Source organism: Burkholderia sp. AU33423 (genome assembly GCF_002223135.1).
Taxonomy (GTDB): domain Bacteria; phylum Pseudomonadota; class Gammaproteobacteria; order Burkholderiales; family Burkholderiaceae; genus Burkholderia; species Burkholderia lata_D.
The window spans coordinates 1,360,042-1,475,384 of record NZ_NKFH01000007.1 but is presented as its reverse complement, the minus strand read 5'-3'; the positions used below and the strand labels follow the sequence as shown (position 1 = coordinate 1,475,384).

Sequence of the window (115,343 nt, the reverse complement as noted above, 5' to 3'; positions counted from 1 at the left end):
CGCCGATGGACGTCGTTGCAGCGATGATCTTGCCGCCATTGAGCGTGTTGCCGCTCGAATGCTGGTAAGCCTCAACTGCGTACAGGCCCGTGCGCTTCGACAGGCTGTAGTACTGCGACAGCGTGACCTGGTGGTACTTGGCCGAGCTGGTGATGCCGTTCGACTGCGTTGCTGCCGTGTACGAGTAGCCCGCTGCGAAGTCCCACTGAGCGGCTGCCTTCCAGTGCAGCACGGCGCCTGCCGTGTTGAAGATGGCCGTGTTGCGGAACGCCGAACCGGTGCCCGGCGTGTACTGGACGTTCGAGTACGATGCCGAAATGTCCCATGCCGGCGTGAACTGGTAGCCCGCCGTCACAGCGATACGCTGTTGCGATTGCGCCGTGGCATAGCCGTTGTTGATCGACGAAACAGCCGGCTGGTTGCCGTCGCCCGATGCCGTCAGGCCGTTCTCGACCGTCGAGTTCGCGCCCCACACGCCGCCGCCGAGCGTTGCGTTGTTGACCTTCTGATAGCCGACCGCGATGCCTGCCGGGCCGTTCAGGTACTGGATTGCCGCGCTCCACGTCGAGCCACGGTTCGTCGCGCCTGCGACGCCGCCGAACGAGTACGAACCGCCGACCGTGAAGCCGTAGAACTTCGGCGACATGTAGACGAGCGAGTTGTTCGCGCGATAGCTGGTATCCAGCGAGTCGATATCGCCCGGGTGTGCGCCGTAGTAACCGGTCAGCCAGGTCGTCGGGCTGTACGGCGACAGCAGCGTGTAGTACGCGGTGTACTGGCGGCCGGCCGTCAGCGTACCGTACGTGCTGTTGGTCAGGCCAACCCACGCCTGACGCGTGAAGATGCCGTTGGTCCACTGCGACGAGCCGTTAGCCGTGTTGACGCCGGCTTCCAACTGGAAAATCGCCTTCGTGCCGCCGCCGAGATCTTCGCTGCCCTTCAGGCCGAAGCGGCTGCCTGCCCACACGCCGGTGGACATTTGCACCTTCGAATGACCACCCGTGGTCGCACCGACTGCCGACGAGTTGTTCTGCCAAGCGATACCGTTGTCGACGATACCGTACAGGGTCACGCTGCTCTGGGCGTGGGCGGCGGTAGCGGCTGCGAGACCGACTGCCGTCATGGCGAAAGCGACGCGCTTTTTCATTGATTCTCCGTCCTCAAAGAATGATTTCTTTTCTGGTGTGGTTTTATGACTGACACATGTGCGAGTACATGCCGACGGGATTCTGACGGATTACCGATTATTTCCCAACACGTGCAGTCGGTCATCGTATGATCGACGCAACGCAGGGGTTCACCAAGCGGTTACATAACACCTGAAAACGCTTACGCGGCGGGCCTTTCCGGCATTTCCCGGTGAAAACCCTAGCTTTACATTTTTACGGGTGCAACACGACCGTCGGATGTTGTCAGATGCCTTCGGCAACATACGTCTTACAAATGCGCGACCGTAGCTGACACCACGATTCACGCCGCCGCGAAGGATCGCTGACGTTCATGACACCCACGTTTCGCGACACGAAATAATGAAAACGTTTTTAGTCGACGCGCGAAGGGACGGAAGGTGATGGCCCGGCGAACGCGGGCCGAGGGGCGATGCCGGCACCTGTCGGGCCGGCATCGTTCAGTGCGAGTCAGCGCGTGGCCGGCTGCGCGAGATGCGCGTTCACGGCATCGGCGAGCGCGGTCAGGCGCGCACGAATCGCGGTGTTCGAGCCGACCAGCGCGAGCGACGACGCCATGATCCGGTAGACGCGCTTTCTCGGTACCTTGGCCGGCTTTGCCGGATCGAGCCACGCCGGGTGGCCGGCCAGCAGCTCGAGCGTTTCGAGGCCGATCATGATCGGCCACAGGCACGCGAGCCGCAGCCGCACGAAGCGGCGCGGGATCGCGAGCGTGTACAGACACGCGTCGCGATACTGGTCGAGCGTCACGCGCAGCAGGTCGACGAGTACGCCGCGCGCGCGCGCCGACGCATCGGCCGCCATCAGGTCGGCGACGCCGAGCCCGTGCGCACCCAGCACGTCGTCGGGCAGGTAACACCGGCCGATGCGCAGGTCCTTCCCGCAGTCGCGCAGGATGTTGGTCATCTGCAGCGCCTTGCCGAAACGGATGCCCTTCTCGCACATGTCCGGCAGGTTCCAGCCGCGCGCGGCCGGCGTGTGCATCCCCGTCATGTCGGTCCAGAACTCGCCGACGCAGCCGGCCACGAGATACGTGTAGCGGTCGAGTTCGCCGCGCGTCGGCAACGACACGACGCGCCCCGACTGCTCGTCGGGGAACGTGCGCAGGTCGAATACCATCCCCGCCGTCAGCGTCGCGACGACCTTGCGGATCGACGCGCGGTCGGCGTCCGGCTGCGTGCGCAGCAGCGCGAGCATCGGCTCCATCGAGCCGAGCAGCACGTGTTCGTGCGAATCGGTCTGCATCCGCGTCACGTCCTCGAGCGCGCGCGACAGCGCCACGCCGTCGCCAAGCCGCTCGACCTCGTCGCGCAGGTCGGTCAGCAACGCCGCCCGGCGATCCGGTGCGACGAGCGCCGTATCGGCGATCGTGTCGGCCGCGCGCGCGAGCAGGTACGCGAGGCCGACCGGGTCGCGCATGCCGTCGGGCAGCACGCGCAGCGTCAGGTAGAAGGAGCGGGAAACGTTCTTCAGCAGGTCGCCGAGCAGGAAAGCGGAATCGGTTCGAGTCGTCATGGGTCGGGAAAAATCGGCCGGCGCGGGCCCCGGACGCACACGGGCGCCGGGCGCCCGCGCCGGCCCGCGAGTCGCCGCATCGTCGCGCCAGGCGGGCGTCGGCCCCGGCGCGGCGATGCAAAATTCCCGCAAGTTTAGTGCATCCGGCGGCCAGCCTGCCCGAGACGGCCGGAATGCGCGTCACGCCAGGTCGCGGTCAACCGCCCTGCCGCGGGCATTGCACCCTAAAAATAGCGAACGGAAAGGCACAAGTAATACATATGTAATTATTCGGTGCGACGATCGCGTCCCATTCGACTCCGTGCGACACGCCGCCCCGGCCGCACCGCCGGATCGATCGCCCCCCTTTCCGACTCTCGTTTCGAAGGTTCATCGCCATGCTCTTCAAGCGCCCGACCTCCCTGCGCTACGTCCCGTTCGCCTGTGCCGCCGCGTTCCTGCTCGCCGCGTGCGGCGGCGACGACGACGTCACGTCCGATCCCACCCAGCCGATTTCCGCGAAGGTCCAGGTAGTCGGCCATCGCGGCGCGAGCGCGCTGCGCCCCGAACACACGCTCGCGTCGTACCGCAAGGCGGTCGAGGACGGCGCGGACGTGATCGAGCCCGACCTCGTGTCGACCCGCGACGGGGTGCTCGTCGCGCGTCACGAGAACGAGATCTCGGGCACGACGAACGTGTCGACGCTGCCGCAGTTCGCGAGCCGCAAGGCGACCAAGACGATCGACGGCGCGGAGCTGACGGGCTGGTTCACCGAGGATTTCACGCTCGCCGAGCTGAAGACGCTGCGCGCCCGTGAGCGCATTCCGCAGGTGCGCCCCGCAAACACCGCGTACAACGACCAGTTCGAGATCCCGACGTTCGACGAGATCGTCGCGCTCGCGAAGCAGATGTCCGCGCAGACCGGCCGCACGATCCACCTGTATCCGGAAACCAAGCATCCGACCTACTTCCAGTCGATCGGCCTGCCGCTCGAGGACCGTCTCGTCGATGCGCTGCTGAAGGACGCGTACACGGCGCGCACGGCGACCGTCTACATCCAGTCGTTCGAGGTCGCGAACCTGAAGACGATCCGCAACCGGATCAAGTCGAGCCAGCCGAACTGGAAGCTCGTGCAGCTGATGGACGAAGCCGGCCAGCGCCCGTACGACTTCGTGAAGGCGAACGACAAGCGCACCTACGGCGACCTGTCGACGCGTGACGGCATGCGCGAGATCGCGACCTATGCGAACGGCGTCGGCCCGTACAAGACGTCGATCATCGCGGTCGCCGCGGACGGCACGCTGCAGCAGCCGACGCCGTACGTGCGCTACGCGCACGAGGCCGGCCTCGTCGTGCATCCGTACACGTTCCGCCCGGAAAACAACTTCCTGCCCGCTTCGCTGAAGGACGGCGGCACGGCGGCCACGCGCAACACGGCCGGCTCGGTGCGCGAGATCCAGGCATACCTGCGCACGGGAATCGACGGCTTCTTCACCGACGATCCGGCCGTCGGCCGCACGGCGGTCGATACGTTCAAGCGCTGACCTGCGCGCTGACCGGGCGCGACGCACGACGCTCCGCGCCCGGTTGCACCGCATCGCTCAGATCACGTTGAAGTGATGCGTGCCGTCCCGCTTCAACTGATCGACCAGTCCGTACTCCCAGTCGAGATACGCCTGCATCGCGGCCGCCGCGTTGTCGGTGCCTTCGTACGGGCGCCGGTAGCGGTCGACGCGCGGTGAGGCCAGATGCGTCTCGCCGCTTTCGAGCGGCAGCCCGGCGTCGATCCATGCGGCCGTGCCGCCGGTGAGCACCGAGATGTCGGCCGAAGCCGGCAGCAGCGCGCGGGCGTCGTCCGCCGCGAACCGCGCCAGCAGGCTCGATCCGCACGTGAACACATAGCGCTGCGCGGGCGGAATCGCCGCGAACGCATCACGCAACTGCGCACGCACCGCGAACCACGCGCCCGGGATATGCCGCTTCACGTAGTTCGCGCTGGCCGTCACGTCGACGATCGCCAGCTCGCCGGGCGCGGCCTCCTTCAGCCAGCCCGCGAGCGTCGCGGGCGAGATGTCCTTCACGGTCGGCGTCGCGGGCACGTCGCGCGGCGGCTGGCCGCGCTCGCCGAACTGCACCGTACCGTCCTCCGGTTCGACCACCCGCACGTCCCAGCCCATCTGCGCGAGCCACGACGCGGTCATGTCAGCGCGCACACCGTCATCGTCGGCGAGCACGATCCGCGCGCCGCGCACGGCCGCGTGATGGTCGGTCTCCTGCACGAGCTGGCCGCCCGGCGTGCTCAAAAAGCCCGGCAGGTGGCCGGCTTCGTATTCCTCCGGCGTGCGCACGTCGAAGCGGTACAGCGTGCGGCCCGGCGCGTCGAGCGCGGCGACGTCCGCGAGCGCGATGCGCGGCACGCCCGCGCGCTCGGCCACCGCGCGCGCCACCCGGCGTGCGTCGGCACGCTGCGCTGCGTCGATGTCGTCCGGAAAGCGTCGCGCGGCGCCGCGTTCGAGCGTCTGGCCCGCGAGCGTCCAGCCGATCGTGCCGTTGCGCAGCGCGGCGACCGGATTCGGCAGCCCCGCGTTGACGAGCGACTGCGTGCCGATGATGCTGCGCGTGCGGCCCGCGCAATTGACGATCACCTGCGTCGCCGGGTTCGGTGCGAGCGCGCGGACGCGCAGCACGAGTTCCGCGCCCGGCACGCTCGTCGAGGTCGGGATGTTCATCGTCTGGTATTCGTCGAAACGGCGCGCGTCGACGATCACGACATCGGCCTTCGCATCGATCAGCGCCTGCACCTCCTGCGCGGACAGCGACGGCGTATGCCGCTCGGCCTCGACCCATTCGCCGAACGACTTGCTCGGCACGTTCACGTCGATGAACAGTTCGCCGCCCGCGGCGACCCAGCCCGCGAGGCCGCCGTCGAGCAACCGCACGTCGGTGTAGCCGAGTTGCGCGAGCTTGGCGGCCGCGCGCGGCGCGAGGTCCTCGCCGCCCGCTTCGCCGAACACGACGATCGGCGTATCGCGGCGCGGAATCCGCGTCCACGCGTCGAGTTCGAGTTTCGACAGCGGAAAGTTGGCGGCCCACAGCGGATGGCCCTGCGCGTACGGATCTTCCTCGCGTACGTCGATCAGCGCGATCTCGTCGCGGGCAAGCAGGCGGGCGCGCACGTCCTGGTACGACGCGACGGGAAAGCGGGAGGTGGAGTCGGCGGATTGCGTCACGGTGTCTCTGTCTTGAATGCGTTGAAGTCGGTGAAGAAAGCGGAACGGATGAATCCTGGGTCTGCCGGCGCGTGCCGGCAACCGGCCGCGCGTGCGGGCGTTGCGTCAGGCGTCAGGCATTCGAATAACCCGACACGAAAGGCTTCACGGTGCCGTCGTCGAGGAACACCGCGCGCTCCACCTTGCCGATGTTCGCGCCGTACACGTGGATGCTGATCGACACCTGATCGTCGAACGCGTTGGTCACGCGATGGACGTCGCCGATGCGCGGCGACACGGCCTCGATTTCGCCCGGATGCAGCCGCACGGCGTCGCCGGCCGGCTCGGGCCTGCCCGCTGCGTCGAACCGGTACGGCTGCGAGAACTCGCCGCCGCGCAGCATGCCGATCAGCCCCCACACCGTGTGGTTGTGGATCGGCGTCGTCTGGCCGGGCCCCCACACGAAGCTGACGACCGAGAACCGCTCGTCCGGGTCGAGATGCAGCAGGTACTGCCGATAGCGCGCGGGGTCGGGCTGCGCGAATGCGTCGGGCAACCAGTCGTCGTGTTCGACGAGCGCGGCGAGCAGCGCGCCGCCCTCGTCGAGGATGCGCGCCTCGTTCGCGCCGGACGCGAGCAACGCGCCCAGGCCATCGACGAACGGCCGCAGCGGCGTCTGATGCAACGAAAGCGTACTCATCGGCTGACTCCTCGAATATGATGCCGAATATGATGGATCGTCATGATGCACCCGAAAGACCATGCAGAACAAACATGAAGATTAGCGATATCGATGCTTTTGCAGCGGTCGTCCGCTGCCAGACCCTGAGCCAGGCCGCGGCCGAGCTCGGGATGACGCAGCCCGCGATCACGCGGCGCGTCCAGAATCTCGAGGAAGCGCTCGGCGTGACCCTGCTCGATCGCAACACGAAGCCGCCGCGCCCGACCGACATCGGCCAGCAGGTGTTCGAGCAGTGTCGCGCGATCCTGCGCGAAGTCGATGCGCTGCGCGAGCTGACGGCCGGCGAGCAGCCGCCTGCCGGCGAATTCCGGATCGGGCTCACGCAGGGCCTCGGCGAGCTGATGCTGCCCGCGCTGATCGCCGAACTCGCCGCGCAGTGGCCCGCGCTCGCGACGCAGGTCACGACCGCATGGGGCGGCATGCTCGTCGAGCGCGTCGCCCGCCGCGACCTCGATGCGGCGCTCGTGTTCCTCGCACGCGAAATGGTGCTGCCGGCGCAGGTCGAAGGCGAACGGCTGCTGGCCACGCGGCTCGTCGCGGTCGGCCGCAAGGGCGACTGGCCGCGCCGCAGCTACCGGCTCGCCGATTGCCACGCACGTGGCTGGGTGCTCAATCCGGACGGCTGCGGTTTTCGCGCGGGCTTGCGGCGCGCGCTCGACGCGCAGGGCCTGCCGATGCCGGTCACGCTCGACACCTACGGTCGCGACCTGCAGTTGCAGAGCGTCGCGAACGGCTTCGGCATCGGGCTGATGCCACTGCCGCTCGTCGAAGGCAGCCCGCTGCGCGATGCGCTCGACATTGTGCCGCTCACCGATTTCAAGCCGCAGATCGATCTGTGGCTGCTGCGCCGGCACGATGCGGCCCGCTTCGATGCGCCGCTCGCCGCCGTTGCCGCCCATGCGCGCACCGCGTTCGCGTTGCCCGAGCAGGCGCACGGCAAGGCTGCCTGACCGGACCGGGCGGCGAAGGTGTCGCGCCGCCCGATTGGCGCCCGCGCCAGCCCTGCTCCCGTCACGCATCGCCGCGGCCGCGTTCGGTCTCGTTGACCGACGCCCCGCTCGTCTCCGTCTCGCTCTTCGTTGCGCGCTTCGTCTCACTCCGGCTCGCCGCTTCGAGCGCCGCACGCCCCGCCGCCACCGCGATCGCATCGTCCTGCGGCGTATGCACGCGGCTGCACAGCACGTCGCGATAGTGACGTTCGAGCGGATTGGCGCGGCTCAACCCGTGATTGCCCGACAGCTTCAACGCCTGCTCGACCACGCGGATCGCGTGCTCGGTCACGGTCCGCTTGACGAGGCCGCTCGTCGTGACCGTCGGTGCATCGCCCGCGTCGGTGCGCGCGATGTGATCGTCGAGCAGCACACGGTTCGCATGCAGCCAGCCCTCGATTTCGCCGACCGCTTCCTGCACGCGCGGCAGCGTCGCAAGCGGCGCGCCCAGCCCGCTCGGCGCACGCGTCGTCGCGAACCCGACCAGCCAGTCGCGCGACGCACGCGCCACCGCGTCGTACAGGCTGCCGAGCAGCGCGACCATCCACGCCTGCTGGTCGGCCTGCGCGTCGGCATCCGCGTGGGTCGCGGCTGACACGGCCCACGCCTCCGGCGCGCGTACATCGACCGCGTGATCCGCCGGCAGCCACACGTCGTCGAACACGACCTCATGGCTGCCTGACGCACGCAGGCCGAGGTGATTCCAGCTTTCGATCACGCGGATGCGATCGCCGTCCGCAGCGCGGTCGCGCGGCACGAGAAACACGCCGACCCGCGGCGCCGGCTCATCGGTGCGCGCCCACACGGCCAGCCAGCGCAGTGCCGGAATCCCGGTGCTGTACAGCTTGTGGCCGGACAATCGCCAGCCGTCGCCGTCGCGCCGCGCAATGGTTTCCGGCAGGCCGCCACGCGACGGCGAACCGAGCGCGGGCTCGACGCGCAGCGCGTTGATCAGCGCGCCTTGTGTGACCGCACTGTCGAACACCGCCCGCCGCACCTGCGCCGGCCAGCGGTTGTCGGCGCGGCCGAGCGCGCGATGCTGCAGGTACGTCATCGTCAGCACCAGCGCGGTCGCCGGGTCGGCGCTCGCGACGGCGGCCACGATCCGGCTCGCCTGCGCGAGCGTCGCACCGGCGCCGCCATGCTCGCGCGGCACGACCTGGGCGATCAGCCCCGCGCGATGCAGCCGCGCGAAGTTCTCGTGCGGAAAGCGGCCGTCGACGTCGTTGCGGGCCGCGTCGGCGGCCAGCGCCGGCGCGAGGCGGTCGAGCAGCGCGGCGACGCGGGCGCCGTCGGCGTCGGCGTCGGCATCTTCGGTGGACAGGAGGCGCAGCGAACGCGGCTGCGGCGACGGCGAGGAAGCGGCAAGGCTGGCGGACATCGAGACGGATTCCCTGGGTAATACGGACAGGCGGCAATAGCGGCAATCGATCGCCACGCGGCGCGGTTTCTCATGAAGTCGGCGATCCGGAACGCGCGGCACCGGGTTCGCCGGCGCCCGCGCGCCCGATCGTTCACGAGCCCACAGCGTAGGCGCAGCGCACCGCCGCCCAAACCATGCAAATCTGATATTCAAATCGGGATTGATTATTTCCGTTTCGCATGATCTCGGCGTTAACCTGCGCTCCATTCCTGCCCGGCCACGCGCCGGGCCGTCCCTGCACCGGAGACCCAGATGAGCGTCGAATTCATCGGCATGATCCAGAGCCAGAAGCAGTCGGAAATCCACCCGGCGTCCGGCCCCGTCGTCGATCCCGATTACGTGCGCGACTTTGCACGCGCCCACGAAACGGCCGGCTTCGACCGGATCCTCGTGCCGCACCACTCGACCGGCCCGTCGGCGACGCTGACGATCGCGTTCGCGGCGGCTGCGACCGAGCGCATTCACTTCATGCTCGCGCACCGCCCGGGCTTCACCGCGCCGACGCTCGCCGCGCGGCAGATCGCGACGCTCGACCAGTTCAGCCGCGGCCGGCTCGCCGTGCACTTCATCTCCGGAGGCTCGGACAGCGAACAGCAGCGCGACGGCGACTTCCTCGACCACGACGCGCGCTACGCGCGCACCGACGAATACCTCGGCATCCTGCGACGGATCTGGACCGACGCGCAGCCGTTCGATCACGACGGCACGCACTACCGGTTCAAGCAGGGTTTTTCGGAAGTGAAGCCGCTCCAGCAGCCACACGTGCCGATCTATTTCGGCGGCGCATCGGAAGCCGCGCTCGCGGTGGCCGGCAAGCACGCGGACGTCTACGCGCTGTGGGGCGAATCGCTCGACCAGGTGCGCGACCTGACGACGCGCGTGCGCGCCGAAGCCGCGAAGCACGGCCGGCAGGTGCGCTTCTCCGTGTCGTTCCGCCCGATCCTCGCGGCGACCGAGGATGAAGCGTGGGCTCGTGCGCACCGCATCCTCGACGAAACGCGCCGGCTGCGCGAAGCGGCCGGCCTCGGCGCCGGCGGCCCGCAACAGAGCGAAGGCGCGCGCCGCCTGCTCGCCGCGGCCGAACGCGGCTCGCGCGTCGACAAGCGGCTGTGGACCGAGATCGCGAAGCTCACCGGCGCACGCTCGAATTCGACGGCACTAGTCGGCACGCCCGAACAGGTCGCCGACGCCCTGCTCGACTACTACGACCTCGGCGTCACGACGTTCCTGATCCGCGGCTTCGATCCGCTGGAAGACGCGATCGACTACGGCCGCGAACTGATTCCGCGCGTGCGCAGCGCCGTCGCCGCCCGCCACGCGGCACGCCGCGCGGCCTGAGCCCAACGGAGCCTATTGGAGCCATCCGCCATCATGTCCGCCGTCCTTGCCTCGCCCGTCCGCACCGCATCGGGTCTCGAACTCGCCGAAGCGCCGCGCCAGCATTTCTGGTTCGATCCGCCGGCACCACGCATCGACGTCGCCGCCGAGCGCCGTCACCGTCAGGAACGGCTCGCGGCCGCATTCCGCCTGTTCGCACGCTTCGGCTTCGCGCAGGGGCTCGCCGGCCACATCACCGCACGCGACCCCGAACTGCCCGACCACTTCTGGGTGAACCCGCTCGGCGTGCATTTCTCGCAGATCAAGGTGTCCGACCTGCTGCTCGTCAACGCACGCGGCGAAACCGCGATCGGCACGCGGCCGCTGAACAAGGCCGCGTTCGCGATCCATGCGGCGATCCATGAAGCGCATCCGCACATCGTCGCCGCCGCGCATACGCATTCGACGTACGGCAAGGCGTGGTCGACGCTCGGCCGCCCGCTCGATCCGCTCACGCAGGACGCCTGCGTGTTCTATGAAGACCATGCGCTGTTCGACGACTTCACGGGGATGGTCGTCGACACGAGCGAAGGCGCGCGGATCGCGGACGCGCTCGCGAAGCCGGACGGCACCACGCACAAGGGCGTGATCCTGAAGAACCACGGCATCCTGAGCGCCGGCCCGTCGGTCGAAGCCGCCGCATGGTGGTACATCGCGCTCGACAACGCCGCGCACACGCAGTTGCTGGCCGAGGCGGCCGGCACGCCGCAGCCGATCGATCACGCCACCGCACGGCACACGCACGGCCAGATCGGCGGCCCCGAGGGCGCGCTGCATGCATTCGACAGCCTGTTCGCGCGCGTCGTCGCCGACGAACCCGACCTGCTCGACTGAGCACCTTTGCGCACGACCGGAGACCAGACCTCATGACCCGAACCACCGCACCCGCGCCCGTGCCCGCCGACGCACACGACGACAAGCGCCGCAAGCTGCTGCGCGCCGCCGGCGCCGTCGCGCTCGCCGCACCCGCGATCACGCTGGGCCGCAAGGCCTGGTCCGCGCCGCCGCTGAAGAAGCTCACGTTCGCGTGGAACCAGAACGCGTTCTGCCTGACGCCGATCGTCGTCGCGCAGGAGCGCGGCTTCTTCGAGAAGAACGGCCTGAAGGTCGATTTGATCAACTACAGCGGCTCGACCGACCAGCTGCTCGAATCGATCGCGACCGGCAAGGCCGATGCGGCGGTCGGGATGATCCACCGCTGGCTGAAGCCGCTCGAAGCCGGTTTCGACGTGAAGATCATCGGCAGCTCGCACGGCGGCTGCGTGCGGCTCGTCGGCGCGAAGGCGGCCGGCGTGACGACGCTGCAGGCGCTGAAGGGCAAGACGGTCGGCGTCAGCGACCTGGCTGCGCCCGGCAAGCATTTCTTCTCGATCCTGCTCGCGAAGAACGGGATCGATCCCGAGCGCGATATCACGTGGCGGCAGTATCCGGCCGACCTGCTCGGGGTGGCGGTCGACAAGGGCGAGATCCACGCGATCGCCGACGGCGACCCGAACCTCTATCTGCTCGAGAAGCGCAGCAACGGTGCGTACACCGAACTGGCGACGAACCTGTCCGGCGAATACGCGCGCAAGGTGTGCTGCGTGATCGGCGCGCGCGGCGACCTCGTGCGCAACGACCGGCCGTCGGCCGCCGCGCTCGCGCGCTCGATCGTGCAGGCCACCGAATTCACGCACGACAACCCGAACGAAGCCGCGAAGGTGTTCGCGAAGTATTCGCCGAAGATCAGCCCCGAGGACCTGCGCAAGCTCTACGCGACGCTCACCTACAACCATCACCCGACCAACGTCGACCTGCAGCAGGAAATCGCGTTCTACGCGGACGACTTCCGCCGCATCAGCGTGCTGAAGAAGAGCACCGACCCGCAGCGCTTCGCGCAGCAGGTCTATGCGAACGTGCTGGGGTGACGCGATGTCGACGATCGAACACGCTCCTGCCGCACGCTCCGCGTCCGCCCCTTCCGGCGGCAGTGCCGCCGCATCCGCGCCCGCGTCGCGCGTCGCGTGCATCGCCTGCGAAGCCACGTTGGCCGCCGAAGCCCGCCGCGCACGAACCTGGCCAATCGGCATCGCCGCCGCGCTCGCATGGGGCGCGCTCGGCGCCCTCACGCAACTGTGGCCGAACCGCGTCGTCGGTTTCAGCGACTGGGCGTACACCGGCGAATTCGCCGTTGGCGCGTGGACGATCGCCGCGCTGTTGCTGGTCGCCGCGACGCTCGGCCATCTCGTTCCCGCGACGCGTACGCGGCTCGCGCGCGTGCGCCCGGCCGGCCCGTGGCTCGTCGCGCTGCCGCTCGTGCTCGCCGCGTGGGAAATCGTCACCGCGAAAACCGGCTGGCTGCCCACCCCGTTCTTCGCGCCGCCACAGGCGCTGATCGAGGTCTACGTCGACGACTGGCCGCGCCTGCTCGGCAGCGCCGGCAACACGCTGAAGCTGCTCGCGCTCGGCTTCGCGTACGGCGTCGCGGTCGGTTTCGCGGTCGGCGTGTCGATCGGCTGGTCGCGCCGGATCGGCTACTGGGTGCATCCGGTGCTGCGCGTGCTCGGCCCCGTGCCGGCCACCGCGCTGCTGCCGCTCACGTTCTACTTCTTCCCGTCGAGCTATTCGGCGGCCGCGTTCCTGATCGCGCTCGCAACCGGCTTCCCGGTCGCGGTGCTCACGTGGTCGGGCGTCGCGAGCGTCAACAAGCAGTATTACGACGTCGCGCGCACGCTCGGTGCGAACGCGCGCTTTCTCGTGCTGCGCGTCGCGATTCCGGCCGCGCTGCCGCACGTGTTCGTCGGCATCTTCATGGGGTTGAGCGCATCGTTCACGGTGCTGGTCGTCGCCGAGATGATGGGCGTCAAGTCGGGACTCGGCTGGTACCTGAGCTGGGCGCAGGGCTGGGCATCGTACGTGAACATGTATGCGGCGCTGATCGTGATGGCGCTGCTGTTTTCCGGGCTGATCGCGCTGCTGTTCGCGGTGCGCGACCGCGTGCTCGCCTGGCAGAAAGGAACCGTCAAATGGTGAGCGCCGCCGGTCTCGAATCGTCCGTTGCATCGTCCGTTGCCGCTGCGCCCGCCGTCACGGCGCCGCGCGGCGCGCGCATCGACATCCGCCGCATGAGCCATGCGTTCGACGGCCCCGGCGGCGCGCTGCCGGTGCTCGACGACGTCACGCTGTCGGTCGCGGCCGGCGAATTCGTCGCGCTGCTCGGCCCGAGCGGCTGCGGGAAGTCGACGCTGCTGCGGCTCGTCGCGGGCCTCGATGCCGCGCGGCACGGCACGATCGCGCAGGACGGCGTGCCGATCGAGCAACCCGATCCGTCGCGCATCGTCGTGTTCCAGGACCCGACGCTGTACCCGTGGCGGCGCGTGCGTGCGAACGTCGCGCTCGGCCTCGAGGCACGCGGCGTGGCGCGTACGGCGCAGCATCGCGTCGACGATGCGCTCGCGCGCGTCGGGCTGCAGGAATTCTCGAACGTGTTCCCGCACCAGTTGTCCGGCGGGATGGCGCAGCGGGTCGCGCTGGCCCGCGCGCTCGTCAACGATCCGCGCCTGCTGATTCTCGACGAGCCGCTCGGCAAGCTCGATTCGCTGACGCGGCTCACGATGCAGGCCGAGCTCACCGCGCTGTGGCAACGCGACGGCTTCTCCGCGTTGCTCGTCACGCACGATGTCGAGGAAGCGCTGTTCCTCGCCCAGCGCGTGATCGTGTTCGGGCCGCGCCCCGCGCGGATCGTCGCCGAATTGCACGTCGACCTGCCCTACCCGCGCCATCGCGGCGACCCGCGCCTCGCCGAACTGCGTCACGACGCGTTGCGGCACCTCGGGCTCGATGCGAGCTGGTAGATGCGCGGTGCCGTTCCACGAAGGGCCGCCGCGCGGCGGGACCGTAGCCGATGAACGCGCCGACGTTCGCCGACTGGGCGCTCCTGTTTCTGCAAGGGCTGTATCGCGCGCAAATCGCGCTGGCGCGCGGGCTGCATGCGATCGGACTGACGGGCAACGCCGACGGTCAAGCCGCGTGGCCGTGGGCCCATCGCATCGCGCTCGAAACGCTGCGCATCGACGCGGGACTCACGCGGCAGCTCGCGTTCGCCGTGGCGGCGACGGCGCTGGCGGTCGTGCTCGCGGGCATCGCACTCGCTTCGCGCAAGTGGCGTGTCGCGTCAGCGCTCGCTGCACTGGCGGTTGCGTGGTTCGCGCCGTGGCCGCCGTCGTCGCTATGGCTCTCGCCTGCCGTACCGACGAGTTTCCAGCGCGATCCCGCGCCGTTTTCCGTATCGAACGTGATGCGCGGCGCGCATCTGTATGCGCAGCACTGCGCGGCGTGCCACGGCGCGGACGGACGCGGCGAAGGGCCGCTCGCGGCCACGCTCTCCCATTGGCCGCCGACCTTCGTCGGCGCGCTGCTCGCCCGTCGTCTCGACGGCGAGCTGTTCTGGCGCGTGCGCCACGGCACGCGCGACGAACACGGCGCGTCGACGATGCCCGGCTTCGCCGCGACGCTCGGCCCCCAGGACACCTGGGCCGTGCTCGACTACCTGAAAGCGCTCGCTGCGGGCAGCGGCGCGCAGGCGGAAGGCGCGTGGCCCGTGCCCGTCCCGCTGCCGGCGCTCGACGTGCGCTGCGGCGGCGCCGCGCCCCATCCGCTCGAGCGCTGGCGCGAAGGCCAGCGCGTGCGCATCGTCGCGCTCGCACCGGGCGCGCCGCCGCCGCCGGAAGACGCGCGCTGGCAAACCTTGCTCGTCACGGCACACGGCGCGCCCGTGGCGCAGGCAACCGGCACCGCGCGAGCCGATTGCGTCGCATCCACGCCCGATGCGTGGCGCGCATTCGCGACGATCGCCGGCGTCCCGCCCGACGCGCTCGGCGGCACGCAGCTCCTCGCCGATCGCCGCGGCTGGCTGCGGGCACGCGCGTTGCCGGGCAGCGCCGGCTGGTCGGATGCCGACCTGCTGTGCCGCTCGGACGCCACCGCACGACCGGCCGGACCGGCAGCGACCGGCGATCCGCTGACTGCGCTGCTGCTGCGCGTCGATACGGAGCCCGTGCGCGATGTGCAGGCCGGGCTTCCCCATTGATGAATCCCTGAACTTCTCTTCCGACCGAGTTTCACGATGAATCCGACCCGACGCCATTTCCTCGCACAGGCGAGCGCCTTCGCCACGATCGCCGCGGCCCCGGCTGCCCTGCGCGCGCAATCGGGCGCGCGGCCGCTGCTGCGCGCCGGCGACCAGAAAGGCGGGCTGCGCGCGCTGCTCGAAGCGGCCGGTGAGCTGAACGGCCTGGCGTACGACATCGCGTGGACCGAGTTCCCGGCCGCCGCACCGCTCGCCGAAGCGCTGAACGCGGCCGCCGTCGACTGCGGCCCGATCGGCGACGCACCTGTGATCTTCGCGCTCGCATCGGGCGCACGCATCAAGGTGATCGGCGCGAACCGTTCCGACCCGTACGGCACGGCCGTGCTCGTGCAGCCCGATGCGGCGCTGAAAGGCGCAGCCGACCTGAAGGGCAAGCGCATCGGCACCACGCGCGGCTCGATCGGCCATTTCGTCACGCTGAAGGCGCTCGATGCGGCCGGCCTGCCGCCCGACGCCGTGTCGTTCCGCTTCCTGCCGCCGGCCGACACGATGCTTGCGCTCGCAACCGGTTCGATCGACGCGTGGGCGACCTGGGAACCCTATACCGCGCTCGCCGAAACGAGCGGCCGCGCGCGCGTGCTCGTCAACGGCCGCGGGCTGTGGTCGGGCCTCAGCTACCTCGCGGCGACCGACGCGGCGATCGCGTCGAAGCACGACGTCCTGCATGATTTCCTGCGGCGCGTCGTGCGCGCGCAGACCTGGTCGTACCGGCATGCCGACGCGTATTCCGCGGCACTCGCGCGCATCATCGGCATTCCGCCGGCGGCCGCGAAGCTGCAGTTCGAGCGTCGCAACACGCGCTGGCTGCCGATCGACGCGACGCTCATCGCGGAGCAACAGCGCACGGCCGACTTCTACCTGAAGGCCGGACTGCTGCGCCAGCCGCTCGACGTGCGCACGACGTTCGACTCCGGCTTCCCGCTCGCATGACCGGTCGCGCGACGGTGCGCAGCCGCCCAAACGGCTGCGGCGCGATCTGGCACAATCGCAGTCTCGCCATCCGCCTTCAGCCAGCGTCATGCCAGCCATCGCCGAACTCTTCGTCTACCCGATCAAATCCTGTGCCGGCATCGCGTTGTCGCGCGCGCAACTGCTCGAAACGGGCCTGGCGTACGACCGCCACTGGCTGATCACCGACCCGGCCGGGCAGATGATCACGCAGCGCACGCACCCGCGCCTCGCGCTGATCCGCACCGCGCTCGACAGCGATGCGCTCGTGCTGAACGCGCCGGGCATGCGCGAGATTCGCACGCCGCTCGACGGCGATGTATCGCCCGCCACGCCGAAAATGGCCGCGACCGTGTGGCGCGACACCGTCGACGCGATCGATACGGGCGCCGAAACGGCCGCGTGGCTCACCGAATTCCTCGGCGTGCCCACGAAGCTCGCGCGCTTCGGGCCCGACGCGCGCCGCGGCTGCAACCGCAAATGGACCGGCGAGATCGATACGCATACGCAGTTCGCGGACGGTTACCCGCTGCTCGTGATCGGCCAGTCGTCGCTCGACGACCTGAACGCGCGGCTCGCCGCGAAGGGCGCGCCGGCGATCCCGATGAACCGCTTCCGCCCGAATATCGTCGTGTCGGATCTCGATGCGTACGAAGAGGATTTCGTCGAACATCTCGACACGGAAGGCGCGACGCCCGTGCGGCTGCGCCTCGTGAAGCCGTGCACGCGCTGCCCGATGCCGACGATCGACCAGGTCACCGGCGCGCCCGATCCGGCGTGGCCGCACGAGCCGACCGACACGATGCAGACCTATCGCGCGAATCCGAATTTCAACGGCGAGCTGACGTTCGGCATCAATGCGATCGTGGTCGAAGGCGCGGGCACGTGGCTCGAGGTCGGCCAGTCGCTGGAAGCGGAAATCGGCTTCGGCGACTGATCGCCCCGCCATGCAGCCTGCCAGACCTGCGCGCGCACGTTCCGGCAGATCAAGCCTTCTTGACTACGCGATCGCCGTATTCAGCGAACATGGATTCGAGGGCAGCTCGGCCTGAATGTCACCAGTGCGATGGGCATCGGGCGACAGCGCCTCTCCGCGGCGTTCGGCGACAAATGGCAGCTTGACCTGTCGGCCCGGCGCCGCTACGGGACGGGCGAATGCGCAGCGCACTTCGACGCGTTGCGTAGCGGCGCACGCGCGATCGACGGCATCGACGCGTTGCTTCGTCACGTGGTCGAGATGGCTGCCCAGTCTTGTCTTCGCACGATTTCAATCTACGAATTCGGCGCGCCCCGTCCAGAGCTCACGGATATCCATGCGGTGCTGGCCCACCGCCTGATCGCCGCAATCGCAGGCCGGGTCCGTGATGCGCAGCGCGAAGGCGGCGTGGCCGCCGAGTTCCTGATCGCGAGCATCAACGGCATGCGCATCGCGGGGCGCGGCGACGCCGACCGCGCGAGCCTGTCGGTGTGATCGGGCGCGTCTCGTCCGCAGTCGTGCGCGTCGGGGCGTCGCCGTTCTCTTTTAGAGAAACCCTCGCATCTCTATTTTTCATCCCATGCGCTCAATAAAATTCATATCATGCGCATGTTCTAACCCGCCGGCATCACGCCCCGCGCCAACGACCAAGGAGACGCCTTCGTGCTGGACGCCATCCTCATTACTCTCGGCATCGCCGTGGTCGCGTGTTCGTTGTTCTACAAGTTCCTGCTGCTCCTGTACCAGGCCGACCAGCGCGCCGCCGAGCGCCGCCGGGAAAAGAGCCTGGGCGACGACAGGCCCGGCCCGTTCTGATGGCGGCACGCCGTCGCAGCGCGTATCCGCCGCCCCAGCCTTCTTTGTCCATTTCCGAGGAATGAACCATGTCACGCTCGCTTTCCACTCCACTGACCCAACAGATCGGGATCGCCCTGCCGATCGTGCAAGGTCCGATGAACGGCGGCTCGACGCCCGAGATGGTCGTCGCAGTCTCCAATGCCGGCGGCCTTGGCTCGCTCGCCGCGGCCGGCCTCGGCCCTGACGCGATCCGCTCGCAGGTCCGGACAATCCGCGCCGGCACGTCGAAGCCGTTCGCGATCAACCTGTTCGTGCTCGACACGCCCGCGCCGAGCGATGACGAGGTCAGCGGCGCGCTCGAACGGCTGCAGCCGATCCGCGCCGAGCTCGGCCTCGCACAGGGGCAGCCGCTCGAACGGTACTGCGAGGATTTCCGGCAGCAACTCGAGACGCTCATCGAACTGAAGGTGCCGGTGGCGAGCTTCACGTTCGGCCTGCTCGACGCGCCGTCCGTCCAGCGCCTGCACGATGCGGGCAGCCTCGTCATCGGCACCGCCACCAGCGTCGCCGAAGCGCGCGCGTGGGAAGCCAATGGCGCGGACATCATCTGCGCGCAGGGCGCCGAGGCCGGCGGGCACCGCGGCACCTTCCTCGGCCAACCCGACGCCAGCATGATCGGCACGCTCGCGCTCGTGCCGCAGATCGCCGACGCCGTGTCGCTGCCGGTGATTGCCGCAGGCGGCATCATGGACGGCCGCGGCATCGCCGCCGCGCTGACGCTCGGTGCGCAGGCCGCGCAGCTCGGCACGGCCTTCCTGACCTCCGCCGAATCGCCGATCCATCCGGCGTGGAAGGCGCACATCCGCCAGTCGACCGACACGTCGACGCGCACGAGCCGCACCTTCACCGGACGCCCGGCGCGCGGCATCGTCAACGACTACATCCGCCGCATGGCCGAGTTCGAGCAGCACGTGCCCGCGTATCCGATCCAGAACGCGCTGACGACCGAGATCCGCAAGGCGGCCGGTGCGGCGAACCGCACCGACTTCATCGCGATGTGGGCCGGACAGGCGGCGGGTCTGAGCCGCCGGCGCGACGACGGCATCCCGGCCGCGGCGCTGGTGCGCGCGCTCGCGGACGAAACCGCGACGATCTTCGGCTGAAACCGGCTCTCGCATCACAACGACGAACAACGCACGGCCCCTTCACGGCGCCGTGCGTCTTTCATTTCCCGCTTCTCCGATTACCGGAACACCACCGTCTTGTTACCGTTCAGCAGGACCCGGCGTTCCGCGAACCACTTCACCGCCCGCGCCAGCACCACGCACTCCGCATCCCCGCCGACCGTCGCGAGCGCCTCCGGCGACATCGCGTGATCGATCCGCGCAACGTCCTGCTCGATGATCGGCCCCTCGTCGAGATCGCGCGTCACGAAGTGCGCGGTCGCCCCGATCAGCTTGACGCCGCGCGCGTGCGCCTGGCCATACGGCTGCGCGCCCTTGAAGCTCGGCAGGAACGAGTGATGGATGTTGATGATGCGCCCGTTCAGCGCCTCGCAAAACCCGGCCGACAGGATCTGCATGTAGCGCGCGAGCACCACCAGCTCGATGTCGTGCGCAGCGACGAGCGCGAGGATGCCCCGCTCCTGCGCCGCCCGCTCGTCGGCCGACGCGTGCGCCGGCAGCGGGAAATGATGGAACGGCAGGTTGTAGCCGTCGACGAGCCGCGCGAGATCGCGATGATTCGACACGACGCCGCATACCTCGACCGGCAGCGTACCGCTCGCGTGGCGAAACAGCAGGTCGTTCAGGCAGTGGCCGAGCTTCGACGCCATCAGCAGCACGCGGGGACGCTGCCGCGCGGCGAACAGCTGCCACTGCAGGTCCGCCCCGTGATCGAGCAGGCCGATGCCCGCACGCAACGCCGTCGCGGTCGCGCCGCCGTCGTCCACCGCGAATACGATCCGCATGAACAGTCGTTGCGACGACGGATCGCTGTACTGCGCCGAATCCAGCACGTGGCCGCCCAGGTCCGCGAGCAGGCTCGACATGCGGTGAATCATCCCGCGCTGCGCCGGGCAGGACGCGGCCAGTACGTATTCGACGCTCGCGACGCTCACGGGCTCGACCGTCGCCGCCGCCTCGTCGGGCAAGCGGGCTTCGCTTGGTGTCAACACGACGTCTCCTCCTCGTCAGATCGTGGCATGCGCTTTGCCGCTACGCGCCGCCGTGTTCAGGTGGTCCACCACGTCGCCGAGGCGGCGCATGCCCTCGGTGATGTCGGCGGCGTCGAGCGCGCAGAACGGTACGCGCAGGAACCGGTAGCCGGGCTGCGCGTCGAAGAACGCGCGCCCCGACGAGAGCACGAGCCCCGCCTCGCGCGCCGCCGCCTGCAGCGACTGCTCGTCGATGCGCGCGCCGAGCCGCAGCGACGCGAAGAAGCCACCATCCGGGCGCACGAACAGCCGTCCGGGCAGATAGTGCTCGATCGCCTGCAGGCAGGTGTCGAGCCGCGGCCCGTAAAGCTGCTTCAGGCAGTCGAGCTGGGGTGCCAGCCGACCGTCCTCGCACCACGCCGCGATAATGCCCTGCGCGAAAAAGCTCGGCGTGATGTAGTGCCGCTCGGCCACGCTCGCGACACGCTTCACGACGTCTTCGGGCGCGACCAGAAACCCGGTGCGCACGCCCGGGCTGATCAGTTTCGTAAACGAGCTCAGGTGCAGCGTCAGGTCCGGCGCCATGCTGCGCAGCGACGGCAGCGGCGTGCCGCGATAGCGGAGAAAGCCGTAAGGTCCGTCCTCGACGAGCAGGAACCTGTACTCGCGCGCCCAGCGGACCATCGTGCGCCGTGCGTCGACGCTCATGCATGCGCCGGTCGGGTTCTGGAAATCGGGAATCAGATAGACGAGCTTCGGCTGGTGGCGTTTCAGCTCGCGCTCGAACGCGTCGATGCAGATGCCATCGGCGCCGACGTCGATGCCGACGATCTTGACGCCGTGCTGCCGCAGGGTCGCGATCGCGCGGTCGTAGGTCGGGCGCTCGACGAACACGACGTCGCCCGGCTGCAGGTACGCGTCGCAGATGAAATTGAACAGTTCGAGCGAACCGTGACCGACCAGCACGTTCGACATTGCGCTGTCGAACCACGACGCGATGAACTCGCGCAGCGGCGGATAGCCGAAAGCGGGCCCGTACTGCAGCATCCGGTCGGCGTCGCGCGCGAGCGCGCTCGCCGCCATCGCGCGCAGCGAATCGACCGGGAACGTCCGCGGATCCGGAACGCCGCGGGAAAGATCGATTGTCTTCATGAGTAATCCTGTATGAAAGCAAGTTAGTTGACGAGGCGAACCGTGCCGCGCGCACGCGGATCGGATGCGGCTTCCGGCATGTCGCCGTTGACCCGGATCACCTGGATGTCGCCGTTCGTGAAGCGCGGCTGCAGGTTATAGCCGCGCGCGACGAGCTCCTCGGCGAGCACGCCCTCGATCGGCGCGTAAGGCTCCCAGTACACGGTGTTCACGGGCAGCAGTTGATGATGGACGCGCATCTTCGCGACGGCCTTCGCGAGCGGCATGTCGAACGCATGCACGTTGTTGATCACCTGGAAGATCGATCCGAAGATCCGCGACCCGCCCGGCGTGCCGATCACGAGCGACACCCGGCCGTCCTTCGTCATGATCGTGGGCGTCATCGACGACAGCATCCGTTTGCCCGGCGCGATTGCGTTCGCGTCGGCGCCCACCAGGCCGAACCGGTTGGCCGTGCCCGGTTTCGCGGAGAAGTCGTCCATGTCGTTGTTCAGCAGGAAGCCCGCGCCCTCGACCACGACACCGCTGCCGAACTTCGAGTTCAGCGTGTAGGTGTTGGACACCGCGTTGCCGAACTTGTCGATGATCGAGAAATGGGTCGTCTCCTCGCTCTCCTCCAGCCCGGGCTGCACCGCGTCCACTCGCGTCGGCACCGCGAGATCGACCGCGGCCGCGCGGCGGCGGATGTAGGCGAGCTCCAGCAGCGCGTCGACCGGCATCTCCTGAAAAGCCGGATCGCCCAGGTATTCGGCGCGATCCGCGAACACCCGTTTCGACATTTCCGCGACGAGATGGACGTACTGCGTCGAGTTGTGCTCGACGCCCGCGAATGCCGCGCTCAGCGCGTCCTTCATCTTCAGCAACTGCAGCAGCCCGATTCCGCCCGAGCTGGGCGGCGGCGCGGTCACGACCTCGTAGCCGTTCCAGTGGGCCACGAGCGGCTTGCGCCAGATCGTCCGGTATTGACGCAGGTCGTCCTTGGTAATCGGCACGTCGAGGTCGGACAACTGCCTGACCAGCAGTTCCGCCGTCGCGCCGAGGTAGAACTCGTCGACGCCGAAACGCGCGATACGCTCGAGCGTATCGCCGAGCTCCGGCTGGCGGAACACGCCGCCCTCCCCCATCGCGCCGAAGAACCGTTTGAAGTTCGTCTTGCCCTCGAAATCCGCCAGCATGACGTCGCGGCGCTCGATCAGTTGACGGTGCACGACGAAGCCCTGCTTCGCGTAGCGGATTGCGGGCGCCACCAGCCGCCGCCATGGCAAGGTGCCGAACCGGCTGTGCGCGTCCCACAACCCGCGCACGGTGCCCGGCACGGCAACCGAGTGGCGGCCGACCACGCACATGCCCGGCACGACCTCGCCGGCTTCGTCCAGGTACATGTCGCGCCGCGCGTTTGCCGGCGCGCATTCGCGATAGTCGAGGAAGTACGGCGCGCCGTCGTAGTGGATGTTCATGAAACCGCCCCCGCCGATGTTGCCCGCTTCCGGATAGGTGACGGACAGCACGAACGCCGCCGCGACCGCGGCGTCGATTGCGTTGCCGCCTTCCGCCAGCACCGCCTCGGCCTCGTTCGCGCTGTATACGTCCGGCGCGGCCACGGCGCCGGCCTTCAGCGCCTGCGGAATCCGCCCGCCGGCCTCCTGCTTCATTTTCCGCATGACCCGCTGCGATTCCTCGGCCGCCTCGCGTGCCCGGGCGTCCTGTTCGCTTTCGCGTCGGATCGGTTTTTCGTTGGAGATCTTCATGGTCTGACAGTTCTGGTGAAATGAATGAAACGGCGCGCGGGCCGGCCGGTGGGCCGGCTCGCACGCCCCGCACGTCAGCCGAGCGCGGCTTCCGGGTACGCGGCCGCCTGCGGCTGCGGCGCTGCGGCGCCGAGGAACACGCCGGGCCGGTTCGAGTGGTAGGCAAAATGCATCGGATGGTCGCGCCGCTCGACTGCATCGAACACCGCCTGCGCAATCTCGGGCGCCTGCGCGAATCCGCCGGTGTTATGTCCGCCCGTGATCACGCAGCGGCCGCCCTGCGCGCCCGGCAGGATCTCGAACACGCCGAGGCCCGACGAGGTCCACGGCCGCACGCAGTACTTGAAGCTGTCCTGCAGATTGCCGGCCTCGTTCGCCGCGCGGTACGACGCGGGGAAGTACTTGGCGGCCGTGTCGACGAGCCCCTGGTAGATCTGCTGGAGTTGCGCAAGATCGATGTTGCGCGGATCGACGCCGGTATGGCCATATCCCGATCCGATCACGAGAATCGGCCGGCCGCGCTCGTCCGTCGCGACGGTGATGTTCGCGTCCTCGGTGATGTGCCCCTTGCGGGCCAGCTTCAGCGAATGGCGCAGATCCGGCTCGAGGTTCGGGATCCGCAACCACGCGCCGAGCACGCCGTGGATCTTGCCCTTCGTCTCGGTGCCGCTCAGCAGCGTGTCGCCGTACGCGCCGGTCGACAGCACGTAGTGGTCGGCTTCGAGCACGTCGCCGTCGATCCGCACGCCGCACACCCGCTTGCGCGCATCCCGCTCCAGGCTCTGCGCCGCGCATCCCCAGGTGAACTCCGCGCCGCCCGCGCGCAAGCGCTGCAGCAACTCGCGCACGAACTTGTGCGAGTTGACCGTGAAGCCGACCACGTGGACGCCCCCCGCGACATGACCGCCGAGCACCGCATCGGCGAGCGCCGGATGCTGCTGCGCGACCTCCTGCGGCGTCAGCACCTGCAGGGTGGCGCCGATGCGGTTCTGGCGCCGCACCGCGGCCGCGAACTGAGTCTTGTCCGAATAGAGCCGCAGGATGCCCTGGCGCATCAGCGCGGCCGTGAACAGATCCGGATCATCGTCGATCCAGCGCGTCCATTTCGAGTAGCTCGCGCGCGACAGCGCGAAGATGTCGTCGTTGTACTTGTCGGCCAGCCAGACCGGGATGCCCTCGAACTCCCTGACCCAACGCAGCTCGTTGTCGGACAGCGTCTCCTTCCAGTGGACGTTCCAGCCGAGCTCCGTCACGCTGCGCCGAAACAGGTTGTTCATCGTCAGCGAGACCTGCCGGTCGTTGTAGTTGTCCATCTCCGACAGCGTGAACATCCGCGCGTCGTCGCCGCCGTGGCTGCATCCGTAGCTCGTCCACGGATGGGCGGCGCCGGGGTCCGGGCGCGCATCGACGAAATGCACCGCATAGCCTTCCTGCTGCAGCCGGTACCCCGTCACGAGATTCACGAGCCCCGCGCCGACCAGCAGGACCTTCGTGCTGCCGACGACCGAGTCGGGCTGCGGCGCCGGTTCGTCGCGCCCGAAGCGGCTGCGCAGCGCGTGCCGGACCCAGCGGGCCTCGAGCAGCTCGAACGCGCTAACGTAGGCGTCGCCGAGCGACTTGCCGACCGCCTGCAAGGTCACGCTGTTACCGGCCTCGATCTCGCCGGACGGCGCGTAGTCGAGCAGATCCTGCGCGTTCGGATCGGGAATCACGACGCGTACGACGTAGACCGGCGACGCGCTCGCCGCGGCCCATTCGTCGATCGCCTTGCGGGGCACCGGGTCGCTCGAGATCAGCGCGTCGACGCCGCCCTCGATGAGCGTGCGCGCGAGCATGTCCTGGCTCTTGTGCAGCAGGTCCGGGCGGTAGACCACGTTGTCGGCGAGCAGTGCGTCCTGCAGCGGCTGGTCCAGCACATCTAGCAACAATATCTTCATGGTGGTATCCGATGGAATGTCGGTAAGGGTCATGGATGCGCGCCGCGCATCCGGAACGTTCGCGCGGGTGTCAACCGTGAGTACTCATCGCCAGCAGCGCGAGCAGGTAGACATAGGCGATCGCCATGCCGAGCGCGCAGAAGCGCCAGTTCGACACGTAGCTGGTCTCGCGACTCGACATCTGGAGGCTGGTGGCGGCGAGAATCGAGCAGATCGACACGGGCGACAGCAGGTTCGACATCACGAACATCGACGTCCACGCGAGGTACTGCACGTACGTCGGCCCGAGCACGGTCGCGTCCACCAGCGGGAAGAAGATGCCGAACAGGATCATCGGGTGCACGCCCAGCATCGTGATCGCTGGCAGCACGACGATCAGCAGCACGACGACCGCATACGGATTGCCGAGCGGCGCGCGCACAGCCTGCGGCAGGTATGCGGCGAGATCGACGTGCTGGATCGTGAAGATCAGCAGGCTCGACGCCGCGAGCAGCAGCAGCTCGGGCGCGATCCCGTCGACGCTCTTCGGCACTTCCTTCGCCAGCGCCGGCCCCGCCTTGCTGCCGGACAGCACCAGCAGCTCGAACGCGTAGCCGGAAACCGTCGCGAACGCGAACGACCAGGTCAGCTTGTTCGTCATCACGTAGCAGATCACGCCGAACGACGCCACCATTGCCGCCAGCACGAGCGGCTTGAGCTTGTCGACCTCGCGTGCGTTGCCGCGGCCGTTGTCGATTTCGAGACGCGGCGTCATCGCGCCCGCCACGACGAACAGCGCGAGCGGCATGCCGAGCAGCAGCACCGCGGCGGAATCCAGGTGCGGAATCGCCGCCGCGATCGACGCCGATGCCACCGTCGTCGGCAGGATGAACATCGATGCGCACAGCGAGCGCATCGTGATCCGCGCGATGCCGAGCCGGTTCCTCACCTGCGGCCCGCAGACGGCGCCCATCATCGATATCGCGCCCTGGCTCGTGAACAGCGTGAGCGCCATCGTCGCGAGCGCGACCCTCACCGAGTTGCGCGCGCGGTCGGGTGGCGTGATCAGCCGGCTGCTGACGAGCGCGGCAAGCCCCGAGCGCGTTAGGCTGTGCCGGAACAGCGACACGCCGACAAGCAGCGCCATCACCGGCGAGAACCGGCCCATCGCCGCCAGGAGTTGCGGCGCATCGACCGCATTGCCGAGCAGTGGCACGCAGATCGCGAAGATGACCACCGCGTACCAGAGCGTCTGCTTCTTGCGGCTCTCCTTCGACAGACACAGGATCGCGAGCGGAACGCAGACGATCACGCCGACGCTCGACGCCAGCTTGGGCAGCGCTGCCGAATACGCCGTTGCCGCCAGAAGCAGCATCGAACTCAGCATCAGGGCGCTAGCTTTCTGCCATCCGTTCAACATGACGTTCTCCTTATCGTTCTAGATGGACTGAAGAAATTCGTTGAGCAGGTTCGGCTCGGTCACCATCGGATCGTGCCGCGCGTCCAGCTCGCGCCAGATCCAGCCTGGTTGCGCGCGGATGTCCTTCTTGAGCTTCGCCAGCGGCGCGAACGAATGGGCCACGCAGTCGACATAGATGCGCGGCACGCCGTTGCCGATCGGGTTCTTCAGGTAGAACTTCTCCTGGTAAGGCCCGACCGGATGCGGCGTCAGCAACGACCCGACCCACGCCTTGTCCTCCTCCGTGACGATGTCGTAGGTGCTGAGCGGAGGCGGCGGAATCGCGATGCCGTTGCCTTCGCGCGCCACCTGCTCGAGCCGCTTGCGGGTAATCTCCGCCGGTTGCGCATCGAACGCGGATACGCCGTTCGGGACGACGAGCGCGTCGAGATAGACGAGCGTCCGCAGCGCCTGCGGAATCCGGTCGGCCACGCCGCTGATGATGAGCCCGGAGAAGCCGCTGCCGACGAGAATCACATCGCTCAGGCCCTCGTACTGGATGTGGTTGACGATGCTCGTGATGTGGGTCGTGAGCGTGATGTCCTTCGACAGCAGATGCTTGGCTTCGCCCACGCCCGGGCAGGTCGGCGTGGATACGTGATGCCCGGCCGCGCGCAGCTTCTCCGCGACCTTCTTCCAGCACCAGCCGCCATACCACGCGCCGTGCACGAGCACGAACGTCCTGACCTTCGACGGCGATTGCGTCGGCACCTTGGCCGACGTGTCCTGCGCATTGACCTGCCGGGCCGCGAGCGCGCCCAGCGCGAGGCCGAGCGCCCCATTGTTGAAGTTGCGACGATTCATGGTTCCGGTCTCCTGTTATACGGCCTCGGTGTCGAGCTCCTGCTCGGCTTCACAACGCCCCGCGATGTCGTTCACCATCGCGATACAGGCGCGCCCCGCATCCTGCAGCCCGCGCGAATTCGAGAACGGGCGCGGCAACACGTACGTATAGAAATGCGCGCCCTCCACCACGTAGCCAAGCGCCCACAGATTCGGAATCACGTCGCCGGCGCGATTGATCACGTTGACGCCCTGCGTGATCTCGATGCCGCTCGGCTTGAAGTCACCGTTGCTGAACGGCGTGACGACGCCGGACGCGAGCATGTTCCGGACCAGCGGCGACGGGCTTGCCTCGGGTTCGAACGGGTCGACCTTTGCGCGAATCAGCACGTCGAACGCCTCCTTCACCGGCTTGCCGAAGCGGTCGGTCGACAGCGTGAAGCAATGGTGCTGATCGTCGTAGCCGAGCTCCGGCCTGGGACCGAAGAAAGACAGAACGCCCGCGTCGATCAGCGCGAGCATTTCCATGTTCCGCTCCTTGGGCGGCCCGCTCGCGATGCGGTTGCTGATCGAGCACCAGTACGACAGGAAGCGACGGTGCGATTCCGGCGTCAGCCTGCAGTAGTCGACGGCGTGCCGGATGTTGTCGCGGATGTCGCGCAAGATGTCCGCCGCCGCCTTGCGCGGGTTGTCGACGTTGCCGGCGAAGCAGTCCGCGATGTCCTCGATCAGGTGGCCGCGGACGTACTTCCGGTACGCTTCCTGGTCGGCGAACTCGAGATGCGCGGCGGGCACCATCAGCAGATCGATCGCTGCGTCGACCTCCGGCTCGACCTGGTAGGTCGCCGGATCGGTCCACACGCCCGACGCCGAACTCGAGTACACGTAGGCCATTTCCTTTTTCAGCGTCGGCCACAGGTCCCGATCGAAATCGAGCTGCTCGTTGCCGCGTTCGAGGCGGTTCTTCGCGCGGCATGCGTCGACGAAATCGCGCGTGAAGAACTTCGCCTTGTACTGCCCGTAGGTGCCTTTCTGGTTCACGGCCCGGCCGCCCGCCGGCAGGCCCTGGCGCGAGAACACGGTGATCTTCGGCTCGCGTCCGCAGCGAATGTAGCGATAGCGGTCGACCGATACCTTCTCGAACCGGCCGCCGAGCCCGATCGTCAATGCCGAAATCGCGTCCGTCGCCGTCAGGCCCGTGCCGCAGATCGCCACGCGCGCCTGCGAACTGATCGAATTGATCGAATTGATCGGATAAGGCGACTTGAAGTAAGCAAGGTGGCTGTTGCCCCCCTTGCCATGCGCCGTCCAGTTCTCGAACTTCCGGTCGAACGCGTCCGTGCCGCCGAGGCTGTGGCCCATCGTCAGGAATACGTAGTTGGCGTCGATCCTGAAGCCACCGTCCAGGCGCACCTCGATCCGGTGCGAATCGATCGGCACGATGTCAACCACGTTGCGACGGTGATTGATTACGTTCACATAATCCGGCAGGGTGTCGATCAGCCGGTCGTATACCCACGTCAGGTATTCGCCCAGCACCGCGCGCGACAGGTAGGTATTCTCGTTGATCGATTCGCCCTCGTCCGACACGAGGTAGCGGCCGCCCAGCTTCTTGTAGCCGCGTTCGAGCGCCCATTCGAGGAAGGACGGCCCAGGCAGAACCGGGCCGGAATCCGTGACCGAATCGTCGCAATACATCGTGATCTGCGCGGCGATGGTGTTCACGAGCAAATGCTCGGGCTGGCTCCACTCGTGAATACCCTGCCCCGGTGTGGACGGGTCGATCAGATGCAGATCGATACCGACATCCAGATCGCGCTCCGAAAGCACGGCGTGCAATCGTTCAAGAAGCGTCAATCCACGCTGACCCATGCCGACAATGGCGACATTAATTCTATCCATATTGATTCCCCAATTATTTAATCACCCACATCACAATCGGATTCAATAATCGAAGGACAAAATCATCCCCTGGCGCCGGCTTGTCGACGGCGCCGCTCTGCATTGTCCGACCGCCTTCAGGCCGGACCATGGCCACGGGGATCAAGTGTCTTCAATTACCGAGCAACCGGTATCGAATCAGGCTAAGCCGCCCTCGACACCAATCACCTGGAAAATTCTATTAGCACTGGATCAGGCGGGATAATTTAAATTTTTGATATTCAATTCGTTTTTTAAGAAACAGTTGCCCGTTGATTTAAAAGGAATGAAACTATCAATACAAAGAAAACAAAGAGAACTTCTCTTTATTCGGTGAATTTCAAATCGATCAACGAATGACGCGGGCTGATTGCGGGGACGGAAGGAATGGATCTGAGGGCATTGCAGATTTTCAAGGCGGTGGTCGACGAGGGAGGCGTGGCGCGCGCAGCCGAACGCTTGCACTGTGTGCAGTCGAATGTGTCGACGCGCATCAAGCAACTGGAGGACATGCTCGGCACGCGCCTGTTCGAACGTGCCGGCAAGCGACTGACGGTGACGCCTCGCGGTGTTGTGCTGCACGGCTATGCGGTCCGCTTACTGGAGCTTGCCGACGAGGCGCGCCAGGTGATGAAGGGAAGCGACACGCTATGCACGGAGTTGCGCATCGGCGCGATCGCGACGACTGCCACGCTGCAGCTACCGCGCGCACTGACGGAATTTCACCGCGAGCACCCCGCGGTGCAGTTGCGCGTCAATGTCGCGACGTCCGACAGCATCGTGCGTGATGTCCTCGGGCGGGATCTAGACGTCGGCTTCGTCGCCGGTCAGCCTCCCCATGACGAACTCCGGCAGATCGAACTCGACGCGGAGGAACTCGTGCTGTTGACCGATCGCGACCATCCATCGATTCGTTATGCGAATGATCTGGCGAATACGAAGATCATCGGCTTTCGCGAAGGATGCACGTATCGCAGCCGGCTGCAGCGCTGGATGGCGGAAGCTGGCATGCCGCTGCCGCGCACGCTGGAGTTCGACACGTCCGAGGCAATCGTCGGCTGCGTCGCGGCGGGGCTCGGCGCGGCGATCATGCCGGTCGCGGTCGTAGGGAATCTCGGTTTCACGGACCAGATACAGTGCCACCCCCTGCCGGAAAAATACGCGTTCACCAGGACGATGATGATCTGGCGTACCGACAGCCGGCATCATGCCGATTACCTCGCGCTCGCGGAAAGCTTCCTCGCCCGCCCCGTCCCGACGACCTTCCTCGCCCTGACCGAGTCACACGTCGACGTCTGAGACAGCCGCAACGCCCGGGAGGCTCTCCCGGGAGGCTCACCCGCCCTGCGCACGCTACGACGCCCGGAGCCCATGCGCCTTGAGGCTGCGGATGAAGGCGTCCCGCGCACTGTGCTGGGCGATGTCCTTGCGCCAGACGAAACGCACCTGATTTCTCGCGACATCCGGCACGACGGCATGGCACTTGATGACGTTCGTCAGGTCCCGCCGCTCGATCAGCGACCGCGGCATCAGTGATACGCCCATGCCCGCGCCGACGCAGGCGATGATGACCTCGGGCGCGCCGAATTCCAGTACGATCCGCGGCTTGAGTCCTGCGCCCTCCAGCCAGCTTTCGAAGCGCGCGCGATGCGAACCGTCCGAACGAAACGCGAGGAAGCTGCAGTTGCGGAGATCCTCGGCCGAGGTGACGACCGGATGACTGTGATCGGTGATCAGCAGCAGTTCTTCATCGAACGCCACCTCCTCGGCCAGTTCGTCGGACACTACCGGTGCAGGCACGAGCGCGATGTCGAGGCGATAGCCGATCACGCCATGCATGATCTGGTCGATCGAGCCGGTTTCGATCGCCATGTCGACCTTCGGATAGCGTTGATGGAAGTCGGCCAGCATGCGCGGCAGGCGCGCGGCGGTGGTAGCCTCGGTCGCGCCGATCCGAAGCTTGCCGACGGGCTCGCCGCCGCCTCTGACGACCGAGCGCGCCTCGTCCGCCAGTTGCAACATCCGCTCCGCGTAGCCGAGTAATTGCGACCCTTCATTCGTGATGACGAGGCGTCCATTGACGCGGTAGAAGAGCGGAATGCCCAACCGCGCCTCGAGCTGCCGCAACCGCGTCGAGACATTGGATTGCACACAGTTCAGCACGGTAGCCGCGCGGGCGATTCCACCCTCGTCTGCAACGGCCTTGAATATCTTCAATGCCTGCAAATCCATTCTTGTCCCTTGCTTTTTGCTTGCCAACGACGGTTTGACTGGCAGTCGTGGATTGCTTGCCGAGCAGGCGCAAACGCACCGGACCGGCGGCGCGGGCATGCGCGCGCCGCCGTCGCATCATCGGTTCGGAAGGCAGGCTGGCTATCGGAAAAACGAGCCGCGGACGCGGGCAGCAAGCCCGCGCCGTCGACCGCAGCACAATCGAATCGGACGGCCGCTCAGGCGCCGTCAGCTGATGCCGGTCGGTAAGGACGCTTGCGCCGCATGCCCTCGCGATGCGGCCGCCCGCATGCCGACGCGACGGCCGGCTCGGTTGAAAAGTCTCTCATCATTATTCTCGATGTCGATATGATTCATTGGCGACATGATAGCGAATTACGCAATCAATGAGTTTGTTTTTGTAAAAAATTAGAAATGTAAACGTAAGCGCCGTGACTTGCCTCATGGACATGGGAAAAAGCGTGCTCGGAAGCGTTGCGATGGCTCCGGCCCTGCCGTCGATTCGACGTTCGAGAATATCTTAATAAAGTCGTTTTTTAATATAATCACAGCCACTGCTTCGATTAATGATTAATCAACGAAGAACCAGCACTCCGGTCGCGAAACGAAGCCGCCGGATCGCATCGCAGGGCGACATATCTAAGCAAATTCCTATCCGTCCGCACGCACTGCGGGCAGCGTCACCGTGACGATCAGCCCTCCGCCCGCCGCATCGCCCAGCGTTACGCTGCCCTGATGCACGCGCGCGATCTCGCGCACGATCGACAGCCCGAGCCCCGTCCCTTCGACCGTCTGCGTCTTGCTGCCGCGATGAAAGCGCTCGAACACCGCGTCGCGCTCGTCCGCCGGAATGCCCGGCCCGTTGTCGATGACGTCGAGCCGCGCGTGCTCGCCGTCGCGCGACACGCGCACCGTGATCACCGCGCGATCGCCCGCATAACGGATCGCGTTGTCGATCAGGTTGCCGATCATCTCGCCGAGCAGGTCGGACTGCCCGTGCACGTCGAGGTCGGCCTCGTGCTCGAAACCGAGATCGATGTCGCGCGCGCGGGCGACCGGCGACCAGTCGAGCGTCACGCTGCGCGCGAGCCGGTGCAGCGCGACCGGCTTGTGCGCGACCGTATGGCCGCTGTCCGAATCGAGCCGCGACAGCGACAGCAGTTGCTGGACGATCTTCACGGCCTGCCGCACGGCGCCGTTCGCACGCCGCAGGTGCCCGTTCGCGCGCGGCTGCTCGTCAGGCCGCAACGCGAGCTCGACGCCCGCCTGCACGGCCGCGAGCGGCGTCTTCAGTTGATGGGCCGCGTCGGCGAAGAAGCGGCGCCGCGCGACCTGCATCCGCTGCGTGCGGCCGATGTACTGGTTGATCGACTCGACGAGCGGCGCGAGTTCGCTCGGCACCGCGCCGGTATCGAGCGGCGTCGTATCGTCCTCGCTGCGCGCGGCGACCGTCGCCGACAGCCGGTTCAGCGGCCGCAGCCCGCGGCCGACGCCGAGCCACACGATGCCGAGCGCCAGCACGACGAGCAACCCTTCCTGCAGCAGCGAGCCCACCAGGATCTCGCGCGCGAGCGCCTGGCGCGCCTCGATCGTCTCGCCGACCATCACCCACACGATGCGCGACTGCGCGGTCGGCACGTCGTGCACCGGGATGCGCAGCGCGGCCATCCGCAACTGCTCGCCGCGATAGACGACGTCGTAGTAGCGCGTGACGAACAGCGCGCCGTCGCCCGCGTCGCGCCCTTGCGGCAGCGGCAGGTCCGGGTAGCCGGTGATCGTGTGGCCGTTGTCCTCGCGGATCAGGTAGTAGATCTTGCCGCCGTCGCTCGACTCGAGCATTTCGAGCGCGAGATACGGCAGGTCGACCTCGATCTCGCCGTCGTTGAGCCGCACGCCTTCGCGGATCGACTTCAGCGACGACGACAGCGTGCGGTCGAACGCGACGTGCGCGGCGCTCATCGCGCGCTGATACGTCAGCCACGAGTCGAGCGCGAGCAGGCCCAGCAGCGGCAGCAGCAGCCACAGCGCGACCTGGGCGCGCAGGTTCGGGCGGGTCACTCGGCCCCCCCGGCAGGCCGCCCGATGAGGCATGACGGCGCATGTACGGCGCGCCTCTCCGCGCCCGCGCGGTCGCCCGGGAATGGCATGTGTGCCGTTGGCGGGCCGCGAACGTGTCGATCCGACGTCGCACGTCAACGCATCCACCGGTCCCGGGCAAGGATCGTGAGCGCGGCGGTTCATTCAGCCGTCTCCGCCTTCGCTTCCAGCAGATAACCGAGCCCGCGCAGCGTGACGATCGCGACGCCCGTGTTCTCGAGCTTCTTGCGCAGCCGGTACACGTAGATCTCGATCGCATCGGCGTTCACCGACTCGTCGAGCCCGAAGATCTTCTCCGACAGCGTTTCCTTGTTGATCGCCCGGCCGTTGCGCAGGATCAGCACCTCGAGCACCGAGCGCTCGCGCGGCGTGAGCGACAGCGGCTCGCCCGCGAGATGGAAGCTGCGGTCGATACTGTCGTACGAAAGCGGGCCGCACTCGACCCGCGAATGCTCGTGGCCGAGGCTGCGGCGGATCAGCGCGCGGGCGCGTGCCTCCAGTTCGGTCAGTTCGAACGGCTTCGCGAGATAGTCGTCGGCGCCGAGATCGAGCCCTTTCACGCGATCCTCGACCGATCCGTGCGCGGTCAGGATCAGCACCGGCACCGGATTGCGGCGCGCGCGCAGCCGCCGCAGCACTTCCAGCCCGTCGAGCTTCGGCAGCCCGAGATCGAGAATCACCAGCGCGTAATCCTGCGTGCGCAGCACGTGGTCGGCCGCCTCGCCGTCCGCCATGTGGTCGACCGCGAAGCGCGCCGCGCTCAGCGCGTCGTTCAGCGACTGGGCGAGGTTCGGATTGTCTTCGACGAGCAGCACACGCATGGGGATTCCGGTAAGGTCAGCGACAGGCCGCTACATTACATGATCCTTTCCATGGCGACGCCTCGCGGAAACACGGGTTGCGCCGCCCGCGCGGGGCGCGTCGCCGTCCCGCCGACCGTCGCTCAGCGCTCGGCGGCGGGACGAATCCGCGTCGCGACGCTCGAATCGTCGTCTGCACGCCGTCGCTCGCGCAGGCCGACCGCCACCGCCAGGAACGCGACGCTCGCACCGGCCGTGACGACGATCATCGGGCGCGCGGTGCCGTCCGACAGCCACGCCAGCACGCCGCCGCACGCGGCCGTGATCGCCATCTGGATAAAGAAGAACAGCCCGGATGCCGTCCCGGCGATCGTCGTGTACGGCTGCATCACCGCAAACTGGCAGGCCGGGATCGCGATCCCGACGGCGATCATCACGAAGAACATCGGGACGACCAGCGCCGCGACCGCCGTCGGCGCGATCGCACCGCCGATCCACAACCCGGCGGCGCTGGCCAGATTGACGCCCGCCGCCGCCGCGATGACCGAATCGGCCTTCCAGCGGGTACCGGTCCGCGCGAACAGGTTCGAGCCGATCAGGTAGCCGAGCACGGTCAGGCCGAAGATCGCCGCATACACCGGGCCGGATACGCCGCGTTGCCGCTGGAACAGCGTCGACGATTCCGCGATGAACGGGTAGTAAGTGCAGTACGCGAAACTGATGGCGAGCGAGTAGCGCAGGAAACTGCGCTCGCGCAGCAGGCCCGCGTACGTCCGCAGAAGCCCCGCGCCCGGTGCTGGCCGTGCGTCGCGTTCACGCGTCTCCGGCAGGTAGCGCAGCACCATCGCCATTGCGATCAGCCCGCCCCCGGCCAGCAGTCCGAACACGCCGCGCCAGCCGAGCCATTCGGCCACCGCGCTGCCGGCCAGCGGTGCAATCACCGGCGACAGCGCCATGCCCGCCGAGATCCGGCCCAGCATCGTGGCCTGCATCGCGGTCGGGAAGCGCTCGCGCACGATCACCCGTCCGATCACCGTTCCGCTGCAGCCGCCCAACGCCTGGAAGATGCGGGCGGCGACGATCGCCGTGATGCTGGCCGACCACGCGCAAGCGACGCTCGCGACCACGTAGAGACACAGGCCGCCGAGCAGGACGGGACGGCGGCCGTAACGGTCGGACAACGGCCCCGACACCAGCATCGACAGCGCATAGCCGACCATGTACAGGGTCAGCGTGAGCTGCAACTGGGCGTCGGTGCCGTGCAGCGCGTCGGCCATCGCCGGCAGCGACGGCAGGTATGCATCGATCGTGACCCGCGGCAGGCACACGACGAGCATCAACAGGAGCAGCCAGCCCCACTGGGGTAATGAACGCGTTTTCATGCGGTGAGCCCGTCTCCGGTCGGATTGATGTGGTCGACAGCAATCTAAGGTCAAAGTGATATAAGCTGAAGGGCCATTAAATCCGCAACTGAATAGACCACTATGCCGCGAGGCAAAGCCGCGATTCCGCTTGATCTGCCGTGCCCGGCCGGGCTGTCCACGGGCAGTCCGCAGTCGAAGCAGGAGTGCATCGCCGACGCGCTGCGCGACGCGATCCTGAAGCGCCTGCTGCCCGGCGACAGCCCGCTGCCGTCCAGCCGCACGCTTGCCGCGCGCTGGGGCGTCGCGCGGGGGACCGTCGAAGCGGCGTACGACCGGCTGTGCTCCGAGGGCTACATCGCCCGCACGCAAGGGTCGGGATCGCGGGTATGCGCGGTGGTGCCGGACAGCTACTTGCGCGCGGCCGCGCAATCGCGCGACACCAACGACCTTCCCCCTTCCGATGCGCGCCCTGCCCAGGCGCGCACGACCAACGCCGCCGCGCCGGAACAAGGCGTGCGCCCGGGCGTCCCGTTCGTCGCGCGGCTCGCCGATCCCGGCCTGCTGCCGATGCAGCAGTGGAAGAAGGCGCTCGGGGCCAGCCTGCTTGCCGCGACCGCGAACGACCTCGGGGCGACGCCGGCACAAGGCGTCGAGAGCCTGCGCGACGAAATCGCCGCGTACTTGCGCGAATACCGCGGCATCCCGTGCGACGCCGGCGACATCTTCATCACGACCGGCATCCGCCATTCGATCGATCTCGTCGCGCGCACGCTGCTCGCGCCCGGCGCGACGGTGTTGATGGAGGATCCCGGCTATGCGTCGGCATGGCAGATCTTCACGATCGCGGGCGCGGCCGTGATCGACGTGCCGGTCGATCGGGAAGGCATCGACACGGCGTCGCTGGACCGCTATCCCGACGCGCGCGCGGCCTACGTGACGCCCGCCCATCAGGCGCCGCTCGGCGTCACGATGTCGGTGTCGCGCCGGCTCGAGCTGCTCGACTGGGCGCAGCGCACCCGCGGGTGGATCATCGAGGACGACTACGACGGCGAATTCAGCTACCAGACCGCCCCGCTGCCCGCGCTGAAATCGCTCGACGCGTGCGATCGCGTGATCTACTGCGGCTCGTTCAACAAGACGCTGTTCTCGGGGCTGCGCATCGGCTTCATGGTCGTGCCGGCGGAACTGCGGCCGGCGCTGTCGGCCGTGTGGCATGCGACCGCGCGCTCGGTCGGCGTGGCGCCGCAGCTGGCGCTGGCTCGCTTCATCGGCCACGGTGATTTTGCGAAGCACCTGCGTGCCGCGCGTCACACGTACCGCCAGCGGCGCGACCTCGTGCTCGACCAGCTGGCGAAACACGCGGGCGGGCGGTACGCGGTGTCCGGCGAGCACGCGGGCTTTCATTTCGTGCTGTGGCTGCCGCCCGGGATGGACGACGCGACGTATGTCGCACAAGCCCAGGCGGACGGCATCGAATTACAGCCGATCCGCGAATTCTGCCGAAGCGCCCGGTGCGAAGCGGGCGTCGTCGTCGGGTACGCCGCGTTGACGGCCGCGCACGCGCGGCATGGCGGCCGGCTGCTCGGCAAGCTGCTCGCGCACCCCGCATAACCGCTCCTGTCATCGTTGCCGCACCCCGCGGCAACCCGCCGCGCTCCCTTGTCCGACCGCGCCGCACGCTGCAAAACGCGCGGCCGCCGCCGCTTCGACCTCGGGAAATCCATGACACGAACGACGCGATTGTGAACAGAAATGAAAGCGAGCTGAAAGTGCGCCGCAATTAACATCCGCTCCACTCGAACAACACTGGACGTAACTGGAGGAAGACATGCCGTTTGCACCGAAGCACCTCGCCGCCGCGCTGGCGGTCGTTCTGGGCACTGCCGCCGGCAGCGCCGCCGCGCAGGTTCCGGCCGGCTACCCGGGGAACTACCAGGGCGTGATCGACGCCGCGAAGAAGGAAGGCAAGCTGATCGTCTACTCGACGACCGACACGGGCCTCGTGCGCCCGCTGATCAAGGACTTCGAAAGCCTGTACGGCGTGAAGGTCGAGTACAACGACATGAACAGCACCGAGCTGTACAACCGCTACATCAGCGAGAACGCGGCGAGCAGCACCAGCGCCGACGTGCTGTGGAGCTCGGCGATGGACCTGCAGGTCAAGCTCGTCAACGACGGCCTGATGGCGTCGTACGATTCGCCCGAGAGCGCGAACGTGCCGCAATGGGCGCAGTACCAGAAGCAGGCGTACGGCACGACGTTCGAGCCGCTGGCGATCGTCTACAACAAGCGCCTGATCCCCGAGAACGAAGTGCCGAAGACGCGCGCCGAGCTGATCAAGCTGCTCGCGTCGCAACCGGACAAGTTCAAGGGCAAGCTCACGACGTACGACGTCGAGAAATCCGGCGTCGGCTTCAACGCGCTGACGCAGGACGCGCACCTGAACGAGAAGGTCACATGGGAACTCGTGAAGGCGATCGGCGCGACCGGCCCGAAGCTGCAGTCGAGCACGGGCGCGATGATGGAGCGCATCTCGTCGGGCGAGAACCTGATCGGCTACAACATCATCGGTTCGTATGCGTACGCGAAGGCGAAGAAGGACAAGTCCATCGGCTACGTGTTTCCGAAGGACTACACACAGATCGTGAGCCGCCTCGCGACGATCTCGAAGAAGGCGAAAAACCCGAACGCCGCCAAGCTGTGGGTGGACTACCTGCTGTCGAAGCGCGGCCAGACCATGATCGCAAACCAGGCGAACCTGTACGCGATCCGTGCGGACGTGACCGGCGAGACGTCGGCCGCGAGCCTCACGAAGGAGCTCGGCGATTCGCTGAAGCCGATCCAGATCGGCACCGGCCTGCTCGTCTACCTGGACCAGTCGAAGCGGCTCGCGTTCCTGAAGCAATGGCAGCAGGCGATCAAGAGCTGATCCGCTGATCGGCTTCGGCCGGCCAACGGCCGCCCGCCACGTCGCGCGGGCGGCCCCTTCCCCATACCGACTTCCTAGAGGCGGCCATCCGGATGGCCGCAGGGGCGAACTCATGCTTTCAACCAGCACACGCGGCACGGCACCGGCCGTTCCGCCCGCCACCGGCCCGCGCGACGCGATTCCCGCGCTACCGGTCAGCAGCCTGCAGCCGCTCGCCGGCATGCTGCGCTGGATCGTCGTCGCGGTACTGACCATCGCGGTCGCGCTGCCGCTCGGCTTCATCCTGTTCCAGAGCCTGCTGTCCGCGCCGTTCTTCGATGCGAACAAGACGCTCGGCATCGAGGGCTTTCGTTTCGTCTTCAGCGATCCCGATTTCTGGTCGGCCGTGAAGAACTCGTTCATCATCGCCGGCGGGATGCTGTTCATCTCGATCCCGCTCGGCGGCATTCTCGCGTTCCTGATGGTGCGCACCGACCTGCCCGGCCGCCGCTGGCTCGAACCGCTGCTGCTCACGCCCGTGTTCGTGTCGCCGATGGTGCTCGCGTTCGGCTACGTGGTCGCGGCCGGCCCGGTCGGCTTCTACTCGGTGTGGTTCAAGGCACTGTTCGGGGTGCAAAGCGTGCCCTGGAACGTGTACTCGATCTTCGCGATCACGGTGATCGTCGGCCTCACGCACGTGCCGCACGTGTACCTGTACTCGTCGGCCGCGCTGCGCAACCTCGGCTCGGACGTCGAGGAAGCCGCCCGCGTGACGGGCGCCCGCCCGTTCCGCGTCGCGCTCGACGTCAGCCTGCCGATGACGATGCCCGCGCTGCTGTTCGCCGGCGTGCTCGTGTTCTTCCTCGGCTTCGAGGTGTTCGGGCTGCCGCTCGTGCTCGGCGATCCGGAAGGCCACCTCGTGCTCGCGACCTACCTGTACAAGCTGACCAACAAGCTCGGCGTGCCGTCGTATCACCTGATGGCCGCGGTCGCCGTGTGCATCGTCGCGATCACGTTCCCGCTCGTGCTGCTGCAGCGCCGCCTGCTGAAGACCGCGAACCGCTTCGTCACCGTGAAGGGCAAGGCCGGCCGCGCGACGGTGCTGCCGCTCGGCGTATGGCGCTGGGTCGCACTCGCGATCGTCGCGCTGTGGCTGATGCTGACGGTGATCGTGCCGATCTCGGGCATCGTACTGCGCGCATTCGTGACCAACTGGGGCGAAGGCGTCGCGCTCACCGAGGTGCTGACGCTGGCGAACTTCGTCGAGCTGTTCGAGCAGGACAACCTGGTGCGCGCGATCGTCAATACGCTCGGCATCGGCGTGATCGGCGGCGCGCTCGCGATCGGCTTCTACTCGCTCGTCGCGTTCGCCGGCCACCGCCGCCCCGACTGGGCGACCAAGCTGCTCGACTACCTCGTGCTGCTGCCGCGCGCGGTGCCCGGCCTGCTCGCCGGTCTCGCGTTCCTGTGGATCTTCCTGTTCGTCCCGGGCCTGCGGGAGCTGAAGAACTCGATGTGGAGCATCTGGATCGCGTACACGGTCGTGTGGCTCGCGTACGGGATGCGGCTCATCCAGAGCGCGCTGCTGCAGGTCGGCCCCGAGCTCGAGGAAGCCGGCCGCAGCGTCGGCGCGACGCGCAGCCGCGTGTCGCTCGACGTGACGCTGCCGCTCGTGCGTTTCGGCCTGCTCGCCGCGTGGCTCCTGATCTTCATGATCTTCGAGCGCGAATACTCGACGGCCGTCTACCTGCTGTCGCCCGGCACCGAAGTGATCGGCGCGCTGCTCGTATCGCTGTGGGCGACCGGCGCCGTCGACCAGGTCGCCGCGCTTTCTGTCATCAACATTGCGATGGTCGGCGCCGGTCTCGGCGTGGCCCTGCGTTTCGGAGTGAAACTTCATGGATAAGCTCATCGTCGACGACCTGCACCTCAGCTACGGCACCAATCCGATCCTCAAGGGCGTGTCGTTCGAACTGAAGGCCGGCGAAGTCGTGTGCCTGCTCGGCGCGTCGGGCAGCGGCAAGACCACGCTGCTACGCGCGGTGGCCGGCCTCGAACAGCCGTCCGACGGCCGCATCCAGCTCGACGACCGCGTGTTCTTCGACGGCGCGCAGCGCGTTGACCTGCCCGTCGAGCAGCGCTCGCTCGGTCTCGTGTTCCAGTCGTACGCGCTGTGGCCGCACCGCACCGTCGCCGACAACGTCGGCTACGGGCTGAAGCTGCGCCGCGTCGCACCGGCCGAACAGAAGCGCCGCGTGCAGACCGCGCTCGACCAGCTCGGCCTCGGCCATCTCGCGGAACGCTTCCCGCATCAGTTGTCGGGCGGCCAGCAGCAGCGCGTCGCGATTGCGCGCGCGCTCGTCTACAACCCGCCGGTGATCCTGCTCGACGAACCGCTGTCGAACCTCGACGCGAAGCTGCGCGAGGAAGCACGTGCGTGGTTGCGCGAACTGATCGTGTCGCTCGGGCTGTCGGCCCTGTGCGTCACGCACGACCAGACCGAGGCGATGGCGATGTCCGATCGCATCCTGCTGCTGCGCAACGGCCGCATCGAGCAGGAAGGCACGCCGGCCGAGCTGTACGGCGCGCCGCGCTCGCTGTACACGGCCGAGTTCATGGGCAGCAACAACCGGATCGATGCGCGCGTCGCGGCCATTGACGGCGAACGCGTGACGCTCGCCGGCGACGGCTGGGAACTGCAGGCACTCGCCCGCGACACATTCGCGCCGGGCCAGGACGCGCAGGCCGTGATCCGCCTCGAACGCGTGCAGGTCGCGGACGGCCCGGGCGCGAACCGGCTCCAGGCCGATCTCGTCACGTCGATGTATCTCGGCGACCGCTGGGAATACCTGTTCCATTGCGGCGAGATGCGCCTGCGCGCATTCGGTCACGTGCCGCGCGCAGCGGGCAAGCACTGGATCGAATTCCCGACCAACGACTGCTGGGCGTTCGCGAAAGCGGGCTGACCCACGCGGCGGGCGCTCCGCCCGCCACCTGCGCGCTTTCCGTCGTGTCACGACAGGCCTGTCCGGCGGACGTCTTCTGGCGTCCGCCGCGGCGTGCTGCGCGCCGCATTCGCTTTACCCCGTTTCACCCACTCACAAGAACCAAGGAGACACCGTCAATGAAGTCACGCGCAGAACGTTCCCTTCGCGCCGCAGTCCTGACCGGCTCGGCCGCCGTCGCCGGCCTCGCGGCCAGTGCCGCGCACGCGCAGTCGTCGGTCACGATGTACGGGATCATGGATGCCGGCATCGAGTTCGCCAACCACGCGGCGCCGCAAGGCGGCAATTCGTATAAGCTCAAGTCCGGCAACAAGAACACGTCGCGCTGGGGCCTGCGCGGCGTCGAGGATCTCGGCGGCGGGCTGAAGGCCGTGTTCCGCCTCGAAAGCGGGATCGACCTCGCGAACGGCGCGTCCGACGACGGCCCCGATTCGATCTTCGGGCGCCGCGCAACCGTCGGCCTGAAGGGCAAATGGGGCGAGATCTCGCTCGGCCGCACCTTCACCGTCACCTACGACTACATGCTGCCGTTCGACCCGATGGGGTATGCGCAGAACTACTCGTGGGCGACGTCGTCGATGGCGACCGGCGGCCGCAAGGACGGCATGTTCACGCGCTCGTCGAATGCGGTGCGCTACGACGGCGAATTCAGCGGCTTCAAGTTCGGCGCGATGTACGGCTTCGGCAACGTGCCGGGCAGCGTGAAAACCAGCTCGAAGTACGACGCGGCGATCGGTTACGAGGGCGGCCCGTTCGCTGCGGTGGTCGCATTCGACCGGCAGAACGGCGCGTCCGACAGCGTGACGCCGGCCGATCCGGTCAACTACATCCAGGGGATTCATGCGGGCCTGAGCTACGACTTCGGCAACCTGAAGACGATGGCCGGCTACCGCAACTACAAGCGCACGTATCGCACGAGCGCCGCGAACCAGTTGAGCGACATGTACTGGGTCGGCGGTTCGTACCAGTTCACGCCAACGTTCTCGCTGATCGGCGCCGTGTATCACCAGAACATCAAGGGCGGCACGGATGCCGATCCGACGCTCGTGTCGATGCGTGCGAATTACGCGCTGTCGAAGCGCACGGTGCTGTATGCGGCCGGTGCGTTTGCGATCGGGAAGCATGGGCAGAACGTCGGTGTATCGCGCGATGTCAATGGATACGGCACCACGCAGGTCGGGGTGACGGCCGGGATTCAGCAGCGGTTCTGAGTCTGATGCGGCGGGTGGCGGCGGGCGCGTTGTGCGCCGCCGCCCGCCCGTTCGCCCGTTCGCGACGGGCCACCCTACCCTTGGTCGTTGCACGAACCGATTCGCAGGACCCGTCGGTATCCTGACGAGATCGCGTGCGCAAACGGCCCCAGCCGTGCGTGCGGACAGGCGGTGCGCTGCCTGTTCGTCATCCGCCTTCGCGCATCGTGAACACCGGGCGCACGAGACTGTTCACATCGCCCCAGTGTTCGCTGACCGCCGACAGCGGCACCATGCGCGTCTCGATATCCAGGCGCGCCGGCCCTGCCGCGTCGAATACGCCGCCCTCCGAGGCCAGCAGGCGTGGCAGCGACACACTGCCGAGGCCGCTGCCCATCAGCTCGATGGCCGTCGCCCGCAACACCGCGCCCGGCAACAGCACGTCCGCGCCGCCGATCGAGCCAATCTGCACGAAACGCAGCCGCCGGCCATCGGGGGTCGCCTTCGCGGCGGCAACCAGCAGCGTCTGTGCGCTGCGCCCCCACAAATAGTCGAGCACGACATCCACGCCTGCGCGGAAATGCGGTTCGAGCGCGCGTGCCAGTTGTGCGTCATCCTGCTGCAACGACACGACGGCATCCGCGCCCGCGCTGAGCAATGCCTGCAGCGCCGCCGCGTTGCGGCCCGTCGCGATCACCTTCGCAGCGCCGAGATGCTTCGCGATCCGCACCGCCAGCCGCCCCGACGTACCCGTCGCGCCGTTGACGAGCACCGTCTCGCCCGCGACGAGCCGCGCACGTTCGGTCAACGCGGCCCACGACGACATCCCGGGAATCGCGATCGCCGCGGCCGTGACGTCGTCGAGCGCATCGGGTAACGGCACGCACCGCGTATCGGGCACGATCGTCCGCTCGGCCATCGCGCCGAACGGTGCGGGTGCGCCGAAGAAATAGACGCGCTGCCCGTCGTCGAGGCGGCCGACGCCGTCGACGCCGACGACGAACGGATAACGCCCGTCCGACGAGTAATGCGTGCCGGACGCACGCCCCTGCGCGATCCGGCTCAGCGCGGACGCCGTCACGTCGATCAGGCGATGGCCAGGCATCGCGCGCGGCGCTTCGAAGTCCATATGGACGGGACGCTCGCCGGCGCCCGTTACGACTGCTGCTTTCATGACTGCTCCTCGAATCGGGGATTTCGATCGACGATTGCGGCGCCCGTCATTGCGCGTCGAGCCACGTGCGCAGCGCGGGATCGCGCACGTCCAGCACGTCGAACAGCCCAAGCGCGCGCAACGCGGGTAATGCATCGATCGTGTCGGCTTCCGCGCGCGCCCGGTCGGCAGGCGCGGCGTTCGGGTCGGTCAGCACCCGCGCGTTGACCAGGAACGCGCCGACGGTGCCCTTGCGGATCGTCGTTCCGTCGGCCTCGATCCGGTCGGCATGGTCGGGAAGCATCTGTTCGGCTCGCATCGTGTCGTACTCCGGTTGTCATCGATGGACGCAGTGTAGGCGTGCAATTCCGGCCGATCTCCGGTATAACGGCCATTCGATACCGATATCCGGCCATGTCCGATCCACTCCTGCCCGCCCGATTCGTCACGTCCGACGACGGCCCGTTCGTCGTAGCGGCCGTCCTGTCGCAACGCGATCCGCGCGTGACACCCTCCCACTCGCACGGGCGCGGCCAGCTCGTCGGCGCGCTGAGCGGGCTGCTGACGATCGGTCTCGACGATCAGGACTGGGTCGTGCCGGCGATTCACGCGATCTGGATTCCGCCGCATTGCCGCCATTCGTTGCGCTCGTTCGGGCCGATTTCCGGCTGGTCGGCGTTCGTCGCGGAAGCGCGCTGTGCGGCCCTGCCGGATACGCCGCGTGCGATCCGCACGACGCCGCTGCTGCGCGAAGCCGTGCAGCGCGCGGCGAGTTGGGAGGGTTCGGCGCTGGATGCCGCTCGGACGCGGATTGCCGACGTGATCCTCGATGAAATCGCGTCGTCGGAAGTCGAGGCGCTGGGGCTGGTGCGACCGCAAGATCCGCGGCTGATGAAGATCACCGATGCGCTTGCCGCCGATCTCGCGGACAACCGGCGGCTGGAGGAATGGGCCGAATGGGCCGGCATCAGCGCGCGGACGATGAGCCGTCGCTTCGTCGCGGAGACGGGGTTGACGTTCGCGCAGTGGCGTCAGCAGGCCAGGTTGTTGCGGGCGCTGGAGCGCATTGCCGACGGCGTGCCCGTGACGACGATCGCTCTCGATCTCGGGTACGACAACGTGAGCGCATTCATCGACATGTTCCGGCGCGCGTTGGGGACGACGCCGGGGAGGTATATGGAAACAGGGCGCCGTGGATAGGAATAAGCGTGGCGACTTGCAAATGTGAATCCGCCGTGCGGAAGGCTGGCGCCGGACGTGTCAGGAATTTCGTGTGCTGAGGCCGGTTAAAAATCTCAGCTGATGGCGGAGGTGAATCGCTCGCCGAACAGAATGGCGAACTGATTGACTGCTTGCCGCCAGGTGATAGGCGGCATCTTCCAATCCTTTTCGATGTTGCGCAAGGCAAGAAACAGCAGTTTGCTGGCGGCTTCGTCGCTCGGGAAGTGGCCGCGATTCTTTACGATCTTGCGCAACTGCATGTGCATGCTCTCGATGGCGTTGGTCGTATATACGATTCGACGCACCTCGGGCGGATAGGCGAAGAAGGGTATTACCTGCTCCCATTGGCGCTGCCACATGGCCGCGACGGTGGGGAATTTGCGGCCCCACTCGCTTTGCGCAAAGGCATCCAGCGCCGCTGCCGCCGCCTCGGCCGTGGCGGCCTGGTAGATCGGCTTGATCGCGGCGGCCAATGGCTTGCGGTCCTTCCAGCTCGCCAGATTCAGCGAATTGCGGATCAGATGCACGATGCAGGTCTGGATCTGGGCGGCCGGATAGACCGCCTCGATCGCTTCGGGAAAGCCGCGCAAACCGTCGACCACCGCGATCAGGATGTCGTGCAAACCGCGGTTCTTCAGCTCGTTGAAGACCTTCAGCCAGAACTTGGCGCCTTCGGTTTGCTCGATCCACAAACCCAGTACTTCCTTGCGGCCGTCGGCGCGGATGCCCAGCGCCAGATAGACCGCTTTGTTCTTGACCGTGCCTTCGTCGCGTATCTTCAGTCGCAGCGCGTCAAAGTACACGATCGGATACATGGCCTCGAGCGGGCGTTGCTGCCATTGCTCGACGTCGGCCAGCACCTCGTCGGTGACTGTCGAAATTAGGTCGGGCGACACCTGCAGTCCGTACAGTTCCAGCAGATGGCCCTGAATCTCGCGCACGCTCATGCCGCGCGCATACATGCTGATGACGTGGTCGTCGAAGCCAGGCAGCCGGCGTTGATACTTGCCGACCAATTGCGGCTCGAACGTCGCCTGCCGATCGCGCGGAATATCCAGCTTCAGCTCGCCGTTGGGCGTCAGGACCGTCTTGGGGCTGGTGCCGTTGCGGTGGTTGCCGGCCTTGCCTTGCTCGGCCTCGGCTTCGAGATGGTGGCTCAACTCGGCTGCAAGCATGCGCTCGGCCAGCTGCTTCTTGAGCTGGCCGGCCAGGCCCGATTCGCCCAGGATCGACTCGGCGTCCTTGCTCTGTACCTGGGCAAGCAGTTGATCGATTAGCTCATCGGGGAACAGCTTCGGCGCCTTCGGGTTCTTGCTCTTCTTGGTCACTGTTACATCGGTCATAGGACGTTATTTCCGTTATCGTCTCATGACCTCGGCACACTAAAAATCTGACAGGCTCCTGGCGCCCGGTAGACGGAAAACGCCAGCTCCCGCCATTGGCTCAATACGTCCCATCCCCCTTCTTCACGGCTTCGCCACCCTTCCCCTTGAACAACGCAGCCAACCGCTCCGCACTCCTCGCCAGCAGCGTCGTATCGACACCGACCGCAACGAACAACGCCCCCGCCTCCAGATAGCGCCGCGCGGCCGCCTCATCCGCGCTCAGAATGCCCGGCGCCTTGCCGGCCGCCTTGATCGTCCGGATCGCGCCGTCGATCGCCGCCTGCACGTCCGGGTGCCCCGGATTGCCGAGATGCCCCAGGTCTGCGGCCAGATCAGCCGGCCCGATAAACACGCCATCCACACCTTCGACCCGCGCAATCGCGTCGATCGCATCAAGCCCCGCCCGCGTCTCGACCTGCACGAGCACGGCCATCTCGTCGTTCGCGCGATGCAAGTAATCACCGACGCGATTCCACCGCGACGCACGCGCCAGCGCGCTGCCCACGCCGCGAATCCCATGCGGCGGATAACGCGTCGCCGCCACCGCCGCGCGCGCCTCGTCGGCACTCTGCACCATCGGCACGAGCAGCGTCTGCGCGCCGAGGTCGAGCACCTGCTTGACGATCACCGGATCGTTCCACGGCACGCGCACGACCGGATGCGACGGATACGGCGCGATCGCCTGCAGTTGCGCGAGGATCGTCGGCACCGTATTCGGCGCATGCTCGCCGTCGATCAGCAGCCAGTCGAAACCGGCGCCCGCCACCACTTCAGCGCTGTACGGATTCGCGAGCCCGAGCCACAGCCCGATCTGCGCGTCGCCGCGCGCCAGTGCGGCCTTGAAGACATTCGAAGGAATCTGCATCGCTCGCTCACCTCATTCGAAGTAGCACTGGATCGTCCCGAGCGGGCCGTAGTCGACGCTGAACGTGTCGCCCGGCCGCGCCGCGCACGGCCGCGTGAACGAGCCGCCGAGCACGATCTGCCCCGGCTCCAGCGCGACGTCGAAGCGCGACAGCCGGTTCGCGAGCCACGCAACGCCGTTCGCCGGATGGTTCAGCACGCCGGCCGCGACGCCCGTTTCCTCGACCACGCCATTACGCGACATGATCGCCGCGACCCAGCGCAGGTCGACATCCTGCGGCTTCACCGGCCGCCCGCCGATCACGACGCCCGCGTTCGCCGCGTTGTCGGCGATCGTGTCGAACACCTTGCGCGGCCGCTTCGTATCGGGGTCGATCGACTGGCTGCGCGCGTCGATGATCTCGAGTGCCGGCACCACGTAGTCGACCGCGTCGTACACGTCGAAGATCGTGCAGTCCGGGCCGCTCAGCCGCTTGCCGAGCACGAACGCGAGCTCGACCTCGACGCGCGGCACGATGAAGCGGGCGGTGGGAATCGTGCCGCCGTCGGCGAAGAACATGTCGTCGAGCAGCGCGCCGTAGTCGGGCTCGTCGATCTGCGACGTGTTCTGCATCGCCTTCGACGTCAGGCCGATCTTGTGGCCCTTCAGCGTGCGGCCTTCCGCGAGCTTGAGGGCGACCCACGTGCGCTGGATCGCGTACGCGTCGTCGATCGTGATGTCGGGATGGTCGAGCGAGATCTGGCGGATCTGCTTGCGCTCGCGCTCGGCGTCGTGCAGACGCTGCGCGAGCTGGTCGATGATGGCGGGTTCGAGCATGGTCGGATCGGGAATGGGGTTCAGCCTGCCCGCTTGTAGCGGGCATGGATGTTGTTGTGCTTGTACGAGCCGCTTTCGCTGAACTCGGTCAGTTCCATCGACAGCGCCAGGTAGCGTTTCGCGTACAACGCCGCGAAATGCGCCTTGATCGCGTCGAACAGTGCGTCACACGCGGCCTTTTTCTGCTCGTCGGTGCGGCCCGAGCCGATCTTGAGCGTCACGTGGACGAATGCGTCGTCCTCCGTGCCGTCGGCCACGCAGTAGTCCTGCAGTTCGATCGCGCGTGAGCGGATGCCGCCCGTCGGGAACACGCCGCCCTGCGCGATCAGCGTGGCGTTGATCGTGCGCAGCAGCGCGGGAATGCGCGCGTCGTCGCGGATGTTCGCGGTGTATTCGACGACGATGTGTGGCATGGCTAGTCTCCTGTCGAATGCGTGGCGCAGCGCTCAGGACAACGGAAAGATCGCATTGATCTGCCCGGTGCCCGAACTCGCGAAATAGTCGGTGACGATCTCGACAGGCTTGTCGTAGCGATCCCAGCCGAGCAAGCCGAGCAGCATCGCCGTGTCGTGCATCCCGCCTTCGCCGTGGCAATGCGTGTTGTACTCGGGCAGCATCGCGCAGAAGGTCTTGAAGTCCCCCTGCTTCCACAGATCGACCACGCGCAGGTCGACCTGCCGGAAGAATTCGCGGCTGATCTCGTGGATCGATTCCTCGGGGCTGCCGTTGTCGTTGAAGCGGTGCGACAGCGACCCGCTCGCGAGGAACGCGACGTTCGAATCGCTCTTCTCGATCGCTTCGAGCAGCGCCTCGCCGAAGCGCCGGCTTTCGTCGAGCTGATGCCACATGCACCAGCCGGCGATCGACACGACCTTGAAGTGCTGGTCGGCGTTCATGTAGCGCATCGGCACGAGCGTGCCGTATTCGAGTTCGAGGCTGTCGATCTCGTGCGCGCGCGTCGCGATCCCGCGCTCGGTGGCCGTCTCGGCGATCAGCCGGCCGAGCGCCGGGTTGCCCGGATAGGCGTACTGCATGTCGCGGATGAAATGCGGCAGCTCGTTGCTCGTGTACGTGCCCGAGAACTGCGCATTGCAGTTCACGTGATAGCCGGCGTTGACGAGCCAGTGCACGTCCGACACGACGATCGTGTCGACGCCGAGCGCGCGGCAGCGCTCGCCGATCAGTTGATGGCCGCGGATCGCCGCTTCGCGGCAGCCGTGATGCCTGCCGGGCATTTCCGACAGGTACATCGACGGCACATGCGTGATCTTCGCGGCGAGGGACAGTTTGCCCATCGTTCAAGTCTCCGTATGGTTCTTTCGTGCTGCCAGACGACCCGCGCCCGTCACACGCCCCAGCGCGGAATGTGGTGCGAACCCATCGAGATGCACACGTTCTTGATCTCCGCGAACACCTCGAAACTGTATTCGCCGCCCTCGCGCCCGGTGCCCGATTCCTTCACGCCGCCGAACGGCTGGCGCAGGTCCCGCACGTTCTGGCTGTTCACGAACACCATCCCTGCCTCGATGCCGCGCGCGAGGCGATGCACCTTGCCGACATCCTGCGTCCAGATGTACGAAGCCAGCCCGTACGACGTGTCGTTGGCGAGCCGCAGCCCTTCCTCCTCGTCCTCGAACGGGATCAGGCACGCGACCGGCCCGAAGATCTCTTCCTGCGCGACGCGCATCCGGTTGTCGACGTCGGCCAGCACGGTCGGCCGCACGAAGTTGCCGTTGCGCAGATGGTCGGGCAGGCCCGCCGGCTTGTCCGCGCCGCCCGCGACCACACGCGCGCCTTCCTGCTCGCCGATGCGGATATAGCCCGTCACCTTCTCCCAGTGCTGGCGCGTGATCATCGCGCCGAGGTTCGTGGCCGGATCGGACGGATCGCCGACCACCAGGTTGTTCGCGCGGCGCGCGAATTCCTGCACGAAACGGTCGTAGATCGTGCGCTGCACGAAGATCCGCGAGCCGGCCGTGCAGCGTTCGCCGTTGATCGAGAAGATCGTGAACAGCGAAGCATCGAGCGCGCGGTCGAAATCGGCGTCGTCGAAGATCAGCACCGGCGACTTGCCGCCAAGCTCCATCGAATACTTCTTGAGACCGGCACGCTCCATGATCCGCTTGCCGGTGACGGTGCCGCCGGTGAACGACACCGCGCGTACGTCCGGATGGCGCACGAGTGCATCGCCGGCCGTCGCGCCATAGCCCTGCACGACGTTGAGCACGCCCGGCGGGATACCGGCTTCGAGCGCGAGGCGGCCGAGCTGGTCGGCCGTCAGCGGCGACAGTTCCGACATCTTCAGCACGGCCGTGTTGCCGAGCGCGAGGCACGGCGCCGTCTTCCACGTCGCGGTCATGAACGGCACGTTCCACGGCGACACCAGCGCGCACACGCCGACCGGCTGGTACAGCGTGTAGTTCAGCATCTGGTCGTCGACCGGATAGGTGCGGCCGTTCATCTGCACGCACACTTCCGCGAAGAAGTTGAAATTCTCGGACGCGCGCGGAATCAGCTGTTTGCTCGTCTGCGCGATCGGCAGGCCGGTGTCCTGCGTCTCCAGCGCCGCGAGCATCGGCACGTTCTTCTCGATCAGTTCGCCGAGCTTGCGCATCAGCTTCGCGCGCTCCTTGGCGGGCGTGTTCGCCCATTTCGGGAACGCTTCCTTCGCCGCGCGCACGGCCGCATCGACTTCGGCCTCGCCGCCCGATGCGACGTCGGTGATGACTTCGCCCGTCGCGGGATTCAGCGTCGTGAACGTCTCGCGGCTCTCGACTTCCCGGCCGTCGATCCAGTGCTTGATGGTCATGCTCTCTCCTTGGGCGACGGGCTCAGCCGGCGCGATAGTAGTCTGCTTCGCCGACGATCGTGTTCACGAGCCGGCCAATCCCTTCGATCTCGGTGACGACCTCGTCGCCCGGCTTCGTGTCCGCCAGCCCCTCGGGCGTGCCGGTCAGGATCAGGTCGCCCGGCGAGAGCGTCATGAAGCCGCTGATGTGTTCGATCAGCGCCGGCACGTCGAAGATCATGTCGCGCGTGCTGCCGCGCTGCGTCTCCTGGCCGTTCACCGTCGTGCGCAGCGTCAGGTCGCCCGCGTCGCCGATCTCGTCGCGGCTCACGAACCACGGCCCGAGCGGCGTGCAGGTGTCGCGGTTCTTCACGCGCAGGTTCGGGCGGTAGTAGTTCTCGAGATAGTCGCGGATCGCGTAATCGTTCGCGACCGTGTAACCGGCCACGTAGTCGAGCGCCTGCGCGCGGCTCACGTTGCGCGCGGGCCGGCCGATCACGACGGCCAGCTCGCACTCGTAATGCATGTGGGTGGCATCCGCCGGGCGCACGGTGCGCGACCGGTGGCCGATGAACGTGTTCGGTCCCTTCAGGAAGATCAGCGGCTCGCTCGGCGCCTTGAACGCGAGCTCCTTCGCGTGGTCGGCGTAGTTGAGGCCGAGCGCGAACGTCGTGCGCGACGCGACGGGCGGCAGCCATTCAACCACCTCTTCCGCGACGATTCGCCCCGTATCGAGGCGGATCGCACCGTCGCCGGCCGGTTCGGCCGCATGCAGTGCGCCGTTGTAGATCACGCGCGCCGTCTTCATCGTGCTTCCTCCGCAATCAGCGTGTGCCGCAACGTGCCGATGCCGGCGGCCGAAATCTCGATCGTGCTGCCCGCGCGAGCGCGCGGGGCGCCGCCGGCAACGCCGAGCAGCAGGACGTCGCCCGCGTCGAACGACATGAAGGCCGTCACGTCGGCGATCAACTCGCGCACTGGGCGAATCAGCGTGGCCGTCGAGGCGGACACGGCCACCTCGCCGTCGATCCGCACGGTCAGGCCGATCGCGTCGACATCGTCCAGCGCGGCAACCGGCACGATGGCCGGGCCCAGCGGGCAGAAACCATCGCGGCACTTGAAGCGCACGGCCGGACGGTAGTAATCGGGATGCGGCACCGACACGTCGCTCGCGAGCGCGAAGCCGTGAAGGTAGTCGAGCGCCTGCGCGGCCGGCACGCGCGTCGCGCGGCGGGCGAACACGACGGCCACCGACGCACCGATCTCCAGCGCGTCGACACCGGCCGGCACGACGACGGCCGCGCCGTCGCCCGCATGCGTATTGGCGGGCTTGATGTACAGGATCGGCGCCTGTGGCGGGCGCCCGTAAGGCGGTGCGTTCACGGCATCGCCGAGCGCGTCGAGCGCCGCGCGCTCGTTGAGCAGCGCACCGTAGACGGTACCGATGGCGACCGGCAACGGCGGCGCCGCGGCGGTCGTGCAAGACAGCTCCATGCGTCATTCCCCTGCCGCGCGTCGCGGCGCATCGTCAATAGTTAATATCTTAAGTAAACAATCGAACGCTGGCAACCTCGATTACCCTGATATGCGAAATTCACTCCCCGCGGCTGTTAAGATTGATGCGTCCCGTCCTCTGCCCTCCCCGATGAACCGTACGCTCGACCACCGCAACCTGGCCATGCTGCTGCTCGAGGCCCGCGAAACGCTGATGGGTCTGTTTCGCCCCATTCTCAAGGAATTCGCGCTGACCGAACAGCAATGGCGGATCATCCGCGTGCTCGACGGCGAACCGGCGCAGGCGCTCGAAGCGGGACAGATCGCGCGACGCTGCTGCATCCTGAGCCCGAGTCTCACGGGCGTGCTGGAACGGATGGAGCGCGACGGCCTGATCACGCGCACGCGCGCGCAGGAGGATCAGCGCCGGCTGTTGGTCAGCCTGACGCCGCAAAGCAGGAAACTGGTCACGGAAATCGGTCCGCGGATCGACGAGCAGTACCGGCAGCTCGAATCGCGGTTCGGCCAGGACGGCCTCGAAGACATCTATCGCGCGCTCGACCGGCTCATCGAGCTCGGCGGCAACACGTGAAAACGGCGCCCGTTCCCGCCAACCGCGGGAACGGGCGCCCGTGCGGCGCGGGCGGTCAGTGCACCGTGCCGCGGATCAGCTCGGTCACGGCCACGCCGCGCGACGTGCGCATGCATTCCTCGACGTAATCGATGAACGGCAACGGCTCGAAATCGATTTCGTCGCGCACGCGGCGGTTGTCGAACACGCGATCGACCGTCGCGAATTCCCCGCAGCGCTGCAGTGCCCGGCCGATCACGCGTTCGAGTGCCGGATCGGTCCGCCCCAGCACATCGCGCACCACGAGCGGCAACTCGGCCGGCGCACACGCCGCATAGCGCGGCGCGCCCGTCATGCCCGCCGCCTCGTCCATCGCACGCACGATCTGCGCGACCTGCGGCGCCTCGTCGCCGGCCGACACGTGATACAGGTCGTGCGCGAGCGTCGGCTTGACGGCCAGCAGCATCGTCGCACGCGCCACGTCGTCCACCGACACGATGTCGATGCGCGTCATCGGCCGCGCGGTGAAGCGGCGCGCGGCATGCGCGAGCCGGAACATCCAGAACGAATTCGGCGCGGGCCGCGTACCGAGCACCGTGTGGCCGACCACATGCGACGGCCGCACCACGACAAGCGGCAGCCCGAGCGCCCGCAGGCGCTGCTCGGTCTCGGCCTTCGCATGCAGGTAGTCCGCCGCGAGCACCGCACCCGGCAAGCCTTCTTCGTCGCGCGCGACATCGTTCGCCGCATCGGCCGCGGCTTCTTCCTGCACGATCCCGCCGCGGCCCGCATGCGCATAGGCCGTGCCGACGTACACGAAGCGCTGCAGGCGCGGCGCCCGTGCGAAGCGTTCGGCGAAGCGCACCGCATCGGCGATGTCGGCCCGCAGGTGCGCGCCGTCGGCCGGCGACGCATGGCCTGCGCAATGAATCACGTGCGTCGCGGCGGCGAGGCGCGGCGCGTCGGCGCCCTGCCACACGTCGCCGAGCGCACCGACGATCACGTTCGCATCGGTCAGGCGCGACGCCCAGTACGGCGCCAGCCCCGCGCGCAGCGCCGCTTCGCGCAGCCGCGCGACGGCGTGGCCGCGATCCTGCGCACGCACGACGCAGACGATGCGGTCGAGCAGCCCCGCATTGACGAGCGCCGTCAGTACGGTACTGCCGATGAAGCCGGTTGCGCCGGTCAGCACCAGCCGCCCGACGTTCGCCGCCGCGACCGGTGCGCTGGCCGGCGACACGAGGCTCGTCCGCCAGTTGAGCGACAACGCGGTTTTCCAGATCAGCACGATAGTCTCCTTCGAAGAGTCGGCCGGGCGGCGCGACGCCCGCGGTTGCGGGCTGCGCACGGCTCACCGGCCGGGCCGGGGCCTGACGCGCGCCCCGGCAGTCCCGATCGGGCGTGCGGCCCGCGATCGCGTCGATCGCGTCTCTGGCACGAGGCGGCGGCAGCCGCCGAGGACGGGCGTCCGCGGCACTGGATCGGGAAGATCCCAGTGTGGGGCCCGACCGCAGGCAAGTCTGTCCCGAAAGTTTCGTGAAAGTGTGCCGATTTGTATGGGATTGTCGGAGTCTGTCGTCCCGGGCGCGCCGTCAAGACGCCGCAACCTCCAGTCGGGCCGCTTTTCGGCGGTGCGGTACCGCCTCGGATCGGCCCGGTTTCCGCAGCCGGCCGCACGCGACAGATCGACGCGCCTCGCGGCCATGTCATCCCATGTCTCGATGATCGGCCCGGCCCCCCTCGGCACCGCGATCGCCGGTACGCACGGGTTTGCGCACGCTACCGGAATAACCATGCATCATCAGACGTCGTTCCATCTGAAATCGAAATGGACTCAATATGAATTTATTGCGGATTATCACTTGCGTTTCACACCAGTCTATCTAGACTGATCAAGTCAAAACGGTCGAACGCGTCATTTTTATAGGAGACGATCACAATGCGCCTCACCATTCGGATTAATGGCAGCGAATCGGCAACCCGGAACGCCTTCGCGGTACTGTGGGTCGATACCGACGAGGGGCTGTGGTCGCGCGAAGCACACCAAGGCATGGATCTCCCGACCTGGGGCAAGGTCCGCGACGTCGAGGGCGCAATGGCGCTCTGCGCGGCCGACAGCGGGAATGCCGTGTGCCAGTTGAAGGGACTGTCGTTCGATGCGACGCAGCGCGAACAGGGCCCCGCGGTGCTCGCCGGCAATCACCCCGCCGCGTGGCGACTGCAGGCTGTCGACCGCTGCACGAGTGAGCCGGAATACCGGGAATTCATTTCCGTTGACCGATAGAAATTATCGATGTAATTCGTCTGCGGTTTTCTGGTTTATTCCGGTTTCAGCGATATTTATTTCGATATTCAGCATTAACGGCGCCCCGTTTCGGGGCGCTTTTCATTTTGCGGTTTAAAGAAATAACCGCGAGCCGATCAATTGATCGCCCACCGGCGAGGATCGGCATCGATCCGGACCTGAAATCGCCCGTCCTCCGATTTACACGTCGCGAATCGCCGGCCTTTCATCGTCCGCTGCTTCCGTGAAATGGCGCTTCCCGCGCGCCTTTTCCGCTCTGTGTCAGCGCGCCGATACCCGCTTTTTCTCGGGGCCGGAACATACTTTCCCCACACGGCGTTTACTCATTTATTACAATCCCATTATTCAGACTGACTCGCCGCCCTCGGGCGGCCCGACCCGGCCATTGCATGAGCGTGAAAAAGAAGACCCACCCCGCCGATCCGTACGCGGCCGCGACCAAGAATCCGATGCTTGCGTCACGCCTGCCGATGTGGCGCTCGAAGCTGATCGTGATCATCGTGTTCCTCGCGTTCGCCGCGCTGATCGGCCGCGCCTTCTGGGTGCAGGTCGCGAACAAGGAGTTCTACGTCGGCCAGGGTCAGAAACGCTACCAGCGCACGATCGAGCTCGACGCGACGCGCGGGCGCATCGTCGACCGCAACGGCGCGATGCTCGCCGTCAGCCTGTCGACCTATGAAATCTGGGCGAACCCGAAACAGGTCGCCGACACCGACTACCCGCAGATCTCGAAGCTGCTCGACATGCCGCTCGTCGAGGTCAAGCGGCGCCTCGGCAACGACAAGACGTTCGTGCTGCTCAAGCGGCAGGTCGACGCGGACACCGCGGGCAAGCTCGACAAGCTCGCGATCGACGGCGTCACGCAGATCGCCGATTCGAAGCGTTTCTACCCGGAAGGCGAATCGGCCGCGCACGTGGTCGGCTTCACGAACGTCGAGGACAAGGGCCAGGAAGGCGTCGAACTCGCCGCGAATGCGCGCCTGGTGGGCACGTCCGGGCAGCGCGAGGTGATCCGCGACCGGCTCGGCCGCATCGTGTCGGACACGCGCCCGCTCGTCCCGGCGCAGCACGGCGCCACGATCGAACTGACGATCGACCGCCGCATCCAGCAGCTCGCGTTCAGCCAGCTCAAGGCGGCCGTGGTCGAGAACAACGCTGTGGCCGGCAGCGTCGTGGTGCTCGACGCGCAGAACGGCGAGATCCTCGCGCTCGCGAACTATCCGACCTTCGACCCGAACGACCGCGCCCGCCTCACCGGCCAGCAGTTGCGCAACCGCGCGGTGATCGACACGTTCGAGCCGGGCTCGACGATCAAGCCGCTCGTCGTCGCGCTGTCGATCGACGAGCGCAAGGTCACGCCGAACACGATCATCAACACGTCGCCGGGCACCTACAAGATCGGCCCGGCCGTGATCCACGACACGTCGAATCACGGGTCGCTGACGGTGTCGCAGGCGTTGCAGAAGTCGAGCAACGTCGCGCTCGCGAAGCTCGCGCTGAACCTGCCCGCCGAAACGATCTGGAACAAATACCAGGAATACGGGATCGGCCGCGCGCCGGAACTCACGTTCCCGGGCGTCGCGTCGGGCCGGCTGCGCGGCTACAAGCGCTGGCGGCCGATCGAGCAGGCGACGATGGCATACGGCTACGGCCTGTCGATGTCGCTGCTGCAGATCGCGCAGACCTACACGGCCTATGCGGGCGACGGCACGCTGCACCCAGTGTCGCTGCTGAAGAACGGCACCGACCAGCAAACGATCGACGCGCATCGCGGCCACCGCGTGACGTCGCCGCAAACGGCCGCGGCGATCCGTTCGATGCTCGAAATGGCGGTCGGCGAAGGCGGCACGGGGCGCCGCGCGCGCGTCGACGGCTACCGGATCGGCGGCAAGACGGGTACCGCGCGCAAGCAGGTCGGCGCAACCTATGCGAAGGGCAAGTACCGCGCGCTGTTCGCCGGGATGGCGCCGATGAGCAACCCGCGCCTGATCGTCGCGGTGATGATCGACGAGCCGCGCGGCAAGGGCTATTACGGCGGCACGGTGGCCGGCCCGGTGTTCGCGTCGGTCACGAGCGGCTCGCTGCAGTTGCTCGGCGTGCCGCCCGACGCACCGGTCGAGCCCGAGAAAAACCCGCCGGCGAAAGCCGTTGCGCCGCAGAAGACGGTGGCGGCACCGAAAGCGGCGGCGACGCCGGCCAGGACAGCCGCTGCGCCGAAAACCGCCGCATCGCTGAAGACTGCCGCGCCGTCGAGAACACCAGCGCAGGCAAACACGGCGGCGGGGTAATCGACCCAGCCCGAGCGACGCGCCGCCCCCCGGCGCGTCGCACCCCGACAACCTCGTCGCCGCCTCACACTTCCCCGCCATCGGGCACCGTCCCACTTTCTAGGAACGCCGCGCATCATTTGAGCGTTCCCGCTGCCTCCTCCTACAATTTTTTTGCGCGCGTCGGGCAGCCCTGCCCGCGTGCGCGACTACAACAAAGGAGAGAGACGCATGCGATTCCACTGGAAGACGCTCGCACTGGCCATCGCGAGCGCGGCACTGGTCGTCGGGGCGCCCGCCCATGCCGCCGACCCCGCCGACGTGAAAATCGGCTTCCTCGTCAAACAGCCGGACGATCCGTGGTTCCAGGACGAATGGCGCTTCGCCGAGCAGGCGGCGAAGGAACGGCACTTCACGCTGATCAGGATCGCGACGCCGAGCGGCGAAAAGGTGTCGACCGCGCTCGACAGCCTCGCCGCGCAAAAGGCACAGGGCGTGATCATCTGCGCCCCCGACGTGAAGCTCGGCCCCGGCATCGCCGCGAAGGCGAAGCGCGCGGGGATCAAGCTGATGTCGGTCGACGACCAACTCGTCGACGGCCGCGGCGCGCCGCTCCAGGGCGTGCCGCACATGGGCATCTCCGCGTACAAGATCGGCCAGCAGGTCGGCCAGGCGATCGCGAACGAGACGAAGCGGCGCGGCTGGAATCCGGCCGAGGTCGGCATCATCCGGATCGCATACGACCAGTTGCCGACCGCGAAAGAGCGCACGACCGGCGCGGCGGACGCGCTCAAGGCCGCCGGCTTCCCGGCCGCGAACGTGATCGACGCACCCGAAATGACGGCCGACACTGAAGGCGCGTTCAACGCGGCGAACATCGCGCTCACCAAGCATGCGAATTTCAAGCGCTGGGTCGCATTCGGCTCGAACGACGACACGACGGTCGGCGCGGTGCGCGCCGCCGAGGGGCGCGGCATCGGCGCCGACGCGATGGTCGCGGTCGGCATCAACGGCAGCCAGGTCGCGCTCAACGAATTCGCGAAGCCGAAACCGACGGGTTTCTACGGCTCGATCCTGCTGAATCCGCGCCAGCACGGCTACCAGACGAGCATCAACATGGTCGACTGGATCACGAAGAACCAGGCGCCGCCGCCGCTCGTGCTGACGTCCGGCACGCTGATCACGCGTGACAACGAAAAGCAGGCGCGCGCCGCGCTCGGCCTGTGAGCCGGTACAAGGAGCCGACATGACACGCACCACCCTCGTGACGGGCGCCGCCGGCGGCATCGGCCAGGCGCTGTGCCGCACCTTCCTCGCCGCGGGCGACCGCGTGCTCGCGCTCGATCGCGACCGCGCGGCGCTCGACCGCTTCCTCGATACGCTCGACGACGCGCACGCGACGCCGGTCGTCGACGACCTGACCGACGTCGAGCAGCTGCGTTCGCTGCTCGAATCGCAGCCGCCGGTCGACGTGCTCGTCGCGAACGCGGGCACGGCGGCGTCGACCACGCTGCGCGACACGACGCCCGCCACCTGGCGCACGGATCTCGACGCGAACCTGACAGCCACCTACGTGAGCGTCGAAGCCGTGCTGCCCGGCATGCGGGCGCGCGGGCGCGGTGCGATCGCGATCATCGGTTCGGTCAACGGCGTGCATGCGCTCGGGCATCCGGCGTACAGCGCGGCGAAGGCCGGGCTGATCAGCTACACGAAATCGCTCGCGATCGAATTCGGCCGCGACGGCGTGCGCGCGAACATCGTGCTGCCTGGCACCGTGAAGACACCCGCGTGGGAAGCACGTGTGGCGCGCAACCCGCAGGTGTTCGAGGCGTTGAGGAAGTGGTATCCGCTCGACGATTTCGCGACACCCGACGACGTCGCGCAGGCCGCGCTGTTCCTGTGCTCGCCGGCTGCGCGGATCATCACCGGTGTGGCGCTGCCCGTCGATGGCGGCCTGCTGGCCGGCAATCGCGTGATGGCGCAGGAATTGACGCTGGAGACGTTCTACTGAAACGGAAGCACGCAGGGCCGGCGGCCGCCCGGGCCGCCGCGCCCCGCCCGGCACGCGGCGCGATGCCGCGCGCCGTCAATGCGCAGCGGCCGCAGCCGGCTTCGTCATCCTGCCGAGCACGTGCTCGGTCATTCCGCGCGCGAGCTCGGTCTCGCCCATGAACACGGTGCCGATGCCCTCGTTCGACAGCAGCGCGGCCTCGTCGCCGCTGTTCGTGCACAGCACGACCTCGAGCGCCGGATTCAAGGTGCGCGAGATCTCGACGATCTGCCGCACGTCGAACACGTCAGGTAGCGTGACGACCAGCATCCCGGCACGCGCGATATGCGCCTGCACGAGCACGATCGGCTCGATCGCGTCGCCCGACACGGCCGCCACACCTTCTTCACGCAGCTTCTCGACGAGCTCGCGATTCTGCTCGACGACGACATACGCGATGCCGCGCTCGTCCAGCGCGTGCGCGATGCGCGTACCGACCTTGCCGTAGCCGACGATCACGACCTGCCCCGTCAGGTGCGTCTGCGGCGTCGACATCGGCAGCGCGGCGAGCGGATCGTCGCGCGCCTCGAGCTTGCGCGCGAACGCCGAATGCTTGCGAATCCACGCGAGCGCCGGATCGATCATCGCGAACAGCAGCGTGTTCATCGCGATCGAGATCAGCGCGACGGCCAGAATCAGGCTCTGCCCCTCGGCCGACAGCAGCCCGAGCGCACGGCCGAGCCCGGCGAGGATGAACGAGAACTCGCCGATCTGCGCGAGACCCGCGCCGACCGTCAGCGCGGTATTCAGCGGATAGCGGAACGCGATCACGAGCGCGACCGCCGCGAGCGTCTTGCCGATCACCACGATCGCCGCGACCTCGATCACGTGCAGCGGCTCCGCGAGCAGGATCTTCGGGTCGAACAGCATCCCGACCGAAATGAAGAACAGCACCGAGAACGCGTCGCGCAGCGGCAGCGTCTCGTCGGCCGCGCGCCGGCTGAACTCCGACTCGCGCATCATCATCCCGGCGAAGAAAGCGCCGAGCGCGAACGACACGTCGAACAGCTTCGCCGCGCCGAACGCGATGCCGACCGCCGCGGCAATCATGCAAAGCGTGAACAATTCGCGTGAACCCGTGCGCGCGACGAGCCACAGAATGCGCGGAAACACGCGCTTGCCGACCACCAGCATCAACGCGATGAACGCCGCGACCTTCAGCATCGTGACGCCGAGCGTGCCCCACACGCTGCCGCCGGCCGCATGCGCGTCGCCGGGCGGCGTACCGCCGAGCAGCCCCGCGACGGGCGGCAGCAGCACCAGCACGAGCACCATCACGAGATCCTCGACGACGAGCCAGCCGACCGCGATGCGCCCGTTGACCGTCTCGACCAGCCCGCGCCCTTCGAGCGCACGCAGCAGCACCACCGTGCTCGCGACCGACAGCGCGAGCCCGAACACGAGCGCCGCGCCAACGCTCCAGCCCCAGGTGAGCGCGAGCCCGCCGCCCAGCAGCGTGGCCACCGTAATCTGGACGATCGCGCCCGGCAGTGCGATCTTGCGCACCGCGAGCAGATCGCCGAGCGAGAAATGCAGGCCGACGCCGAACATCAGCAGCATCACGCCGACTTCGGCGAGCTGCTGCGCGAGCGACAGGTCGCCGACGAAGCCGGGCGTGCCGGGGCCGATCACGATCCCGGCGAGCAGATAGCCGACGAGCGGCGGCATTTTCAACAGCGACGCGAAATAACCGAAGACCATCGCGAGACCGAAACCGGCCGCGAGCAACGCAATCAGGCTGACGTCATGAGGCATCCCCCCTCCCGAAGTTCTTGTAACTATTTAGTAAGGTTCAAGAATGAAAGGATAAGGGATGAGGCGGAAAAATGGCGCGCCGCCGCGAAAAATTCACGCGGTGGCGCGCCTTTGCGGGGTGCAACCCCGGCGAAAAGAAAGGCGCCGCGCGGATGCGGCGGCGCCCTGAAGCCCATCGGACAGGCGGGGCTGGCGCCCCGCCGCCCCGTCAACGCGACGCTTGCGGGAACCGTGCGCCCGGCGGCGCTTCGGGCCGGGTCGACGGCACGCTCTTGCGCACCTTCGCGACCTGCGCGGCCGTCACGGCAGCACCCGTGTTGCCCCAGCTCGTGCGCACGAAGTTGGACACGTCCGCGACTTCCTGGTCCGACAGGCGCCAGCCGAACGGCGGCATCGTGAACGTCGACGGCGCGGTGCGCGTCCCCTGCAGCGCGCTGCCTTCCAGCACGACGTGGATCAGCGAGGTCGGATCGTCACCCTGCACGACCGGGTTGCCGGCGAGCGCCGGGAACACGCGCGTGTAGCCGTGGCCGTCGCTGCGGTGGCAGGCCATGCAGTTGTCGCGATAGACGGCCGCGCCCGGCTTGCTCGCGTCGCCGGTCTGCAGCGCCTTCGCGGCGGCCGCGTCGTACACGTGCGGCTGCTCGCCCTGCACGCGCGGCGGCAGCGTCTTCAGGTAGCGCGCGATCGCGTTCAGATCATCGTCGGTCATGTGCTGCATGCTGTGGCCGACCACGTCCGTCATCCCGCCGAACGCGGCCGTGCGCAACGTGCGGCCCGTCTTCAGGAACTGCACGATCTCGGTTTCCGTCCACGTGCCGAGGCCCGTGCGCGGCTCGCCGCGCAGGCTCGTCGGCACCCAGCCGTCGATCGCCGCGCCGCCGGCCAGGAAGTCCGGGCCGTCCGCGTCGGTCAGCCCGCGCTCCTGCATGGTCGGCGCGCGCGGCGTATGGCATGCGCCGCAGTGGCCGAGACCCTGCACGAGATACGCACCGCGCGCGACCACCGGATCGGTGTACGGCGCCGCGTCGAACGGCTTCGGCGTCGGCGCGAACATCTTGCGCCAGATCCCGAGCGGCCAGCGCATCGACAACGGCCACACGATGTCGACCGCGCGGTTCTCGTGCTCGACCGGCGCGACGCCGTGCATGAAGTACGCATACAGCGCCTTCATGTCGTCGTCGGTCAGGCGCGCATAGGACGGGAACGGCATCGCCGGGTACATCGTGTCGCCGTTCTTGCGCACGCCTTCGCGCACGGCACGCGTGAAGTCCTCGACGGTCCAGCCGCCCAGGCCCGTTTTCGGGTCCGGCGTGATGTTCGTCGAGTAGATCCCGCCGATCGGCGTGTCGAATTTCAGCCCGCCCGCGAACGGCTTGCCGCCGCTCGCGGTGTGACATGCGATGCAGTCGCCTGCCCGCGCGAGGTATTCGCCGCGCTTGATCAGGGCCGCGTCGGCGGATGGGGCCGCGGGTGCGGCCGCCGGGCCGGAAGCCGCCGCGGGCGCTGCCGGCTGCGCCAATGCCGCCGTGCCCGCGAAGCCGAACGCGGCCCAGGCCGCACCGGCCGCCAGCGCGCGCGTCATCCGGCGCGCGACGTTGTGGTTCATCGTCCTCTTCATACGGTCACCAGCGGGGCGGGATTTTTCAGGTATTGCTCGCGGATCGCACGGGCCGACCAGTAGGCCAGCGCCGCGATGATCCCGGTCGGGTTGTAGCCGATGCCCTGCGGCAGCGCCGATGCGCCCATCACGAACACGTTGTGCACGTCCCAGCACTGCAGGTAGCGGTTCAGCACGCTCGTCTTCGGGTCGGTGCCCATGATCGCGCCGCCGACGAGGTGGGTCGTCTGGTACTGGCGCGAGTCGAAGTGTTTGCCGAATTCGCGCGTCGATACGCCAATCGCCTTCGGCCCCATTGCTTCCGCGATCTTCTTCATCTGCCCGGTCACGTACTGCGCCATCTTGATGTCGTTGTCCTTCCAGTCGAAGGTCATCCGCAACAGCGGCTGGCCGTACGAATCGCGATAGGTCGGATCGAGGTCGAGATACACGTCGCGGTACGACATGTTGGTGCCGTGCGCGTCCATCGAGATCGTGTGCGCATAGTTGTCCTTGACCGCCTTCTTCCACGCCGAGCCCCACTGCGGCGTACCGGGCGGCGTCGCGATGCCGCTGATCGGCTTCACGCCGGCCTGGTTCACCCACAGCGGCGAGCCGCCGACGAAGCCGAGCGGGCCGTGGTCGAAGTTGTCCGCGTTGAAATCGTCCACCGCGACGCCGTTGCCGCCCGCGCCGATGAACGGATTCGTGTAGGTGTCCTTGTCGAAGTACGCCTTGATCGTCGACAGGTTCTGATACGCGAAATTGCGGCCCACGACGCCTTCGCCCGAGATCGGGTCGTACGGCTTGCCGATGCCCGACAGCAGCAGCAGGTGCACGTTGTGATACTGGAACGCGGCCACGATCACGAGATCGGCCGGCTGGTGCACTTCGCGCCCGGCCGGGTCGACGTAGGTCACGCCCGTCGCGCGCTTCTTCGTATCGTCGAGGTCGACGCGCAGCACGTGGCACTTCGAGCGCAGCTCGAAGTTCGGCGCCTGCTTCAGCGCGGGCAGGATGTTCAGGTTCGGCGACGCCTTCGAGTACATGTAGCACGCGTAGCCGCTGCAGTAGCCGCAGAAGTTGCACGGGCCCATCTGCACGCCGTACGGGTTGGTGTACGGGCCCGACGTGTTCGCCGACGGCAGCCGGTACGGATGCAGGCCGAGCGACTTCGCCGCATCGGAGAAGCGCTGCGCCGAATAGGTATTGAGCTGCGCGGGCAGCGGGAAGTTGTCGCTGCGGTTCGCTTCGAACACGTTGCCGTCGCCGACCACCTTGCCGCCAACCTTGTACGCCTGCCCCGACGTGCCGAACACCTTCTCGGCGAAGTCGAAATGCGGCTCGAGCTCCTCGTAGGTCACGCCCGTGTCCTGGATCGTCATCCCTTCGGGGATGAACTTCTTGCCGTAGCGCTCTTCATAGTGGCTGCGCAGGCGCAGCTCTTCCGGCGTGATCCGGAAATGCACGCCCGACCAGTGCAGCCCCGCGCCGCCGACGCCTTCGCCCGGCAGGAACGCGGCCAGCTGCCGGTACGGCAGCGCGGTGTCCTGCAGGCCATGACGGATCGACACGGTCGTCTTCGACAGGTCGAGGAACAGCTTCTTGCGGATGTTGTAGGTCAGCTCGTCGATCGTGTTCGGATACGCGCCGTCCGGATAGGTGTCGCGATACTCGCCGCGCTCGAGCGCGACGACGTTCAGGCCCGCTTCGGTCAGTTCCTTCGCGAGAATCGCGCCGGTCCAGCCGAAGCCGACGATCACCGCATCGACATGCGGTTTTTTCTCTGCGGCCATCAGCTGCGCTCCCCGTTGATCGAGACGGGGCCGTACGGATACGACTTGCCGTTCTGGTTGACGAAATCCATGAAGTCCGCGCGCGCGCCCGGAAAGCCGATCATCTTCCACGCGGCCATGTCGTGATTGCCGCCATGCACCGGATCGCAGAAGTACCCTTCGCGCGTGTTCTGCAGCAACTGACCGAAGAACACGCCGGGCGGCACGTCGTCGATCTGCGCACCGCCCTTCTCCAGCGCGCCGAGCACGGTGTCGCGCGTCGGCGCGTCGAGATCCGCGAACGCCTTGCCGTGGGTCTTCTCGCAATAACGGTTGACCGCCGCGATGCCGAGCCGGTAGATGTCGCGCGGCACCAGCTTCAGCTGGTAGCCGAGCTCGGGCACGCCTTGCTGGAACGGGCCCTGCATATACCAGGTGGCGCCGTGCGCATACGGCGTCTCCATCTGGCGGTCGATGAATTCGGGCACGCCCGATTCGAGCGCGCCGGGACCTTCGGCGTCGGCCGGAATCAGCCGGTCGACGGCGGCCTGGACGAACGCCCATTCCTTCGCATCGAAGAAGGTCGGCTTGTACGGAGCGCGTTCGGCGTTGGCCGATGCACCGGGCGCGTTGCCGGTCGTCGCGGAAGGCGACGACGAACGCAGGTCGCAGCCGGCGACCGACGCGATCGGCACGAGCGCGACCGACGTGCGCAGGAAACGGCGGCGCGAGTTGGGTTTGTCAGGTGGCGTGGACATGGTCGGATGTTGATCGTTGGGGCTCGGGGCCCGGACGCGCGCACTCCGCATGCGGCATGTCCGGTATGGCAGCCATGCCGCATGCGGCTGGCCGTCCTGTTCTTTCGTCTGTTGCGAACAACCTCGCTGCAGGCGCCGCCCGTGCCGAGCACGACAGCGCCTTCATGCAGTCGCGCATCGCGCCAATTCAGGTCGCGCTGCACGGATCGGCTTCTTTGCGAGCCTTATCGTCTGACAAATACCGGCATCTGCCTGCATCTGCCCTTCATCGCTCATGACCCTCATTCAACTTAGACGCCGCGTTTGCCGACAGCAAGCGCGACGTGCACGACCCTCTTTCGGGTCCGGCGACAAGTGCCGCGAATTATAGATGGAACCGGTTCCATTGAGTGTCGTATCAATGCAATTCAATGCATCGAAAATCGCAACAATTGAAAAATCCGGGAGTCGGAACCGACAAGAATCGCGTGATTCCCGACTGATGCGGGGCGTCACGTAGAGGATGGTTGTGTGGCGAGCGGCGCCGAAGTTGTCTCTTTCCAGCCACGCGGGGTACCCGGGAGTGCCCTTTTGCGCGGTGCTCTGGTAGCCTCCGCGTCTCATGAAACCACACAAGAAGAATGAACTGCCGGCGACCGACGCGACCGGCATCAGCCGAATGCTCAGCTACCTGCTGCGCCACGCGCCGCAGTCGATCGGGCTGCAACTCGACCCGGAAGGCTGGGCCGACATCGACGAACTGATTACCGGCGCTGCTCGCCACGGGCACCGCCTCGATCGTGCGACGCTCGAAACCGTCTGCGCGACGAACGACAAGCAGCGCTTCGCCCTCTCCGACGACGGCCGCCGCATCCGTGCGGTACAAGGCCATTCGACGCCCGTCGTGCAACGCCGCTATCCGGCCGCGCAGCCGCCCGAGCGCCTGTATCACGGCACGGCGACGCGCTTCCTGGATTCGATTCGGGCGCAAGGGCTGAAACCCGGCGCCCGTCATCACGTGCATCTGTCGCCGGACATCCGGACGGCGCTGGCCGTCGGCACGCGCTACGGCGTGCCCGTGATACTCGAGGTCGATGCGCAGCGCATGCATCGGCAAGGCCACACGTTCTTCGTCGCGGAAAACGGCGTATGGCTGACCGACACCGTGCCGGCGGAATTCCTCAAAGAGATGGACGGGCCCGCGCGCTGAGACGCGCGCTCACCACGGCCAGAACATCGACGCGATGGACAGCGCCAGCGCCGCGCAAAGCGGCGAGTAATACAGCGTGTCCATGCGTGCGAAACGCGACCCGCGAATCCGCTTGAAGAAGCCGACGTAACGGAAATCGCCGACGGCCCGCACCGCGAAGATCAGTGCGAACGCAACGACCGCGAACGAGATCGTGCCGGGATACGCGTTCGGCCCCAGCCAGCCGGCACGCGCGGCAACCACGCAGGCGCCGCCCAGCAACGCCACCGCGACCGCGAGCGTGCCGATGGCGGTCGGCCGCAATAGCGGCTCGCCGTCCTGCTCCGGAATGGCGGCCCCCTTGCCGCGCCGCCCGCCCAACGCCCAGTAGACGTGAACGAGCGCGATTGCGCAAAGCGTCGGCACGCTGAAATACGCTCCGGTCATGTCGGTCAATGTCCTCGTGTCGTTGTCTCGTTATCTCGATGTGTTGCCGGCAGCGTTCCGGCACGCGGCCTCGGTCCGCGACACACGTGACGATACCGAAACCCGGCAACACGTGCATTGCGACCGCCGGTCGCAACCCGCCACCCGTCACCCGCGGCAGCGCATGTTGCGATGCAGTGCGCGCGCCGGTGCACGCGACCCGGCCGCTTGACTTCCCTCCGCGCACTACTACCCTGTTATTCCAGTACTGCGGTCGATACGCCGCTGCGCGATCGGCCGCACGGGCATCGTTCGCCGCGAGGCGCACCTGCACGACAACGATAACGAAGGCCATGGAGGCGACTCATGCTGATCGGTGTGCCGAAAGAGATCAAGAACCACGAATATCGCGTGGGCCTCACGCCGGCCGGCGCGCGTGAACTGACGCGGCACGGCCATCGCGTATTGGTGCAGCGCGGCGCGGGCACGGCGATCGGCCTGCTCGACAACGACTACACGGCCGCGGGCGCATCGCTCTGCGACGGCGCCGACGAAGTCTTCGCGCGCGCCGACATGATCATCAAGGTCAAGGAGCCCCAGCCGGCGGAATGCGCGATGCTGCGACGCGGCCAGATTCTCTACACGTACCTGCATCTCGCACCCGATCCCGACCAGGCGGCCGCGCTCGTGAAGTCCGGCGCCGTCTGCATCGCCTATGAAACCGTGACGGGCCCGGGCGGCGGCCTGCCGCTGCTCGCGCCGATGAGCGAGGTGGCCGGGCGCATGTCGATCCAGGTCGCGGCGACCCACCTCGAAAGCCCGCGCGGCGGGCGTGGCCTGCTGATGGCCGGGGTGCCCGGCGTGCCGGCCGCGCATGTCGTCGTGCTCGGCGCGGGCGTGGTGGGCACCGGCGCCCTGCAGATGGCGGTCGGCCTCGGCGCACGCGTCACCGTGCTCGATACCAACGTGAACCGGCTGCGCCAGCTCGACCTCGTCTTCGCCAACCGGATCGCGACCGTCTGCTCGAATGCACACACGATCGACGAAGCCGTGCGCGATGCCGACGTCGTGATCGGCGCCGTGCTCGTGCCGGGCGCGTCGGCGCCGCGGCTTGTCACGCGCAACATGATCGCGACGATGCGCACGGGAGCGGTCGTCGTCGACGTCGCGATCGACCAGGGCGGATGCTTCGAGACCTCGCATGCGACAACGCACGCGGACCCGACCTTCGTCGTCGACGGCGTCGTGCACTACTGCGTCGCGAACATGCCCGGCGCAGTCGCACGCACGTCGACCTTCGCGCTGAACAACGCGACGCTCACCCATGCGCTCGCGCTCGCCGACAAGGGCTGGAAGCAGGCGATGACCGACGATCCGCATCTGCGCGCGGGCCTGAACGTGTGCGAAGGACACATCACGTACGAAGCCGTCGCGCTGGCGCTCGGCCTGCCCTATGTGCCGGCGACCGGCGTACTGGTATGACGTGACCGCATTCATGATCGGCCAGCCGCCGACGGCACGCGCCGCCGGCTGCGTTCACGCGCCCTTCGCGCCGCCGCTGCGCTTCGACGCGCCGCCCGCTCCCATCGTGCGTGCAAGCAGCGGCCTCAATTGCGCGAGCGTGCGCGTGTTCAGCACGTCGGACCGCGTGAGCCAGCCACGTCGCGCCTGATCGACGCCGTACGCGAGATTGTCGAGTTCGTCCGCACTGCACGCATCCGAGCCGATCGCCACCGGCACGCCGGCCTTCGCGGCCTCGCGGCACCAGACGTCCGGCAGGTCGAGCCGCCGCGGCTGCGCATCGAGTTCGACAAAGCAGCCGCGCGCCGCGGCGTGCGCGATCACGCGCGGCACGTCGAGTTCGCATGCATCGCGCTCGCCGAGCACGCGGCCCGTCGGGTGCGCGAGAATCGTGAAATGCGGATGATCCATCGCGCGCAGCATGCGCGCGGTCTGCGCGTCGCGCGACAGTGCGAAGCCGTCGCGTACCGCACCGACCACGAGATCGAGCCGGCCGAGCATCGCATCGGGCACATCGAGGCTGCCGTCCTCGCGAATGCTCGCCTCCACGCCCTTGAGCAGCACGAAACCGTCGAACGACGCGTTGAGGCGATCGATCTCGTCGAGCTGCCGGGCAAGCCAGTCGAAGTCGCTGCGGCTGCCGCCGGCATCCGGTGCCCGGTCGGTGATGGCCAGGTACGCGAACCCGCATGCGCGTGCCGCATCGGCCATCGCACGCAGGCTGTCGCGGCCGGCCGACGCGTCGGTATGCGCATGCAGATCACCGTGCACGTGCTTGCGCTCGACCAGTGCCGGCAGCTCGCCCACCCGCGCGGCGTCGATCTCGCCGCGATCCTCGCGCAACTCGGGCGGCACGTCGTGCAACCCGATCGCCGCATAGACCGACGCCTCGGTCGCGCCGGCAATCCGTTCGTCGCCGCGAAACACGCCGTATTCGTTGATCTTCAGCCCGCCGGCCTGCGCGATCCTGCGCAACGCGATGTTGTGCGCCTTCGATCCCGTGAAGTAGACGAGCGCCGCGCCGAACGCATCGGCATCGACGACGCGCAGGTCGACCTGCAACCCGCTGGCGAGCACGACGCTCGACTTCGTCTTGCCGTGCGCGAGCACGCGCGCAACCTCGCCATAGCCGACGAACGCTTCGGCGACGGCCACCGGATCACGTGCGGTGACGAGGATGTCGAGATCGCCGACCGTCTCGCGCCGGCGGCGGAAACTACCGGCCGCCACGACCTTGCCGACGCCCGCGATCGCGCGCAGGCGGTCGAGCAGCGGCAGCAGCGAGTGCGCCGCATCCGGCAGCAGGAAACGTTGGGGTTCGCGCTTCAGCCGGTCGTCGATCGCTTCGAGCAGATGCGCTTCGGTTTTCGGGCCGAAGCCCGGCAGCTCGCGCACGTGCCCGCTCTTCGCTTCCGCGCGAAGCTGCTCGAGCGAATCGACGTGCAGTGCGTCATGGAGCGCCTTCACACGCTTCGCGCCGAGCCCCGGCACGTCGAGCAGCTCGACGATCGCGCCCGGCAGCGCGTGGCGCAGCGTTTGCTGTAGTTCGCAGGTACCGGTCGCGGCGATCTCGCGCAGCTTCGACGCGAGATCGGGCCCGATCGACGGAATCTTCCCGAGATCGTCGCCGTTCGCGATCATCGTCGGGATATCGCGCCCGTAGTCGGCAATCGTCCGTGCTGCGTTGCGATAGGCACGCACCCGGAACGGATTGGCGCCCTGGATCTCGAGCATGTCGGCAATCTCGGCGAACACGGCCGCGCATCCGGCATTGTGGATCGGCATGATCGGCGTGACTCCCTTCCACGTGGATGACGCCGCGCGCATGCGCGACGGCGTCTGCCCGCCCGGCGCCGCATGCTGACGCCGCCGGGCGCCCGTTCATCATCGTACGCCGGCCGCGCCGCACGTGCCGCGCCGCGATGGCGACGACGTCAGCGTCAGAGGGAGGCGCGCGGCGTCGTGGCGTATTGCCGCTCGTAGATCGACTGGCAATGCGTGCAGCGTTCGGCGGCCGGGCGCGCCAGCAGGCGCTCGTAGCCGACCGAGCCGTCGCAGTCGATGCACTCGCCGTAGCTGCCGTCGCGCATCCGCTGCTGGGCACGGCCGATCGCGCGCAGCTCGGTCAGTTTCATGCCGATCAACGCATGATCGACGTCGACGAACAGATCCGCATTGGCCTCGTCACCCTCGTCCGGCGCCGCGCCGGCGAGGTCTGCGTAGGACTCCGACGCGCGCTGGTCTTCGCTGCTGCGGATCTCCGCACGCAACGTCTGCTCGCTCTCGTTGAGCCGCTGTTTCAGCGTCTGCCGTTGTTGTGGGTCGAGCGCCATGGCCGTCTCTCCTGTTCCGGGTTCCGCGCGGAGCATTGCGGCGCGCGGTGTCGCGCCGGTGCGCGGCGGGCCGGCGTCACCGCCTGCCACCGTGTCCGGATGGGCGCCCGGCGACACGCAGTGCCGGACGCATTCGACGCAGGATAAACCCATTGAACACGCGTGTGTTGACCGGAATCAGCGTGCGCTGCAGCGCTCGCCCGATGCGCGCCGGAACTGGGGACGGACGGTAAATCGCGACATCGTCGAATGCGGTTATCGCAGACGCCGCCGGCGTCGCCCGACCCGTCTGCAACGTTGCGTCATCGCACGTCAAGCATCGGCACGGACGATGTCGATCAACGTGCGCGCCGAGCGCTGCCAGCTGTACCGATGCGCGTGCTCGCGGCCCAGCGTGCGCAGCCGTGCCCGCAGTTCGGGATCGTCCATGACGCGGGCGATCGCCGCGGCGATATCCGGTGGTGAATACGCATCGCAGAACAACGCTGCACCGCCGCAGACTTCGGGAAGCGCCCCTTCGTGCGACACGATGACCGGGCAGCCACATCGCATCGCCTCGAGCGGCGGCAACCCGAATCCTTCGTAAAGCGACGGAAACACGAAGCAGCCTGCATGCTCGTACAGCGCCTTCAGCTCGCCGTCGGTCACGTAACCGGCCCATGTGACGTACGGATCGTCTTCGCGCAGGCCCGCCGCGCGTGCGCCGAAGACCTTCGCATTGGCGCCCCCCGCGATCACGAAGCGCAACGTCGGGTGCGACTCGCGCATCAGCGCCACCGCAGCCAGTGCGCGCACGAGATTCTTGCCGGGCGCAAGCGACCCGACAAACAACACGTAGCGGTCCGTCTCGAGATTCAGGCGCGACAGCACGCCGGAATCGGCATCGATGCGGTCGATATGATCGACCGCCCCCGGCACGACCGACAGGCGCGCCGGCGGCACGCCAAGCCGCGCGGCCAGCCGCGCCCGCGAAAAATGCGAGACCGTCACGATATGGCGCGCACGTCGCTTCATGATCGAGAATGCGAAGCGGTACCAGAGGCGGAACGCCATCGAATAGCCGGCCGGCAGATCGAAAATCGCCGCGTCATGAATCATCAGCAGCTGATCGCGCTTGACCAGCGGGCCAATGTTGCAAAGGCTCAGCAAGGTCCGGCCGCGCGTCGTGCGCGGCAGCGTCCATTGTTCCCACAGCGTGCCGTGCCGGCGCCCGGACGTCAGCGATCGCGCGCCGGCCGGCATGGCCGCCGGATCGTGATCGGACGGCACGACGAGCGACGGGGCATCGTCGGCGCTTGCGATCCGCGCGAGCTCCGCCGTCAGTTCGTATGCCACGCGCTGAACGCCCGTCATGCGCTGCGCGGTGAATTTTCCGTTGATTGCGAGCCGGCGCGGCCGCGCGGCATACGCGGCCGTGCCGGCGCCCCGCTCCGCGCGCGCTTCCTGCAATACCGATGCGCTTCGCTCTCGAATCGACGTTGACATGATCGTGACCATTCCGATGGCTGCGGCGCGCCGTTGCGCCGCCGGACACCCCGTTGCGCGGGATGCTGCTGTGCCGTCAGTGTGTCCGTCACCTGCACTCCGGTCGGTACGTTCGATCGCACAACGCGCCGCTTTCCGGATGATTTGACATCCTTAGAATGCATTGCGTCCGATGAATCCCCGAACGATCGTCAACAGGATGATCTTCATGTCGAACCAGAAGCTCCAGTTCTGCATGTAGAACAGATCGAACTTCACACGCGCTTCCATCGCCTCGACCTTGCGCGTCTCGCCGCGATAGCCGTTCACCTGCGCCCATCCGGTGATGCCGGGCCGCACGCGGTAGCGGTACATGTAGCAGTCGATCAGTTGCCGGTAGAAGTCGTCGTGTTCGATCGCGTGGGGGCGTGGGCCGACGACCGACATCTGCCCGAACAGCACGTTGAAGAACTGCGGCAGTTCGTCGAGCGACGTCCGCCGCAGGAACGCGCCGACGCGTGTGATCCGCGAATCGTTGCGCGACGCCTGTCGCACGACGCCCGGTTGGTCGCGATGCACGCGCATCGTCCGGAACTTGAGAATGTCGAACTCCCGGCCGTCGACACCCTTGCGGCGCTGCCTGAACAGCACGGGCCCCGGCGACGACAGCTTGACCGCGATCGCCAGCATCGACAGCAGCGGCAGCAACGGAATCAGCACGCCGAATGCGAACAGCCGGTCGAACGCGAACTTCGCCCACAGCTCCGGCGCCGAGCGCGGCGTGGTCGCGAGGTTGATGGCCGGCATGCCGAGCACGTCGGTCGCCGAGCGATCGACCACCGCCATCTGCCGCACGTCGGGCAACAGCCGCAGCTCCACGAACTCGTCGCGCAACTCGCGGACGATGCGCTGGATCCGCCACTCGTGCGACATCGGCAGCGTGAGCCATACCTCGTCGATCTCGCCGCCGCGAATCAGGTCGCGCAACGCGTTCCAGTCGTCGATCACCGGCACGCCGCCGATGCCGCCGGACGCAGCCTGCGCGTCGTCGTCGAATACGCACGCCGCCACGAAAGGCCCCTGCGGCGCAAGCTGCATCCGCTCGACCGCGACCCGCCCGTACGCCGTTGCGCCGACCACCGCGACGCGGCGCTGCCGCGCGCGCGGGTCGTCACGCGTCAGCGCGAGCGCCAGCAGCGCGGCACGGCCGAGCAGCAATGCGGCGTCGCCGGCCAGCACCGTGCGCACGATCCAGTGCGTCGTGATCGTGCCGCCGCGGTTCATGATCCACATCGCGGCAGTCACCGTCAGCACGCTCGCGCAGACGAGCACCACCATCGTCTGCGTCAGTGCATGCGTGCCGCCTTGCGGCGCCACGCTGCCGCGCACGGTGCGCAGGTCGCGCGGCAGCAAGGCCACGGTCAGCACGCACAGCAGCGCGATCGTGCCGCGCTGCGCGTCGGACAGCGCGTGCCACGCGAGGCCCGACGCCGCCTGCGCGGCGAGCGCGCCTGCCAGCACGAGCACGACGTCGGCAACTGCGATCACAGAACGCCGCATGGAATTCGTCCCACCGGACGTCGATTGCATCGTCACGCACCTTGTGCCGGGAACCCGCGATGCGCGTCCGGCATGCGGGGCCGAACCGGTGTCGGCCTCGCCGTCCCGCGCGTGCCGAGCAGCCTGCGATAGTCCGCGCGAATCAGGTTGTAGCATTCACACGCGTGATGTTCGAGGCCGTCGCGGTCGAGCACCGTGATGCGGCCGCGGCGCTGCCGGATCAGCCCGGCTTCCTGCAGGTTGCCCGCCGCTTCCGTCACGCCTTCGCGGCGCACGCCGAGCATGTTCGCGATCGTCTGCTGCGTGACCGCCAGTTCGTCGCCGTCGATGCGGTCATGCGCAAGCAGCAGCCAGCGGCTGAGCTGCTCGCTGACCGAGTGATGCCGGTTGCACAGCGCGCTGCGCGAGATCTGCGCCATCGCCGCCTGGCAATAGTTGAGCAGCAGCCGGTAGGTTTCGGGCGAGCGCTCGAATTCGGCGCGCATCACGCAGCTCGGCACGCGATAGGCCATCCCGCCGATGCGGACCTCGACCCGGTGCGACGCCGCGGCGCCACCGACCATCGTCGCCAGCCCGACCACGCCCTCGCGGCCGACCTGCGCCACCTCGACCATCGCACCGTCCTCCATCAGATGCTGCACCGACATCATCGACGTCGTCGGGAAATGCACGTGGCGCATCGGCTCGCCGACCCGGTCAAGCATCCCGGCCTTGATCCTGACCAGTTCGAGATGCGGTGCGATGGTGCGGATGCTGTCCTCGGGGAGGGCATCGAGGATGGCGTTCGCCGAGTAGCTCGAGTGAAGATGAAGCATGTCTGTATCCCTTTTATCGTCCGCGCCGCCTGCAGCCGCGTACACGGAACTCGTTATCGCGATGCGTGCTCGGACTGACCGTGGTTGCGGCCACAACCCTGATTCCGACTGACCATCGGCTTATCGCCCGGATCGAGTCGGCCGTCCCGTTTCGACACGCCAGCCCGAATAAGCGATTTACGTGCCAAACCATGCCCGTCCTTAATATATGAATCACGCCTGATTTAGATCGCCCGAATAACCGTCCAAAAAACAAAAAAGCGTCTCATTTCCGGACACTCTTCCGAGCGACGGACACTGCACGTGATTCGACTGATCAATTCACCTGCATCGAACCGAGGCAGCTGCAGCGGTGCCGCACGGCTTATCGGTCATATACTTACAGTCGATTTTCAATTGTTTCCATGATGTTCCGGATAGCACTCCGCTACGGCGTCGCGCCTCACACGGCTGTTTGAAACTGTCTCAAATTTGAATCGGCACACTAATTTCAGGCTCTGTAACCCATCGCACAATTAGCTTGCAACCATTTGATTTATATGAATATTCTTGCGCGCACCATTTATTTGTCAAACAATGTTCAATATTCAACCCGGCACTTTTCCCATGCGAGGCGCACCCCAACCCGATTGATTCACGGCCGACATGGAATGAATGTCCGAAGTCGCATTCAACTTCCGGATGATTAATTTCACGGAAATGAATCATTAAATCCGGATAACGTTTACATGCAACAAAATCGTCAAACATTGTGAAATGACGCAATGTGCAATTGATCGATTTCAATGGCGTGCTAGCCTTTTCGCCAGTATCGTCACTCTGGTTTTGACGAACACAAGTCCGCACGATCGTGCGAATTCCCAATTTTCGGGATATCGCCGGGACGACGCGTGACCGCCACCCTACGAGGATGCGCCGTGACTCACCAGGCCCCTGACGCCGTCGCGTACGCGAACGGCATGATCGAGCTGCCCCACAGCTTCGACGCGAACCGCTTTCTCGCGGCCATCGACCGCGACGAGCTCGCGACGCTGGTCCCCCACCTTCAACTCGTCCACCTGAAATCCGGGCAAGTGCTCTGCGAACCCGGCGAAATGCTCGCCGCGGTCTACCTGCCCGTCACGACCGCGATTTCGCTGCAGTACGTGTCGTCCGGCGGCATGACGCTGGAAGTCGCGGAGATCGGCAGCGAGAGCGTGGTGTGCGACGACGTGATCGGCGGCAGCGGCCGGATGCCCTGCCGCGCCGTGGCCTGCCGCGACGGTTTCGTCTACCGGCTCGACCGGCGCGTGTTCGCCGCCGCGTTCGACACATCGCCGGTGATCCGCCATCTCGTGTTCATCTGCGTGCGGCTGCTGATGGCGCAGGTCTCGCAGATCACGTTCTGCAGCCGTCATCACGTGCTCAAACATCAGTTATGCAGATGGTTCCTGCTCGCGTACGACCGGACCCGCAGCATCGAGATCCAGGTGACGCACAGCATGCTGGCGCAGATGCTCGGCGTACGGCGCGAAACGGTCACCGATGCCGCCGGCGAAATCCAGAAGCTGGGCCTGATCCGCCAGTACCGGAGCTCGATCGAGCTCGCCGACCTCGACGGCCTCGAGAAAATGTCGTGCGGCTGCCGCGCGATCGTGCGCGACGAGATGAAGCGCATCCTGTCGGCCGATTCGGGCGTGCCGGCCGCGTCGCGCACCTGATCGGCGTGCCGCATAGGGACCGCACGTGCGGTCCGGTGCCTGCCGGGTCAGCTGTTTGTAGGGTGACGAACAGAACGACGTGTCTGCCAATGGTCTACTGATGCCGGACTGCCGGGGGGACGTCAGCGCGTGTCGCGCGTCTGCCCGAGCGGACGACACCACGCACGCCGGAGCAGCACGTGAAAAACGAAATCAGAACCATCCTGAAGCACGTCGCCCATCTCGAAGCCGCGATCGATTCGATCGGCGACGGGGACGACCTCTACGAAGCGGGCCTTTCGTCACTCGACACGATCCAGCTGATGCTCGCGATCGAGAAGCAGTTCAACATCGAGATTCCCGACGAGATGCTGAACCGCAACCTGTTCCGCAGCATCGACGCGCTCGCGGACACGATCACCACGCTGCAACGCACCGAGCATTCAGCATGAGCGCGCTGCTTCCCGAACTCGCGACCGACCGCGATGCGCGTCGGCTCGACGAGGCCGCGCATGCCGTCGCGCAGATCGCCGCGCAGCACGCGGACGCGGTCGACCGCGACGCGCGCTGCCCCGTCGAGGCGATCGAGGCGATGCGCGCGCGCCGCCTGCTCGGCGCGATGGTGCCGACCCATCTCGGCGGTGCGGGCGCGTCGCTGGAAGACATCGCATCGGCCTGCTCGATTCTCGGCCAGGCCTGCGCATCCTCGGCGATGGTATTCGCGATGCACCAGATCCAGGTCGCCTGCATCGTCGATCACGCCGCCGACCAGGGCTGGCACAAGCTGTTCCTGCAGCAGCTCGTGCGCCACCAGTGGCTGCTCGCATCGGCCACGTCGGAAGACGGTGTCGGCGGCAACCTGCGCGCGAGCCAGTGCGCGCTCGAAACCAGCGGCGGCGAGTTCCGGCTGCGCAAATCCGCGCCGACGATCTCGTATGGCGACTATGCGGACGGCATCCTCGCGACCGCACGACGCGATGCGGACGCGCCGGCTTCCGAGCAGGTGCTCGTCACGCTGCTGCGCGACGGCTACACGCTCACGCGCCGCGGCGAATGGGACACGCTCGGGATGCGCGGCACCTGCAGCAACGGCTTCGAGCTCGATGCGCAAGGCGCCGCCGTCCAGTGCCTGCCGGTCCCGTTCGCGAAGATCGCCGAGGACACGATGGTGCCGGTGTCGCACATCCTGTGGGCCGCGGTATGGATCGGCGTGGCCGGCGACGCGTTCCACCGCGCGCACCAGTTCTTCCGCGCCCAGGCGCGCCAGACCGACGGCGCACCGTCGCCCGCGTCGCGGCGCATCGCCGAATCGCTCGCGCTGATGCAGGCGATGCAGGCCCGCGTCGACACCGTGCTGCGCCTTCATGCGAATCCGGCGTCCCGCTCGTGGTCGGCCGGCATGGCCCGGGCCGCCGAGATCAATACGCTGAAGACCTACGTGTCGACGACCGCGCTGGAAGTCGCGCACCAGGCCATGATGATCTGCGGGATGGCCGGCTACAAGCAAGGCACGCCGTTCAGCATCGGCCGCCACATTCGCGACCTGCTCGCGGCGCCGCTGATGATCAGCAACGACCGCATTGCCGTCAACACCTCGAACCTGCTGCTCGCGCTGCGTCCTGCGACGCTGGAGAAACATACGTGAACGATCGCCTTGCCGTGCCCTCCGCTGCCTCCGCTCCCGCCGATGCACCGATCGACCGCGCGGGCGTCAACCCGCTGCGCGACGAACTGATCGACGCGGGCCTGCTGGTCTCGACCGGCATCCAGGGCCTGTTCGGCCGCAGCGAACGGTTCGAGCGCGTGGTCGAAGCGCTCGACGCGTTCGTCACGCGCCTCGGCGCCGACCAGCACGCCGAAGTGCTGCGCTTCCCGCCAGCGATGAGCCGCACCGAGTTCGAGCGCAGCGAATACATGAAGAGCTTCCCGCAGCTCGCGGGCAGCGTGCACGCATTCTGCGGCGACGAACACCAGCACCAGCGCGTACTGCAGTGCCTCGATCGCGGCGACGACTGGACGGAAAGCCAGAAGCCGACCTACGTCGTGATGACGCCCGCCGCGTGCTACCCGGTCTACCCTGTCGTCGCCCGCGCGGGCGCGCTGCCGGCCGACGGCCGGATCGTCGACGTCTTCTCGTACTGCTTCCGTCACGAGCCGTCGCTCGACCCGACCCGCATGCAGCTGTTCCGGATGCGCGAGTACGTGCGGATCGGCACGCCCGAGCAGATCGTGTCGTTCCGCGAGACCTGGATCGAACGCGGCACGCGGATGATCGAGGCGCTGCGCCTGCCCAACGCGATCGACCTCGCGAACGATCCATTCTTCGGGCGCGGCGGCAAGATCGTCGCGCACAGCCAGCGCGAGCAGAACCTGAAGTTCGAGCTGCTGATCCCGATCGAGCACGACGATCGCCAGACCGCGTGCCTGAGCTTCAACTACCACATGGACCATTTCGGGCTGCTGTGGGACATCCGCACCGCGACGGGCGACGTCGCGCACACGGGCTGCGTCGGCTTCGGCCTCGAACGGCTCACGCTCGCGCTGTTCCGCCATCACGGCTTCGACATCGACGCATGGCCGCGCGAAGTCCGCGACGTGCTGTGGGGCACGCCATGAGATTCGTGTCCCGCGACGGCGAAGACGCGTCGTTCGAGGATGTGCGCCACCGCGCGCGCCACTACCGGCCGCATCCGCTGCATAGCCAGGAGATGGTCTGGAAGCAGACCAACTGCTACGTCGACATGTGGCTCGAGGTGCTCCGGTGGTGGGGCTTCAATCCGTATGCGGCGCTGCCGTTTACGATCGCGCTCGATTTCGAGGGTGACCAGTTCACGTTCTTCAAGTTTCCGCACGACGAACTGGAGCGGCTGTACGGCATCGTCGTGCAGGAGCACTCGATCTACGAACCGCTCGACCAGCACATCGAGACGCAGGTTGCGCGCGGCCACCTGATGATCGTCGAGGTCGACGCGTGGTTCCTGCCCGATACGCGCGGCAGCAGCTACCGCACGCAGCACACGAAGACGACGATCGGCATCGATGCGATCGACCGCGCGAGGCGCCAGATCGGCTACTTCCACAACAGCGGCTATTACGTGGCCGAGGATTTCGACTACAACGGGCTCGTCGGCGGCAACTCGCCGATGACGCTGCCGCCTTACGTGGAATGCGCGAAGCGGCGGTTTGCGCCGCTCGACGAGCGCGAGCTGTGCGAAACGTCGCTCGCCGCGCTGCAGCGCCACCTGCGGCGCCTGCCGGTCGTCAACCCGATCGCCGCGTTCCGGCGGCAATTGCAGACCGACGCGCGGACGCTCGCCGATTCACCGCTCGAGCACTTCCACGCGTACTCGTTCAACTCGGTGCGGCAGCTCGGCGCGAATTTCGAGCTGTTCGGCCATTACTCGCGCTGGCTGCAGGCCAGCGGCTGCGTCGGGCCGTTCGCCGAGATCCGCGCCGCGTGCGACCGCATCGCGTCCGAAGCGATGGTGCTCGAATTCCGGCTCGCCCGCGCCTGCGCGCGCGGCAAGGAGGAGCGCGGCGACTCGACGCTCGAAGCCATCCAGGCCGCCTATTCGGATGTGGTCGCCTGCGCGCGGCAGATCGGCTTGCCGCTGCGGCATCCGACGCCCGTGCGCAGCGAGCGCAACGACATCGCGGCACCCGTGCCGGTCATGCGGTGACGCGCCCGCGTGCCCTGCCCGCGTGGTCGATGCTGGCGACGGCCGCGGGGGTCGCACGGGAACCGCGCGACCTCCCCGCCGGCGGCGACGGGTGGATTCCGGCGACCGTGCCCGGCACGGTCGCGCAGTCGCTCGCGCTTGCGGGCCGGCTCGACGAAGCCGCATCGCTCGACGAGCGCGACCACTGGTACCGGATCGAGCTGCGCGGACACGGGCCGCGCGTGCTGCGCTTTCACGGTCTCGCGACGCTCGCGCAAGCGTGGCTCGACGACACGCCGATCCTTCGCTCCGACAGCATGTTCGTCGCACACGATGTATCCGTGTCGCTCGACGGTACGCACCGGCTGACCCTCTGTTTCCGGGCGCTCGCCCCGCACCTGCGCGACACGCGCGCGCCGCGCCGGGCACGCTGGCGCACGCGGCTCGCGGAGCCGGCGACACTGCGCACGATCCGCACGTCGCTGTTCGGACACATGCCGGGCTGGTTTCCGCCGCATGTGCCGACCGGCCCGTGGCGCCCCGTGGACGTGCTCGATCCGGCCGACGGGCCCATTCTCGTCGATTGCGACCTGCACGCGCGCATCGAAGGCGACACGGGCTGGCTCGACGCGGAACTGACGTTCGCCGCGCCGCTGCCCGACGCGCTCGCCGCACGGCTGTCGTGCGGCCAGCACCACGCCACGCTCGAACGTGCCGGCCCCGACCGTCTGCGCGCGAGCGTCGCGGTGCCCAGCGTGTGCCGCTGGTGGCCGCATACGCACGGCGAGCCGGTGCTCTACGACGTCGCACTGCATCTCGGCGACGCGTTGCGACCGCTCGGTGCAACGGGTTTCCGCACGATCGAAGTCGACGCGGGCGCCGACGGCAAGGGCTTCGGGCTGCGCATCAACGGCGTGCCCGTGTTCGCGCGCGGCGCATGCTGGAGCAGCGCCGCGCCGCGCACGCTGCATGCGGACGACGCCACCTACGCCCGCCTGCTCGGGCTCGCGCGCGATGCCGGCTTCAACATGATCCGCGTCGGCGGCACGATGACCTACGAGGCCGATGCCTTTCACGCGTGGTGCGACCGGCTCGGGCTGCTGGTCTGGCAGGATTTCATGTTCGCGAACTTCGACTATGCGCTCGACGATCCTGCATTCGCGGACAACGTCGATCGCGAAGCCCGGCAGTTCCTGTCGCGTCACAGCGCATCGCCGTCGCTCGCCGTACTGTGCGGCGGCAGCGAGATCGCACAACAGGCCGCGATGTCCGGGCTCGGGCCGAAGCAGCGCTTCCTCGAGCTGACCGCCGACCGGCTGGCCGGCCACGCGGCCGCATGCCGGCCCGACGTCCCGTACGTGCCCGATTCGCCCGACGGCGGCGTGCTGCCGTTCGCCCCGCGCGAACGCGTGTCGCACTACTACGGCGTCGGTGCGTACCTGCGCCCGCTCGACGACGCGCGCCGCGCGGACGTGCGCTTCGCGAGCGAATGCCTCGCGTTCTCGAACGTACCGTGCGACGCGACGCTCGCCGAGCTTGGCTGGCCCGGCGTGCACGAGCCGCGCTGGAAGGCAGCCGTGCCGCGCGACCCCGGCACGTCGTGGGATTTCGAGGACATTCGCGACCACTATCTGCAGACGCTCTACGACGTTGTGCCCGACCGGCTGCGGCGCGAGGATCCGGCGCGCTACTTCGAGCTGTCGCGCGCGGTGATCGCGGACCTGATGCGCGAAACGTTTTCCGAATGGCGGCGCACCGGCTCGCGCTGCGCCGGCGCGCTCGTCTGGCAGTTCCAGGACGTGATGCCGGGTGCCGGCTGGGGCGTGATCGACGCCGCGCGCCGGCCGAAATCGGCGTGGCATGCGTTGCGCCAGGTCCTGCAGCCCGTGCAGGTGCTGCTGGTCGACGAAGGCTTGAACGGTCTCGACGTGCATGTCGTCAACGAGCGCCCCGCGCCGCTGTCGGCCGCGCTCGAGCTGGTCGCGCTGCGCGACGGCCGCACGCCCGTCGCACGGGCCGGCTGCCCGGTGCGAATTGCCGCGCACGACACGGTGCGGATCGGCTCGGCCGAGTTGCTCGGCCGGTTCTTCGACTGGACCTACGCGTACCGGTTCGGGCCTTGCGAACACGACACCGTCGTCGCAACACTCCGCGCCGACGACGGCACGCTGCTGTCGCAGGCGTTCCATTTCCCGTCCCGCACGCATCCGGCCGTGCTGGCGCGTCGTGAACTCGGGCTGGAAGCGTGCGTGTCGCGCACCGGTGACACATGGCACGTCGACATCGATACACGGCACGTCGCGCGTCATGTGCAGATCGATGCGCCGGGCTATGTGCCGCGCGACGACTGGTTCCATCTCGCGCCCGGCACGCCGGCGCGTGTCGCGCTCGTTCCGCTTGAAATGATCGGGAGGAGTGGCGCCGCGGTCGACGTGCCGCCGACCGTGGAAATCCGGGCCGTGAACGCCGCGCGCACGGTGCGCGCCACGCAGGCCGGTTGACGCGACGCGCGCGGCTTTCGGCAGCCGCGCGCGTCGCCTTGTCGAATCTCAGTCGGACGAGCCCGTGCCGCGGGGCCGCTCGATCCCGTAGGCCTCCATCCAGCGATACAGCGTCGCGCGCGACACACCGAGCTCGCGGGCCGACGCCGCGACGCGCCCGCGCGTGCGCAACAGGGCGGTTTCGATCGCCTCGCGCTCGATCGACTTGCGGATGTCGGCCACCGACGGCGACGCCGCATCGAGACAGTATTCGAGTTCGAGATCCTGCGCGGTAATCAGGCGCCCTTCCGTCATCACGACCGCGCGGCGCACGCGGTTGATCAGCTCGCGGACATTGCCCGGCCAGTCGTGCTTGTAGAGTGCCGTGATCGCATCCGTCGAGAAGCCGCGCACGCGATGGCGCGCGTCGCCGCGAAAGCGTTCGAGCATGTGATGCGCGAGCAGCTCGATGTCCTTGCCGCGCGCGCGCAGCGGCGGCTGGTCGATGCGCATCACGCACAGACGGTGGAACAGGTCAGGCCGAAAGCGCCCTTCTTCCATCGCCTCGCGCAGGTCGACGTGCGTCGCCGACACGATCCGGACATCGACCGGCACCGGATCACTGCCGCCCAAACGATGAATCGCGCGCTCCTGCAGAAAGCGCAGCAGGCTCGCCTGGCTCTCGTGCGGCAGGTCGCCGATCTCGTCGAGCAGCAGCGTGCCGCCGTTCGCCGCTTCGACATAGCCGATCTTGCGCGCATTCGCGCCGGTAAATGCGCCGCGCTCATAGCCGAATAGTTCGGATTGCAGCAGATGCGAGGGAATGGCGCCGCAGTTGACCGCAACGAACGGGCCATTGCGGCGCTCCGAATGGCGATGGATCGCGACGGCCGTCAACTCCTTGCCGGTCCCCGTTTCGCCGAACACGAACACCGGTGCGTCCGTACGCGCGAAACGCCGCACCGTATCGAACAGCCGCAGCATCGCACTGCAGGTGCCGACGATGCCTTTTTCCTCCGATTCGAGCCGTTCGCGGTCGCGCGCGAACAGGCATTCCATGCCGTACGCGTGGCCGACCGTATCGGCGATCCGCTGGTGCGACGCGGGCAACGTGACGTAATCGAAACAATAGTCGCGCAACAGCGCTCGCACGTTCGGCGAAGCCGTCTGGCCGACGTCGACGAGCGCGACCCAGACGACGTCGCGCATCGACGCGCAGGTCGACGCGATGCTGCCGATCGCGTCGGCATGGCCGCCGCTCAGGTCGAGGATGCCGCAGGTGATTTCGCCGGACGTGTCGCGCAGCTCGCTCGCCTGCGCGACGATCGACACTTTCCAGTCGCGCCGCGCCAGTTCCTTTCGCAGCATGACGGACGGCGACTGCGTCCAGTAAATCAGCGGACGCTGCCCGCTACCACTCCCCGCATCGGCGCTCTTATCGCGCGTTATTGGCATATTCATAACGAACCATCACTTTCTCCACTCCGCGAACCGTTCGCGTGCGCTGGGGCCGGCGGCGCATGGCCACCTTTCCGCGCTGCGTTTCCGCAGCCTTGGCGAATATCGAAACTGCACACGGCGAGAACCCCCGGAGGTCGAGCCGGATGTCATCCGGCCTCGTTGTCATCGAACTCGAAGGAAACGCGCGGCTGCGGGAGCCGCGACGTTCCCGCTTTGACGCGCCGCGCCGGCAGGCGGGGCACGTCGGCAAACGGAGCATCCGTCCGCATGTGCGTCGCGTCGTACACGACGAGCGCGCCCGATGCTGAACCGGATGGCGGCCAACCCACAAGCGGAATGACCGTCATACTTCATCCGTTCCTGAATTTACACCCCGTTTCAAGATGGTCTTGTTACCAAAAGATAATCCTGAATCAGCCGGTTACGCAGTCGGTCGCCCCGCGCGACACACCTTTGGCTACTGAGATTTGATTCTCTCTCAACATTCGCGTCAATCAGTGCCAAATACTACATTTCCGCCAGATAGGCTCCCTGGATTGCGCGTGATTTTCACCGAAATCCTTTAAAAAGACCCGCACCGCACGCCACCCGCCGCATAATCGCGCGCGCGGCCGGCCGGCTGCGCCGTCCCGGCACGGCGCACGGGCCGCCCGGCGGTTACATTCCGTAATCAACCGGCGCGATCGTCGCTCAGGTTCGCAGCGCCGTCTCGCCCTCCCGGACCGGCCGGTCGCCCATGCCGTCCTCGATCGACGCATCGTCGTGCGGCGTGAAACCGGCGGGCGCGGCCATCTCCGCCTGCAACGCGGCATAGCCATCCATCACGAAGCGCGTGAACGCGTCCCGAAAGCGCGCCGAGCTGAAGCACTCGGCATTCGCGCGACACGCACGCGGATCGATCGCCCCGCGCGGCAGCGCTTCGAATCGGGCAAGCGCATCGACCAGTGCATCGACCGTCTGCGCGCGGTAGAACAGGCCCGTTGCACCGGAGACCGGCCACGCGCGCACCGACTCGCGCACGCCGCCCTTCCCGTACGCGATCACCGGCGTGCCGCATGCCTGCGCCTCGACCGGCGAAATGCCGAAGTCCTCTTCCGCGGCGAACACGAATGCGCGCGCACGCTGCAGGTGGTCGTGCAGCACGTCGAACGGCTGGTACCCGAGCAGCGTGACGTTCGGCCCGGCCAGCGCGCGGATCTTCGCCATCTCCGGTCCGTCGCCGATCACGACGAGGCGGCGTTCCGGCGTACGCGAGAACGCGTCGACGATCAGGTCGATCCGCTTGTACGGCACGAGCCGCGACGCGGTCAGGTAGAACGCCTCCTTGTCCGGGCGCAGCGACAGGTGGTCGACGTCGACCGGCGGATAGATCACGGTCGCATCGCGCCGGTAGGTCTTGCGGATGCGGCGTGCGATGAAGTGCGAATTGGCGGCCACGCGATCGACGCCGTTCGCCGAACGCGCATCCCAGTTGCGGATGTAATGCAGCAGCGCGCGCGCGATTGCCGATTTTGGCCCGCGTGCGAGGCCGGCCTCGTTCAGGTACTGGTGTTGCAGGTCCCACGCATAGCGCACCGGCGAATGCACGTAGCTGGCGTGGAACTGGTCCGGGCCGCTGAGCACGCCCTTCGCAACCGCATACGAGCTCGACAGCACGACATCGTACGCCGACAGGTCGAACTGTTCGATGGCCAGCGGAAACAACGGCAGATAGCTGCGGTAGCGCGTGCGCGCGAACGGCAGCTTCTGGATGAAGGACGTGCGCACCGCGCGGCCGCGCAGGCAGTCCCGATCCTCGAGGAAATCGACGAGGCTGTAGACATCGGCCTGCGGAAAGCAGTCGATCATGTGCGCCAGCACGCGTTCGGCGCCGCCAGGCACGACCAGCCAGTCGTGAACGATCGCAATCTTCAAGTACCGCTCCCGATTCTCCAATGACGTTCGACAGGGGTGAGCCGCGCAACGCGGCCACCACGCCATGACAATTATCGGAAAGCACCGGCACCGCCGATGTGTGCTAGCGGACACTACGACGCTGTTGGCACACGACGCCTCGCTTACGCGAACCCCGAGCATGGGTAAGCTTTCGAACAGACCGGCGCGCGCCGTATCCGCATCATGATCATTGCCGCTTCGCACGGGACGAACGTATTCGTGCGACAGCGCGTGCTGAAGGTTTCACACGAGGACCGCATCATGGAATGGCATTGTTGTGAATTCGAACATCTGAGCGCCGTCGATCTCTATGCAATCCTGCGCGCACGCAACACCGTGCTGGTCGTGGAGGATGCGCATACCCATCTCGACATCGACGGCAAGGACGCAGGCGCATTGCACGTCTATGCAACCGTGTGCAACGGCGACGCGGCGGAAGTCGCGGCCTACGCACGGCTCCTGCCGGGCGACGACATAGATCCGGACGTCGTGATCGACAAGGTACTGACGAGCGAAGCGTGCCGCGACGGCGATACGCTCGAACACCTGCTCGAACGGGCACTGACCGCCGCACTGGCCGCCTGGCCGGATGCCGCGCTGCGCATGCACGTTCCCGCGCCGCGCCAGGCGTTCTACAAACGCTTCGGATTCCGCAAGGCTTACGGACCGTATCTCGAACAGGGTGCGCCGTTCGTCGGCATGATCCGGCCGGCCGACCGCACCGCCGGCGCGCTGCGCCAGCTGCTGTCCCGGACCGTTTCGACGACCCGGCTCAGGAATGAAGACGCGCGTGCCGACGGACGCGTACACAACCGGCTGCCCGCCGATACCGGAGCCAACCGATGACACGCACCCTACGCCCCGTTCCCGCACCCGACCTTCCACGCATCCTGCCGGTCATCCTCGCCGGCGGTTCCGGCACACGCCTCTGGCCGCTGTCGCGCGAACAGTATCCGAAGCAGCTGATCGAGCTGACCTCGAACGAATCGCCGTTGTCCGCGACGGCCCGTCGCCTGAACGGCATCGCGAACGCGGTGCTGGGCGACAAGCTGTTGCTGGTGTGCGGCGAACAGCATCGCATCATGAGCGCCGCGCAGGTGGTCGACCGTGCGGCGCCCGCCCGTATCTTGCTCGAACCCGCTGCGCGTAATACGGCACCGGCGCTCACGCTTGCCGCGCTCGACGCCAGCGTGCTCGAGGACGACCCCGTGCTCGCGGTGATGCCGGCCGATCACGTGATCGCCGATGTCGGCGCGTTCCAGGATGCGATCGCGCGCGCGGCACGTTATGCGCAGGAAGGCGCGATCGTGACGCTCGGTGTGCTGCCGCGCCGGGCGGAAACGGGCTACGGCTATATCCGGGTCGGCGAGCCGCGGACGAGCCGCCACGGCGGACAAGGCGGCTATTCGATCGGACGCTTCGTCGAGAAACCCGACGCGGCGCTCGCCGAGCGCTACCTGCAGTCGGGCGACTACTGGTGGAACAGCGGCATTTTCGTCACGAGCGCCTCGGTCTGGCTCAAGGCGATCCACGCGCTGGCGCCCGAGATCCATGCGGCCTGCGAGTCGGCATGGCGCGCGGGCATCGCCGACGATCCGTTCTTCCGGATCGACGCCGCGGCCTTCGACGCCTGCCCGTCCGACTCGATCGACTATGCGGTCATGGAGCGCCTGGCCGACAGCAGCGAACTCGGCATCGAAGGCATCGTGGTGCCGCTCTCGGCCGGCTGGTCGGACGTCGGCACGTGGGATGCGATCTGGGAAATCATGCCGAAGGACGACCACGGCAACGTCGCCCGCGGCCCGATCGTGTTCGAGGACACGCAGGACAGCCTCGTGCGTTCGGAGGGTCGTCTCATCGCGTGCGTCGGGATGAAGGATGTCGTCGTGATCGAAACGCCCGATGCGGTACTCGTCGCGAACAAGCACGACGTGCAGCGCGTGAAGAACATCGTCGCGCGCCTGAAGAGCGACCGGCGCCCGCAGGCGAGCGAACACCGCAAGGTGCAGCGTCCCTGGGGGCATTACGATTCGATCGATCTCGGTGAGCGGTTCCAGGTGAAGCGGATCGTCGTCGAACCGGGCAAGCGGCTGTCGCTGCAGATGCACTATCACCGCGCCGAGCACTGGATCGTCGTGCGCGGCACCGCGAAGGTGACGCGCGGCAACGAAACCTTTCTGCTCAGCGAGAACGAGTCGACGTATATCGCCGTCGGCGAGGTCCATCGCCTCGAGAATCCCGGCCGCATTCCGCTCGAAATCATCGAAGTGCAATCGGGCAATTATCTCGGCGAAGACGATATCGTGCGCTTCGACGACCAGTACGGGCGCCCGGTCGTCGACACGCTGCCGGACAAGCACACGGTGCCGCTCACTGCTCGGGAGCCGCACGTGCCGGTGGTGGAGGGAGACGTCGTCCGGTAATCGCGTACCGCGCACGCCGGCGCGAGCATCGATTCGTCAGTCGATGCCGCGCTGCCGCGGGCGCGCCTGCCTGAGCGCTTCGCGCACTTGCGGCAACGCCGACGTGTCGGCCCCGACCGCGTCGATCGACGCGGGCTGCTCGACCGGCATCCTGCACTGCGCGGCATTCGTGCCACCCGGGGGACAGCCTCCGCCCCCGCCCACCTGTACCGGCATCCCGCCAATCGCGGACAACCGGTTATCCGCGATCCGGTACTGCGACACGTTTCCCCAGATGCGAATGCCGGCAAACCGCGCGCGCGACACGCGGTTGCCGATCACGACCACGCGCGTCACCGAGCCCGACCACGTACTGACGTCGATCGCGGCCTGCTGTGTCAGCGGGCGCGGATCGGTTCGAGCGGCCGCGGTCTGGATGGACGACACCACGTTGTTCTCGACCCGGACGTCGGACGCATCGTAGGTTCGGTAACTGTCTTCCTGCGCGACGAGGATTCCCGCGCTGACCTGCACGTCGCGCACGATGTTGTTCGAGATCGTCACGTCCGTGCCGCCGACCACCGTGATTCCGCGCCCCCACGCGTTGCCTTCGAGCGAGTTGCCGGTAATCAGCACGTTGCGGCTCACCACCCCGTCGGCCAGGTAGCTCACCACGGCAATCATGTCGTCGCCGGTACCGCGCACGACATTGCCCTGAACCAGCACATTGCGTGCACCGTGCGTCATGTGAATGCCATCGGCGAGCGTCGACCGCACCTGATTGCCGATGATCGCGACGTCCGATCCGCCAAACACGAATATGCCCGCGCTGGCGCCGCCGTCGATGACGTTGTCGAGCACTTGCACGTCGCGCCCCGTCACTTCGACCTTGGTCGACTCCGGCGTGTCGAGACGTGTCGCACCGGTTCCCGTGATATGAAACCCGACGAGCGTCGTACCGTCGCCCCGCATCTCGATCGTCTGATTGCCGGGAACGGTCGCCATCAGCGTTGCGCCGAAACCCGACAGCACGACATGTCGCTGCCGCACGATCAACGAACGACCGACGACATAGCGTCCGGGCATGAACACCAACCGCTGGCCCGGTTGCAGCCCGTCCAGCGCGCGTTGCAGCGCATCAGCCTGATCGGCCGCATCTGGAGCGGGATGAATGTACACATCCGGTATGTCGGCATGAACTGCAGCCGGTGCGGGTGCGCTGGATACGGCCTCGACGAAACCCGGCCACGACAGCCCGCCAGCCATCATCAGGCCGGCTATACCGACGCATACGCGAGACAGGCATTGCGAACCGCGCATATCGAATCATTTCCATGGAACAAGCGAACACACGCGTCCGGGAATCAGCCGGTCGCATCACCCGATGCGAACACGCGGCTCCCCCGGCGCGACGTGAGCGTACGCGCAAGCTTCACGAACGGCGCCTCACAGAGTCGGTAGCCGGCCCACGACAATGGAATCAAAGGCACCATCGGGACGATCATGTAAAGACCAAGCGGCCATCCAGCGATGTGGAAACGCTGACACAACCAGAACGCCACGAACAGCGGAAGACTGTGCAACAGGTAGATCGAGTAACTGATCTTGCCGATCCATGAAAGCAGACGGATACGAAGCTTCAGCAAGGTTGCCAGTATCGCGAAGGTCGCGATGCCGATCATGTAAGCGAGCGAGATAGGAAGATGAAACGCGTTGTGATGTCGCCAATCCTCGATGGCCCCCGCCAGCGCAATGCCGACGACCGGTATCGTCACACAGGCGACCGCCGACCTATAAGTCAGCGATAGTCGAGACAGCACACCGCTTCCGGCCAATCTGACACGCAGCACCTGCGAAGGATTGTCATAGGCCATGCGAAAGCAGGCGCCCCAGAACATGATGCCGAGATGATACGGCATGGTCTTGTACTGACTGAGCAGATCAGCCGGGAAGAGCTGCAACTTGAGCGTCAACACGAATAGTCCGCATAGCCCGATCGTGACGAGGCACAGATGGAGCATTCGGTGAAGCGCCCCGCACCAGAACAGGATCAGACACAACCCGTAGAAATACAGTTCGGTTTCCAGCGTCCAGCCATGAGGCAGGATCAGACTTTCCCCAAACGCCACCGGAATCATGGTCACATTGGCCAGAACGCCATGGACGTCCATTCTTTTGTCGAACAAATACCAGTGAACGAAATACCCGGCAGGAAGCGCCAGCCAATATGCGGGATACAGTCGAAAGAATCGTCGAATGAGGAAGCGCTTCGTGCCCGCGCCGATCTCGCCGTGCAGGCTGGTTGGAATCAGCATGCCGCTGATCGCGAAGAAAAGGACGACTCCGATTCTTCCGAAATTCACGGAGCGTTGCAGGGAGTCAAGCACATACTGTGAGCCGGCAAGGGGGACGAACCGCTCAGCATAGTGCGTCCAGATGACGAGGATCACCGCAACGGCACGCATCGCGTCGATATGGTCAAACCGCTCCGAATGCTTCGCTTTTGACATGACGGGAATGATGATGACTCAAGACACAAGGCTGCTCGCATACGCGATCGGAAACGCCGTTTCCGACATTGACGAAGCAGACAGAGACGCATTGCACCGGTTCACAAACGAGTGATGGCCGAGCGTGCGTCGACAACCTTCTCGCGGCCCACACCGTGACCGACGACAACATGCGCTTGACGAAAGGCCTCGGAATAACCTGGCGCGGTTCATTCGAGGTTTGAATGCTTCGCATCGACCCAATACCACCAGGCGAGCGCGAGAAGCGCATAAAAAACCGTACGCGAGCCGAACATCATCCAGTATTCGCCTTGCTGGACGGCGAAGGTCGCATATGAAAAGACCTTCGCCATCAGCCATAGCATCACGACCCCGCCGCGCATCGCAACCAAGATCTGCAGCGCACCGAGAGCGCCGTACACCAGGCCCGTCATCGCGACAAAGAGCGCGCCCCCGGCATAGCCGAACCAGTACACGGGCACGGCCATATTCCCCATCGTGAAGGTGACGTCGTCGAACATGTAGGCCCGGAGAACGCTCGGTTCGGTGTACGACTTCATCAAGTCACGCAAGCCACTCGGTTCGGATTCGTCGAAAAACGTTGGCATGGTCCAGGAACCGAGCGAGTTCACGAAACGCCAGAATGCATCCGTGCCACCGAGCCTCGGTGCCATGAACAGTTGGGCATCGTTGTCGACCACGTACCACGGCTGGCCCTGCAGCAGGAAGCGCGAAGAGAGCATATCGGCCACTTCAAGCCCCTGCCCCCTGTAGGAGTAAACGATGGAGACGGCGCCCAGCAATAGCGCCAGGCCCGCACCGATACCCAGATAACGAACAACCGGCTTGCCGTTCATCGCGTGAATCGAAATAAACGGAGCAAGCGAGCACAGCCCGATGTGCAGCACTGCCATGAATTGCTCGCCATGCATCACATTGAGCGCCAGGTCGACAGCCATCGTCAGGATCGCCGCCACGCGGATGCGCTTGTCGGAACTGGTGGCGATGGTGCCCAGCAGAAAACCCATGAACGACTGATTGTTCAGGAACAGGTTGAACATCATCCCGTTCGATGAATCATTCCGCAGCGCATATCGATTGATGCCGGAAAACAACGAGAACCCTGACGTCAGACCGGCGATCACACCGATCGCGATAATCGTCGCCGCGAGCCCGAACCCCATCGCGATGCTGATCGGTTGCAAGGCTATCCGCGCCTTGATCGACGCTCGGACCGGGCGCTCGTCCAGAAATCGACTGAAGGCAACGAGCGCACAGACGACAAAGATCAGGTAGAACGACAGGAGCCGGCTGAAGGCCCCGGTCGCGTCACCGATGACATCGGTTTCCGTCAGGTAGCCGCCGTCCTCCAAGCCCACGCCTGCAAGGAATGCGGTCATTCCGATCGCCAGCACGTAAAGCATCGACACGGCGAACACCGGACGAGACTTGACCAGGCCGACGAGGCCGAGTGTTGCCAACAGCAACGTACACAAGGCGCTCGACTTCGCCATTCCGAGCGCCGGCATCACCGCGTTGAACAGCAATGCCAGCGTGAATAACGTCAATACGATCACGCCGGTAGCGGATACGAAGCCGCCGTTGCCTCCCAGTGTTCCCGTCACCTTACCCATCGTGCCTCAACCCGAAATTCGTTCCTTCCTTCACGCACCTGCACCATGCAGTTGCACTCCGTGCCAATCGACATCACGCAACGTTCCTGAGCAACTCCTTTCTTACTCGCGCCCATGCCCTGAACAAAAACGTCTCGGATGGGACATGACGAGGATTGCTCTGCGTCCGGGTTTCCTTCGCAGGTCGACGCGCGTTCGCGTAATAGCCGTAGCGGAACGGTGAAGGCTCGAAGCCGTTGAACACCAGGCCATCCACATCCGCGCCGAACTTCTTCAGGTTCTCGATCGCCTCCTCCACGCCGGCGGAGCTGACCGAACCCTGCCGCACCACCATCAACGTGATGTCGGCGAACCTCGACAACATGGCGACGTTTGCGGCCGGATGAGCCAATGGCGCGTCCACGATGATCAGGTCGTATGCGCCTCGCAGTGAAGTGAACAGCGCCTCCAGCTTCTCGGTGCCGTACAGGTTCCGCAAAGGCTTGCCCTCTGCTCCGGCGGGCAGCACGTCAAGATTGTCATGAACGCGCGAGATCACCTTCTTGAGATCGAGCGAGCCTTTCAGCACATCCGACAAACACTTCTCGACTTTCACCGGCAAGCATCGCTCGATGCTTGCCTGGCCTGCATGGGCACGCACAAGCAAGGTCTTGACGCCGCTGTCCGCGGACAGACAGGCAAGATTGGCGGCGATCATCGACTTGCCCTGCCCCGGCTCGGGAGACGTAATCAGAACGGTCTTTGCGCCGCCGCGCCCGGTGGTCGTCTTGCAATGCAACAGCAAGGCCAGATCTGCGATCGCTTCGGCAAACGGCGTATCGGGGTGCTCCCTCACGGCCATGAAAGCAGGCCTGCCGTTCGAGTCGGCCTCGATCTGTTGAGGCGATGACGGGACTACGCCAAGCAGCGGAACGCCCACCATCGATTCCAGATGCTTCGGATCACGAACACGCGCGAAACACAATGCATAGCCTTGTGCCACGGCAACGCCCAGTATCAGTCCGACCACCGCGCCCAACACGATCACGAGCATTCGCTTCGGGCGAATCGGCTTGTCGCTCACATCGGCCTTGTCGATGATGGACGCGTTGCCGACCGTGCCTGCTTTCGCAATCTGCAACTGCTGCGTGTTGTTCAGCAAGCCGACATATAGCTGGTTATTGACTTCGACGTCCCGCGCCAAACGCAAATACGTCTGCTGCTGCGACGGCAAGTGCGCCACTTTGCTTTTCAGTTCGGCCGACTGCTGATCGAGCGTCTTCAGCTTGTTGACGACGGCCGCGAGCTGGGGTTGTCCGGCAACATACTTGGATGACAGGTCCTGATACTCGAGCTTGGCTTCGAGCCGCGCCTTGTCGACAAGCGCCAATTGATCAATGAGCAGCCTGACATCGCCCTGCGAATCGATCGACCCTTGCGCATTGCGGAACGTGTTCAGCGCCTGCTCCGCCTGTTCCAGCCGCGCCTTCACGGCCGGCAGTTGCGCGTCGAGGAATGCCTGGCTGCGCTCGGCATCCTCCGAACGCCTCTTCGCGTTGACATCCAGATAAGCCGCGGCAATGGCGTTGAGCAGTCGCGCAGCAAACACCGGATCGGGATCCTCGAGATTGAGCTGCATGATGCCCGACTGGCGTTTCGTTTCCGCCCCGGTCAACTTGGTCAGGATGGCGTCGAGTCGCACGGGCGTGGCAACCCGCCGTACACGGAACTCCGTACCGGCGCGCGCCACGATCCGCGACACATTCACGCGATAACCGTTACCTTCGCTCGGCGTGCCGATTACCCCCTTCAACACCTCTTGACCATCGCTGTCTTTCAACACGAATCGATCGCCGTCGAGATAATCGAACTCCAACTTCTTGCCGAGCTGTGCATCCGGGACGTCGAACCTGGTGAATTCGATGCGTTCACCGCCCCACGCCCAGAACGGGGTATTGAACAACGGAATGACGAGGCCATTCGCATCTTTCGACAGGATCGAACCAAGCAAACCCGCGACGAGCGGAATCCGATTACTGACTGAAACTTCCGCCTGCGCCGCGGTTGCCTCGATCGCCTGGGTGACAACCGTGCGCGAGCGGGCGATATCGATTTCGCCGACTACGGCAGAATTCTGAATATCCAATGCGTTCGAAATCTCGGAGAGCGAACCCAGCGCACTATGCTTGTTTTCCTGGACCTGTATCAGCGTGTCAACAGAGTAAATCGGCGTCGCCGAAATGGCATATAAAAATGCCAGCAGCAGACACCCCAGAAAAACGGAAATAAACGCCCGTCGATAATAAAATACGTTTTCGAGCAATTCGGCCAGTGTAAAGCGGGACGCGTCGCGAGAAATATTTCCCGCTCCGTCCCGGTACCCATTAGGCGAAGGTCGATCCAATGCCATGCAAAAACTCCCAAATTGCCACCTTGCCAGGCTTCGCGTGGCGGCGCGTGCGCTCGGCCATGCGTGCCGCGCGACGCTTACCAGGTCGTGCCATCCCGCGCGCCTGCCCTGCTGCCGACCACAGGTCGGTAGAAAGTACGTCACTGAACCGTTGCCGCAGGAACACCAATGATTCTGCTTGTCGCGATCACTATGCGATAAATGCCCGGCGCGCTAAGTGCGATGGCTTACATTAATAAGCACTGGCGGTGCGAATCACTGGGTTGCCAACCTGTCTCGTGCTATGTTGAGTAGGCGCTGTTTCCGCTTCCGGCAATCCATGACAATACTGTGGCTTGACGGCGCAATCAGACATATGACGTGAGCACGTCTTTTCATGTCATTCATCGCGCCACCTCGTTTTGACGATCTCTATCAAAAAAGGCGACACAGAACCATCGATATCGGGGTGTCGAGATGAAAAATCTTCTGACCTGAAAGGACGACGAGTATCAAATTTATTTAAATTGTTTCTAAATACAGGACTATCCCGCCGGCCGAACGGCCGGCTTACCATGTTGAATGACGATATGAACAGCCCCCTGCTATTCGATGCGCTCGCGCTGAAACAGAACGACCCTGCGGTGCGTCGAATGCGCGCCGCGCTCTCCCTGGCGATGGCCACCCTGCTTTCGGCGTGTGCGTTTGCGCCCGGCCAGCACATGGCAGAGCGGGCTGCATTGCCGGTCACGACCAACGACGATGGCGACGTGACCAGTGACATGAAGGTCCCGGTCAAGCAGATCGATCTGACGCTGATCAACCAGATTCACACGGAGCAGAAGCACCGTACCCCGTTGTCGGTCCCGGGGAATTTGCTCGGCAAGCCGAGCAGCTACAAGCTTGGCCCGGGTGACGTGCTGCAAATCACGGTGTGGGACCACCCCGAATTTGCTGCCGCTGTCGGCCAGCCGACTCAGAACACGAAGGCCTCCGACGCAGCGCCTGGTTTCGTTGTGGATAGCGACGGCAACGTGCAGTTTCCCTACGTGACCCGACCGATCCGTGCGGCCGGAAAGACCGCGGCGCAGGTCCAGCGGGAACTCGATGCCGAACTCCGGAAGGTGTTCGTCAAACCGCAAGTGACCGTTCGTGTGGCATCGTTCCGTGCCGAGCAAGTGTATGTCGACGGCGAAGTACGCGCCCCCGGCTCGCAGACGATCAACGATATTCCGATGACCCTGGTCGAAGCGGTCAATCGCGCGGGCGGCTTTGCGCCGACCGCGGATCAGAGTCGCGTGACGGTCACTCGCAACGGCGAGATCTATCCGGTGAATGTCGCGCAGATGATGAAGACCGGCAAAAGTCCCGCCACCATCATGCTGCAGCCTGGCGACCTGTTGCATGTGGGTGCTCGCGACGACAATCCCGTCTACGTCATGGGTGAAGTGAACAAGCCGCTGGCCGTGCCACCCCAACGCGACGGCTCGCTCACATTGAGTGCGGCGCTTTCGGAGGCCGGCCAGCTCAACCAGCAGACATCGAACGCCCAGCAGGTTTTCGTGCTGCGCAAGGCCGGCGACAGCGAGCCGGTCATCTTTCACCTCGACCTGAAGTCGCCCGTCTCGATGCTGCTCGCGAATCAGTTTCCGCTCGCGTCGAAGGATATCGTGTATGTCGACAACACCGGGCTGGTCCGCGCGAGCCGCGTGCTGAACCTGTTGCTGCCGGCGATCAGCGCGGGATTGACCGGGGCACTTGTCACCAAATAATCGGCATTTCGGCGGGACGGCAACGGCGACGCCTGTCGACTCGCCTCTCACACTGGCAGCGGCGTGGAAGGATGGCGAGTCCAACGCGCCACGCTGCCATCTCCGCCGCGACAGCGCGCGAATCGCGTCAGCCCGAACGCGCCGACAGATTGATCAGGCCGACCCGGTCACGACAGAGTACATACGCGAGCGCGACAGCGACGGCCGTTTCGGCGATCAACACCGCAATAGCCGCCCCGCGCTCCGCGAACAGCATGGCAAGCGGCGGCAGCAGTGTCACGTTCAACACGCCGGACGAGATCAGGATGATGCTGAAGGCGCGCTTCATGCCCATCGGCAACATGGTTTGAACACCGAACAGATCCGTCATGCATGCCATGAACGGCACCAGCGCCAGGCAACGCAGTACGCCGACCGTCGGCGCAAACGAGCTGCCGTACAGGATCCGAACGACGAACGGCGCGCAGGCGTAAATCGTTGCCGACATGGCCAGCACCAACGCGCCCTGCAGGACGATCAGCTTTCGCAAGAACGCAAACGCGTCGTCACGGGCGTGATGCATCAGGTATGTCACGTGTGGATAGGTTGCGGCTCTCAGCGGTTGAAGCAGACCGACTGCGGCCCGAATCAACTTGTCACCCGCGGCAAAATAGCCGGCGGCGACACTACCAGAGACGATACTCAGCAGAACGGTATTGGTCGACGCGTAGAACGAGATCGACGTCGATGCCAGAAATACCTGCGAGCCGCCTTTCAGGGCGGCCGCGATGTCGGCGAACCGCACGCGGACACTTTCGACCTCGCGACGGAAGAACAGGTACGCAAGCAGCGTCACCCCGCACAGCAACGGCACCGCCGCGTTGATGGCAACCGCGTGCAGGAGATCGTCCGGCGTGCGCACCCACATGAAGAAGGCAACGACACTGCATCCACGGTATACGACCACCGTGGCACTGTAGACGCTCAACTTCTGGATTCCCTGAAAGTACCAGCCCGGCGTGAGCGCGGCACCCACCGCCATCCCGAACGCGATCAGCAGGGCCGTGCGTTCTGCCGCGAAATGCGGGATGAGCAGGGTCAGGACGACGAGTACGGCGAAGCCGGCGATCGTGATCGCCCATTGGGCGCACACCGTTGCCCAGAAAATCCGGGATCGTTCCACCCTGCTGTCCGCCAGCGCGACACGGGGCGTCGCGGTCAGGTCGAAGCTGTAATTGGCCAGATTGATGAAATACGTTGTCACCGCCAGCACGAACGACAACCGCCCGTATTGCAGGGGGCCGAGCACGCGCGTCAACAGGGGCAACGTGACGAGCGGCACGACGTACGTCGAGATTTGCAATGCGAACAACAAGGCGAAATTTTTTCGGACAGCGGTCATCGTGCTTTCTGGGCTGAGAGTAAACAGTGTGCCGCGGCTGTCAATGTGCCCACGTTCACGGTACACCCCTACCGATGCCGAGTACGGCACGCAGCGACGACGCGTAGCGTTCGACCGAGTAACGCGACCAGTCGTAGTGACGATTGTCGCTATCGAGATGCGCGCGCAGTTCGGCGAGCGCGCGCGCGATGCCTTCGGACGTGCTCCGGTAGAGAATCTTGTTGCCGATCTCGTCGCCAAAGGTCGATAGGCTTCCGATGTCGTGCACGAGCGCCGGCAGGCCGAGCATCGCCGCCTCGACGATCACGAGGGGGGCATTTTCCACCCAGATCGACGGCAACACGAGCGCATCGTGCCTGGGTAGCGCGGCGAACAACGTTGCATGATCGAGGCGCCCGGCGAAACGCAGCCGCCCCGACTCGACGAGTGTCGCGTACTGTTTCTCCAGGTCGGCCCGCTCCGCTCCGTCGCCGTAGACGGTCAGCGACGCAATCGCATCGCCGGCCGCTTCGCTCATGAGCGCGAGAAACCGACCGAGGCCCTTGTCCGCGTCCACACGACCGACGAACGCCAGATCGAGGCGATCGCCCCGGAGGGGTTTGGGCGGATGGGGAATCAGCGTCGAATCGATCGGATTCGGCACCAGTGTCGCGCGTGTTCGGCCACACTGCGCAATGAGGTCGCGCATGAACGGACTCGGACAGAGAATCTCGTCGAACAGGCCAAGCGGATCGAAAAGCGCATTGACCGCATGCCAGTGCAGCTTCTTCGCGACATCGTGAAGAAAACCGCGCGGGCTCGCCGCAAGCGCGATGCGCCGGCCGCGATGCAGCTGGTCGATCGGCAACGGTTGCGCGCGTCCGCGGGGATAGATCAGCAGGCTCGGGTTGTAGAACAACAAATGGTAATCGTGCGCGGTCATGAACAGACCGCATCCCGAGTGCCGCTTGTAGCGAGCGAGCACGGGCAGAATCGCGCTCGACAGCAGGTTGTGGTAATTGTGCACGAGGATGCGTTGCGGGCGAAATCGATCGAGCAGCGTGAGGAGCGCACGTGCGGCGGAACGTGACCATGCGCGTGCGCGCCCGCTGCCGCCGACATCGGGCAATGCACGCTCGTCGAAGGTTTCGACCACGACGCCGTGGCAAGCACGAAGCACGTCGATGGACACCCGGTACACTTCCTCGCCGCCGCCCTTCCGAACGAAGTCGTTGATCACCAGCACATGCATCACGATCGACCTCGGTGGACGCAATGTCGCGAGTGCGTTACCCGCTGGCGGTGATGCCTGCCCCACTTTCGATGTGCCCGACACGCTTGCTTCATTGTCATTCCTGGATGGAGTCGCGATGGCGCTTGCGAACTGGCAACCCCACGAAAACTCGACACCGTCAGGATAAGGTGACCGAAGCGGCGGATCTGTTCGTCCGGTTACGTTAGCGGGAGACTTTGCCGAAACCACCACCGGCCGACGCCCCGGAGCCGCGCTCCCGAGACGCTCGCCCGGGAGAGACGCGGCGATCGCCGCCCGGTCGCGCCTGCGTGCGACATCTGCGCGAACGTCATGAAGGCGCGTGTTCCGGTTGCGCGGGTACCGCGAATTCGGCCGGCGCGTACCAGCACGCAAGCAGCTCGGCGCAACGGGTGACGACGTACTGCGCAGCGGCGTTGCCGTACAACGAATGGTCGAGCGCGTCCTGCATGTCGACGGATACGTTCGGCCAACGCGCGAACGCACGGGATGCGGGGCCGAAATGCCGAACGAGCGCGTCGACGCCCGTATCGAATGTGCCGTAGATGAGATGGGTACGGATGCCGCCGGCCGACATGTCATGCAGCAATCCCCGAGGCGTCTCGTGACCCGGCCGCCAGCCGAAATGCTCGCCGGCACGCTTGACGGGCACGGTCATGACGCCCGCGACCAAACGAAACACGGCACGCAGGACCGGCCGCAGGTCGCGCCCTTCGAGCAGCAGTCGACGCAGCTTGTGGCGGCTGCGCAGCGATGCCCAATAGCCGCGCATCGAGTTTGTCTGGTTATTGACGACATTCGCGAGCGTTTCTCCGCGTGGCCATATGAAAACCGGAAGATTGACCGCAATCACGCCAGCGAAATGCTCGCGCGCGGCGGCATGAAGCGACGCGTACGCGCCAGAGCAAATCCCGAACGCAACGATCTCGCGATGCCCCTGCTCCTTCAGCCAGTCCGCTGCGGATGCGATATCGACAATCACCTGATCCGAATACGGAATGTCCGACTGATCGTCTCTCGCACGCGGGCCGCTGTCACCGATGCCGCTCGAATCGATACGCAGGCTGCTGATACCCGATGCCGCGAGCGACCGCGCAAGTCGAACCGCAAAACGACCGTCGGCGACATGCGGATTGGCCGCCGTATTGGTAATCAACAGGGTCGGCGCGGCAGCGCGTCGGGTGCTGCCGGCCGGTTCGCACAGCACACCGACCAAGCGCCCTGGCCCCACGGAGATCATCCGTTCGATACTGCCCTCCCCGGTCAGCGTCACGGCTGGCTCGGCATCCCGCACGGAAACGCGAACGGCCGCATCGGAACCGTCGTCGATCCAGTTCGCAACCGTGTCGAGCAATCCGTCGGGTAGCCGCGACCACACCGGCTCCCTCATGAGGCCGCCCCAATCGGCGCAGGTCCGAACATCGACCGAAACAGCGCGTGCCTGCAGCGCGTCCGACAGGGCAGGCGCGTCGCCGTACGGCGCATCGACGAGCAACGCGCGCGCCGGCAATGCCTGAAATCGTTCCGCAGACTCGCACAGGTTGATGCCTCGGAGTGCCGCGACGAGATCATCGGGATACGCGTGTCCGAGCACGTGGAGAGGCTGCTCCTCCCGAATCGCATCCCGCACGGCCGGCGGCACATTATCGAGCCAGCGTTGCGCGACGAGAGAAAGCTCGCGCAGGTAGCCGCGGCCGCGCACCACGGGCGCCAGCGCGACGAAGCGCGTGAACCCGGGGATGCCGTCCGCGGCGAGGAGCGCCAATGCGGCACCGGCGCGCACGCCGACGAGCGTCAGCGTGTCCGACGCGACACGCTCGCGCAACGCATCGACGGCATGCCGAACGCTCGCGAGCATGTGTTCGAAGCGGTCAGCGTCGTGTTCGTCGCCCAGCGAGTCGCCGCTCGCCGGATAGTGGAATCGCAGCACCGGAAAGCCGCGATCGGCGAGATGCTCGGCGAGCGCGCGCACGAGTTTGTGAAGCCAGAGCGCCTCGTGACCGAGCGGCTCGCAAATCACGATGCCGTGCGGGCGATGGCCTGCGTGAAACCAGCCGACACATCCGTTGAACTGAATGGGTGTCATGATCCGGTCCTTGCGCTGTACACCTGATGGCCCGATGCGCTGCTGGATGCCTGCCGCATGCCGCGAAGCAGGCATCCGGGTACCGGAAACGACTGCACGTGCGTCCGGACGAACGTCAACTTGCGGCCACTACGAGGCTGCAGGTGCGCTCGGCCGCATAAAGCCAATCGGGAACGACTGACGTTGCGACGATGCGAGCCGATTCCCCGTAACCGGCTCCGTCCTTGCGTATCGATTTGGGTTCCCACGAAAACGCCTGTATGTGAAAACACCCGCATGCCCGACCGGGTCCGGCGAGTGCCTGTCGAGGATCGCCTGACCGGCAAGCGCCTCTGGGTTGAGTTTGGTCTTGGTAATTTTTTGGTCGGATGACGTTACATTTCCGTTCCTTCCCCGCGGATCAGCTTGGCACGCCAGACACGGCGGCCCGCTCGAATATCGACGATTAGGCCACTCAATCCCGACATATTTCGTACGGCACATTACATTTACCAAACGCGCCTTCCCGGACTTGCGGCGCCACGGCCACGCAAGGTTTGCCGCCGATCGTGCTCGGCCGCCCTGCCTGACCGCGCGACTCGCGTGAACGATGCTGACGCGCGCCCGTCGACGTGTAGACCCGCACTCGGCTACCGGGCCCGCCGCGCCCCGCACGGATCCGCCGTGTATCCAACGCCACCCGCGTGGCCAGGCGCTTCGCCAGGATTCATTGTTCGTCGGTCAAGGGAAGCGTCGCCGGACGGGGCACTTCGCCCGGCACGAATACCTTCGTCTCGGTTGCCACATGTACACGCACCCGCGCCCCGGTCGCGAACCCATCCGGTCGATCGCATCCGGTAGCGTCATCGGTACACGATTCGCGCATGACGATCACAGTGGGACAACGCGCACGGCAATACTCGATTGAACACCGTCCGGCACGGTAGATATGTGATCAACCTTACTCAACACCTCGCACGAGTGCGGGCCCGCCGCGTTGGACTCGGCACGGCCCCTATTTCCCCAGCCTCGGAATCAAAGCGGCATTCTCGACAAACAATGCTCGAAATGATCGAAGCCCGGTTAGATGCGTACGCAACGAAATGGAACATGCGCGTCACCACATGACCGTGCAAAAGCGCCTGCACCCAGGTACTTCTTACCCGACCACACCCCCGCCATCGGGAACGTTGACCGTCTTTCCACCCGGCTGCGCGCCCCTACCGAAGAAAGATCGGACATATCGGTAGAAACACCGATGCTGTAGTCAAACTACATTTGTACGATTGGTCGCTGCAGAGAATCGCTACATCCGATTCGGCAGCGCCGGGCGGTCCGCGTTGCCGTCCTCGATGTTCGATCGGGCCCAACCGGCCGTAACGATTCCCCGCCTGGCCCGGCATGCCGACGCGCAACCACCCAGCATTGCCGGCCAATGGCGTCCGGTGCGAATCCACCGGACGTGCGCAGCTCCAGACATCATCCGAACAACCGGCAATACGATCATGGAGAGCAACATGCGGGACACACTCTGGCCGGCCGTCGTGCTGGCAGCGACCCTCTGCACCAGCGCCTACGCGGGCGACGCCGATTTCAACGCGCAGGGCGACGCGACCGATGCGTTCGCGTCCGCCGCGGCGGTTCGGCGCGCTGACCTGCTCGTGCGCAAGATGACGCTCGACGAAAAACTTCAATTCATTCATTCGCAATACGAAATGTCAAAGGTGCCGGGCGGCGGCGCCGGCTACATCCAGGGCGTGCCGCGCCTCGGCATTCCCGACCTGAACATGGTCGATTCGGCGACGGGTTCCGGCAGCACGTCGCAGGCCAGCACGACGTTCCCCGCGACGATTGCCGTCGCCGCGAGCTGGGATCGCCGCCTGTCGTACGACTACGGCAAGCAGGTCGCGACCCAGTTGCGCGCGCAAGGATTCGGCATGGGCCTCGCCGGCGGCACCAACCTCGCACGCGAGCCGCGCGGCGGCCGCCTGTTCGAGTATCTCGGGGAGGATCCGCTGCTGGCCGGCGACCTGCTCGCCGAACGCACGCTCGCCACGCAGCGGCAGAAAGTCATCGCGACCATCAAGCACTACGCCGGCAACGAGCAGGAGCACGGCCGCATGGGCGGCAACACGCAGATCGACGAACGCACGCTGCGCGAGCTCTACCTGCTGCCGTTCGAGATCGCCGCGAAGCGCGGGCGGCCCGGCAGCGTGATGTGCAGCTACAACCGCCTGAACGGCACGTATGCCTGCGAGAACCCTCACCTGCTGAACGACGTGCTGAAGAACGAATGGGGCTTCCAGGGCCAGGTGCAATCCGACTGGGGCGCGACGCACAGCACCGCCGCCGCGATCAACGCTGGGCTCGACGAGGAGGAAGACGTCGGATCGACCGTGTACCTCACACCAGCGGCCGTCAAGCAGGCCATCGCGAACGGCTCGGTGTCGACCGCGCGCCTCGACGACATGGTGCGGCGCAAGCTCGCGGTGATGATCCGCGTCGGCGTGATGGACGATCCGGCCAAGGGCGGCGGCACGATCGATTTCAGCGCCGCGAACCGGTTCGCGCAGGCCGCGTCCGAGCAGTCGATCGTGCTGCTGAAGAACGACGGCAACCAGTTGCCGCTCGCCGCGTCGGCGCTGTCGCGTATCGCCGTGATCGGCGGCCATGCCGATGCGGCCGTGCTGTCCGGCGGCGGCTCGGGCAACACGCGCGACCCCGTATCGGGATCGTTCGCGGGATGCGGCGGCCTCACGTTCGGGTCATCGACGGGGTGCAGCTGGTGGCGCAATCCGTGGCTGAAGGTGGACGTGCCGATCGTCGCGGCGATCCGCGCGCTCGCGCCGGCCGCGCAGGTCACGTATGCCGGCAACAGCGATCAGCAGTCGCCATTCCGCGCGTATACGCAGCAGGAGATCGACCAGGCCGCGGCACTCGCGGGCCGTTCGGATGTCGCGATCGTCGTGGTCACGCAGCCGGCCGGCGAGGATTTCGGTGATCTCCAGAGCCTGAGCCTCGCGAACCCGTCGAACCAGGATGCGCTCGTCGAAGCCGTCGCGCGCGCGAATCCGCACACGATCGTCGTCGTCCAGAGCGGCAACCCGGTGCTGATGCCGTGGAAGGACCAGGTCTCCGCGATCGTCGAGGCGTGGTATCCGGGCGAAGCCGGCGGCAAGGCGATCGCGAACGTGCTGTTCGGCGCGGTCAATCCGTCCGGCAAGCTGCCCGTCACGTTCCCCGCGCGCGACCAGGATTCGCCGACCTGGGGGCAAAACGGCGCGTTCGACAACGATCCCGTCTATGCGGAAAAGCTGAACATGGGCTATCGCTGGTATGACGCGCGCAACATCAAGCCGATGTTCGAGTTCGGCTACGGGCTGTCGTACACGCACTTCGCGTATTCGGGGCTGTCGGTGTCGAAGCAATGGGACGGATCGCTGAGCGTCGCGTTCACGGTGCGTAACGACGGGCGCGTCGCCGGCGCGGAAACGCCGCAGGTCTATCTCGGCGTGCCGTACAAGGACGAACCGCCGAAGCGGCTGGTCGGCTGGGAGAAGATCCGGCTGAATCCGGGCGAGACGCGGCGTGTGCGCGTGACCGTGTCGCCGCGCATGCAGAGCGTGTGGGATACGTCGCGTAACGGCTGGCGCGTGGTGCCGGGCGGGACGGTGTACGTCGGTGCGTCGTCGCGGGATATCCGGTTGCAGGGGCACTGAGCGGTCATCACCCGCCGGAAGCGCCGCGTGCGTCGTGCGCGGCGCTTCCGTATTCACTCATCCGCAAAGGCGCCCCTTACCGGAACAACAGCGCCAGCACCGTCGCGAGCGCGGCAATCGCGGCGATCCCCGCCGCCATCCCGGCCAGATGCGCGGCGACCACCAGGCCGGCCGGCAATCGCGCGGATGCCGGGCCGCTTGCCCCACCCGCCGGCCCGGCCCGCGATCGGAACGTAACGCCGGCCATCACACCCCGCTCCCTTCGAGCGTATCGAGCAACGGCCTGGCCAGATGCAGGATCTGGTACACCGTGCCCGCGCTGCGGTCGTCCGGCTCGCGCTCCGAGACGTGTACTCGCGTCAGCCGCCAGCGCAGCGGATCGAGGCTGACGGCGGCCGCGACCGTACCCTGCCGCGCCGCCACGTCGCGATTGCGCTCGACCTCCTGTGCCAGCGTCGCATCGAGGTCGGCGTCCGCCGGAATGTCGATGGCTTCCAGCCGCACGAAGCGTCCCGTCGACGCGCTGCCCTTGCGCGCATCGAGCGCGACCTGCACGTCGATCGGCGCGCGTCCGAAACTGTCCGTCACGACCCGGTAGCGGCCGTCCGTGACGAACCCGGCGAACGCCTGTTCATTGCGCCACAGATAGAGCGATGCATAGCCGTTTTCCGTCGCACCGTAGCGGCCTGCCTCGCGCAGCAGAAACCCCTTGAACACGAGATCCGGCGTGTCGTCCCAGAGCCGGCCGCGCTCGCGCACGCGATTGCGGATGATGTCGAGGTCGTAGTCCGCCGGCAGGCGGTGCACGTAGTACGCGGTCAGCATGATCGACTCCTGGGATTGAACAGGGAGATTCCGAACTGCTCGAGAACAGCGTAGAAGACCTTGAATCATTTGAAAAGACGATGGCAGAATATTTCAATGATTCATTTCTGTAATGGATGAATGCGCGATGAAAACGCTCGACATCGAAGCCGTGCAGGCGTTCGTGCTGACCGCCGACCTCAAGAGCTTCACGCGGGCCGCCGAGGCAATGGACACGACGCAGTCCGCGGTGAGCCTGAAGATCAAGCGGCTGGAAGACGGCCTCGGCCGCCGTTTGCTGGAACGCACGCCTCGGCGGGTTCGCCTGTCGGCCGACGGCACCGCGTTCCTGGAACCCGCGCGCGAACTCGTGGCTGCCCACCAGGGTGCGGTCGGCGCGTTCGGCGCCGGCCAGCGGCGGCTGGTGATCGGCGTGAGCCACCATGTGGTCGGCGCCGATCTGCCGATGCTGCTTCGGCGCATGAGCGAAGCGGAACCGGGGCTCGTGCTGGAGATCCGGGTCGCCGCGTCGCGCGACGTGCTCGATGCGTTCGACCGCGGCCAGCTCGACGCCGCCGTCGCGCTGCAGCACGACAGCCGGCGGCTCGACGGGGAAACTCTTCTGTCGGAGTCGTTCGGCTGGATGGCCGCGACCGATTTCGACTACCATCCGCCGCAACCGCTGCGGCTCGCGACGCAGGCCGAGCCGTGCAGCGTGCGTCGCATGGCGATCGGCGCGCTGGACGAGGCCCGTGTCGCCTGGACGGAAGTATTCGTCGGCGGCGGCGTGGCGACGATCGGCGCGGCGGTGTCCGCGGGGCTGGCCGTCGCCGCGCTCGGGCATCGCGTAGCGCCTGCCGGGACGGTCGACGTGGGCGCGCGATACGGGCTGCCGCCCTTGCCGGCGCGCGACGTAGTGCTCTACTCGAACCTGACCGATGCGCGGGCCCGGCAGGCGCTGCGCACGCTCGGTGCGGCGCTGCGGTCATCGGTCGGAGCGCGGTGAGGTTGCGCTCGAACAACCCGGAGAACAATATGCGCCCGCTGGACGAACTGAGAAACGAACGCGATTCAGCGCTCCCGACGTTGATCGAATGGGCGGCAGCAGCCCGTCACCGTTGCGAAATACTGCCGCCATCTGATCGGCGTGGCGAAGTGCTTTCAGCACTTCAGGTATCCACGCGTTCGACCCTGGGGGCAATCGCCTATTCGACCGGCGGCATCCTGGTGGATGGAGGCTACCTTCGTCTGCTTGGCTCAGGCCATCCCAGGCTGCTCAGAGACATCGTCGGCTGGAACACCGGGCGATCGTCCGGTTTCCTATTGATCGCAGACGATGCCGTCGGCGGCTTCTTCGCGTTGAACGGAGGCGCATTCGGGGAAGACACGGGTTCGGTGTATTACTTTGCACCCGACACCTTGGGATGGGAGCCCCTCGAGGTCGGGTATAGCGACTTCGTGCGGTGGTTGCTCAGCGAGAAGCTGCACGACTTCTATGCGAGCTTGCGCTGGGCAGGCTGGCAAGCGGATGTCCAGCATCTGACGACGGATCAATGCTTCAACTTCTATCCGTTTCTGTGGACGAAAGAAGGCTCGGTGGAACACAGCAGCCGCAAGGCGGTCAGCGTGTCCGAGCTGTACGCGCTTCATGTCAGCCCTGGATCCGCGGCGCCACGGCAACCCTAATCGAGCCACAACCGTTGAATAGCCGCCCCCCGCTAATCCGGCGGCTGCCATAAATTCTTGTCGCGCAGACAGCGATCAATCGGAATAAGGCGTGCCCGGCGCATCTTCGTCACGTCGCCGCCGTCAACGGACTCGAATACCATGCACGCGCATGTCAGATAATCCTCTTCGCGAACCGATGAATACGTATACGACTTCCTCGTATTCGGATACATGTCCGACTGACGAATGACCGGCCATTGCCCGGCCTCCCTGTCGATCATCCAGATCCGCTCGCTGTCATGGAACTCGATTGCATTGTTCTTCGACGAATTCCTCGATAGATCCAGCCAGCCACATCGATCCCCTGACGCGTTGGCATGGATGGGGCACATCAACACCAACGCCGAATACAACATGCCGATCCATGTCTGAATACGGGGGACGACCCGCCACCGGGTATCGCGCATTGCCACCTCAATCACGGTTTCGGGGCAAATTTCCATTTGCCTTCGCTATATTCCAGCGATACATACTTTTCCAGCCCCCCGCCCCAAATCGTCATATCGCCGAGCCTGCGAAATGGATAATATTCGGCCTCGTTACGGACCTTGTGTCCGTGCAACTGCATATCGATGGAATTTGCCCACTCCTCGAATCCCCGCTCAGCCCGTATCGAATACCTGACATCCGTCCTGTACGCACCATTAAGGTCCTTGTAGACGCTCCCATTGATCCGCGACCGGTCCGACGAATCGCCGACAAATAAATCCGCCTCGAGCGACGTGAAGTGATCGTACACATAGCGCCCAAAGCAAAGGGCCTTCGACGAACCGCCGGCCCCGGATGGTCCGGCTTGATTGCGCTGTTCGCGCACGTACGGCTTCGCTTGCGGAACAATGTCGTAAATCCGCTTTTCGTGCGGATAGAACTGAACGGGCCCGGCATTCCTGTGCTGCACAACCCTCCTGGTGACGAATCCAGCATCGGCCAGCGCCTCCATCAACGCCAGCGTATATTTGGTCTCGGTGTACACCGGCGCGTCGAAATCGTAGACGACTGGCCAGTTCCGATAATCGTCGCAAACTTCGTCGGTCGTATAGCGCAACGCGTCCTGACGTGCAAACGCTTCTGCCTGAGATTGGGAGGGGGGACTCGGGAACGTGATCGGAGGCTGACTCGATGGCTTGGACCACCCATAGGCTGCGGTGGCGAGCACAACGACTGGAACCATCACTATGGATATCGTCTTGAATCGCGTCTTCGCTTTCACGATCAATCACTCGCTGCAGTTTCCGGAGGGAATCGCGCGATACTAACATGCGGCCCTGGACGCCCCGGTTATCAAGACATCCACAATACCCACTCAAGACTGGTGTTTTTTATTCGAACATCCGGATACGTGACCCAAAGCTCTCTTTATGTCCTGCAATCGATAGTTGATCGCTCTCGTGCTCAATATCCGCTCCCGACCGGCGCATCCGGTATACGCCGCACAGCGACGGGCATCCTGTGTTCATCATCACGAGCGACGGCACATTCGCCACCATCGCCCCCTTCACATCGGTGACCCTGGCCCACAAAATTTTCCCTGACGCGCTGTTTGATGGTCGGCGCTTGCGCACGCTCACGATCGTGGACTACTACACGCGAGAATGCCCGGCGATTGAGGTCGACGGCTCGTTGCGTGGCGAGCACGTTGTCGCCGCGCTGACCCGGCTTGCGCAGCATCGCCCGCTTCCACGCTATATCGAGGCAGACAATGGCAGCGAGTTCATTTCGAATACGCTCGACAAATGGGCGTACGAGAACGGCGTAGAGATTGACTTCTCGCGTCCTGGCAAGCCGGCCGACAACGCGAAGAATGAATCATTCAACGGACGCTTTCGGGAGGAATGCCTCAACGCACATTGGTTCTTGTCGCTTGAGGACGCCAGACGCAAAATCGAGGTCTGGCGCGAGTACTACAACGAGGCGCGTCCTCATTCTGCGCTGCAGTGGATGACACCGGCGGAATTCGCTCGCCAGTGCACCGATCGGGCCGATTCGGCCCGCCCCGAAGAGCCGGAATTTTCCAACTAAGACCGGGACGGAAATTGGGCTAGCCTCACGCGCACTGGCGAGGACAGTGACCGCATCTGTTTATCGAGAACGGCCTGCGATCACACGTCCACCGGCAGCGCGCTGATGAATGAGCGGCCGGCTTCTCCCTGAATCGCGACCTTCCACGGGGTAGAGGACAGCGCCATCCAGCGCACCGTCAGAATCGCGTCCACTGCATTTGCTCCGGTAACGTGATTGCGTCCGTTATGCCTCTCCATCGAGCCGCCTTGCCGCCGCCAAGCTTACGGCTCTGGTCTTGACGACCCTCACGCCATATAGGATCTACTTACGCACGCCCAGAAGCGTGGATTATGCCACCCAAAATAGTATAAACGGCACCACGGCCAATCTTAATATTTATATATCACAATTGGTTATTTGAAAATCAACAATGCATTCGTATGATCAAATCGATCAAACCAACCAGAAAAACCCCATGGATGCAACTGATCGTCAACCATGCAATGAGCTGGAGTCGGCAAGGATTACGATTTTTCACAATGAAAGATCAGAAAAAATATGCGTCGAAGGAATTCCGGAGTCGGTCCGGCTAGCTTTGGTCCGCTTGGCACCAAGCAAGCTTCCGATCCTAATTGGTGGCGAAACCGGCACCGGAAAGGAAGTCGTGGCACGATTCATCCACGATGCGAGCAACCTGCCCGGCCCATTCGTGGGCGTGAATTGCGGTGCGATCAGCGAACAGCTGGCCGACTCGGAGCTGTTCGGGCATGAAGCCGGATCATTTACAGGGGCAACGAGTCGACGACAAGGCTGGTTCGAAGTGGCAAATAACGGCACCCTGTTTCTCGATGAAGTGGGGGATCTCGCTGCGCCTCTCCAAGTGAAGTTGTTGCGCGTGTTGCAGGAAGGCGAGCTGTTCCGGGTCGGCTCCCGATCGCCGATCAAGGTCAATTTGCGAATCATCGCTGCGACCAATGTCAACCTCGACGACGCGGTCGTCGCAGGTGTGTTTCGACAGGATCTCTTTTTTCGTCTCAACGCAGGCCAGATCTATCTGCCGCCGCTTCGAACCCGGCCGGGAGACATTCCATTGCTGGCAAATCATATTTTGCGAAGCGCTACACTTGCGACGGGCAAGCAGTACGCGACGCTCACCGTCGCAGCACTTTCCAAATTGTGCGCATACTCATGGCCCGGCAACATTCGCGAACTCGCCAATGTCCTGCATCGCGGATTGATCGAATCCGATGGCGGAGCGATTCTTCCCGAGCACCTCCACATCCGTCCGGGTCTCGGCGACTCCCCGGAACGCAGCAGCGCGGCGGCGCCCCAGTCGCCTCCGCGGCCCGCTGGAACGCCAAGCGGCCTCGAGTCTCTCGATGTCATTCGCGCGGAGCTGGAGCGACTGCTCGCAGCCTCACCAACGAATCTTCTCAATAGCGTCGAAGCCCTACTGGTCAAAACCGCGCTCCGGGCCAGTGGAGCCAACCAGGTTCGCGCGGCTCAGTTGCTCGGTATCACCCGCAGCGTCATGCGTACTCTGTTGACCCGGCATAGATTAATCGATGACCGACAAAAATAAGTCATTCAGACCACGAATTGATATCGGCTGGCACAACCTTACCCGGAATACAGCATGCGAAAGTCTCAAACGTTCGGCATTCCACTAATTGCCGCCAGCTCCTTGCTAATGGAACAGATCGACGCGACAGTCATTTCCACTGCAATACCGAAAATATCCGCGACATTGAGCGTAAGCGCGCTCGACCTCAAGATGGCCATATCGGTTTACCTGATTGGCGCCGCTGTATCGATTCCAGTGTCGGGGTGGATCGCCGGTCGGTTCGGTACAAGAACCACTTTTCTTTGGGCAATGGCCGCCTTCATCGGCAGCTCAATTTTATGTGGTTCGTCATCGTCCTTCGGCCAATTTGTCGGCGCCAGGCTACTGCAGGGCATCGGGGGTTCCGTGATGACGCTGGCGGCTCAGATGATTGTATTGAGAACCATTGCGAAGACGGATACCGTGCGGGTGCTGAGCTATCTGTCGATTCCGGCCTTAATCGGGCCGGTGCTAGGTCCACCGATCGGCGGCTTTATCGCTACCTACTTTTCCTGGCGCTGCATCTTTCTCATCAATGTGCCGATCGGCCTTGCCGGCATGGCGGCAGCCGCCTTGTGGATCAAGAACGATCGAGACGAACATAGCTTGCCGTTCGACTGGCCGGGTTTCAGCCTCGCGGCGTCGGGCCTCGCTCTGACCATGTTCTGCGCCGCGACGCTCGCTCAGAGTTTCATCCCGGTCCTGCTGTCGCTCACCATCGGCGGCATCGGTATCGCCTTACTCTTCGCCTATCGAGTGCACGCTCGACGTACGCCGCGCTCGCTGCTGCATCTGGCACTCTTGCGTATACCAACATTTCGCATCGGCGTGCTCGGTGGCGCCTTCGCTCGCATTGGTCTGGGCGCAACACCGTTCCTGCTCCCCCTGATGTTACAACTTGGCTTCGGCCTGACGCCTTTCGAATCAGGGTTGCTGACCTGTGTGCCTGCGGCTGGATCGATCCTGCTGAAAACCGCAGCGCCCCTCGTGCTGGCGCGCTACGGCTTTCGCCGAGCATTGCTGTGGAGCATCCCGTTGTCGTCCCTATCCATCGGCCTGCTCGGATACATGACGCCGGCGACACCTTACTGGATCGTGGTGGCCTTGCTCTTCGCGGGCGGATGTGCGCGATCGCTTCAGTTCGCCGGCCTGAATACACTCACCTATGCCGACATCCCGGCCACGGAAGTGACGCATGCGAGCAGTCTGGCGACCGCATTCCAGCAATTTTCGCTGAACCTTGGCGTATCGGCCGGCGCGCTGTTCCTCGCCGGATCAGGATGGGCACAAGATCATCGCGGCATAGCCGCAGTGGATTTCCTGCCAGCGTTTATCGGCATCGCACTTGTCTGCCTCTGCGCGCTGGTGTTGGCCGGACAATTGACGTCGGACGCCGGCTCGCAACTCACCAATTCCAGTAAATCAGCCTGAATGGCCTCCCTCTCCATCATGAACAACACGTATCGATTCAACATTTTCGGAAGAACCGTGGCGATCGTTCGCGAGCCCGCCCGATGGCGCGCATTCGATGTCGGCGCGGATGGCAAACGCCGACCTGCCGACTTCCAGATTCCAGATTTCGTTCAGGGCCACGAGTTGCGACAATACCTCGGAGACCTGTTCCATGAAAATGCCGCCCCCGAACACGGGGGCGTTCTGCAAATACCGTCGTCAGAGCAGCCGTAAGGCATTATCCGCGCATTGACATTGCGACAACGGCGACGTCAAGCCATCTTGTCCGACTCGTCCGTTCCGAGGTGCGCAAAGAGTCCCGCATAAAGCATCCGTTGGCCGGCGAACGGGCGTCGCCCGTGGAGGCAGAGTACATTGTCCAGTATGAGGAGATCACCGGCCTGCCACCGGACTTCCCGCTCGGATGCACGGAGGACCTCCCATACGTGGCGAACGTCTTCGTCGGCAACAAGATTCCCGTCAGCATGTCGAACGCTGTTGAGCATTTCGGGAGATGCGCGTACCGCGCGGGAAATCCGCCGGAGGTTCGTCGCGCGCGCATCCTCCCGCGCCCATTGCTCCATGCAGGTCGGCGCAAAGTAATGTGCCTGATTGAACCACACCCGTTCGCCGGTACGCGCATGAACCCGCATCGCCGGAAGATGTCCATGGTGCACGCGCAATGCGCCGTTCGACAGCCAGTCGCAATCCCAGCCACGCCGCGCACAGGTCGCCACTGCGACGTCCGGATCGCGCGTCGCGAATACGGCTTGCCACGACTTGGAAACGCCACTCGCCAGATGGATCGAACCGTCCGGCGGCAGAACCCGCGTGATACCGACGCCGCCCGCATCGAAGCGTTTCAAAACATCGCAATCAATACGCTTCGTTATGGTTCGCGCGCTCGCCAGCGTGGTCGCACCGCCTTCGTCAGCCGGCGTAGCGCAATAGAAAGCGAGCACTGCCGGATAGATGGGTAAATATGCCATCTCCTGGTGTAGCGCCACGCTGTATGTGCCCGGAAGATCAGTTGCAGTGAATACTCGTGGCCCCAACCGCGTTCTCGGGGAACTGCCGCCCACGTAGTCGTCCATGCCTTGACCAAGAGCGGCAAATACCGCACCGATCTCGTCTTCCGCCGAGATGCCGCACAACCCCTTCAAGAGTACGGCCCCATGAACGTCAAGCGCCGCCCGAAGCTCCGGAAGTGCCCCCTTCACCCAGCCGACGATGTCTCCCAAGTCGTATTGCGCGCAGCTACTGAAGTCCCAGACAGCCGGCCCATCCTCGTCGTGACTGCGACTCCGCACGTATCTCATGTTCGGTCCCTCGGTGGCAGTTTAGGTACGGTGTCCCGCGAACAGGTTGCCCAGCAACGTGAGGCATTTCCGGGCGACTCGGATGGGCACGATACAGTCGACGCTTTGCCGATATACACCGTAGCTCGGCCCGATGGCTGTCATGAGCATGCGTTCCTCGAGCACCACCCGATAACACGTGGCAGCACCGACGAACACGGCGACAGCGAGCGCAAGCAGCATGCTTCCGGGATATAGCATCGACGGCGCCAACAGGATCAGAACCAGTCCGAGATAACCTGGATGCCGAACGAACCGATATGGACCGTGGTCTACTAGTTGCTGACCGGGTGCGACAGTCAGCTTCATTGTGAAGTACCGATTCAACGTCGACATTGCACTCAGCCTCAACAAGAGACCCGCGACGTAACTGACCAGGCCCGCCATTGCCGTTCCGATCGTCCCTTCCGGGATGTCTCCGAACACTGCAATCAGCAACGGAATTAGCAGCGATAGGTCTCGGGCCAGGACCAGCACCTGCCGCGACCCCCTGTCCTGATACTGCCGCGGCGCGGGGGTGTGACGCTTTTCCATCACGGCTTCCGCCAAATACCAGACAGTGAAAATCAGCCATGCCACGTCCCCGCGCACGGGCCACCCTCGCTGCGAAAGCAGACATCCCGCCGCCCCGAGGACCAGCACGATCCGCACATGCGATTGGATAACCATGCCGATCTGATCGCGTGTCTTCATAGACGATCTCCCCAACGTCGCAACGATTCTCGCAAATGATCTAGCACCTGTTGCTCGTCGGCATTGTGCGACGACATGTGCGAATAATAAGGCGGTGCGATAGGGTGCTTCCCGCTTGGCTTGACCCAGTAACCGATCGCTGCCGTGCTCACGCGTTGAATTGCGACGCCCTCACCGATATACGTGCGCCGTGGTGGCTGAATGCTCATGAGTCGATACCCGCGTCGCGCAAGCGCCCTCTGCAAACCCACCTGCCCGGGATCGCCAAGATCAACCACGGCCACCGTGCACGCGCAG

At 66.1% G+C, this 115,343-nt stretch carries 96 protein-coding genes and 1 pseudogene (2 of these 97 only partly in view); 43 read left to right on the top strand and 54 right to left on the bottom strand.

The window, feature by feature from the left end; genetic code table 11:
* A protein-coding gene (locus CFB50_RS25180) for a porin (protein WP_069251452.1) crosses the window boundary here: on the bottom strand, positions 1-1,147 show its 5' portion. The gene continues 68 nt to the left of window position 1, outside the view; 1,147 of the gene's 1,215 nt are visible here — the first part of the coding sequence; the start codon lies at positions 1,145-1,147; the stop codon falls past the left edge of the window.
* A gap of 490 nt (positions 1,148-1,637) precedes the next feature.
* Positions 1,638-2,702, bottom strand: coding sequence for a phytoene/squalene synthase family protein (locus CFB50_RS25175; RefSeq protein WP_089447538.1), 1,065 nt, complete (start codon positions 2,700-2,702; stop codon positions 1,638-1,640).
* Between the two features lie 377 nt (positions 2,703-3,079).
* Here CFB50_RS25175 and CFB50_RS25170 point away from each other — a divergent pair, with 377 nt between their 5' ends.
* Complete coding sequence (locus CFB50_RS25170; protein WP_089447537.1) at positions 3,080-4,225, top strand: glycerophosphodiester phosphodiesterase; 1,146 nt, start codon at positions 3,080-3,082, stop codon at positions 4,223-4,225.
* Positions 4,226-4,282: 57 nt separating this feature from the next.
* Here the strand turns inward: CFB50_RS25170 and CFB50_RS25165 are convergent, their stop codons facing one another.
* Together CFB50_RS25165 and CFB50_RS25160 are read right to left on the bottom strand one after the other, a co-directional pair.
* Entirely contained in the window at positions 4,283-5,911 is a 1,629-nt protein-coding gene (locus CFB50_RS25165) for a rhodanese-related sulfurtransferase (protein WP_089447536.1), read from the bottom strand.
* 112 nt (positions 5,912-6,023) lie between these two features.
* Positions 6,024-6,590 carry a cysteine dioxygenase gene (locus CFB50_RS25160; RefSeq protein ID WP_069251448.1) on the bottom strand — a complete coding sequence of 189 codons (567 nt, stop codon included), beginning with the start codon at positions 6,588-6,590 and terminating at the stop codon, positions 6,024-6,026.
* Between the two features lie 74 nt (positions 6,591-6,664).
* Here CFB50_RS25160 and CFB50_RS25155 point away from each other — a divergent pair, with 74 nt between their 5' ends.
* Positions 6,665-7,582, top strand: a complete 918-nt coding sequence (locus tag CFB50_RS25155; protein ID WP_089447535.1) for a LysR family transcriptional regulator — start codon at positions 6,665-6,667, stop codon at positions 7,580-7,582.
* Between the two features lie 61 nt (positions 7,583-7,643).
* Here CFB50_RS25155 and CFB50_RS25150 read toward each other — a convergent pair whose 3' ends face one another.
* Positions 7,644-9,002: an acyl-CoA dehydrogenase family protein gene (locus CFB50_RS25150; protein ID WP_089447534.1), complete on the bottom strand. Its 1,359-nt coding sequence runs from the start codon at positions 9,000-9,002 to the stop codon at positions 7,644-7,646.
* A gap of 294 nt (positions 9,003-9,296) precedes the next feature.
* Here CFB50_RS25150 and CFB50_RS25145 point away from each other — a divergent pair, with 294 nt between their 5' ends.
* From CFB50_RS25145 to CFB50_RS25100, 11 genes are all read left to right on the top strand, one after another.
* Positions 9,297-10,382 carry an LLM class flavin-dependent oxidoreductase gene (locus CFB50_RS25145; RefSeq protein ID WP_089447533.1) on the top strand — a complete coding sequence of 362 codons (1,086 nt, stop codon included), beginning with the start codon at positions 9,297-9,299 and terminating at the stop codon, positions 10,380-10,382.
* A 33-nt stretch (positions 10,383-10,415) separates the two neighbouring features.
* Positions 10,416-11,255, top strand: a complete 840-nt coding sequence (locus CFB50_RS25140; RefSeq protein ID WP_069251444.1) for a class II aldolase/adducin family protein — start codon at positions 10,416-10,418, stop codon at positions 11,253-11,255.
* A gap of 32 nt (positions 11,256-11,287) precedes the next feature.
* The gene (locus CFB50_RS25135; protein ID WP_089447532.1) at positions 11,288-12,328 is read left to right on the top strand and encodes an ABC transporter substrate-binding protein; all 1,041 of its coding nucleotides are present in this window, start codon (positions 11,288-11,290) and stop codon (positions 12,326-12,328) included.
* Between the two features lie 4 nt (positions 12,329-12,332).
* Positions 12,333-13,433 carry an ABC transporter permease gene (locus CFB50_RS25130; RefSeq protein ID WP_089448411.1) on the top strand — a complete coding sequence of 367 codons (1,101 nt, stop codon included), beginning with the start codon at positions 12,333-12,335 and terminating at the stop codon, positions 13,431-13,433.
* Positions 13,427-14,254, top strand: a complete 828-nt coding sequence (locus CFB50_RS25125; protein ID WP_089447531.1) for an ABC transporter ATP-binding protein — start codon at positions 13,427-13,429, stop codon at positions 14,252-14,254. Before CFB50_RS25130 ends, CFB50_RS25125 begins: the two co-directional genes overlap by 7 nt.
* 50 nt (positions 14,255-14,304) lie before the next feature.
* Positions 14,305-15,489, top strand: coding sequence for a c-type cytochrome (locus CFB50_RS25120; protein ID WP_089447530.1), 1,185 nt, complete (start codon positions 14,305-14,307; stop codon positions 15,487-15,489).
* Between the two features lie 36 nt (positions 15,490-15,525).
* Positions 15,526-16,479 (top strand): ABC transporter substrate-binding protein, encoded by a 954-nt coding sequence (locus CFB50_RS25115; protein WP_089447529.1) that lies wholly within the window; start codon positions 15,526-15,528, stop codon positions 16,477-16,479.
* Positions 16,480-16,567: 88 nt separating this feature from the next.
* Positions 16,568-17,434, top strand: coding sequence for an MOSC domain-containing protein (locus tag CFB50_RS25110; protein WP_089447528.1), 867 nt, complete (start codon positions 16,568-16,570; stop codon positions 17,432-17,434).
* A gap of 129 nt (positions 17,435-17,563) precedes the next feature.
* Positions 17,564-17,968 (top strand): TetR/AcrR family transcriptional regulator, encoded by a 405-nt coding sequence (locus tag CFB50_RS25105; RefSeq protein WP_256979248.1) that lies wholly within the window; start codon positions 17,564-17,566, stop codon positions 17,966-17,968.
* 168 nt (positions 17,969-18,136) lie between these two features.
* Entirely contained in the window at positions 18,137-18,289 is a 153-nt protein-coding gene (locus CFB50_RS39630; protein ID WP_174917219.1) for a hypothetical protein, read from the top strand.
* A 68-nt stretch (positions 18,290-18,357) separates the two neighbouring features.
* Complete coding sequence (locus CFB50_RS25100; protein ID WP_089447527.1) at positions 18,358-19,434, top strand: NAD(P)H-dependent flavin oxidoreductase; 1,077 nt, start codon at positions 18,358-18,360, stop codon at positions 19,432-19,434.
* A gap of 80 nt (positions 19,435-19,514) precedes the next feature.
* On the opposite strand, the gene purU is transcribed toward CFB50_RS25100, so the two are convergent.
* The 7 genes from purU to CFB50_RS25065 form a co-directional block, all read right to left on the bottom strand.
* Positions 19,515-20,390 carry a formyltetrahydrofolate deformylase gene (purU, locus tag CFB50_RS25095; RefSeq protein WP_174917290.1) on the bottom strand — a complete coding sequence of 292 codons (876 nt, stop codon included), beginning with the start codon at positions 20,388-20,390 and terminating at the stop codon, positions 19,515-19,517.
* 72 nt (positions 20,391-20,462) lie between these two features.
* Complete coding sequence (locus CFB50_RS25090; RefSeq protein ID WP_089447525.1) at positions 20,463-21,578, bottom strand: aminotransferase-like domain-containing protein; 1,116 nt, start codon at positions 21,576-21,578, stop codon at positions 20,463-20,465.
* 23 nt (positions 21,579-21,601) lie between these two features.
* Positions 21,602-23,239, bottom strand: a complete 1,638-nt coding sequence (gene ggt, locus CFB50_RS25085) for a gamma-glutamyltransferase (protein WP_256979247.1) — start codon at positions 23,237-23,239, stop codon at positions 21,602-21,604.
* Between the two features lie 161 nt (positions 23,240-23,400).
* Complete coding sequence (locus CFB50_RS25080) at positions 23,401-25,263, bottom strand: NAD(P)/FAD-dependent oxidoreductase (RefSeq protein WP_144020691.1); 1,863 nt, start codon at positions 25,261-25,263, stop codon at positions 23,401-23,403.
* 70 nt (positions 25,264-25,333) lie between these two features.
* Positions 25,334-26,662, bottom strand: a complete 1,329-nt coding sequence (locus tag CFB50_RS25075; RefSeq protein WP_089447522.1) for a hypothetical protein — start codon at positions 26,660-26,662, stop codon at positions 25,334-25,336.
* Between the two features lie 18 nt (positions 26,663-26,680).
* Positions 26,681-27,505: an alpha/beta fold hydrolase gene (locus tag CFB50_RS25070; protein ID WP_089447521.1), complete on the bottom strand. Its 825-nt coding sequence runs from the start codon at positions 27,503-27,505 to the stop codon at positions 26,681-26,683.
* 15 nt (positions 27,506-27,520) lie between these two features.
* Positions 27,521-29,356, bottom strand: coding sequence for an FAD/NAD(P)-binding protein (locus CFB50_RS25065; RefSeq protein WP_256979355.1), 1,836 nt, complete (start codon positions 29,354-29,356; stop codon positions 27,521-27,523).
* Between the two features lie 435 nt (positions 29,357-29,791).
* On the opposite strand from CFB50_RS25065, the gene CFB50_RS25060 reads away from it, so the two are divergent.
* Complete coding sequence (locus CFB50_RS25060; RefSeq protein WP_089447519.1) at positions 29,792-30,703, top strand: LysR family transcriptional regulator; 912 nt, start codon at positions 29,792-29,794, stop codon at positions 30,701-30,703.
* A gap of 54 nt (positions 30,704-30,757) precedes the next feature.
* Here the strand turns inward: CFB50_RS25060 and CFB50_RS25055 are convergent, their stop codons facing one another.
* The 4 genes from CFB50_RS25055 to CFB50_RS25040 all read right to left on the bottom strand — a co-directional run bounded on the left by CFB50_RS25055 (position 30,758) and on the right by CFB50_RS25040 (position 35,915).
* Positions 30,758-31,636, bottom strand: a complete 879-nt coding sequence (locus CFB50_RS25055) for a LysR substrate-binding domain-containing protein (RefSeq protein ID WP_089447518.1) — start codon at positions 31,634-31,636, stop codon at positions 30,758-30,760.
* A 651-nt stretch (positions 31,637-32,287) separates the two neighbouring features.
* Positions 32,288-33,694, bottom strand: a complete 1,407-nt coding sequence (locus CFB50_RS25050; RefSeq protein ID WP_089447517.1) for a sensor histidine kinase — start codon at positions 33,692-33,694, stop codon at positions 32,288-32,290.
* A 179-nt stretch (positions 33,695-33,873) separates the two neighbouring features.
* Positions 33,874-34,554, bottom strand: coding sequence for a response regulator (locus CFB50_RS25045; protein ID WP_069251438.1), 681 nt, complete (start codon positions 34,552-34,554; stop codon positions 33,874-33,876).
* 122 nt (positions 34,555-34,676) lie between these two features.
* Entirely contained in the window at positions 34,677-35,915 is a 1,239-nt protein-coding gene (locus CFB50_RS25040; RefSeq protein ID WP_089447516.1) for a multidrug effflux MFS transporter, read from the bottom strand.
* 102 nt (positions 35,916-36,017) lie between these two features.
* On the opposite strand from CFB50_RS25040, the gene pdxR reads away from it, so the two are divergent.
* The 5 genes from pdxR (at position 36,018) to CFB50_RS25015 (ending at position 43,021) form a co-directional block, all read left to right on the top strand.
* Positions 36,018-37,508 carry a MocR-like pyridoxine biosynthesis transcription factor PdxR gene (gene pdxR / locus CFB50_RS25035; protein ID WP_089447515.1) on the top strand — a complete coding sequence of 497 codons (1,491 nt, stop codon included), beginning with the start codon at positions 36,018-36,020 and terminating at the stop codon, positions 37,506-37,508.
* A 217-nt stretch (positions 37,509-37,725) separates the two neighbouring features.
* Positions 37,726-38,826, top strand: a complete 1,101-nt coding sequence (locus tag CFB50_RS25030) for an ABC transporter substrate-binding protein (protein ID WP_089447514.1) — start codon at positions 37,726-37,728, stop codon at positions 38,824-38,826.
* Between the two features lie 112 nt (positions 38,827-38,938).
* Positions 38,939-40,711, top strand: coding sequence for an ABC transporter permease (locus tag CFB50_RS25025; RefSeq protein ID WP_069251434.1), 1,773 nt, complete (start codon positions 38,939-38,941; stop codon positions 40,709-40,711).
* On the top strand, positions 40,704-41,771 hold the full coding sequence (locus CFB50_RS25020; RefSeq protein ID WP_089447513.1) for an ABC transporter ATP-binding protein: 1,068 nt from the start codon (positions 40,704-40,706) through the stop codon (positions 41,769-41,771). Before CFB50_RS25025 ends, CFB50_RS25020 begins: the two co-directional genes overlap by 8 nt.
* Positions 41,772-41,929: 158 nt before the next feature.
* Positions 41,930-43,021, top strand: coding sequence for a porin (locus CFB50_RS25015; protein ID WP_089447512.1), 1,092 nt, complete (start codon positions 41,930-41,932; stop codon positions 43,019-43,021).
* A 187-nt stretch (positions 43,022-43,208) separates the two neighbouring features.
* Here the strand turns inward: CFB50_RS25015 and CFB50_RS25010 are convergent, their stop codons facing one another.
* Both CFB50_RS25010 and CFB50_RS25005 read right to left on the bottom strand, forming a co-directional pair.
* Positions 43,209-44,174, bottom strand: coding sequence for a quinone oxidoreductase family protein (locus CFB50_RS25010; RefSeq protein WP_089447511.1), 966 nt, complete (start codon positions 44,172-44,174; stop codon positions 43,209-43,211).
* 46 nt (positions 44,175-44,220) lie between these two features.
* On the bottom strand, positions 44,221-44,472 hold the full coding sequence (locus CFB50_RS25005; RefSeq protein WP_089447510.1) for a hypothetical protein: 252 nt from the start codon (positions 44,470-44,472) through the stop codon (positions 44,221-44,223).
* A 95-nt stretch (positions 44,473-44,567) separates the two neighbouring features.
* On the opposite strand from CFB50_RS25005, the gene CFB50_RS25000 reads away from it, so the two are divergent.
* Positions 44,568-45,353 (top strand): AraC family transcriptional regulator, encoded by a 786-nt coding sequence (locus CFB50_RS25000; protein WP_089447509.1) that lies wholly within the window; start codon positions 44,568-44,570, stop codon positions 45,351-45,353.
* 95 nt (positions 45,354-45,448) lie between these two features.
* Here the strand turns inward: CFB50_RS25000 and CFB50_RS24995 are convergent, their stop codons facing one another.
* The 8 genes from CFB50_RS24995 to CFB50_RS24960 form a co-directional block, all read right to left on the bottom strand.
* The gene (locus CFB50_RS24995; RefSeq protein WP_089445088.1) at positions 45,449-46,717 is read right to left on the bottom strand and encodes an IS256 family transposase; all 1,269 of its coding nucleotides are present in this window, start codon (positions 46,715-46,717) and stop codon (positions 45,449-45,451) included.
* Positions 46,718-46,817: 100 nt separating this feature from the next.
* Complete coding sequence (hpaI, locus tag CFB50_RS24990) at positions 46,818-47,624, bottom strand: 4-hydroxy-2-oxoheptanedioate aldolase (RefSeq protein ID WP_089447508.1); 807 nt, start codon at positions 47,622-47,624, stop codon at positions 46,818-46,820.
* Positions 47,625-47,636: 12 nt separating this feature from the next.
* The gene (gene hpaH / locus CFB50_RS24985) at positions 47,637-48,440 is read right to left on the bottom strand and encodes a 2-oxo-hept-4-ene-1,7-dioate hydratase (RefSeq protein WP_089447507.1); all 804 of its coding nucleotides are present in this window, start codon (positions 48,438-48,440) and stop codon (positions 47,637-47,639) included.
* Between the two features lie 20 nt (positions 48,441-48,460).
* The gene (locus CFB50_RS24980) at positions 48,461-48,853 is read right to left on the bottom strand and encodes a 5-carboxymethyl-2-hydroxymuconate Delta-isomerase (protein WP_039356869.1); all 393 of its coding nucleotides are present in this window, start codon (positions 48,851-48,853) and stop codon (positions 48,461-48,463) included.
* Between the two features lie 33 nt (positions 48,854-48,886).
* Positions 48,887-49,735 carry a 3,4-dihydroxyphenylacetate 2,3-dioxygenase gene (gene hpaD, locus CFB50_RS24975; RefSeq protein ID WP_089447506.1) on the bottom strand — a complete coding sequence of 283 codons (849 nt, stop codon included), beginning with the start codon at positions 49,733-49,735 and terminating at the stop codon, positions 48,887-48,889.
* 50 nt (positions 49,736-49,785) lie between these two features.
* On the bottom strand, positions 49,786-51,249 hold the full coding sequence (hpaE, locus tag CFB50_RS24970; protein WP_059696297.1) for a 5-carboxymethyl-2-hydroxymuconate semialdehyde dehydrogenase: 1,464 nt from the start codon (positions 51,247-51,249) through the stop codon (positions 49,786-49,788).
* A gap of 22 nt (positions 51,250-51,271) precedes the next feature.
* Positions 51,272-52,036, bottom strand: coding sequence for a fumarylacetoacetate hydrolase family protein (locus tag CFB50_RS24965; protein ID WP_089447505.1), 765 nt, complete (start codon positions 52,034-52,036; stop codon positions 51,272-51,274).
* Positions 52,033-52,722 carry a fumarylacetoacetate hydrolase family protein gene (locus tag CFB50_RS24960; protein WP_089447504.1) on the bottom strand — a complete coding sequence of 230 codons (690 nt, stop codon included), beginning with the start codon at positions 52,720-52,722 and terminating at the stop codon, positions 52,033-52,035. The genes CFB50_RS24965 and CFB50_RS24960 overlap by 4 nt, the downstream gene beginning before the upstream one ends.
* A 151-nt stretch (positions 52,723-52,873) precedes the next feature.
* Here CFB50_RS24960 and hpaR point away from each other — a divergent pair, with 151 nt between their 5' ends.
* On the top strand, positions 52,874-53,314 hold the full coding sequence (gene hpaR, locus CFB50_RS24955; RefSeq protein WP_039356885.1) for a homoprotocatechuate degradation operon regulator HpaR: 441 nt from the start codon (positions 52,874-52,876) through the stop codon (positions 53,312-53,314).
* A gap of 55 nt (positions 53,315-53,369) precedes the next feature.
* Here the strand turns inward: hpaR and CFB50_RS24950 are convergent, their stop codons facing one another.
* Positions 53,370-54,581: an SDR family oxidoreductase gene (locus CFB50_RS24950; RefSeq protein ID WP_089447503.1), complete on the bottom strand. Its 1,212-nt coding sequence runs from the start codon at positions 54,579-54,581 to the stop codon at positions 53,370-53,372.
* 651 nt (positions 54,582-55,232) lie between these two features.
* Here CFB50_RS24950 and CFB50_RS24945 point away from each other — a divergent pair.
* The 4 genes from CFB50_RS24945 (at position 55,233) to CFB50_RS24930 (ending at position 59,876) form a co-directional block, all read left to right on the top strand.
* Positions 55,233-55,577 (top strand): DUF3564 family protein, encoded by a 345-nt coding sequence (locus CFB50_RS24945; RefSeq protein WP_069251422.1) that lies wholly within the window; start codon positions 55,233-55,235, stop codon positions 55,575-55,577.
* A gap of 410 nt (positions 55,578-55,987) precedes the next feature.
* Positions 55,988-57,886 (top strand): peptidoglycan D,D-transpeptidase FtsI family protein, encoded by a 1,899-nt coding sequence (locus tag CFB50_RS24940; RefSeq protein WP_089447502.1) that lies wholly within the window; start codon positions 55,988-55,990, stop codon positions 57,884-57,886.
* A 210-nt stretch (positions 57,887-58,096) separates the two neighbouring features.
* Positions 58,097-59,092 carry an arabinose ABC transporter substrate-binding protein gene (locus CFB50_RS24935; protein WP_089447501.1) on the top strand — a complete coding sequence of 332 codons (996 nt, stop codon included), beginning with the start codon at positions 58,097-58,099 and terminating at the stop codon, positions 59,090-59,092.
* 19 nt (positions 59,093-59,111) lie between these two features.
* On the top strand, positions 59,112-59,876 hold the full coding sequence (locus CFB50_RS24930) for an SDR family oxidoreductase (RefSeq protein WP_069251420.1): 765 nt from the start codon (positions 59,112-59,114) through the stop codon (positions 59,874-59,876).
* 75 nt (positions 59,877-59,951) lie between these two features.
* Here CFB50_RS24930 and CFB50_RS24925 read toward each other — a convergent pair whose 3' ends face one another.
* The 4 genes from CFB50_RS24925 to CFB50_RS24910 form a co-directional block, all read right to left on the bottom strand.
* On the bottom strand, positions 59,952-61,670 hold the full coding sequence (locus CFB50_RS24925) for a cation:proton antiporter domain-containing protein (RefSeq protein ID WP_069251419.1): 1,719 nt from the start codon (positions 61,668-61,670) through the stop codon (positions 59,952-59,954).
* Positions 61,671-61,878: 208 nt separating this feature from the next.
* On the bottom strand, positions 61,879-63,291 hold the full coding sequence (locus CFB50_RS24920; RefSeq protein WP_089447500.1) for a c-type cytochrome: 1,413 nt from the start codon (positions 63,289-63,291) through the stop codon (positions 61,879-61,881).
* On the bottom strand, positions 63,288-65,066 hold the full coding sequence (locus CFB50_RS24915; RefSeq protein ID WP_069251417.1) for a GMC family oxidoreductase: 1,779 nt from the start codon (positions 65,064-65,066) through the stop codon (positions 63,288-63,290). Before CFB50_RS24915 ends, CFB50_RS24920 begins: the two co-directional genes overlap by 4 nt.
* Positions 65,066-65,803: a gluconate 2-dehydrogenase subunit 3 family protein gene (locus CFB50_RS24910; protein ID WP_039356908.1), complete on the bottom strand. Its 738-nt coding sequence runs from the start codon at positions 65,801-65,803 to the stop codon at positions 65,066-65,068. The genes CFB50_RS24915 and CFB50_RS24910 overlap by 1 nt, the downstream gene beginning before the upstream one ends.
* Before the next feature lie 601 nt (positions 65,804-66,404).
* Here CFB50_RS24910 and CFB50_RS24900 point away from each other — a divergent pair.
* On the top strand, positions 66,405-66,992 hold the full coding sequence (locus CFB50_RS24900) for an RNA 2'-phosphotransferase (protein WP_069251415.1): 588 nt from the start codon (positions 66,405-66,407) through the stop codon (positions 66,990-66,992).
* Positions 66,993-67,001: 9 nt separating this feature from the next.
* Here the strand turns inward: CFB50_RS24900 and CFB50_RS24895 are convergent, their stop codons facing one another.
* Positions 67,002-67,418 carry a DUF3995 domain-containing protein gene (locus tag CFB50_RS24895; protein WP_089432585.1) on the bottom strand — a complete coding sequence of 139 codons (417 nt, stop codon included), beginning with the start codon at positions 67,416-67,418 and terminating at the stop codon, positions 67,002-67,004.
* A 345-nt stretch (positions 67,419-67,763) separates the two neighbouring features.
* Here CFB50_RS24895 and ald point away from each other — a divergent pair, with 345 nt between their 5' ends.
* Positions 67,764-68,879 (top strand): alanine dehydrogenase, encoded by a 1,116-nt coding sequence (gene ald, locus CFB50_RS24890; protein WP_089447499.1) that lies wholly within the window; start codon positions 67,764-67,766, stop codon positions 68,877-68,879.
* A gap of 54 nt (positions 68,880-68,933) precedes the next feature.
* Here ald and polX read toward each other — a convergent pair whose 3' ends face one another.
* From polX to CFB50_RS24865, 5 genes are all read right to left on the bottom strand, one after another.
* Complete coding sequence (polX, locus tag CFB50_RS24885) at positions 68,934-70,703, bottom strand: DNA polymerase/3'-5' exonuclease PolX (protein ID WP_089447498.1); 1,770 nt, start codon at positions 70,701-70,703, stop codon at positions 68,934-68,936.
* A 155-nt stretch (positions 70,704-70,858) separates the two neighbouring features.
* Positions 70,859-71,251 (bottom strand): TraR/DksA family transcriptional regulator, encoded by a 393-nt coding sequence (locus tag CFB50_RS24880; RefSeq protein WP_069251411.1) that lies wholly within the window; start codon positions 71,249-71,251, stop codon positions 70,859-70,861.
* 312 nt (positions 71,252-71,563) lie between these two features.
* Positions 71,564-72,736, bottom strand: coding sequence for a glycosyltransferase family 4 protein (locus tag CFB50_RS24875; RefSeq protein ID WP_179254224.1), 1,173 nt, complete (start codon positions 72,734-72,736; stop codon positions 71,564-71,566).
* A gap of 153 nt (positions 72,737-72,889) precedes the next feature.
* The gene (locus tag CFB50_RS24870; protein WP_089447496.1) at positions 72,890-74,275 is read right to left on the bottom strand and encodes an undecaprenyl-phosphate glucose phosphotransferase; all 1,386 of its coding nucleotides are present in this window, start codon (positions 74,273-74,275) and stop codon (positions 72,890-72,892) included.
* A 32-nt stretch (positions 74,276-74,307) separates the two neighbouring features.
* Positions 74,308-75,090, bottom strand: coding sequence for a Crp/Fnr family transcriptional regulator (locus tag CFB50_RS24865; RefSeq protein ID WP_069251409.1), 783 nt, complete (start codon positions 75,088-75,090; stop codon positions 74,308-74,310).
* Positions 75,091-76,007: 917 nt separating this feature from the next.
* On the opposite strand from CFB50_RS24865, the gene CFB50_RS24860 reads away from it, so the two are divergent.
* The 6 genes from CFB50_RS24860 (at position 76,008) to CFB50_RS24835 (ending at position 82,929) form a co-directional block, all read left to right on the top strand.
* A complete protein-coding gene (locus tag CFB50_RS24860; protein WP_174943771.1) occupies positions 76,008-76,790 on the top strand; it encodes a Crp/Fnr family transcriptional regulator in 783 nt (260 codons plus the stop codon).
* A gap of 179 nt (positions 76,791-76,969) precedes the next feature.
* On the top strand, positions 76,970-77,221 hold the full coding sequence (locus CFB50_RS24855; RefSeq protein WP_046547642.1) for an acyl carrier protein: 252 nt from the start codon (positions 76,970-76,972) through the stop codon (positions 77,219-77,221).
* Positions 77,218-78,414, top strand: coding sequence for an acyl-CoA dehydrogenase family protein (locus CFB50_RS24850; protein WP_069251407.1), 1,197 nt, complete (start codon positions 77,218-77,220; stop codon positions 78,412-78,414). Before CFB50_RS24855 ends, CFB50_RS24850 begins: the two co-directional genes overlap by 4 nt.
* A complete protein-coding gene (locus CFB50_RS24845) occupies positions 78,411-79,385 on the top strand; it encodes an amino acid--[acyl-carrier-protein] ligase (protein ID WP_069251406.1) in 975 nt (324 codons plus the stop codon). The genes CFB50_RS24850 and CFB50_RS24845 overlap by 4 nt, the downstream gene beginning before the upstream one ends.
* Positions 79,382-80,449 (top strand): DUF1839 family protein, encoded by a 1,068-nt coding sequence (locus CFB50_RS24840; protein ID WP_069252916.1) that lies wholly within the window; start codon positions 79,382-79,384, stop codon positions 80,447-80,449. Before CFB50_RS24845 ends, CFB50_RS24840 begins: the two co-directional genes overlap by 4 nt.
* Positions 80,446-82,929: a glycoside hydrolase family 2 protein gene (locus CFB50_RS24835; protein ID WP_089447495.1), complete on the top strand. Its 2,484-nt coding sequence runs from the start codon at positions 80,446-80,448 to the stop codon at positions 82,927-82,929. Before CFB50_RS24840 ends, CFB50_RS24835 begins: the two co-directional genes overlap by 4 nt.
* A 48-nt stretch (positions 82,930-82,977) precedes the next feature.
* On the opposite strand, the gene CFB50_RS24830 is transcribed toward CFB50_RS24835, so the two are convergent.
* The 3 genes from CFB50_RS24830 to CFB50_RS24825 form a co-directional block, all read right to left on the bottom strand.
* A complete protein-coding gene (locus CFB50_RS24830; protein WP_069251404.1) occupies positions 82,978-84,369 on the bottom strand; it encodes a sigma-54 dependent transcriptional regulator in 1,392 nt (463 codons plus the stop codon).
* A gap of 146 nt (positions 84,370-84,515) precedes the next feature.
* Positions 84,516-84,716, bottom strand: a complete 201-nt coding sequence (locus tag CFB50_RS39625) for a hypothetical protein (RefSeq protein WP_069251403.1) — start codon at positions 84,714-84,716, stop codon at positions 84,516-84,518.
* A gap of 343 nt (positions 84,717-85,059) precedes the next feature.
* A complete protein-coding gene (locus tag CFB50_RS24825) occupies positions 85,060-86,283 on the bottom strand; it encodes a glycosyltransferase family 4 protein (RefSeq protein ID WP_069251402.1) in 1,224 nt (407 codons plus the stop codon).
* 204 nt (positions 86,284-86,487) lie between these two features.
* On the opposite strand from CFB50_RS24825, the gene CFB50_RS24820 reads away from it, so the two are divergent.
* Positions 86,488-87,150: a GNAT family N-acetyltransferase gene (locus CFB50_RS24820; protein ID WP_083266078.1), complete on the top strand. Its 663-nt coding sequence runs from the start codon at positions 86,488-86,490 to the stop codon at positions 87,148-87,150.
* Complete coding sequence (locus CFB50_RS24815) at positions 87,147-88,727, top strand: mannose-1-phosphate guanylyltransferase/mannose-6-phosphate isomerase (RefSeq protein WP_069251401.1); 1,581 nt, start codon at positions 87,147-87,149, stop codon at positions 88,725-88,727. The genes CFB50_RS24820 and CFB50_RS24815 overlap by 4 nt, the downstream gene beginning before the upstream one ends.
* 36 nt (positions 88,728-88,763) lie before the next feature.
* On the opposite strand, the gene CFB50_RS24810 is transcribed toward CFB50_RS24815, so the two are convergent.
* The 4 genes from CFB50_RS24810 to CFB50_RS24795 all read right to left on the bottom strand — a co-directional run bounded on the left by CFB50_RS24810 (position 88,764) and on the right by CFB50_RS24795 (position 95,239).
* On the bottom strand, positions 88,764-90,026 hold the full coding sequence (locus CFB50_RS24810) for a right-handed parallel beta-helix repeat-containing protein (protein WP_069251400.1): 1,263 nt from the start codon (positions 90,024-90,026) through the stop codon (positions 88,764-88,766).
* Between the two features lie 44 nt (positions 90,027-90,070).
* Positions 90,071-91,216 carry an acyltransferase family protein gene (locus CFB50_RS24805; RefSeq protein WP_069251399.1) on the bottom strand — a complete coding sequence of 382 codons (1,146 nt, stop codon included), beginning with the start codon at positions 91,214-91,216 and terminating at the stop codon, positions 90,071-90,073.
* 209 nt (positions 91,217-91,425) lie between these two features.
* Positions 91,426-92,850 carry a DUF6418 domain-containing protein gene (locus CFB50_RS24800; protein ID WP_069251398.1) on the bottom strand — a complete coding sequence of 475 codons (1,425 nt, stop codon included), beginning with the start codon at positions 92,848-92,850 and terminating at the stop codon, positions 91,426-91,428.
* 73 nt (positions 92,851-92,923) lie between these two features.
* Complete coding sequence (locus CFB50_RS24795; RefSeq protein WP_069251397.1) at positions 92,924-95,239, bottom strand: GNVR domain-containing protein; 2,316 nt, start codon at positions 95,237-95,239, stop codon at positions 92,924-92,926.
* Positions 95,240-95,808: 569 nt separating this feature from the next.
* Here CFB50_RS24795 and CFB50_RS24790 point away from each other — a divergent pair.
* Positions 95,809-96,990 (top strand): polysaccharide biosynthesis/export family protein, encoded by a 1,182-nt coding sequence (locus tag CFB50_RS24790; RefSeq protein WP_069252914.1) that lies wholly within the window; start codon positions 95,809-95,811, stop codon positions 96,988-96,990.
* A 127-nt stretch (positions 96,991-97,117) separates the two neighbouring features.
* Here CFB50_RS24790 and CFB50_RS24785 read toward each other — a convergent pair whose 3' ends face one another.
* The 3 genes from CFB50_RS24785 to CFB50_RS24775 all read right to left on the bottom strand — a co-directional run bounded on the left by CFB50_RS24785 (position 97,118) and on the right by CFB50_RS24775 (position 101,709).
* Positions 97,118-98,371, bottom strand: coding sequence for a flippase (locus tag CFB50_RS24785; protein WP_089447493.1), 1,254 nt, complete (start codon positions 98,369-98,371; stop codon positions 97,118-97,120).
* Between the two features lie 55 nt (positions 98,372-98,426).
* Positions 98,427-99,602 (bottom strand): glycosyltransferase family 4 protein, encoded by a 1,176-nt coding sequence (locus tag CFB50_RS24780; protein WP_069251395.1) that lies wholly within the window; start codon positions 99,600-99,602, stop codon positions 98,427-98,429.
* A 331-nt stretch (positions 99,603-99,933) separates the two neighbouring features.
* Positions 99,934-101,709: a serine aminopeptidase domain-containing protein gene (locus tag CFB50_RS24775; protein ID WP_069251394.1), complete on the bottom strand. Its 1,776-nt coding sequence runs from the start codon at positions 101,707-101,709 to the stop codon at positions 99,934-99,936.
* A 1,496-nt stretch (positions 101,710-103,205) separates the two neighbouring features.
* Here CFB50_RS24775 and CFB50_RS24770 point away from each other — a divergent pair.
* Positions 103,206-105,407 (top strand): glycoside hydrolase family 3 C-terminal domain-containing protein, encoded by a 2,202-nt coding sequence (locus tag CFB50_RS24770; protein ID WP_069252913.1) that lies wholly within the window; start codon positions 103,206-103,208, stop codon positions 105,405-105,407.
* Between the two features lie 76 nt (positions 105,408-105,483).
* On the opposite strand, the gene CFB50_RS39620 is transcribed toward CFB50_RS24770, so the two are convergent.
* Positions 105,484-105,654 (bottom strand): hypothetical protein, encoded by a 171-nt coding sequence (locus CFB50_RS39620; protein ID WP_179254223.1) that lies wholly within the window; start codon positions 105,652-105,654, stop codon positions 105,484-105,486.
* Positions 105,654-106,232 (bottom strand): DUF4865 family protein, encoded by a 579-nt coding sequence (locus CFB50_RS24765; RefSeq protein WP_069251393.1) that lies wholly within the window; start codon positions 106,230-106,232, stop codon positions 105,654-105,656. The genes CFB50_RS39620 and CFB50_RS24765 overlap by 1 nt, the downstream gene beginning before the upstream one ends.
* Before the next feature lie 127 nt (positions 106,233-106,359).
* Here CFB50_RS24765 and CFB50_RS24760 point away from each other — a divergent pair, with 127 nt between their 5' ends.
* On the top strand, positions 106,360-107,217 hold the full coding sequence (locus tag CFB50_RS24760) for a LysR family transcriptional regulator (protein ID WP_069252912.1): 858 nt from the start codon (positions 106,360-106,362) through the stop codon (positions 107,215-107,217).
* A gap of 29 nt (positions 107,218-107,246) precedes the next feature.
* Positions 107,247-107,897, top strand: a complete 651-nt coding sequence (locus CFB50_RS24755; RefSeq protein WP_069252911.1) for a DUF2625 domain-containing protein — start codon at positions 107,247-107,249, stop codon at positions 107,895-107,897.
* Between the two features lie 32 nt (positions 107,898-107,929).
* On the opposite strand, the gene CFB50_RS24750 is transcribed toward CFB50_RS24755, so the two are convergent.
* Both CFB50_RS24750 and CFB50_RS24745 read right to left on the bottom strand, forming a co-directional pair.
* Positions 107,930-108,346 carry a DUF4087 domain-containing protein gene (locus CFB50_RS24750; RefSeq protein WP_179254222.1) on the bottom strand — a complete coding sequence of 139 codons (417 nt, stop codon included), beginning with the start codon at positions 108,344-108,346 and terminating at the stop codon, positions 107,930-107,932.
* Between the two features lie 11 nt (positions 108,347-108,357).
* Entirely contained in the window at positions 108,358-109,149 is a 792-nt protein-coding gene (locus tag CFB50_RS24745) for a hypothetical protein (RefSeq protein ID WP_144020690.1), read from the bottom strand.
* A 320-nt stretch (positions 109,150-109,469) separates the two neighbouring features.
* Between CFB50_RS24745 and CFB50_RS24740 the strand changes: the two are divergent.
* The 4 genes and pseudogenes from CFB50_RS24740 to CFB50_RS40635 all read left to right on the top strand — a co-directional run.
* Positions 109,470-109,958: pseudogene (locus CFB50_RS24740) on the top strand (integrase core domain-containing protein); the annotation flags it as partial.
* 412 nt (positions 109,959-110,370) lie between these two features.
* Positions 110,371-111,522 (top strand): sigma 54-interacting transcriptional regulator, encoded by a 1,152-nt coding sequence (locus CFB50_RS24735; RefSeq protein WP_197523866.1) that lies wholly within the window; start codon positions 110,371-110,373, stop codon positions 111,520-111,522.
* Positions 111,523-111,576: 54 nt separating this feature from the next.
* The gene (locus tag CFB50_RS24730) at positions 111,577-112,974 is read left to right on the top strand and encodes an MFS transporter (RefSeq protein ID WP_069251389.1); all 1,398 of its coding nucleotides are present in this window, start codon (positions 111,577-111,579) and stop codon (positions 112,972-112,974) included.
* Complete coding sequence (locus tag CFB50_RS40635) at positions 112,975-113,229, top strand: DUF7661 family protein (RefSeq protein WP_420480882.1); 255 nt, start codon at positions 112,975-112,977, stop codon at positions 113,227-113,229.
* Positions 113,230-113,267: 38 nt separating this feature from the next.
* Here CFB50_RS40635 and CFB50_RS24720 read toward each other — a convergent pair whose 3' ends face one another.
* The 3 genes from CFB50_RS24720 to CFB50_RS24710 form a co-directional block, all read right to left on the bottom strand.
* The gene (locus CFB50_RS24720) at positions 113,268-114,236 is read right to left on the bottom strand and encodes a TauD/TfdA family dioxygenase (protein WP_179254221.1); all 969 of its coding nucleotides are present in this window, start codon (positions 114,234-114,236) and stop codon (positions 113,268-113,270) included.
* 99 nt (positions 114,237-114,335) lie between these two features.
* The gene (locus CFB50_RS24715) at positions 114,336-115,046 is read right to left on the bottom strand and encodes a methyltransferase family protein (protein ID WP_069251387.1); all 711 of its coding nucleotides are present in this window, start codon (positions 115,044-115,046) and stop codon (positions 114,336-114,338) included.
* Positions 115,043-115,343, bottom strand: the end of a protein-coding gene (locus CFB50_RS24710; RefSeq protein WP_069251386.1) for a hypothetical protein. It continues 965 nt past the right edge of the window; 301 of the gene's 1,266 nt are visible here — the last part of the coding sequence; its start codon lies off the right edge, out of view; its stop codon occupies positions 115,043-115,045. The genes CFB50_RS24715 and CFB50_RS24710 overlap by 4 nt, the downstream gene beginning before the upstream one ends.

Excerpts from the sequence above, each read along its gene's own strand:
- CFB50_RS25170 (WP_089447537.1), top strand. The coding sequence starts at position 3,080 with ATGCTCTTCAAGCGCCCGACCTCCCTGCGCTACGTCCCGTTCGCCTGT.
- CFB50_RS25070 (WP_089447521.1), bottom strand. The coding sequence starts at position 27,505 with ATGAATCGTCGCAACTTCAACAATGGGGCGCTCGGCCTCGCGCTGGGC.
- CFB50_RS24765 (WP_069251393.1), bottom strand. The coding sequence starts at position 106,232 with ATGCTGACCGCGTACTACGTGCACCGCCTGCCGGCGGACTACGACCTC.
- CFB50_RS24910 (WP_039356908.1), bottom strand. The coding sequence starts at position 65,803 with ATGTCCACGCCACCTGACAAACCCAACTCGCGCCGCCGTTTCCTGCGC.
- CFB50_RS24930 (WP_069251420.1), top strand. The coding sequence starts at position 59,112 with ATGACACGCACCACCCTCGTGACGGGCGCCGCCGGCGGCATCGGCCAG.
- CFB50_RS25080 (WP_144020691.1), bottom strand. The coding sequence starts at position 25,263 with ATGAAGATATTGTTGCTAGATGTGCTGGACCAGCCGCTGCAGGACGCA.
- CFB50_RS24735 (WP_197523866.1), top strand. The coding sequence starts at position 110,371 with ATGCATTCGTATGATCAAATCGATCAAACCAACCAGAAAAACCCCATG.
- CFB50_RS25065 (WP_256979355.1), bottom strand. The coding sequence starts at position 29,356 with ATGGGTCAGCGTGGATTGACGCTTCTTGAACGATTGCACGCCGTGCTT.
- hpaI (WP_089447508.1), bottom strand. The coding sequence starts at position 47,624 with ATGCAGATTCCTTCGAATGTCTTCAAGGCCGCACTGGCGCGCGGCGAC.
- CFB50_RS24850 (WP_069251407.1), top strand. The coding sequence starts at position 77,218 with ATGAGCGCGCTGCTTCCCGAACTCGCGACCGACCGCGATGCGCGTCGG.
- CFB50_RS24775 (WP_069251394.1), bottom strand. The coding sequence starts at position 101,709 with ATGACACCCATTCAGTTCAACGGATGTGTCGGCTGGTTTCACGCAGGC.
- CFB50_RS25135 (WP_089447532.1), top strand. The coding sequence starts at position 11,288 with ATGACCCGAACCACCGCACCCGCGCCCGTGCCCGCCGACGCACACGAC.
- CFB50_RS25045 (WP_069251438.1), bottom strand. The coding sequence starts at position 34,554 with ATGCGTGTGCTGCTCGTCGAAGACAATCCGAACCTCGCCCAGTCGCTG.
- CFB50_RS24995 (WP_089445088.1), bottom strand. The coding sequence starts at position 46,717 with ATGACCGATGTAACAGTGACCAAGAAGAGCAAGAACCCGAAGGCGCCG.
- CFB50_RS25140 (WP_069251444.1), top strand. The coding sequence starts at position 10,416 with ATGTCCGCCGTCCTTGCCTCGCCCGTCCGCACCGCATCGGGTCTCGAA.
- hpaR (WP_039356885.1), top strand. The coding sequence starts at position 52,874 with ATGAACCGTACGCTCGACCACCGCAACCTGGCCATGCTGCTGCTCGAG.
- CFB50_RS25005 (WP_089447510.1), bottom strand. The coding sequence starts at position 44,472 with ATGCGAGCCGAACAGATGCTTCCCGACCATGCCGACCGGATCGAGGCC.
- CFB50_RS24750 (WP_179254222.1), bottom strand. The coding sequence starts at position 108,346 with ATGCGCGATACCCGGTGGCGGGTCGTCCCCCGTATTCAGACATGGATC.
- CFB50_RS25160 (WP_069251448.1), bottom strand. The coding sequence starts at position 6,590 with ATGAGTACGCTTTCGTTGCATCAGACGCCGCTGCGGCCGTTCGTCGAT.
- CFB50_RS24800 (WP_069251398.1), bottom strand. The coding sequence starts at position 92,850 with ATGGGTAAGGTGACGGGAACACTGGGAGGCAACGGCGGCTTCGTATCC.
- CFB50_RS24810 (WP_069251400.1), bottom strand. The coding sequence starts at position 90,026 with ATGCGCGGTTCGCAATGCCTGTCTCGCGTATGCGTCGGTATAGCCGGC.
- CFB50_RS25040 (WP_089447516.1), bottom strand. The coding sequence starts at position 35,915 with ATGAAAACGCGTTCATTACCCCAGTGGGGCTGGCTGCTCCTGTTGATG.
- CFB50_RS25105 (WP_256979248.1), top strand. The coding sequence starts at position 17,564 with ATGGGCATCGGGCGACAGCGCCTCTCCGCGGCGTTCGGCGACAAATGG.
- CFB50_RS24830 (WP_069251404.1), bottom strand. The coding sequence starts at position 84,369 with ATGAATATGCCAATAACGCGCGATAAGAGCGCCGATGCGGGGAGTGGT.
- CFB50_RS24755 (WP_069252911.1), top strand. The coding sequence starts at position 107,247 with ATGCGCCCGCTGGACGAACTGAGAAACGAACGCGATTCAGCGCTCCCG.
- CFB50_RS25055 (WP_089447518.1), bottom strand. The coding sequence starts at position 31,636 with ATGGATTTGCAGGCATTGAAGATATTCAAGGCCGTTGCAGACGAGGGT.
- hpaE (WP_059696297.1), bottom strand. The coding sequence starts at position 51,249 with ATGACCATCAAGCACTGGATCGACGGCCGGGAAGTCGAGAGCCGCGAG.
- CFB50_RS24880 (WP_069251411.1), bottom strand. The coding sequence starts at position 71,251 with ATGGCGCTCGACCCACAACAACGGCAGACGCTGAAACAGCGGCTCAAC.
- CFB50_RS24960 (WP_089447504.1), bottom strand. The coding sequence starts at position 52,722 with ATGGAGCTGTCTTGCACGACCGCCGCGGCGCCGCCGTTGCCGGTCGCC.
- CFB50_RS40635 (WP_420480882.1), top strand. The coding sequence starts at position 112,975 with ATGGCCTCCCTCTCCATCATGAACAACACGTATCGATTCAACATTTTC.
- CFB50_RS25000 (WP_089447509.1), top strand. The coding sequence starts at position 44,568 with ATGTCCGATCCACTCCTGCCCGCCCGATTCGTCACGTCCGACGACGGC.
- CFB50_RS24915 (WP_069251417.1), bottom strand. The coding sequence starts at position 65,066 with ATGGCCGCAGAGAAAAAACCGCATGTCGATGCGGTGATCGTCGGCTTC.
- CFB50_RS25075 (WP_089447522.1), bottom strand. The coding sequence starts at position 26,662 with ATGTTGAACGGATGGCAGAAAGCTAGCGCCCTGATGCTGAGTTCGATG.
- CFB50_RS25115 (WP_089447529.1), top strand. The coding sequence starts at position 15,526 with ATGAATCCGACCCGACGCCATTTCCTCGCACAGGCGAGCGCCTTCGCC.
- polX (WP_089447498.1), bottom strand. The coding sequence starts at position 70,703 with ATGCCGATCCACAATGCCGGATGCGCGGCCGTGTTCGCCGAGATTGCC.
- CFB50_RS25110 (WP_089447528.1), top strand. The coding sequence starts at position 16,568 with ATGCCAGCCATCGCCGAACTCTTCGTCTACCCGATCAAATCCTGTGCC.
- ggt (WP_256979247.1), bottom strand. The coding sequence starts at position 23,239 with ATGCGGAAAATGAAGCAGGAGGCCGGCGGGCGGATTCCGCAGGCGCTG.
- ald (WP_089447499.1), top strand. The coding sequence starts at position 67,764 with ATGCTGATCGGTGTGCCGAAAGAGATCAAGAACCACGAATATCGCGTG.
- CFB50_RS24925 (WP_069251419.1), bottom strand. The coding sequence starts at position 61,670 with ATGCCTCATGACGTCAGCCTGATTGCGTTGCTCGCGGCCGGTTTCGGT.
- CFB50_RS39625 (WP_069251403.1), bottom strand. The coding sequence starts at position 84,716 with ATGACGGTCATTCCGCTTGTGGGTTGGCCGCCATCCGGTTCAGCATCG.
- CFB50_RS24780 (WP_069251395.1), bottom strand. The coding sequence starts at position 99,602 with ATGCATGTGCTGGTGATCAACGACTTCGTTCGGAAGGGCGGCGGCGAG.
- CFB50_RS25155 (WP_089447535.1), top strand. The coding sequence starts at position 6,665 with ATGAAGATTAGCGATATCGATGCTTTTGCAGCGGTCGTCCGCTGCCAG.
- hpaH (WP_089447507.1), bottom strand. The coding sequence starts at position 48,440 with ATGCTCGAACCCGCCATCATCGACCAGCTCGCGCAGCGTCTGCACGAC.
- pdxR (WP_089447515.1), top strand. The coding sequence starts at position 36,018 with ATGCCGCGAGGCAAAGCCGCGATTCCGCTTGATCTGCCGTGCCCGGCC.
- CFB50_RS24790 (WP_069252914.1), top strand. The coding sequence starts at position 95,809 with ATGAACAGCCCCCTGCTATTCGATGCGCTCGCGCTGAAACAGAACGAC.
- CFB50_RS24815 (WP_069251401.1), top strand. The coding sequence starts at position 87,147 with ATGACACGCACCCTACGCCCCGTTCCCGCACCCGACCTTCCACGCATC.
- CFB50_RS25125 (WP_089447531.1), top strand. The coding sequence starts at position 13,427 with ATGGTGAGCGCCGCCGGTCTCGAATCGTCCGTTGCATCGTCCGTTGCC.
- CFB50_RS24865 (WP_069251409.1), bottom strand. The coding sequence starts at position 75,090 with ATGCTTCATCTTCACTCGAGCTACTCGGCGAACGCCATCCTCGATGCC.
- CFB50_RS24795 (WP_069251397.1), bottom strand. The coding sequence starts at position 95,239 with ATGGCATTGGATCGACCTTCGCCTAATGGGTACCGGGACGGAGCGGGA.
- CFB50_RS24785 (WP_089447493.1), bottom strand. The coding sequence starts at position 98,371 with ATGACCGCTGTCCGAAAAAATTTCGCCTTGTTGTTCGCATTGCAAATC.
- CFB50_RS24770 (WP_069252913.1), top strand. The coding sequence starts at position 103,206 with ATGCGGGACACACTCTGGCCGGCCGTCGTGCTGGCAGCGACCCTCTGC.
- CFB50_RS24715 (WP_069251387.1), bottom strand. The coding sequence starts at position 115,046 with ATGAAGACACGCGATCAGATCGGCATGGTTATCCAATCGCATGTGCGG.
- CFB50_RS24980 (WP_039356869.1), bottom strand. The coding sequence starts at position 48,853 with ATGCCACACATCGTCGTCGAATACACCGCGAACATCCGCGACGACGCG.
- CFB50_RS24900 (WP_069251415.1), top strand. The coding sequence starts at position 66,405 with ATGAAACCACACAAGAAGAATGAACTGCCGGCGACCGACGCGACCGGC.
- CFB50_RS24870 (WP_089447496.1), bottom strand. The coding sequence starts at position 74,275 with ATGCGGCGTTCTGTGATCGCAGTTGCCGACGTCGTGCTCGTGCTGGCA.
- CFB50_RS25130 (WP_089448411.1), top strand. The coding sequence starts at position 12,333 with ATGTCGACGATCGAACACGCTCCTGCCGCACGCTCCGCGTCCGCCCCT.
- CFB50_RS25020 (WP_089447513.1), top strand. The coding sequence starts at position 40,704 with ATGGATAAGCTCATCGTCGACGACCTGCACCTCAGCTACGGCACCAAT.
- CFB50_RS24875 (WP_179254224.1), bottom strand. The coding sequence starts at position 72,736 with ATGTCAACGTCGATTCGAGAGCGAAGCGCATCGGTATTGCAGGAAGCG.
- CFB50_RS24920 (WP_089447500.1), bottom strand. The coding sequence starts at position 63,291 with ATGAAGAGGACGATGAACCACAACGTCGCGCGCCGGATGACGCGCGCG.
- CFB50_RS25010 (WP_089447511.1), bottom strand. The coding sequence starts at position 44,174 with ATGAAAGCAGCAGTCGTAACGGGCGCCGGCGAGCGTCCCGTCCATATG.
- CFB50_RS25100 (WP_089447527.1), top strand. The coding sequence starts at position 18,358 with ATGTCACGCTCGCTTTCCACTCCACTGACCCAACAGATCGGGATCGCC.
- CFB50_RS24895 (WP_089432585.1), bottom strand. The coding sequence starts at position 67,418 with ATGACCGGAGCGTATTTCAGCGTGCCGACGCTTTGCGCAATCGCGCTC.
- CFB50_RS24940 (WP_089447502.1), top strand. The coding sequence starts at position 55,988 with ATGAGCGTGAAAAAGAAGACCCACCCCGCCGATCCGTACGCGGCCGCG.
- CFB50_RS39620 (WP_179254223.1), bottom strand. The coding sequence starts at position 105,654 with ATGGCCGGCGTTACGTTCCGATCGCGGGCCGGGCCGGCGGGTGGGGCA.
- CFB50_RS25090 (WP_089447525.1), bottom strand. The coding sequence starts at position 21,578 with ATGAAGACAATCGATCTTTCCCGCGGCGTTCCGGATCCGCGGACGTTC.
- CFB50_RS25025 (WP_069251434.1), top strand. The coding sequence starts at position 38,939 with ATGCTTTCAACCAGCACACGCGGCACGGCACCGGCCGTTCCGCCCGCC.
- CFB50_RS24945 (WP_069251422.1), top strand. The coding sequence starts at position 55,233 with ATGCGCCTCACCATTCGGATTAATGGCAGCGAATCGGCAACCCGGAAC.
- CFB50_RS25120 (WP_089447530.1), top strand. The coding sequence starts at position 14,305 with ATGAACGCGCCGACGTTCGCCGACTGGGCGCTCCTGTTTCTGCAAGGG.
- CFB50_RS24820 (WP_083266078.1), top strand. The coding sequence starts at position 86,488 with ATGATCATTGCCGCTTCGCACGGGACGAACGTATTCGTGCGACAGCGC.
- CFB50_RS24965 (WP_089447505.1), bottom strand. The coding sequence starts at position 52,036 with ATGAAGACGGCGCGCGTGATCTACAACGGCGCACTGCATGCGGCCGAA.
- CFB50_RS25015 (WP_089447512.1), top strand. The coding sequence starts at position 41,930 with ATGAAGTCACGCGCAGAACGTTCCCTTCGCGCCGCAGTCCTGACCGGC.
- CFB50_RS24760 (WP_069252912.1), top strand. The coding sequence starts at position 106,360 with ATGAAAACGCTCGACATCGAAGCCGTGCAGGCGTTCGTGCTGACCGCC.
- CFB50_RS24730 (WP_069251389.1), top strand. The coding sequence starts at position 111,577 with ATGCGAAAGTCTCAAACGTTCGGCATTCCACTAATTGCCGCCAGCTCC.
- CFB50_RS25145 (WP_089447533.1), top strand. The coding sequence starts at position 9,297 with ATGAGCGTCGAATTCATCGGCATGATCCAGAGCCAGAAGCAGTCGGAA.
- CFB50_RS24805 (WP_069251399.1), bottom strand. The coding sequence starts at position 91,216 with ATGTCAAAAGCGAAGCATTCGGAGCGGTTTGACCATATCGACGCGATG.
- CFB50_RS24840 (WP_069252916.1), top strand. The coding sequence starts at position 79,382 with ATGAGATTCGTGTCCCGCGACGGCGAAGACGCGTCGTTCGAGGATGTG.
- CFB50_RS25060 (WP_089447519.1), top strand. The coding sequence starts at position 29,792 with ATGGATCTGAGGGCATTGCAGATTTTCAAGGCGGTGGTCGACGAGGGA.
- CFB50_RS25175 (WP_089447538.1), bottom strand. The coding sequence starts at position 2,702 with ATGACGACTCGAACCGATTCCGCTTTCCTGCTCGGCGACCTGCTGAAG.
- CFB50_RS25030 (WP_089447514.1), top strand. The coding sequence starts at position 37,726 with ATGCCGTTTGCACCGAAGCACCTCGCCGCCGCGCTGGCGGTCGTTCTG.
- hpaD (WP_089447506.1), bottom strand. The coding sequence starts at position 49,735 with ATGGGCAAACTGTCCCTCGCCGCGAAGATCACGCATGTGCCGTCGATG.
- CFB50_RS25150 (WP_089447534.1), bottom strand. The coding sequence starts at position 9,002 with ATGTCCGCCAGCCTTGCCGCTTCCTCGCCGTCGCCGCAGCCGCGTTCG.
- CFB50_RS24935 (WP_089447501.1), top strand. The coding sequence starts at position 58,097 with ATGCGATTCCACTGGAAGACGCTCGCACTGGCCATCGCGAGCGCGGCA.